Origin of the sequence: Allorhizobium sp. Av2 (assembly GCF_021462805.2) — a bacterium.
GTDB lineage: Bacteria > Pseudomonadota > Alphaproteobacteria > Rhizobiales > Rhizobiaceae > Allorhizobium > Allorhizobium vitis_G.
In genome coordinates this window covers 114,250-229,592 of sequence record NZ_CP192696.1, presented here as the reverse complement: position 1 = coordinate 229,592, position 115,343 = coordinate 114,250, and the positions used below count along the sequence as shown (strand labels likewise).

The window sequence follows — 115,343 nt, the reverse complement described above, 5'->3', positions numbered from 1 at the left end:
GTCTCACCATCCTGCCGCAGATAACACTCTTGGTCCTTCCGCCTGAAACATGGCCAGCGGTGTTTGCCGTCCTGCCAGTGCTTTTGCCCATGCAATGTCTGGCTGCTCTGCTGGCAGCGGCTGTGATCAGAAGTGAGACATTGCAACGCGCTCGATTGCAGGAAGCAAAACTTTACCGGACCGTTATCGAGAGCATGCCGGAAATCCTGACGGCCAAGGATCTAGAAGGCCGCTTCATCCTGACCAATCCCGCCACGGCCAAGGCCCTTGGCCTGGACGACCCCGCACAGATGATTGGCAAGACCGATGCGGATTTTTATTCCTCCGAGCTTGCCGCCCGCTACCGCGCTGACGAAGAGGCTGTCTTTGCCGAGGGCAAGCCTGTCCATATCGAGCAGAGCTATGAAACGCCTGCTGGTGCCAAGGGCTGGTATTCAACCCTGAAATATCCGATCTGCGACCAGAGGACCGGCGAGATCATCGCTCTCGCCACCCATAGCCGCGACATCAGCAAGCAGAAGGAACTGGAGCAGCAATTGGCCGAGAGCCGCCAGCAATTGGCCGATGCTCTGGCCAATATGGCCGATGGTCTCGTGATGTTCGACCGACAGGGAAAGTTGGTCTACTGCAATGAACGCTATCGCTCCATGTTTTCCAAAACCGCCGATATCAGGGTGCCTGGCGCTGATCTGCACGACATCATCGTCGCTTCGCGCGCCCGTGGCGAAGAGACGACACCTCGCGACAGCGACCCCATCCCGCCAGAACAAACGTTGGATAGTCTGCCTGCTTTGCCGCTGGTGCCGGGCAAGCGCGAAATCACCCTCTGGGACGGACGAAGCCTCGAAGCTCAAACAAGAAGCGTCGGCGGCGGCGGTTCACTGATCGTCTTCACGGATATTACCAGGGCAAAACAGGCAGAAGGCTTGCTGCGCCACACCAATCGCGCCCTTGAAAAAGCGGCCTTTACCGATGGGCTTACCGGGCTTTACAACCGTCGCGCCTTTGATGTGCAACTTCGGCAAGAATTTGCACGGTCCCAGCGCACCGGGTCTGGCGTCAGCCTTTTGATGATCGATATCGACCATTTTAAACTGTTTAACGACCGTTACGGACACCAGGCGGGGGACCAATGCCTGCGCCAGATCGCCACGACGTTGCGTTCTGTCGCGAAACGCAGCACCGATATCGCAGCCCGCTATGGCGGCGAGGAAATGGCGCTCATTCTCTCCGACACCGATCTTGGCGGAGGCTCCACTGTGGCAGAATACTATTGCCAGGCAGTCCGCGACCTGCATATTCCCCATGGCGATAGCGAAAAGGGTATCGTCACCATCAGCATCGGCGTGGCAGCGGTTCCATCCGACGATATCCACTCCAGCGACGAGCTGGTGGCAAGCGCCGACGCAGCGCTTTATCAGGCAAAACACAGTGGCCGCGACCAGTATTTCACCGCCAGCCATGCTCCCGCCCTGGACACGGTCCCGCAAAACCGCAAACCGGCTTTGGCAATCGGCAATGCCTTAAAATAATCGAAAATGCATCTCCGCACCCCGGTGAAAAGCCGAGGCGCCATTCTGCATAGTGTTTCGAATGAACGTCATGGCGGATGTCAGGATCAGTTTGAACCTGACTGGCTCTCAATGCCCACTGGCCAGATAGATTTGTGGCGCTACCGCCGTCATGTCCAGCTTGGGGCGGGCGATGGCGAGGAAGCGATCCAGCGGGCAGGCTCCGTCAACCTGTTCCTTTTCGCAGCCTGGCAGGGTGATGGTGGCCTGGAGTGGCGGGTTTTTGTCATCCAGAACCGATGCATTGCGGATCTGGTCCAGCGACGGCGCGATGAACTGCATGCGCACGAACACCTTTCCCGTGGCATCGTGCAGACGCTCGAACGCCATTGTGCCGGTGGGAGGGGTTTCATCATCGAGATAAGGCGGGATATGCCAATGCAGGCCAAGCATGGCGCCAATTTCCGCCTGCTGCGTGTCGGAACCGGTAAACAGCAGATATTTCGCATTTGGCGGGCCATCGCTGGGCGCACTATTGTTGGCCAGACCTGTTGCCGGATCGGCGGCCACCGCCAGCAACAGCTGATTGAGAAGATTGGAGCCATCGCGGGCGGCAAGATAAGGAACACGATTGCCGAGATCGTATTTGATCTGACGCAGCTGCGACAGGCGGATAATGTCCGCTTCAGTCGGCACCTTGCCAAATCCCACCTGATCGGCAGGAAAACCATTGGCATATTGCAGCAGGAAAACCTGCACGACGGTGCCTGCATCCTTCAACGGGCCGACCACTTCGACGCTGGCAGGCTTTTCCCCCTTGGCCTGCTTGACCTTGATCGACCAGGGGCGCTGCGACAACGTGCAGGCAGCGGACGCATCGGCCTTTTCGCAAAGGGAGGCAGCGCAGCAGTCGAGAATGCCGTCGAGTTCCTTCATCAGGCTGGCAGCGCGCGCCCGAGGCTTTTCAAGATCGCCACCCGCCGCCTCCAAAATAGCGGCCTTGGCCTTGTCGGGATCGACAGCGCCAAGCCTGGTATCGGAAGGGGCATAGAGCACATCGACGCCATCCGTGGCCTCGGTGTTGTTGAAACCAACCGTCAGGCCGCAGCCAGGAAACAGGGTGGACAGCATCACATTGCCGGTATCGATGGTGCGCTTCACCGAACCATTCGCCCAACCAAATACCGTGCCGGTCGCGGGACACCCACCCTGCGGCAGAAGCCCCCGGCCCCTCAGCATAGCGCTCTCCCACCGCGCCAATTGCGCCGTTGCTTCAGCACCATGCGGCGTCAATTGACCATCGGCGGTATCCCATTGCAGCCAGGGCTTGGACGACAGCGGGACGATTTCCTTGACACTGGTTTGCGGGCGCACGCCATGACGCATCAGCACCACATACTTATCCAGCACCATGCCGCTATCGGCAAAGGCTGGCGCGGAAAAGCCCACCGTAGCCAAGCTGAGCGCAGAAAAAACCAATGTACGAACCGATATGCCCATCGCCGTGCTCCCGCTACGCCCAACTTGAACCGAAAATGAAACAAGGACTGTAGCGGCTCACTTACCTTTGGCGGGTGACCGTTATATGACAGAACATAAAGCAGGCTAGGCCGTACTCCGTCAGGAACGCAGCGCCGCCACCGGCGATTGGCGATAGGCAAGCCAGGCTGGCAGTGCCGAAAGCAGCGCCGCAAAGACCAGCATGGCGCAGATCTGCCAACCATCCTGGCTCGTGAATTCCACCGGCAGGTTAAAGCCATTGCTGGTCTTGACGGTTTGCGAAATGACCTTTGCCGCCGCATATCCCATAGCCACACCAAACCCGATGCCGCCCAGGAACAGGCTGAAAAGCTCACACCAGACGATCAGGAAGACCGATGACCTGGGAGCGCCGAAGGCTCTGAGAGCGCCAATCTGCTTGCGGCGCTGGCCGATATGAACGACCGTCACCAGCAAGAGCGCGCCTGCCACCAGCGCCTGCGCGCCGATTGCCACAAAGGACAAAACCAGTTTCGCGTCGCCCAGCGTCGCGTAAAGCCTGGTCAGGACCTCGCCGGGGAAAACGCCGAGTGTCCGGTCGTTGCGATAGTCCTGCCGCAGCTTATAGGCGGCGGAAATGGTTTTCGGCTTGACCAGAATGGCCGGTACGCCGGGGTCTGCGGCTGAAAACTGCTCTGAGAGAGCAGCATTGGGGTCGATATGGCCGTGATGATCATGCTCGTCATGGTCCTCGCCGTGACCGGCTTCCCCCTTGTCCGCTGCTGCCTCCTCCGCATCATGATCCTCATGCTCTTCACCGAGACCGTGAATATGCCAGACGGCCTGAACCGGAACGAGGATTGCCCGATCCCAGGCCGTGCCGGTGGCTTTCAGCCTGCCAACGACATGATAGGCCAGTTCGCCATGGGTATGGCCGCCTTCGGCAGCCGTGCCATGCATCGGCTTGACCGTATCGCCGGTCTTCAGTTTCACATCGGCACCGACCACCGCCTCGCCTTCAAGCGCGAACATCTGTCCTTCGGCAAAGCCCGGCGTGGTCGCGGCAATCAGCCGTGTCGTCGTACCGACAATCGGATAACCGGAAAAACTATCGCCAAACGCCACAGGTGCTGCCCATTCCACGCGGGGATCGGCCTGCAATGTCGCCAGAACCGCACCCGGCACCAGCGGCAAGGGCGAAGGCTGCAAAAACACCGAGGACAGGACCAGCTGGGTTTCCGACCCGGCTGCGCCAATCACCAGATCGAATTTATCGGCAGCCCGGGCGCTGCCCAGCCGCAATGCCCGTTCCTGCAAGGTTACCGTCACGCCAAGCGCAGTCGACAGCGCCACCAGCAGGCAGACAACCAGCGCACCGGCCCAGAGGCGGCGCAGATCGGCAAGAATGAAACGGATCATGCGTCACCTCCCCGAGGTCCGACAATGCCTCCAGCAATGTCACCTGTGTCATGGACGATTTCGCCGTTTTTCAACTCGATCCTGCGTGGCAGGCGCTCCACCAGACGGGCATCGTGGGAAACGACGATCAAAGTGCTGCCCTCGCTTTTCGCCAGATCCAGCAGGAGATCGGCAACCGCAGCCCCTGCCTCGGCATCGAGGCTTGCGGTCGGTTCGTCGGCAATGATCACGCCGGGTTTTCGCAGCAGCGCGCGGGCCACCGCCACCCGCTGCATTTCGCCACGCGACATAGTTTCAATCGCTTGATCCGGTCGCCCAAGGCCGAAGCGCGGCATCAAGTCGTGGGCGCGCTCGACTAAGGCCGGTGTCGCCACTCGCGCCAGCCGGGCTGGCAGCAGGATATTGTCGATGGCCGACAGGCCGGAAAACAAATGAAATTCCTGCATGACAAGACCGATATGCGCCGCGCGGAACCGGTCACGCGCGCCTTCCGACAGGCCCGACAGATCAGTGCCGTTCCAGCGGGCGCGGCCTTGGCGCAGGCGCTCCAACCCGGTCATCACATTGACGAGCGTGCTTTTGCCCGAACCGGAACCGCCGATGATCGCCAGTTGAGCCCCGGCAGCAACCTCAAGCCGACCAATGCTTAAAACCGGCTTCGGCAGGCCCGCGTAGCGGACCGCCACATCCTCGAGAACAAGCGACATCATGGGCGATCACACCGTGCCATAAGTGGCATTTCTCAGCCGCAACAGACTGACGAAACCGGTTTCAGGGTCGGTCCACGACCCCATTTCCAGGGTTCCGACCACTTCGATGCGGGTTCCCGGCTGTACGAACGTCTGCTTTTGATCCAGGTAGACAACGACGATATTGTCCGGCCAGTCCGCGTCCGAGGAGCAGAACGGGCAGAGCGCCATCGGAATTTCCGTCAGCACGAAAAACGCCGCTTCCGCTTTCAGCGGCGGCGCCATGAAACCGCGCATCGCCACCGGTTTTCCGTCAGCCTGTTTGACCATGTCGGAAAATTCCAACCCGAGCACGCCAACCTTGCCATAGAGCTGGTCGAAATCGATAAGCTGCGGTGCAGCTTTTGCCGGTTTTGAGAACAGCCCAAGGGCGGCAAACCCGAAAAGGGCCAAACTGTCTCGCCGCCGAAAAGCAACCCGGTTGAGATCTGTCATCGTAACGCCTCGGCCCTGAACGCGGCATCGCACCACGCCATGCACCCTCAAAAATAGAGCATTTCCAGGAAATGCGTAAAAACCCCGGAAATACTTAAAACAAAGAGTGGAAGTCTCTATAGAATAGGCTCCGGATGCGGTATCCGCACCCGGAGCCGAGTATCATAGCAGGCTTAGTTGGCCTTTGGCGCACCAAGGGCAAAAGCGTCGGCCAATACCTTGTAGACGTCGCTTTCTTCCAAATAGCCCTTGAAGCCTTCCGAACCGGCACCCGTGGCCTGAAGCACGACATCGTCCACAGCGTGAACGGCGGTGTCGGCCGAACGAGGCAGATTGCCTTCGCGGAAAACCGCACCCGGCACCGACTTATAGGCCTCGTTGGCGACGTATTGCTTCTTCTCGTTCTGAATTGCCGGCTCGAACGGACCGTCCATCTTGGGGCGGAAGGTCTCGTAATAGTCCGGGAAGTTGGACGAGAACACAGCCAGGCGACGCGATACATCGACCTTGTCCGGGAAGCCGTCGCCGTCCTTGTCTTCATAGTTCGGGAAGCCGGCATCGGCATAGACGCCAACCTTTTCGCGCATCTCGGTGCCGGGCTTGTCGTCGTCAATGGTTCCGATGATGGAAACGCCATGGGTGTGGTCGCCGGTGACGACGATCAGCGTATCCGGATGGGTCTTCAGGAATTCGAGGCCAAGCCCAATCGCCTGATCGAATTCGATGGTTTCATACATCGCCCGATCCCAATCCATCGGATGGGACATTTTATCGATGGAGGCGCCTTCGACCATCAGGAAGAAACCATCATGGTTCTTGGAGAGTTGATTGAGGGCAACCTTGGTCATATCGACCAGGCCCGGCTGGTCGGGGAATTTATCGACGGTACCCTTCTTCAGGAACTTGCGATCCAGAAGCGTATCCATGTTGCCGGTATGAAACAGGCCGAGCAGCTTGCCGCTATTGGTGCCAGCGGCGGCGTCCAGTTCGGTCTTCGAGGTCGCCAGCGTATAACCGGCATTCTTGAACTCGGCGATATAGTCCTTGTCATCCTTGCGCTTCGAGCCAGGGATGGACTTGGACAGGAAATAGGCCGAACCGCCACCCAGGATAACATCCGGCTTGACGTTGAACATCATGCCGACGATCTCGGCCTTGTCGGCGCGGGCGCGGGTGTGGGAGACCACGGCGGCGGGCGTTGCATCTTCGATTTCAGCCGGAGAAACAATACCAATCGACTTTTTCGTGGTGCGGCGCAGCGCCTCGGCAATGGTTTCGACCTTCGGGTCATCCAGCGTGTTCGGGGTGCGGTCGGCATAAACGCCAAGCGCGTTCACGGCGGTCTTGTGGCCGGTCATATAGGCCGACATGGTGTTGGCGCTATCGGTGGCGATGGCATTGGTCGAGGATGTGCCGATAAAGGCCATCCGGTCGAGGCTGTCCATGTTGAGGTGGCCGTTGGCCTTGCCCTCAGTCATGCCCTTGGACATGATGCGGGCACCGGTGCGGTGGGCTACCGACAGACCGTCACCGAGGAAGAAAATGATATTCTTGGCAACAGGCTTTTGCTGGGTCGCATAGACATCCCAGGTGACGGATTTCTTTTCGTCTCCAGCCGAAACCTCGACCTTGTAGGAGCCTGCCGGAAGCTTGACATCGCGCAGGATCAGGGCCGAGCCAAGAACCTTGTCTTCCTTGCCTTTTTCTTCGGCGGTGAACTGTGCCTGGCTGCCGAACACAGCTTTGTAGTCCTGGCCGTTGACGGTGATTTTGACGTCTTCCGGCTTGACGACAGATTTCAGCTCGACCTTGAAATCAAAGGGAGAACCGGTGAGGATCGTGGCGCGGTCAAGCGGATAGACCGTAGCGGCTTGGGCTCCGCCTGCCAGAACCGTCGTGGTAAAAAGAGCTGCGAGAATGGTGCGCATAATGTTTCCCCCAATATGTGCCAGATGATTGCAGGGCGGTCTTAGGGCGGATAGATGACAGGCAGATGACAACGCCCGATTGCGTGTCGATTGTCTAAATGCCTCTTAATCCTTGCGGAAGACAATGCTGGCCGTCCACCCGGTGATCATAGCCACCAGCACGGCGAAGATGCCGTAGGACAACGGCTGGTTATGAGCGGCATCGGTAATCGCCTGTTCGACGCCAGTCTTCACCACCCGCAGGCGCAGATCCTTCTGGGCCAGAAAGACCCCGCTCTTGAACAGATAGGCATGCACGACATGCACGCCATCGGGAATACTGGCGGGCAGCCGCAGGCTGGCGCGAAACAGATTGGTGCTGACGAAACGAATACCGGTATCGCCCTCCTGATAAAGGCCGCTCGTCTGTTGCAGGCGGCGATAGGCAGCTCGGAATTCGCCCATATTGATATCGCCGATAAAATGGCCGGTCGGGGTCAGCGGCAGATAATCGACGCCGAGCCCCAGATCGTTCAGAACCTCGCGCGGGGCAATCGTCTGCACCGGCCTGGTGCTGGCAACCGAATAGGAGGTCGGCACCCGCTCGAAGGTCAGGGATTTCCGGTTGACCCAGATGCCCAGGAACCGCTCCTTGCGCCGCACGGTCGCCGCTTCCCGCGGGCCTTCCAGAGTCACCACGACATCATATTGGCCGATGGCCAACAGCAATTGATCGACATTGTTCAGCGCGCCAAACACAGTGAGATCGGCGCCGCGAAAATCCGAGGTAATGGCGATTTCATTGGTGGACGTGCCGATTTCCAGCGTTTCCTTGCCGGTACTGTCAGGGGTCAGGAAGGGGATCTGGGCGCTCGCAGCCCCCACAAACAGGATCGCCCCAGAGAGTGCGACCAGCGCCAGAAGGAGGAACCGGCCCAGGATCATCGGCCCGTACTCCCCACCACGATGGAATAGGCGTCATCAGGGGTCATCACCAGTTCGATGGCAAGGCGCAGGCCAACGGCCATGACCAGCAGGCCAAGCAGGGCGCGCAATTGTTCGCCGCGCAGTTTCTGGCCGACCCGTACCCCATATTGCGCGCCGATCACCCCGGCGATCATCAGCATGAAGGCTAAAACGATATCGACCGAATAATTGGCCTTGGCCTGGGCAATGGTGGTGAAGGCGCTGACGAAGATGATCTGGAACAGCGAGGTGCCAACCACGACATTGGTGGGGATGCGCAACAGATAGATCATCGCTGGCACCAGAATAAAGCCACCGCCAATCCCCATCGGTGTCAGGACACCGACGAGGAAGCCGAGCACCAGAATGGGGATGGCGCTGAGATAAATCTTCGATTTCTTGAAGCGCATCTTAAACGGCAGCCGATGCACCCAATTGTGATGGCCGGGGCGGCGCACCGGCGCTGGCTGCTTTCGGGCCGAACGGCGCAGGGCGCCGATGCTTTCCCACAACATCAGTGTGCCGATGGAACCCAGCAGCACGACATAGAGGATGGAAATAAACAGGTCGATCTGGCCGAGCTTGCGCAGAGCGACGAAGATCCACATGCCGAGCGACGCGCCGAACAACCCGCCGACCAACAGCACGCCGCCAAGTTTCAAATCCAGCGAGCCACGCCGAAAATGGCTCATGGCGCCGGAAACCGAAGAGGCCACCACCTGATTGGCACCGGTGGCAACAGCGACGACGGGCGGAATATTATAGAAGATCAGCAGGGGGGTGATCAGGAACCCGCCGCCGACACCAAACATGCCCGAGAGAAAGCCAACAGCCGCGCCCATGCCGAGGATGATGAAAATATTCACCGACAGTTCCGCAATCGGCAGGTAAAGTGTCACGGCTGTCCTCGAAATGCGCCCGAAATGCCAAATTCCGCCGTCATGGCCGGAATGCCCATGACGATGCCCGTCAATCCTTACGATATCATTCCTTAAATCCCGGTAGATTTTGGGGGCACTTGCCCAAAAAACCCCAAGCGTCACATATTCTAAAATCGTGACGCTCGCCCGGCACCCCGCAATAGTGATCGGTTCCGTAGGTGTGTTTAGGCGATTGTAAGAGGATTTCGTTCGCCTGCAAGGCAAAACGGCAGACGCAAAATCTTTCGGCGCGCCCTCACGGCTGAGTTTGCCTCAGCGAAAGTTGAGTTTGTCCGGGTCAATCTGAACTTCACAGATTCCAGTCGCATCGACACTGACGACCAAACTCTATCAGACCCGACCCTGCATCAACCGTTATGGGCCAGCAACGCCTTGACCAACTCGTTGGAAACCTTGCCGCTTGGCTCCTGGCCCACCGAGGTCTGGAAGGCCTTGATGGCGGCAACAGTCCGGGCGCCAAGCTTGCCATCCGGCTCACCGGCATTGAAACCGTTCTTGTTGAGAATGGCCTGGATGTTGCGGACCGCCTTTTCCATATCGACGCTGCCGGTCTTCAGGCTCTTGCCGACCCACTCGTCCGGCAGGTTGACCGTGTTGGCATCGGCATTCACAGGCATTGCCTGCCATTGCTGGACGCTCGCCTTGGCGCGGGCAAGTGCTGCGGGCTGCAAGGATCTGGCCACTTCCTCCTGCTTGGCGGCGGCGTCCTTGTCGCCCTGGCTGGCGGCCAGCGCGAACCATTTATAGGAGGCTTCCAGATCCTGCTTCACGCCGGTACCGCGCGCATAGAGCACAGCGAGATTGAATTGGCTGTCCGTCACGCCGAGGTCGCCGGCCCTGGCAAACCATTTGGCCGCAGCATCCATATCCGGCTTGCCATCGCCACCGGAGGCATAGAGCACGGCGAGGTTATGCATGGCGCTGGCATTGCCCGCGTCGGCGGCCTGGCTGTAAAGCCCTTTTGCCCGTGTCAGGTCAAGCTGAACGCCAGTGCCTTTTTCATAAAGCCCGGCCAAACGATATTGGGCAGGCGCCAGCCCCAGATCGGCAGCGCGCTGGAACCAGACCGCCGCCTGCGAGACATCGCCCGGCAGGCCGTGTGCTTCCATATAGCGCGAACCGATTTCAAACAGGGCGGCTGGCTCACCCGCCTTGGCAGCCGTCGCCAGGGAAGCGGGCGAGAGATCGGCGGGTACCTCGAACAGCGGCTTGGCTGCCTCAGTCTTCGGGGCGGCAAATCCGGCCTGGGCCGCATCTGGCATCGTCGGTTGAGCCGAGAGACCGGCGACCGTCTGGCTGCCATCCATTGGGGTGGAGGAAAGGCTGGCCTGGCCTGTCGGTGACGTCACCGGAATGACTGGTGCAGAAGATGGCTCCGTCTCGGTGCTTTCCACGGCCGGCTGGGATTGCGGTGCCTCGGCCTTGATCTCGACCGCCCGAACCGGTTGTTGGCCCGGTTGTTGGGGTGCCTGCTGGATTGAGGGTGCCTCAATGGCCGCAGAAGGTGCCAGTTTGGCAGGTGCCGATGTGGTTGGCGCTTGCTCAGCAGGCGCCTGAGCATTGCCGCCCCCAAGCGTCTTTACTGCCGATACAGCAAGGGCCGCCAGCAAAAGCGCGCCAACCGCCATCAGGATCGGGCGACGATATCTGGAAAAAGCTGAGCCGCCAGCGACTTCGTCGGCAAGGGCCGTCCGGCTAGGGCGGCTGGCCCGGTCGGTTTCCTGGGCTGCTGCCTGCGCGGCGCGGCGCGCTGCGGCAATGAAATCCATCCGGTCATCCGCTGATGCCGGTTTTACACTTGCCGCGCCAAGGGCAGGTTCAGCCGATGCGGTCCCGGCCTGCTGACGCGCCCGGACCTTTTCCAGGATCTTGCGCACATCCGGTTTGCCGGAACCGGGTTCCAGCAATTCATTGGCCTCTTCCGGCGGCAGAATATCGACAGGATCGATGGAAGGCGCATCCTCGATCATCTGACGCGGCTGCGGAGCGGCGGCCTTTGCCGGTGTCGCCGTCTCGGCCTGCGCTTTCTTGATCTTCGGCTTCAGGCGCCGGCTCAAACCAGCAATCAGGCTGGGTTTTGCTACCTTCCCATCATCGCTCTGCGGACGAGCCTCGGCATGAGCAGGCGCATCGATATTGTCTCCAACCGGAAGAAGGTCAACAACCGGTTCCACGTCGGTCTCAATGGACGCGGTCCGCTGCGCAGCCGCAACCGTCGGATCGGCGCGGTCTTCCTCACTGGTGGTCGTTGCCGTCCGGCGGTCCATCTGGTCCAGTTTTTCGGCAATCTGCACCAGGGTCTGGTGCAAAGCCTCGACGGTACGGTGGCTGCGCTCCTCCCCGCCCCGGCTGATCTCTTCCAGGTGGCGCAGGTGATCGGCCAGCACACCAAGCGTTTCGGCAATCTGGTCCTGTCCCGCCACCTGAACGGATGCCGGGCTCTGGCGAGCATAATTGTCCATCACCGCTTCGGCGGCCTGGCGGGCAGCCTCGACGATATATTCGTCGCTGGTCGCCAGATAATCCTCAAGGGCCGCCATCCGGCCTTCGATACGCTCACCCTGACCATTGTCCGTCAAGGGCGAGGCACTGATCAGCGCCGAGAGATGAGCGATCTGCTGTTCCAGCCCGGCAATGGCGGAGCCATCGCCGGAAGGCGAGGCGCTCGTCTCATCCAGGCGGGCAGCGATGGAGTACAGCCGGTCGTCCAGGCTGCGCAGCAGGCTTTCATCCACAGATGATGCCACTGGCTGAGCATCGATCTGATCGATTCGCTGGCCGATCACGGCGATCTGCTCGGCCAGCTTGTCGCTCAGGGAAGCATGATCCAGCGCATCGATCTTGCGGGAGATATCGGAGAGATAGCCGGTCAGTTCGGGTTGCAGGCTTTCGCGCTGCGACATTTCCAGCATGCGGGTCAGATCGTCCAGCCGCTCTTCCAGCCGCTGGGCGGCCTGCTGGTGGGCCAGATCCTCGATTTTCAACGACAGCGCTTCGAGACGACGGTCAAGATCGCCAGCCGGAAAGCCTGCGGTCTGCTCGGAAATCAGTTCCAGATGATGGGCAATGGTGGCGATCCGGTCTTCCAGACGTTCGATCAGGCGCGGGTCGGTGGCTTGCCCCGCATGACGGCCAGAAACGGAAATGGCGCGGGAAATCTCGTCCAGACGGTGATCGAGCTGGCCGAACTGCTCCAGCATCGCCTGGCTGTTGGGCTCCAGATGCTGGCCGATATGCTCAAGCGCCTTGGCAATGGCCACCAGCTTGTCTTCCAGCAGCCGCACGGAGCGCACATCGCCGATCGTTCCCAATTGTTGCTTGATCTCATCCAGCCGGTAGGCAAGCTGCAAAAGGTCCTGCTGAATGCGCTCAGGCGCGATGGTATCGAGCCGCGCTTCAAGCGCGCTCCATCGGGTTTCCATGGTCTGCGTGCCACTGTCGCGGGCAAGTCCGTCCATCAAAGAGCGCAATTCTTCGAAATCGGCCCGCAATGCTTCGGTTTCAGGCGCGGCGGGATGACCGATCCGCTCCAGACTGTCGGCCATGCGCATGAAATCCTCACGCAGGCCAGCGGCTTCACGGCTTTCTTCAGCCATCAGCCTGATGTCCTGGATATCGGAGCGCAAAGCACCGATTTCGCCAGCAAGGCTCTCGCTGATATCCTGGCGCAGGTCGGCGCGCAGGGTAGACAGGGCCTTATAGAAATCCGGCAAGGGCGCGGCACTACCACCCGCCATCAGTTGCGGCGCCAGTTCAAGCACCTGCGGCGGACGCACGGATACACTCTCCTCAGGCGCTCGGTATTTGGAATCGTTGTCGCGCAGCGACGCCCGTCCCGGAGCGAGGGGACGGGCCGCTTCCAACGCCCGTTGCCGGGCGCGGATTTCGGCCAGAGGGTCCAGCCGGTCAGCATCAAAAGAAGGCGCAACAGCAGGCGGCAGCTCTGCGGCAGCCGGCAATGGCTTATCGGAAAAAGCGCTGGCTGCGGGGCGAACGTCCCTGGCAACGCCGCCGGAGATGCCATTCATCAGACCTTCGATCCGCGCCTCCAACCCCTCGATCGTGCGGCTCAGGGCATCCAGCGACGAAGCGCCTGCGGGACGAGGGTCGGCCTGACGGGTCTCCGCCTGGTAAGGCGGCGTCTGGCCGGGAGCTCTATAGCTCTGCGATGGAGACCGCTGTCCGTTCATATTCCAAACTCGCTTCGCGTTTCGGGCCTGCCCCAAGACCTGCCCCCTCCCCCAAACCCGGGGTTGAAGGTTGCAATTCACATCTTGAGGCGGCGCAAATCATTCCGCAGCAGAATCGGGGAAACGTGGTAAACAACCCGTTAAGAATGGCTGAGATTTTTAACCTTTTCGGTTTGGGCCTCTTATTGTGTCGCCAAACGGGAACTGCAGCGTGATATATGCACGACGGTCATCGCCCCTTTGGTCTCTGCTGTACAAATTCCTTGTTACTCTGGCCTATCCGTTGGCAGGACGCATTCTTCAAATTCACATTTTTGCGTATTGACGTTTACGCGCACGTCAATATTTTGTAAGACAGAACATCGCCGGGGAGGACGCCGGCCGCAATCTGGAGGACATTGACCATGCCCGTCTATAAGGCACCTGTCGCGGACACGCTTTTCATCCTGAACACAGTGCTGGGCCTGGAGCGCTATAACAACCTGCCCGGTTTTGAAGACGCGACGCCCGACATGATCGAGGCAATTGTCGGCGAGGCCGCCAAGCTTGCCGAAGAGCAGCTGTTTCCGCTCAATCTGTCCGGCGACCAGGAAGGCTGTACCCGCAATGCGGATGGCTCCGTTGCCGTACCGAAGGGTTTCAAGGAAGCCTATGACGCCTATTGCGCCGGTGGCTGGAGCGGCCTTGCCGTTCCGCCAGAATATGGCGGCCAGGGCCTGCCTTACGTGCTGCATGCTGCCGTTGGTGAATATATGTCGTCTGCCAATATGGCGCTGATGATGTATCCGGGCCTGACGCAAGGGGCGATTGCCGCCATTCTGGTGCATGGCACCGACCAGCAAAAGCAAACCTATCTGCCGAAAATGGTCGAGGGCACCTGGTCCGGCACCATGAACCTGACTGAGCCCCATTGCGGCACCGACCTTGGCCTGCTGCGCACCAAGGCCGTTCCCAATGGCGATGGCACCTACAAGATTTCCGGCCAGAAGATCTTCATCTCGGCTGGCGAACACGGGATGACCGACAATATCATCCATCTGGTTCTCGCCCGTATCGAAGGTGCGCCTGAGGGCACCAAGGGCATTTCGCTGTTCATCGTGCCGAAAGTCATCGTCGGTGAAGACGGCACGCTGGGTGCCAGAAATGGCGTTTCCTGCGGCGCCATCGAACACAAGATGGGCATTCACGGCAATGCCACCTGCGTCATGAACTATGACGAGGCCACCGGTTATCTGATCGGCGCGGAGAACAAGGGCCTTTCGGCCATGTTCGTGATGATGAACGAAGCCCGTCTGGGTGTCGGCCTGCAAGGCCTGTCGATTGCCGAAGTCGCCTATCAGAACGCCGTGACCTATGCGCGGGAGCGTATTCAGGGCCGCTCGCTGTCTGGCGCCAAGGCGCCGGATAAAAAGGCCGACCCGATCATCGTCCATCCCGATATTCGCCGCGCGCTGATGACCATCAAGGCCTTCAACGAGGCAGGCCGCGCCTTCACGCTCTGGACGGCGTTGAAATCCGACATTGCCCACCGCGCCGGTGATGCGGCTGAAAAGCAGACCGCCGATGACATTCTCGGTCTGATGACGCCGATCCTCAAGGGTGTGTTGACCGACAAGGGCTTTGACCATGCTGTCATGGCCCAGCAGGTCTATGGCGGCCATGGCTATATCGAAGAATGGGGCATGAGCCAGTATGTGCGCGATGCCCGCATTGCGATGATTTATGAAGGGGCCAACGGCATTCAGGCGCTGGATCTGGTCGGCCGCAAGCTGGGCTTGAACGGTGGCCGGGCCGTGATGGCACTGTTCAACGAGATCGGTGCCTTCTGCGAGGAAAACCGCGAGAATGAAAAGCTCTCCTTCTTCACCAAGCAGTTGAAGAAGGGCCTGAACGACGCGCAGGCATCCACCATGTGGTTCATGCAAAATGCCATGGCCAAGCCCGACAATGCCGGTGCTGGCTCGACCGATTACATGCATCTCTTCGGTCTGGTTGTTCTTGGCTATATGTGGGCCAAAATGGCCAAGGCCGCCCATGAGGCGCTTGAAAGCGGGGCTAGCGACACCGATTATTACAACAACAAGCTGTTGACCGGTCGCTTCTTCATGGAAAAGATCATGCCGGAAACCGCCCTTCGCAAGTCCCGCATCGAAGCGGGTGCTGACAGCGTGATGGCGATGGCTGCCGAGGCATTTTGATTGAATCTGGCTTCTCCCCGGAGGGGATAAACCATTGAAAAAAATCAGGAGCGTCGCGCTCCGGGGAGAGAGACAATGACTGACGTATATGTTTACGACCACGTGCGCACGCCGCGCGGCCGCGGCAAGAAGGATGGCGCGCTGCATGAAGTGCCATCAGTGCGGCTTGCCGCCAAGGCGCTGGAAGCCATTCGCGACCGCAACGGCCTCGACACATCCACCGTCGATGACATCATCATGGGTTGCGTCGATCCTGTCATGGATGCGGGCGCGGTGATCCCGAAGGCTGCGGCCTTTGAGGCAGGTTATTCCACCAAGGCTCCGGGCATACAGATTTCGCGTTTCTGCGCGTCCGGTCTTGATGCCATCAATCTGGCCGCAGGCAAGATTGCCACGGGTGCGGATGACATTGTCATTGCCGGTGGCGTCGAAAGCATGTCGCGCGTTGGGCTTGGCATGTCGGGCGGGGCATGGTTCATGGACCCATCCGTCAACTTCCCGGCCTTCTTCATGCCGCAGGGCGTGTCCGCCGATCTGATCGCCACCAAATATGGCTTCTCACGCGATGACGTGGATGCCTATGCGGTGGAAAGCCAGAAACGCTCCGCCAATTCCTGGGAAAAGGGCTATTTCGACAAATCGGTCGTCGCCGTGAAGGACCAGAATGGCCTGACCATTCTGGATCGCGACGAACATATGCGCCCCGGCACCGACATGCAGTCGCTGGCAGGCCTTAACCCCTCCTTCCAGATGCCGGGTGAAATGGGCGGCTTTGAAGCCGTCGGCATTCAGGCCCATCCGGAAATCGAGAAGATCAATTACGTCCACCACGCGGGCAATTCGTCCGGCATCGTCGATGGCTCCGGTGTTGTGCTTCTTGGTTCCAAGGCGGGTGGCGAGAGCATGGGCTTGAAGCCCCGCGCCCGCATTCGCGCCTTCGCCAATATCGGCTCCGATCCGGCCTTGATGCTGACCGGCCCTGTCGATGTAACGGAAAAGCTGTTGAAGAAGACCGGCATGACGCTGGCCGACATCGATCTATTTGAGCTGAACGAAGCCTTTGCCGCCGTGGTTCTGCGCTTCATGCAGCATTTTGATGTGTCGCATGATGTCATGAACGTCAATGGCGGCGCGATTGCCATGGGCCACCCGCTGGGTGCTACCGGCGCGATGATCCTCGGCACCGTGCTGGATGAGCTGGAGCGGCGCGATCTGAACACCGCGCTGGTTACGCTCTGCATCGGGGCCGGCATGGGCACGGCAACCGTTATTGAACGAGTCTGATCGGGAGGGATGACAATGACCTATAAGAATTTTACCGTTGAGACCGATGCAGACGGCATTGCCCTTGTCACCTGGGACATGCCCGACAAGAGCATGAATGTCTTCACCATGGAGGTGATGGACGAAATCGAAGCGATTGTGGATGCCACTGTCGGGGATACCGCCATCAAGGGCGTGGTCTTCACATCAGGCAAATCCGCCTTTTCCGGCGGTGCCGATCTCAGCATGATCCGCGGCATGTTTTCCATGGTGGAGGAAGAACGCGCCAAGGACCCGGCCAATGCCGTGCAAAAACTGTTCGATTCCGCTGGCCGGATGAGCTGGCTGTGGCGCAAGATCGAGACCAATGGTAAACCCTGGGTCTCGGCCATCAACGGCACCTGCATGGGCGGCGCGTTTGAGCTGTCGCTCTCCTGCCATGGCCGCGTGGTCTCCAACGGCAAATCGGTGAAGCTGGCGCTGCCGGAAGTCAAGGTTGGCATTTTCCCCGGCGCTGGCGGCACGCAGCGTGTGCCGCGTCTGGCCAATGCCCAGGACGCCCTGCAAATGATGACCACCGGCCAGACCCTGACGCCGCAGCGCGCCAAGGCCATGAACCTCGTGCATCAGGTGGTGGAACCGGATCAGCTCATTACAACTGCCAAGCAGATGATCAAGGATGGCTTGAAGCCAGTTGCCCCCTGGGATGAAAAAGGCTTCAAAGCCCCAGGCGGTGGCATCTGGACACCGGCATCGGCCCAGCTTTGGCCAGCGGCACCGGCTGTGCTGCGCCGTGAAACCTCCGGCAATTACCCGGCCGCTCTGGCGATCCTGAAATGCGTTTACGAAGGCTTGCAGGTGCCGTTCGACACCGGCCTTCGCATTGAGCAACGCTATTTTACCGAAATCGTCCAGACCACCGAAGCCTTCTCGATGATCCGCTCGCTATTCATCTCGCTTCAGGAGCTTGGCAAAGGCGCGCGCCGCCCAGCAGGCCAGCCGAAAAGCACGATCAAAAAGGTTGGCGTGGTTGGCGCTGGTTTCATGGGCGCATCGATTGCCTATGTCACCGCCGCCGCCGGCCTGCCCGTGGTGCTGATCGACCGTGACATGGAGGCTGCCAACAAGGGCAGATCCGTGGCCGAAGGACTGGTGGCGGGTGCTGTTGGCAAGGGCAAAATGAGCAAGGAAGACGGCGAAAAGCTGCTGTCTCTGATCACACCAAGCGACGATTATTCCGCGCTGTCGGATGCTGATCTGGTGATCGAAGCGGTGTTTGAAGACCGCGACGTCAAGAAGGCCGTGATCGAAAAGGTCGAGGCCGTGCTGCCGGAAGGGGCAATTTTTGCCTCTAACACCTCGACCCTGCCAATCACCGGTCTTGCCAAGAACTCCAAACGTCCTGCTGATTTCATCGGCGTGCATTTCTTCTCGCCGGTCGAAAAGATGATGCTGACGGAAGTGATCCTTGGCAAGGAGACCGGTGACAAGGCGCTGGCGGTGGCCCTGGATTATGTGGCAGCGATCAAGAAGACGCCGATTGTCGTCAATGACACCCGTGGCTTCTTCGTCAATCGCTGCGTGCTGCGCTACATGGCGGAAAGCTACGACATGCTGCTGGAAGGCGTGCCGCCGGTGATGATCGAAAATGCCGCGAAATTCGCCGGCATGCCGGTTGGTCCGCTGTCCCTCAACGATGAAGTGGCAATCGATCTCTCCTACAAGATCCTCAAGGCCACCGTCGCCGATCTCGGCGAAAAGGCCGTGGACCCGCGCCATATGGAACTGGTGGCCCGCATGGTCGAGAAGGAAGAACGCTTTGGCCGCAAGAACGGCAAAGGTTTCTACGATTATCCCGCCAAGCCTGCCAAAAAGCATATCTGGCCGGGCCTGAAGGACTTTTATCCGCAGCAAAAGCCGGATGACGTCAACGTCAAGACCCTGCAAGAGCGGTTCCTGGCAACCATCGCCCTGGAAGCGGCCCGCACCATGGAAGAAGGCATCGTGGTTGACCCACGCGAAGCCGATGTCGGCTCCATCCTCGGCTTCGGCTTTGCCCCCTATACCGGCGGCGCACTGTCCTACATCGACGGCATGGGCGTGAAGACCTTCGTGGCTCTCTGCGAACGGCTGACCAAGGACTACGGCCCGCATTTTGCACCCACGCCACTGCTGAAGGAGATGGCGCAGAAGGGCGAGACCTTCTACGGGCGGTTTGATCCCTATGGGGCTGTGAAGACAGCGGCCTGATGACCAAGCAAAATAAAAGCGGGGAGGCAAATGCCTCCCCGCTTTTATGTGGTCATATGTTTTAAGCTTTGACCCAATCGCCCTGAATAGGCCTGGCGAAATAGGCCAGAACCGCAATCATGCAAATTTCAATCGAGACCGACCAATAGATATGGCCGAGGATCTCGCTCCAAAGCTCAAAGGCATTGAGGTTCCAAAGCCATCCTGTGGCGCCATTGGCGTAAACCGGATTTCTAAAGCCGAGCAGCGGGATGAGAAATCCATGCATCACCACGGTGATGATCAATCCATAAAACGCGCCGTACCAAAGCCTGATCTTCGGCCAATAGGCGGAAGCGAACACATAGACCAGAGCAAAGGCGAAACTGAACAGCCAGTGATACAGCGTGACAGCTCCGGGTACGGTGACGCCCTGATAGATGTAATCGAGCGAATGCGAATTGAAGCCAAATCCCCCAAGCCACGCATCGATATGAGCACCCGGAGGCGACACTTCGCCCGGCACACGTGGCGGCATATTGACCTCAGATCCCCATTTGACCAGTGAGCTGATGAAACCGCCTATGAGGGTGGTCCAGACAATAACCTGTCGATTGACCTTATTTTCCAACATTATAAATATCCTTCTGGCGGATACCCCTAAAGACCAGGGGCTTTTGCAAAAAATGCAACGGCACGAGCGTCGAATCGTGACTTATCCTCATGAATTACAATAGGAATATGCGTGTATCCATTATGACTGCCGTTGTCTGGATCATGGGAGAAAACACGTCTCCCGCCCTTGATCTTGATCAAGGCTGGCCTGGATTTCATTGATGCCGGAGGGTGCAGACTTCAATCTTTAGATGCAGTCGATTTTACCGATCCCACAAAAACGCTGTAGTCCCTTAAATTTCTTGCAAAATTCTCATCTGAAATTGGCTTGGATTTAAGGTTAACATTGTGAAGACAACGATTGCCGATCCGGCTCCGGTCAAGCCTTTGAAAAGCCGATCCCATCGGGATCGAAAACACTTTGTTGGTAGCAAAGTGCCCGATGACATCAATGTCAGCGTTCTGGTGGCAATCGCGCTAAAAACCACCTCATACGAAGGTTCATTGAAATGGAAGCTTGAGGCAACGGTTCACTTCAAGACGACATGAACGGGCAGCAATGCCAGCCTTTTTATGAATGATTTAATATCTCGACATTTCAGCAGCACCGCTAAAACTTTACAGATGCGCCTTAAAGAATGTCACCACTTGGCTGTTAAGGGCCTGATGAAAGGCGGTTCGATCAAACCCCGGCCTATCGTTGCAAAGCTCTGGGAGGCTTTTGGCCAATTCTGCGGGGCAGATGGTCAAAAATGCAAAATGTTCAGAGTTTGGCACGGTATGAAACTCAGGTTTGTCAGGCAAGTTACGAGCAACGGTCAAAAGGTTTTCCGGAGAAACGCCATCTCCACCATATTGAGAACCCCACATCTGAATGGGTGCGGTGACATTTTGCACACTGCTTGGCGCAGAAAAAACACTGCTGAGTGGATCGGCGATCACAAACGCTTTGATACGCTGGTCATGATGCAAAACGACGTTCGGAAAGGCGTTCCGGTTCACTCGATCACAGGCGGCTCCGGTCTGGTCTTGGCACAGTGAAGACAGGCTTCCAAAATCCGGGTTCGCCCCTGCCAGAACAAGCCCGGTATATCCACCTCGGGAAAATCCGAAAAAGCCGATAGACTGAGGATCAATCCTGGCTGCATCCGGGGAAAAGCCAAGCATGAAGTCAATGACCCGCTTCACGTCCATCGGGCGACTGATCAAAGCCTTGAGATTATGCTGTCTCTCTTTATTTGCAGCGGTATCGTCAGGATGATTGATCGCCACAACGACAAATCCCGCATCCGCCAATGCCTCTGCTGTGTCATGATGGCTGAGATTTGTGCCGCCGAAGCCATGGGAAATCACAATCAGTGGTCGATTTTCTCCCTCAATCGGGCAGTCTCGAACTCCCGGAAGAATAAAGGGGCCAGCCTTGATCTCTCCATCTGGCTTTGCACAGGGGGACCACTCAACAGCTTTCAGCATTGGGCCTTGCGCATCGGCCGAAATCTCAAAGGACTTCAAACCCGCACTGGTCGCCTGCCCTGCGGTCAAAATAAGCACCGCAGCAAGCACAAATCTCCCAATCCTCACGGCAACCCCTCCAACACGACCCACAACCCTAAACTGGTAGTCACGACATTTAGAGGATGAGGTCAAGTCGGAAGGCGGCATGCCGCATCGTGATTTTTATATCACCGCAAAGCAATATACCGATCCGACCGATGGTTGATCAGCACGAACACATTCAGCACCACAGCCCCGATAATCGAGCAACCGACCACCCATGGGCTGACCACAGTGAACGCCAGCGCCATGACCACGACGTCAAAGGCCAGTTGCACCAATCCCGCCTGGATGCCGAAACGGTCCTGGACGAAGACCGCGAGGATTCCAATGCCGCCAAGGCTGGCGCGGTGGCGGTAGAGGGCCAGCAGGCCGAAGCCGAGCAGGAGACCCGCGAGGATAGCGCCCCAGACCGGGTTGATGCTCTCGATGACGATGAAGCGGCTTTCGATTTCGACGAGAAACGAGGTCAGCGCCACAGCCACGAAGGTTTTGAGGGTAAAGTCCCAGCCGACCCGTTTGATGGAGAGAATGTAGAAAGGCATGTTGAGTAGGAAGAACACCAGGCCGAAGCTCCAGCCGGTCCAGTAATGGATGACGAAGGCAAGCCCCGCCATGCCACTGGTGACAAGGCCTATCTTAGCAATAAGATAGAGGCCGAGCGCCGAAATCATCGTGCCGCAGATAATGCCCTGTATATCCTCGGCCCGGTTGTGACGGGCGGGATTGTCGTTCCAGATGCCGAACAGATTGCTCATCAATGCCATCACCATTCTCCATCCGGACGGGCTGTTTCTTCCGCAGTTTCATCCATGAAGATGCCTGAAAATCGGCAGGTTTCAAGCGGGTTGCGTCAGCAAGACTGACCTATCGGCAAGATCGCAATATTCGGTCTTTCAGCCTGTCTTGGCCGCAATAAACAGAATGCCTTGGATGGGTTTTCCGCCATCCATGCGAATGACCTCCTGCTGGCTTTCGAGCAGGGTAAAGCCTTTGGCTTCCAGTTCGCAGACCACATAGGCCTCGCTATGCTGGTAGCGCAGCGACTGCGCCAGGCTGAAGCTCTCCTCCCCCAGCTGTTTTTCGACGGAAAAAGCGAAATAGCCGCCCCGTTCCAGAAGATCGGCCGCCAGCCCAAAGACGCCGGACAATGCGCCAAGATACATCAGCACATCAGCTGCCGTCACCAGATCAGCACGCCCCTCGCCCTTTGCAGGACCAAACAGACCGCAGGCCTCCGCATCAAGCGACAAATCCGCGATCGCCAGATCATCGTAGATCTGTTTTTCCCGTGCCTTGGCCAGCATGGCCGACGACAGATCGTAACCCTCAAGATGATCGACCCATGGCCGCAGTTCCATGCCCAGCAGGCCAGTGCCGCAACCGAAATCCACAGTGCGGCGATAGCGCCGGTCCGCACCACCAATCCGTGAAATCATCGCCGCCAGCTTTTTCGGCACCCGGTAGTCCAGCTTGTCCACAAGGGCTGTGTCGAAGCGGTCGGCATAATCATCAAACAGCGCCGCCACATAGCGGCTCGGCGGCTTTTCCGGCATGGCTTGCGCGCCGATCAGCACCAGTTTCAGCCCGGCGGCAAAAACATCCTCGGGGTCGAGTGTCAGCACCTGCCGATAGGCATCCGCTGCCGTCTCGATCAAGCCCGCCTTGGCCCGGTATTCCCCCAGCAGAAACCACCCCGCCACCCACGTCGGCGCGAGTTCCAGCGCCTGTTCCATCAGCTCTGCGGCAGCGGCGTGATCGCCGCTTTCCGAGAGCATCCGGGCATAATCAGCGCGGCGATCAGCGGTGATATCACCGGAGGATCGTTGTCCAGAAGGGATATGGCCAAAGGCGGGCTGGATGCCATGCATGGATGTCGAACGATCCTCAAAATATGATTTCGGAGCAATGGAGCAAGCCTTGAAAAACGCAAGCGGAATCTTGTCACTGCCAACAACAGCCCTCATCGCGCTTGCACCGCCATAATCCAATGCTTATGTGGGCCTATGCTCAACGGAGCGGGAAACAGGAGACTAGGCCATGACCGATGGCGTGAACAGATTTCTGGGCGATTCGATTGGCCGAACGATCATCAAACTGCTCGTCGTTTCGGTGATCGTCGGCTTCGTCATGCGGATATTCGGCATTTACCCCTATGACATCATCGAGGGTATCCGGCATTTCGTCCTGGATATCTGGCACAAGGGTTTTGCGGCGCTCGGCCAGTTCGGGGACTATTTGTTGCTGGGTGCCAGTATCGTCATTCCGGTTTTCATCCTGATCCGGCTTCTCAATCTGCGGAAATAACATGCGATCCAAATCCCTCTTGATGCCCCAGGCCGTCTCAACGCCAAAGGCTGTCTCAACGCCAAAGGCTGGCCGCCGCGAGCTTTTGGCGCTGGGCGGCCTTGGGCTTGCTGCCCTGCTGAGCGGCTGCGCCACGCCTTCGCTCAAGCCTTCCGCCCCCTCAGATGTTGAGGACGAGACCGCCGCTTTCCTGCCGATGGTCAACGCATTGCGCCAGAAGAACGGCAAGTCGACGCTGGTCAATGACCCACAAGCAGCCAAGGCCGCGATGTTCCAGGCCAATCGCATGGCCCAGGCGGAAAAAATGGCGCATCTGATCAGTATGGGCGACAGTTTTGGCGCGCGGATGCGCTCAGGTAATGTCCAGCTTCCAGCCGCTGAAAATGTCGCCATGTTGCAGCAGACGGCGGATGCCGCCATGCAGGCCTGGATCAACTCGTCCCATCATCTGGAAAACATGCTCGGCCCCTATCACGGGCTGGGCGTCGCCGTGGCGCGCATACCGTCGCGCGGTAACAAGCCGTATTGGGCCATGGTTCTGTCCGGCACGCCACGTCCAGAGAGCGAAATGGGACCGCCGCCAACTGGCATTCGCTTAAGAATCGGGTGATAAAGGGCTTCGGCGGGCCGTTCCTCGCCTGCTGGAGCCTTTCATGACCATCGCCAATCCCCCCGACCGCGCTTTTCGTGTGACCCATCGCGGCGTGCTGGCCATCGCCCTTCCGATGACCATTGGCTACATCACCACACCGCTTCTGGGCATTACCGATACCGCCGTCATTGGCCGCACCGGCGAAGCGGCAGCGCTTGCGGGCCTGGCAATTGGCGCCGTGCTGTTTGATCTGGTGTTTGCCAGCCTCAATTTCCTGCGTGCTTCCACCACCGCGCTGGTGGCCCAAGCGCATGGCCGTCAGGATGCGCGCGATCAGGTCGCGGTGTTCTGCCGCTCCATGATATTGTCGCTGGGCATTGGGCTGCTGTTGTTGCTGCTATCTCCTTTGCTGCTCAAGGCCGGGCTGGCGCTGATGGGGCCACAGGGACGGGTGGCTGAAGTGACGTCGATCTATTTTTCCACCCGCATCTTGGCCGGGCCGCTGACGCTCGCCAACTTCACCATCATGGGCTTTATCCTGGGGCGCGGCAAAGGCGCGCTGGCGCTTGGCCTGCAAATTGCGCTGAACGGCGTCAATATTCTGCTTTCAATCTATCTTGGTCTTCATCTTGGCTGGGGCGTATCCGGCGTCGCCTGGGGGGCCGTGGCCGGGGAAGCCACCGCCACGCTTGCGGGGTTGGCGATCATTCTGGCCCGCACCGACAAGGCACTGTTTCCGTCCCTGGCCGAATTGCTGGATCGCAACAAGCTCGCACAACTGTTCGCGCTTAACCGTGATATCCTGATCCGCAGCTTCGTGCTGCTGGCGGCCTTCACGGTATTGACCCGGATCGGCACCGGCTTTGGCGCCGTTACCCTTGCCGCCAATGCGTTGTTGATGAATTTCTTTATGATCGCCTCCTTTTATCTGGATGGCATTGCCAATGCTGCCGAACAGATCGTTGGCCGCGCCGTCGGTGCCCGCTACCGCCCGGCCTTCGACCAGGCCGTGAAGCTCACCAGCATCTGGTCCTTCGGACTGGCGTTCACCAGCCTGCTGTTTTTCCTGGGCGCAGGTGGGGCGATCATCGATATGATGACGACCGCTGAAGACGTGCGCCGCGTGGCGCGCGAGTTTTTGCCCTGGGCAGCAATCACGGCGCTAACGGGAGCGCTGGCCTTCCAGATGGATGGGGTCTTCATCGGGGCCGCCTGGTCCAGCGACATGCGCAACATGATGCTAGCGGCATTTGTCGGTTATCTTATTGCGCTGGCGTTGTTCGTGCCGCTGCTTGGCAATCATGGACTATGGCTGGCGCTCAACCTGTTTCTGGCATTTCGCGGCCTTTTCCTGGCGCTGCGGCTTAAAAGCCGCCGCGATCAGACCTTCAGCGCCCGCCAGTAATCGACCTTGCTGTCACGCAGCTGCGCAATCGAGGCAATGCCATCGCGGTCCAGCGCCTGTGACAGGCCCTTGACGATGGAAACGGGCAAGCCCGGCCCTTCATAAACCATGCAGGAATAGAGCTGCACCAGATCGGCACCGGCCTTGATTTTCTCCAGCGCCGTCTGCGCCGAGGAAACACCGCCGACGCCAATGATCGGCAGGGCCGGTCCAACCCGGTGGCGCATACGCGCCAACACCGCCGTTGATTTCTCGAACAAAGGCTTGCCCGACAATCCGCCCGCTTCGCCCGCCTGCCTTGTATCCGTCAGGCCATCGCGCGACAGCGTGGTGTTAGAGACGATCAACCCATCCAGATCGCGGGCCAGAACCACTTCAGCAATGTCATCCATGCCTTCCTCGGTCAGATCAGGGGCGATCTTCAGGAAGACCGGCACCCGACGGCCCGCCTTGGCCGCTTCATCGGCGCGGGCGGCCAGCACCGCATCCAGCAAATGACCGAGACTATCCTTTGCCTGTAAATCGCGCAGGCCCGGCGTGTTGGGCGAGGAAATATTAGCGGTGAAATAGCTGGCCAGCGGATAAAAGCGCCGAATGCCCGTGACATAATCGGCAATCCGGTCCTCGGCATCCTTGTTGGCGCCGATATTGATGCCGACCACGCCCGGCCTGCCTGATCGCGCCTTCAGCCTGGCAAAGGCAGCCTCATGACCTTGATTGTTGAACCCGAGCCGATTGATGACGGCCTCATCGCGGACCAACCGGAAAATCCGGGGTTTGGAATTACCGTCCTGTGGCTTCGGCGTCAGCGTTCCCACTTCAGCAAAGCCGAAGCCGAGACCCAGCAATTCGTCCGGCACTTCAGCATTCTTGTCATAGCCTGCCGCCATGCCGAGCGGGTTGGGAAAATGCAGGCCCGCAACCGTCTGCGCCAGGCGGGGATCGTCTTTCAGGCGGCATTTCGGCATCAGGCTGGTTTTCAACCCGGCAATCGACAGGCCATGGGCGGTTTCGGCATCGAACAGAAACAGGCCCGGGCGGGCAAAGCGCTTGAACGGATCGATCATGCCATCTCCTCCGGAAACTGGTGCAGGCCGTCTTCTCCAAGCGGCAGCGGCTTTTCCCATAAAACAGCGGAGAGCGGCAAGGGTGCATACAGATGCGGAAACAGCGCGCCGCCGCGGGAAGGTTCAAAGATCAGGGCCGCCCCCAACGCCTCTCCATCGACCGCGACCAGCAACAGGTCCTGCTGTCCGGCAAAATGCAACCTTGCGGTTTCTTTCGCCTGAGCCGCGGTGGAAAAATGGATGAAACCGTCCTGGAGATCAATCGGCGCACCGGCAAACACACCATCGGCACGGGCCTTTTGCCAGAGGGCGTCGGCCACGATCTTGTAAATTGCATTTGCCATGATGTCATCCTTATCGCGATCTTGGGACACGAGCGCTCAGCCGGTTTGCCCCAACATCAGCGACTTGTCCACGCCAGACAGCATCGGGCGGTGGAAATGAACCGAATTCATCACAGGGGCATGGCGCTGGCCTTAAACAACACTCCTGGAGCGACTGATATCGATATATCAGAGCACGCTCAGTCCATCGTTATGTTTCGCCATCGCCATTTTCGGCTTGATTTATTATTCGCCTAAAGCAATCTATGGTGTTATGCCAGATCCGACCTATCCTTATGGCTACAATACTATCCTGCATCCTTTAGCTGGGTATTGAAGCAGAGGATTGGGTGATCGGAAGGTACCACGGCGTTCTCGCTTGCACAAAGAGCGAAACAAACGTTAAAATGACATGCCCCGGCGACAGACGCGGGCGGTGCTGCACAACGAAAGCTCTTGGGAGGGGGCAGACGATGGCTGAGCAAACAATCATTATCGCGGACGATCATCCCTTGTTTCGCGGCGCGCTTCGGCAAGCCGTGAGCGGCATGGACGGCAGGCAAGACATTGTCGAAGCTGGCGATTTCGAGGCGGCCCGACTGGCGGCGGATCAGCATCCGGATGCCGATGTCCTGCTGCTCGATCTGGCCATGCCAGGCGTCAGCGGCTTTTCCGGCCTGATGGCCTTGCGTGCGGAGTTTTCCAGCCTGCCGATCATCATCTGTTCGGCCACCGACGATTGCGCCACGATCCGCCGCTCGCTGGAGCTTGGCGCTTCCGGTTTCATTTCCAAATCCTCCGGCATCGACGACATTCGCTCCGCGATCCAGACCGTGCTGAATGGCGATATCTTCACTCCTTCATCCTATGTCGAGGATCAGGAACAGGACCCTGAACTGGCCGATATCATGGCACGGCTGCGGACACTGACGCCTCAGCAGAACCGGGTGCTCGGCATGTTGTGCGAAGGCTTGCTGAACAAGCAGATCGCCTATGAACTCAGCGTTTCGGAAGCCACGATCAAGGCGCATGTCTCCGCCATTCTGCTCAAGCTCAAGGTCGATAGCCGAACCCAGGCGGTGATCCAATTGGGACGGCTTAATATGGCCATGGTCGCTTGAGGGCAGGACTGGCGTTAATCCTCCACGCCGGAGCCGATCTGCCCACTGTCCTCCGTCCGCATCGCCATAGCATGGGGAGAGTTGGGGCTCGGGCGAGGAAACGGCAATAATCGAGGATTTTATTCCTCCAAGATCTTTACTCTCGACCGCATTTGGCCGATATATGGCGAGGTGGGTCGAAGCCGTTTGTCGACGGCTGATAAATGCCGGGGTTTGGCGGGATATGCTTTCACACGAGACAATCTGGAATGCGATTGACCGGCTTGCCGAGCAGTATCATTTGACGCCGTCCGGGCTGGCGCGAAAAGCGGGTCTGGACCCAACCTCGTTCAACAAGTCCAAGCGGGTCGGGCCGGATGGACGTATGCGCTGGCCATCGACCGAATCCATCGCCAAGGTGCTGGAAGCAACAGGTGCGCGGATCGATCAATTCGTCACGCTGATCGGCAATGACAACCATCAGGGCAATTCCGTTCACGACATATTGCCGGATGGCAATTTTCCGCCGCAGATCGGCACTATTCCACTGCTTGGCTTGGCCCAGGCGGGCTCGGGCGGGTTTTTCGACGATGGCGGTTTTCCAGCCGGACAAGGCTGGGATCTGGTGGATTTACCGACCTCCGCCAAGCCAGGCGTCTATGCCCTGGAAATTCAGGGCGACAGCATGAAGCCACTTTATCGCGATGGCGACATTCTGATCGTCGAGCCAGGTGCGCCTGTGCGCCGGGGCGACCGGGTCGTCGTCAAAACCTGCGATGGCGAGGTCATGGCGAAGGTACTGGGCCGCCAGACGGCACGGGCCGTCGACCTCATTTCAATCAATCCCGACCATCCGAACCGGGTATTGGATATGCAGGACGTCGAATGGATCGCCCGAATCATTTGGGTTAGCCAGTAGGAATTATTTGCCATTCCTCAATTTTTTGCAGGGGCCTGCTCAGGCAGAATGCCAGCCTCTTGAAACGGCTGATGGCAATCGCCATTCTTCAAGACGAACCAGTCTTCGGCCATATCCAGATGACCCATAAGATAAGCCCGATACGATAAAGCAAATGACAGGAACAGAATTTCCATGATCCCCCAGGTGACCCTTCAGGATGCCCTGATTTTCGCAATGGTGATGACCTCGGCCGTCGACAATGCCATGGATGACCGGGAACTTGAGCGGATCGGCAATCTGGTCTCCAGCACGCCGGTCTTTGAAGGCTTCGATAAAAGTGCCGTCCTGGATGTGGCCCGGCGCTGCGCGACCATGCTGGCCGGGCCGGAAGGACTGGACATCACCCTGGAAACCATCCGCGACGCGCTGCCGGAACGGCTTTACGATACGGCCTATGCACTGGCCGTCGAAGTCGCCGCCGTCGATCATACCGTCCTGCCGGAGGAAATCCGCCTGCTGCAATTGCTGCGTGATCGACTTGGCCTCGACAAGCTGACCTGCGCGGCCATCGAGCGCAGCGCCATTGCGCGCTATCGCAAGCCATAAAACACCTGCTTGAGATATTTCAGTAAAATCCCTCGGCAAAATACCGGCGGGACAACTCGTCCAGCCTGCCCTTGCGCGACAGGGAGACCAGCGCATAGTCAAAGGCGGCGGCCAGAAAGCCGTCTTCCTTGCGCACCATGATGGTCATGCCTTCGCCGAGAAACTGCTGCGACAGAAAAGGGCCTCCCAGGAAAACGCAGCATTGAGCGGATGAGGTGCTGGCCAGCCAGAAGGAGAGCTGCAATCCATCGGCGAAGGCCGCCTGGATTTTTTTCTGCTTCAGCGCCTCCATCAAGGCGGCCTGATCGGCAAAACCCACCGGCACGATCGCCGGGAAAAATGCCTTCAGCATGGCCTCCTGTGCCGTGCCGGTGACGATGCCGACCGGCTTTCCGGCCAATGCCGCAGGCGTATCGGCCTTGCCAAGAGTGTCACGCGGCACGATGAAACGGGCGGGCAACATCAGATAGGGTCTGGAAAAGGCAAAATCCCGCCGCAATCCTGCCGTCACCGCCATGCCCGCCACCGCAGCATCGCCATGCTTGCTGAGCAGCGCAATCTCCATATCGGAAAATGGCACGGCCTGAACCTCGCATTTCGCCTCGACATCCAGTTCGCGGCAGATCTCCCGTACCAGATCAATATTGTAGCCGGTCAAATGGCCGGTCTGATCGAGAAAACTGAAAGGTGGAAAATCCACCGTGGTGAGAAACCGCAACCGCAGCAGCACCGATAGATCCGGCTTCGGCAACCGCGCCCGCGCATCGAACAGGACCGGCACCGATTGCTGGGACGGAAGCGCCTGTGCCTGAACGGACAAGGGTGCGAGACCAAGGGATAGAAAAGGCATCACACCACAGGTCAAAGCAGCCAATACAGTGATTGCCTTCATGCGCCCCTTGGTTTTCAGGGATGTAACTTTCAACCGGCTCATTATCATCGCTTTCGGGCAGGCAAATGGGGTGTGAGGTACGGTTATTGTTTAGCAAAGGAATCGCGGCGAGGAAACGCGCCGCGCCATTTTCACATATATCCTCTTTTTCATTTTCCCTTTCCGCGCCTGAACCGCCATTGCTGCGATCCTCCGTCGATCTGGTCGAACGGTTTGGTGAGGAAGTGCTGGTGCTGAAGCAGCTAGGCCTTCCAAAGCCGCTCCTGTCGCGTCTCATTCATCAGGCGCTTGCCCATGGCACATCGATAGAGCAGGAATTGCTGGCCACTGGCGACATGGAGGCGCAGGACTATTACGCGGCCCTCGCCCGGCATCTCGACCTGCCCTTTCTGCCAGTGCTTCCGGTAGAGCAGGTCCTCTATTCCGACCACATGGACAGCCAATTGCGCAAACCGGGCCTGTTACGGCTGCATGACAAAGTCCGTGCGCCGATCACCGTCATCGTTCCCGAGGCACGGCAATTCCATGTCTTGAAGGAACGGCTCGCGCATGCTCCAGATTTGCGCGGATCGCTTGCCATTACCACGCCGAGAGCCCTTACCGGTGCGATCTGGCAGGCTGGCGCCCGGCACCGCGTGGAAAAAGCCACGGCGCATCTGTTCGATACGGCACCACTGTCCTCGGCGCGCATGGTCTTGACCGGCAAACAAGGCTTCTGGCTGGGATCTCTGCTGACGGCAACACTCGCCGCCTGTTCCACCTTCGGTTATGACGCGCTGGCGGTGATGCATATTCTGACATCGCTGCTTTATCTTTGCATGCTCGCTTTTCGAGCCGCGACGCTCGCCTATCGAATCGGAGCGGCCGACCCTCCGCCCGTCTTGCCCGCCTCGGTGGAGCTTCCGGTCTATACTGTTCTTGTGGCGCTTTACCGGGAAAGCAGCATGATCCCGCAGCTGATAGACGGGCTGCGGCGGCTAGACTGGCCGGTTTCCAGGCTGGATATCAAGCTTGTCTGCGAAGCCGACGACCTGGACACACTGGGGGCGCTGGCAGAAGCCGACATACCAGCCCATATCGAGATCGTCCCGACCCCACCGATTGGGCCGCGCACCAAGCCGAAGGCGCTCAGCTATGCGCTGTCAGGCGCACGTGGCGATTTCCTAGTGCTCTACGATGCCGAAGATCGTCCGCATCCCGCCCAACTCAAGGAGGCCTATGCGCATTTCCTGTGCCGTCCCCCCGAAGTGGCTTGCCTGCAAGCGCCGCTGATTATCGCCAATGGCGATGAAAGCTGGATCAGCGCCTTGTTTGCGCTCGAATATGCGGCTTTGTTTCGCGGCACTCTGCCAATGCTGGCCTATCATGGCATGCCCTTGCCGCTCGGCGGCACCTCAAACCACTTCCGTATCGAGGCGCTGAAGGATGTCGGCGCCTGGGATCCCTATAATGTTACAGAGGATGCAGACCTCGGCCTGCGGCTGTTCCGGGCTGGCTATCGCTGTGAAACGATCACCCGGCAAACCCTTGAGGATGCACCGGTCAGCAGCCGAATCTGGATGGGCCAGCGCAGCCGATGGTTCAAGGGCTGGCTACAGACATGGCTGATCGTCATGCGCGAACCGCGTATCGCCTGCAAGGAAATGGGGGGATCGGCCTTTGCCGTCTTTCATCTGATGATTGGCGGAATGCTGCTATCATCGCTGAGCCATCCCGCCCTTCTGCTGTTCCTGACCATGACCGTCTACAGCATGGCCAACCCGCCTGCCACGGGCATTCCCCTGCGCGACCTGACGGTCTTCTGGATCGACCTGGTGAATATCCTCGGCAGCTACCTTATTTTCCTAGCCCTCGGCAGGGCCGCCATGACCGAATTCGAACGCCGCCGCATCGGCAAACGCTACCTGTTCATTCCGCTCTATTGGCTGATGACATCCATTGCCGCCTGGCGGGCGATGATCGAGCTGAAAACCAAACCGTTCTTCTGGAACAAGACACCACATGCACCGAGAGGCGGCGAGCGAAAACGCGCAACAAGGGTTGCGAATGAAAGTGGTCAACCCAAACAGAACTGAACATCCGTTGCAAATCACGACCAACAGGCGAGTAGCTCAGCCATAGGCCCGATACCGCCACATGCAATCGGCAACTTGGGTTGATCAAAGCGGGCGCAAAAGAGAGTTCGGTCGGCCTGCATACACTCGATCCTGGCTTTGGTACCGTTCTTAAAACCCCGCATCACATGGGGCCGCATTGCATGGACATCATTATCCAGCCTGCGACCTTCGACAAAGGCATGCACATCTGCCGCAGCTTTTGCAGCTCCAGTTCCTCAGCAAAAAATTTCTTTGCCGCGTCTGGCGAACACTCTCAACCGCAGAAACTCCGGATACATTTGGATTCTCTCACAGATTCCGACAGCCTCTATGTCTCACCGTTCCGGTACTGTCCTGATGCATCATAGATTCGCATTGACTCATGTTCACAAACAGAACAAATAAAGAACATCGATATCCGAAATCGCATTGGAAATGCCAAGGAGATCTCTTTTCTGACATGAATACCCCCGTCGTCAGCCCCGTTGTCACTCAACTGCGCGCCCGGATCGATCAACTGGAGGGCGGCCCTGTCCGGCGACGCGACGTCCTGCCGTTCGGCGTTGCCGAGATCGACAATGTCCTGCCTGGCGGTGGGCTGGCGATGGGCGCCCTGCACGAGGTGGCTGGAGCTGGCAATGGCACGGTCGACGGCGCGGCAGCCGCTCTATTTACAGCGGGACTGGCGGCGCGCGCCAAGGGCAAGATCCTGTGGTGCATCACGCGGCAGGACCTGTTTGCACCATCGCTGGCACAGGCTGGACTGGCACCGGGACGCGTCATCTATGTCGAGGCTGGCAACGAAGCCGATGTGCTGGCCTGCGCCGAAGAGGGCCTGCGCCATGGTGGGTTTGGCGCCATCGTATGCGAGGTGGCCAAACTGTCCATGATCGCGTCCCGCCGCCTGCAACTCGCCGCTGAAAGTACGGGCACCCTGGCACTCGTCATTCGTCGCTGGCGACGCCAGGCGGAGGCGTCGAACTTCGGGCAGCCGACGGCGGCCGTTACCCGATGGCGCATCTCCGCCCTGCCCTCCTCACCGCTGCCGGTGCCCGGCGTCGGCCGCGCCCGCTGGCGCGTGGAACTCATTCGCTGTCGGACCGGCAGCGCCGATATCGAAGTGGAGGCTTGTGATGCCAAGGGTTGTCTCGCTATTCCTGCCGACCTGGCCGACCGATCGGCTGCGGCGGACATCCGACGCCACAACCGTGCCTCTTGAGGCACCGCTTGTCCTGATCGGCAGGCAAGGCCAGCGGCGCGTCGTCACCGCGGCAGACAGCGTCGCCCTGGCCGCCGGCCTGCGCGTCGGCATGCCGGCGGCGAAAGCGCAGGCGCTGGTACCGGGCCTGATCGTCCGCGACGCCGATCCGCTCGCCGATGTCCGCGCCCTGAACCGTCTGGCGCTCTGGGCTTTGCGCTACACGCCTGCCGTCGCTGCCGATCCCCCCGATGGTCTGGTCATCGACACCACAGGCGCCGACCATTTGCACGGCGGCGAAGCCGCGATGCTGACCGATATGATCGCGCGCATCGAGGCTTCCGGCACGCGGGTCCGTGCGGCGATCGCCGATACATGGGGCGCTGCTCACGCCCTCGCACGGTATCAGAGCCGACCGGCTTTAATCACTCCCCCCGGCGAAAGCCGTCTCGCAATGCTCGACTTGCCGATCCGTGCCTTGCGGGTGGCGCGTGAAACCGTAGAAGGCTTGCGCGTGATGGGTTTTACACGCATTGGCGAAGTGGCCGCGCAACCGCGTGCGCCACTGACCCTGCGGTTCGGGCCAGAACTGGGGCGGCGAATCGACCAGGCCTTCGGCATACTCAACGAGCCAATCCTGCGTGTACAGTCGCCCGACCTCACGGAGGTGCAGCGCATTTTCGCCGAACCGATTGCCGCCGCCGAAACCATTGCGCGTTACATTGGCAAGCTTGTCGTTCATCTATGCGACGCACTTGAGATACGGGGGCTAGGCGTCCGGCATCTCGACCTTTTGTGCTACCGTGTCGACAATCAGATAGCCCTCGTGCGCGTCGCCACGGCGCAGCCCGTCCGCCATGTGCGGCGTTTGACCCGCCTGTTATGCGACAAGATCGACACCATTGATCCGGGTTTCGGGATCGAGCGCATGGTGCTCGTCGCAACCTCAGCGGAACCTCTGGTCGCCCGCCAGATTGCCACATCGCTTGCCGAACCGAGCGACCCGGATGTGTCCGATCTGATCGACATCCTGGCCAACCGCATCGGCGCGAGCCGTATCTATCGCTTCGGCTCCGTGCCAAGCGACGTACCTGAGCGCGCCGTTAGCCGGCTGCCGCCCCTTTCGCCTGATACCGGCGAAGGTTGGACGAACCGCTGGCCACGGCCGTCACGCTTGTTCACCCATCCTGAGCCGATCGAGACGGTCGCTCTTCTGCCCGACCAGCCGCCGGTCGTTTTCACCTGGCGCGGGGTGCGACGGCGCGTCCGGCGCGCCGACGGCCCCGAGCGGGTGTTCGGCGAATGGTGGCGGCGCGACGCTGAGATGGCGGCGGTGCGCGACTATTTCCAGGTCGAAGTCGAGAATGGCGAACGCTACTGGATTTACCGGGCTGGCAATGGTGTCGATCCGGCAACCGGTTCGCATCTCTGGTTCCTGCACGGAGTGTTCGGATGAGCAAACCCCGTTATGCCGAGTTGCAGGTAACGTCGCACTTCTCATTCTTGCGGGGAGCGTCTTCGTGCGAGGCGCTGTTCTTCCAGGCGGCCGCCCTTGGCATCGAAGCCTTGGCCATCGTCGACCGCAATTCACTGGCGGGGATTGTTCGGGCGCATCAGGCCGCCAAGGACAGCGGAGTAAGACTGATTGTCGGCTGCCGCCTGGATCTGACCGATGGCACCACGCTCCTCGTCTATCCGATGGATCGCGCCGCCTATGCCCGGCTGTGCCGGCTGCTGTCGCTTGGCAAGGCACGCGGCGGCAAGGCCAAATGTATACTGGGTTGGGACGATGTCCTGGCCTATGGCGATGGCCTGCTCGCAATCCTCGTACCGGATGAGGCCGACGACGCCTGCGCAAACACCCTGCGTCGCCTCAAGGCCGGCTTCGGCGACCGTGGCTATCTGGCGCTTACCTTGCGGCGACGCCCAAACGATGCCCTGCGGCTGCATGAATTGTCGAACATGGCCGCCCAAGCTGGCATTGAGACCGTCGTGACCAATGATGTCCTGTTCCATCATCCCGACCAACGCATCCTGCAGGACGTGGTCACGTGCATCCGTCACAAGGTAACGATCGACAGCGCGGGCTTCCATCGTGAGCGGCATGCCGACCGCCATCTCAAGCCACCCCAGGAAATGGCGCGCCTGTTCAATCGCTATCCGGACGCGATCGCTCGCACTCTCAAGATCCTGGCACGCTGCCGCTTCAGTCTCGACGAACTGTCCTACCAATATCCGCAGGAGCGCGAGATGCCGGGCCTGACGGCCCAACAGGCGCTGGAAACCTTGACCTGGGAAAGTGCCGCCAAACGCTATGCCAAAGGTGTGCCGAATAGCGTGGCGGCAACGCTACGCCATGAACTCAAGTTGATCGAAAAGCTCGACTACGCCCCCTATTTTTTAACAGTGAACGCCATTGTACGCTTTGCCCGCAGCCAGGATATTCTCTGTCAGGGCCGCGGCTCAGCTGCCAACTCAGCCGTATGCTACGTGCTGGGGGTGACATCCATAGACCCCGAACGTAACAATCTTTTGTTTGAGCGCTTCGTCAGCGAGGAGCGCCGCGAACCGCCCGATATCGATGTGGATTTCGAACACAATCGGCGCGAGATTGTCATGCAGTGGGTCTTTAAGACCTACGGTCGCAATCATTCCGCCCTGTGCTCGACCGTGATCCGCTACCGGACCAAGGCCGCTATCCGCGACGTGGGGAAGGCGCTCGGCCTACCCGAAGACATCATCAAAAGCTTGTCGTCAGGCCAGACCTTCCGCTCGACAGATAGTCTGCAAACCAACATCCCCGGCCTCAACGCCGCGGATCGCCGGCTGCAACTGACACTGGCGCTGGCTGAGCAACTGAAGGGCGCACCGCGCCATCTGAGCCAGCACCCTGGCGGCTTTGTGCTGACGCACGACCGGCTTGATGAACTGGTGCCGATCGAACCGGCCCGCATGGCCGACCGGCAGGTGATCGAATGGGATAAGGACGATGTCGATATCCTGAAATTCATGAAGGTCGATGTTCTGGCCCTGGGGATGCTGTCGTGCATGAAGGGATGTTACGACCTTCTCGCCGCATATAAGGGTATCACTCTTGATCTGGCCACGACGCCAACGGAAGATACGGCCACCTACGACATGATCTGCCAGGCCGATACCTTGGGGGTGTTTCAGATTGAAAGCCGGGCGCAAATGTCGATGCTGCCGCGTCTAAGGCCTCGGACCTTTTACGATCTGGTCGTGCAGATCGCTATCGTGCGGCCAGGGCCGATCCAGGGTGACATGGTCCACCCCTACCTGCGTCGGCGCCAAGGCAAGGAGTCCGTCGAATATCCGAAACCCGAACTCGAACGCGTGCTTGGCAAGACACTGGGCGTTCCACTATTTCAGGAACAGGCGATGCGGGTCGCCATCGAATGTGCCGGCTTTACACCCGGTGAGGCTGACCAGTTACGGCGTGCCATGGCGACGTTCAAGCACACCGGTGGCGTCAGCCCGTTCCGCGACAAACTCATCAACGGCATGGTCACGCGCGGTTACGAGGCGGACTTCGCCGAACGCACCTTCAAGCAGCTTGAGGGTTTCGGCTCCTACGGTTTTCCGGAATCCCACTCCGCCTCTTTCGCCTTGATTGCCTATGCCTCCTCCTGGATGAAATGCCATCATCCCGATGTCTTCTGTTGCGCTTTGTTAAACGCCCAGCCCATGGGGTTTTATGCACCACAGCAGATCGTCACCGATGCGCGTCGGCACGGTGTCGAGGTGCGGCCGGTCTGCATCAACGCCTCACGCTGGGACTGCACCCTGGAGCCCGTCGACGATGGAACGCGGTTTGCCGTGCGTCTCGGTCTGTGTCTGGTCAAAGGTTTGAACAATCGTGAGGCCGCCACGCTGGTTGGCGCCCGGGCAGACACACCCTATACTTCTATCGATGATATATGGCGCCGTGCCGGTGTGCCGGCGTCGGCACTGGTGACACTGGCCGAGGCTGACGCCTTCCAGCCCGGCTTGCGCCTGTCCCGCCGCGACGCGCTATGGGCGCTGAAGGGATTGCATAACGATCCCCTGCCGTTGTTCGCTGCGGTTTCAGCACGCGAGGGGGCCAGCGTGGCGGAAGTCAACGAACCGGTGATGACGCTAAATGAGATGACGGAAGGCAGCCAGGTCGTCGAGGATTACAGCCATGTCGGCCTGACTTTGCGGGCGCACCCGCTTTCCTTCCTGCGCAACGATCTGCGCCACCGACGAATCATAACATGTCAGGAAGCGATGCGCGCCCGAGACGGCCGATGGATCGAGGCGGCTGGCCTGGTGCTGGTGCGCCAACGCCCCGGCAGTGCATCGGGTGTTATCTTCATCACGCTTGAGGACGAAAGCGGCATCAGCAATATCGTCGTATGGCCGAAAGTCTTCGAACAGTATCGGCGCATCGTGCTGGGGGCCAGCATGGTGGGCGTCTATGGCCGCGTCCAACGTGAAGGTGATGTCGTGCATCTGATTGCCCATAGGCTGACCGATCTTTCGACCGAATTGGCCAGCGTCGGACAACGTGATATGATTTCCCCGCTGTCTCACGAACGCTGTGATGAGTTCCATGACAGCAAGCCTGGCCTTGAGCCATCCACAGCCCCCAAACAGCTCCGCATTCCCGATGCCCTGCCGGATGACCGGCCCGTTGAGAGCATCCGGGTAAAGAGCCGGAATTTCCATTAGAGTTTGTCAGGGAAAAGTGATCACCGGTTTTCCCGAAAAGACAAACTCAGACAAAGAAAAGCAAGAGTCTGTCTGATTCAATCTGAACTTGACAGACTCTAGGCTGTAGTAACAAATTAACGACTGGGATTCCCTTTCCGTCGCAAATCAGATTCAACGCTAACTTTTGGAGGTTTAGCGATGGATGGTGAGGTTCTCCGAGATGACCAGTGGGAGCGTTTGAAACCGTTTATTCCCGGCCGGTCGTAAAGGTAAACGCGGCCCACGCAGCGACGGTCGGCGGTTCTTTGATGCGATTTTATGGCTTGCCCGGTCTGGAGCCCGCTGGCGAGATCTGCCGGAAGACCGCTTCGGCTCTTATCAGGCAGTCAAACGGCGTTACTATCGTTGGATCGAGCAGGGCATTTTCGACGAGATTTTCGAGGCCGTCGCTGCGGACCCGGATTTGGAGTGGCTGTCCATCGACGCCACTGTGATCCGGGCTCAGGCGCAAGCCGCTGGCGGACGCCGAAAAAGGGGGGACCGCAAGCCCAGGCTCTCGGTCGCTCCAGAGGTGGATTTGGCTGCAAAATCCATGCGGTCGTTGATGCGCTAGGGTTGCCGGTTCGTTTTCAACTCGGGCCCGGACAGCAAAATGACATGGCTCCAGCCTGCGACCTCGTTCGGGGACTGCCAGCTCAAAAGGTGCTTGCAGACCGTGCCTATGATGCCGATCATCTGCACGATGTCATTCTCGAACAAGGCGGTGAACCGGTCATTCCGCCGCGACGGCATCGCAAGTACCAGCATGCCTATGATCGCATCGCTTACAGGCAGAGATGGGGTATTGAGAGCTTCTTTGCCAAGCTCAAGCAGTGGCGGCGTATCGCCACGCGATATGACAAACTCGCCGCCAACTTTCTCGGGTTCATTAAGCTCGCCAGCATAATGCTATGGATCAAATGATTAAATTGTCACTACAGCCTAAAGCGTTTAAGCTTTTCTCGGCGTTGAATTTGGCAGAACTGGAGCGGGTGAAGGGAATCGAACCCTCGTATTCAGCTTGGGAAGCTGCTGCTCTACCATTGAGCTACACCCGCCTGATGCTCGAGAGTTCCTACACTTGGGCGTTGATGTCAAGCATGAAAGCGCAGGTCAGGCTGCGCGAAAATGCTTGGAGAGCTTCAGTCCCTGGGCCTGGTAATTGGAGCCGAGGCCTGTGCCGTAGAGGCCTTGGGGATGCTCGAGCATATGTTCATAGACCAGGCGGCCGATGATCTGGCCGTGCTCAAGAATATAGGGTACTTCGTGGCTGCGCACTTCCAACACCGCGCGGCTGCCGGTGCCGCCGGCCCCGGCATGGCCGAAGCCGGGATCGAAAAAGCCGGCATAATGAACGCGGAATTCCCCAACCAGCGGGTCATATGGGGTCATTTCCGCCGCATAGAGCGGCGGGACATGGACGGCCTCGCGTGAGACGAGAATGTAGAATTCGTCGGGATCGAGGATCAATTCGTCACGGCCACGGCTGTAGAGCGGTTCCCAGAAGTCCAGCACATCATGGGCAGCCTTACGGTCAACGTCGATCACTGCCGTATGGTGCTTGCCGCGATAGCCGACCAGTCCGTCCGGCCCCGTCCCCTTCAGATCGATGGACAGCGCGATGCCGCCGCCCGAGACATTGGGAGTCTCGCTGGCCACCAGCGTCTCGGCCTTGTGCAGATCCAGAAGTGCGCTATCGCTCAGAAGCGCATGGCCGATCCGGAAGCGGATCTGCGACAGGCGAGAACCGCGCCGCACGATGATCGGAAACGTCCGCGGGCTGATTTCCAGATAAAGCTGGCCCTTATAGCCTGCCGGGATCTTGTCAAATTCCTGCGCATAATCGACCATCACCCGGGTAAAGATGTCGAGGCGACCGGTCGAGCTTTTCGGATTGGTGGAAGCCGATAGATCCGCCGGGAGATCCAGGCTCTCCATCAGCGGCACGATATAGACACAGCCGGTTTCCAGCACAGCGCCGTGCTCCAGATCGATCTCGTGCAGGGTCAACCGTTGCAGCTTATCCGCCACGGTGCTGTTGGGGCCAGGCATGAAACTGGCGCGCACCCTGAGCGCTTTGGAGCCCAACCTCAGATCAAGACTCGCCGGCTGGATCTGGTCGTGATCAAGCATGGTTTCGCTCAAAAGCGAGCCCGAGCCAAACAAGTCGCCGATGGCGCGATCCGCCAATATGCCCGCATTCCGCTTCATTCTGTCTTCCTTGCAGCGCCGACGCCGAACAATGCGCGCGCAACATGCCGCAGCCTGTAAAACCTCGGCATATAGTATATGACAAAACCAAACTCCGGGAATTGACGCAAGCAAAAGAACGGCGTAAGCAAATCTTATCCCGTGGTGATTTGGCCGGTCGGCTTGCAGCCACGTTAAACAATTGGCTAAAAAGATCGGACACGTGCAAACCGGTCCGTATTTCGCGACCGGTTTTTTTGTGTTCGAAAGGCTCATACAGCATGGCAAACAATTGGCGCCCAGCAACCAAACTCGTTCATGGCGGCACGCTGCGTTCACCTTATGGCGAAACATCCGAAGCCATCTATCTTACCCAGGGCTTCGTCTACGACAGCTCGGAAGCGGCAGAAGCCCGCTTCAAGGGCGAGACCGAAGGCTATATCTACGCCCGCTATGGCAGCCCGACCAATGACATGTTCGAAAAGCGCATGTGCCTGCTGGAAGGTGCCGAAGATGCCCGCGCCATGGCCTCCGGCATGGCTGCCGTCGCGGCCTCCATTCTCTGCCAGGTTCAGGCTGGCGATCATATTGTCGCCGCCCGCGCCCTGTTCGGCTCCTGCCGCTGGGTGATCGAAACCCTGGCACCCAAATATGGCGTGGATTTCACCCTGGTCGATGGCCGCGACCTGAAGAATTGGGAGGACGCCATCCGCCCGAATACCAAGGTGTTTTTCCTGGAAAGCCCCACCAATCCTACCCTGGAAGTGGTGGACATTGCCGGCGTCGCCAAGCTTGCCAACCAGGTCGGCGCGACCGTGGTGGTCGACAATGTTTTCGCCACCCCGCTCTTTCAAAACCCGCTGGAACTTGGTGCCCATGTCGTTGTCTATTCGGCAACCAAACATATCGACGGCCAGGGCCGATGCCTGGGCGGTATCGTGCTATCGTCCAAGCAATGGATCGAGGAAAAACTCCAGGATTACTTCCGCCATACCGGTCCGGCCATGTCCCCCTTCAATGCCTGGACCCTGTTGAAAGGCGTCGAGACCCTGCCGTTGCGCGTCAAGCAGCAGACGGAAAATGCCGGTCGTATCGCCGATTTTCTGGCTGACAACAGCAAGATTGCCCGCGTCATCTATCCAGGCCGCGCCGACCATCCGCAGGCCGACATCGTCGCCAAGCAGATGAAGGGCGGCTCCACGCTGGTTGCTTTCGAAATGAAGGGCGGCAAGGCGGCGGCTTTTGCCCTGCAGAATGCTCTGCAAGTGGTGAAGATCTCCAACAATCTCGGTGACGCCAAGAGCCTGATCACTCACCCGGCCACCACCACCCACAAGAACCTGACGGACGAAGCCCGTGCAACGCTCGGCATGTCCGGCGGCACATTGCGCCTGTCCTGCGGCATTGAAGACGCCGAAGACCTGGTAGAGGACTTCGCTCAGGCGCTGGAAGCCGTTTCCGCGTGATGGCCGCACATGCCAAGGACGGAAAGGCTTGAGGCGTTCTCAAGCCGTAAAATTTCAGGTGGCGTGACGCGCCCCCTGAACCGCATGAAGATGCAGCAGATATAAAGTGCAACAGCGTCCTTTGTAGATTTTATAAAACGGGCCGCGCTGTAGCCCCATCTGAAACACCCATATCCTTCATGGAGAAACCTGATATAGTGGCGCCAGCCTTTCCTGAAGTTTGTCGCTACAGGTTTTTAAAACTCTAAAAAATTTTTCAATACCCTTATTTTTTACTGGAAATTAAGTCTGTTAATGGTCTTTATTAACGCAGGATTATTTCACTGCGACGACACTGCCACAAACCATAACCTTATCGGCTTTTGCAAATGTATGCTTACCAAAGCGTCAAGAAGTCTCCTTTCATGTATCGCGCGCTGACACGGGATATAGAGGTCACAGTCGAGCCATTTTATCTGGCGGAACAGTCCGACCCGGAAGACAGTCGCTATGTCTGGGGCTACAAGGTCGTCATTGTTAATCGGTCGAATGCGGCCGTCCGGCTGATCAATCGTTACTGGCATATTACCGACCAGAATGGCCAGGTGGACGAGGTGAGCGGACCGGGCGTGATCGGCGAACAGCCGCGCCTGGCGCCGGGGGAAAGTTTTGAATATTCTTCAGGCTGCCCCCTGGATACGCCCTCCGGCATTATGTTCGGTCGCTACGAAATGGAAACCGATGACGCCGAAACCTTCGACGTTGCCATTCCCGCCTTTTCGCTGGACACCCCGGATCTGCGCCGCGTCCTGAACTGATCAGCCACCTTCTCCCAGTCACAGGCCCCCGGGCATAGGTCTTCTCGTCGCGGGCATGGCTTTTCGCGCATTTTTTTGATTTCCTTGAAAACCGGGATGGTTTATGGGGAGATTCATGACGACAAAGCCGATTATCATTTTGCCTGACCCGCTGCTGCGCGAGGTCTCCCAACCCATTGAGCGGATCGATGCCGACCTTGAGCGGCTGATCGATGACATGCTCGAGACCATGTATGATGCGCCCGGCATCGGCCTTGCCGCCGTTCAGGTGGCCGTACCTCGCCGTCTTCTGGTCATCGATGTTTCAAAGGAAGGCGAAGACAAGCAGCCGCTGGTCTTCATCAATCCGGAAATCATTGGCAGTTCGCAGGCCCGCTCCACCTATGAGGAAGGCTGCCTTTCCATTCCCGATTACTATGCTGAGGTAGAGCGCCCGGCAGCCGTCACGGTGAAATCGCTGGATCGCCACGGCAAGGAACAACTGATCGAGGCCGATGGCCTGCTTGCCACCTGTCTGCAACATGAGATCGACCATCTGAACGGCACCCTGTTCATCGACCATATTTCGCGGCTGAAACGTGAAATGGTGATCAAGAAATTCTCCAAGGCGGCGAAATCAAAAGTAACGGTCTAGAACCTGCCGGGCTTGTGCTGAACCCGGCAGATTGCAGGCCCTATCGTCCTGGAGTGTGTTTTTGGGAAAATCCAGTTTCCACCTCCTCCCCGATAACCTCTAGAAGATCGGTCTTGATCCATGGCTCTTCGCATGATTTTCATGGGCACTCCCGATTTTTCGGTGCCGATCCTGAACGCGCTCCACGATGCGGGCCATCAGATCGTTGCGGTCTATAGCCAGCCGCCGCGCCCCGCCGGGCGCCGAGGGCTAGATCTGACCAAGTCTCCCGTCCATCAGCGAGCCGAAAAGCTCGGACTGCCGGTGCTGACGCCGGTCAATTTCAAGGCGCAGGACGACCGTGATGCCTTCGCCGCCCATCAGGCCGATGTCGCCGTGGTCGTGGCCTATGGCCTGTTGCTGCCAGAAGCCATTCTGAGCGGCACGCGGCTGGGCTGTTATAACGGCCACGCCTCGCTGCTGCCCCGCTGGCGGGGTGCGGCACCGATCCAGCGCGCCATCATGGCTGGAGATACGCAAACGGGCATGATGGTGATGAAGATGGACAAGGGGCTGGACACCGGCCCAGTAGCCCTGACGCGTCGCCTGACGATTACCCCCGACATGACCGCCGGTGAGCTGCACGACGCCCTGAGCCGGACCGGCGCCGAGGCGATGGTTGAGGCCATGGCCAAACTGGAGGCGGGCGACCTGCCGCTGACAGCCCAGCCAGAAGACGGTGTCGTCTACGCCACCAAGATCGACAAGGCCGAAACCCGCATCGACTTTTCAAAGCCCGCCACGCAGGTTCACAACGATATTCGCGGCCTGTCGCCTTTTCCAGGCGCCTGGTTCGAGGCGGACATCAACGGCAAGCCGGAACGTATCAAGGTTCTGGCCAGCAAGCTGGCAGAAGGCACCGAAACCGCGGAGGTGCCTGGCACCGTGCTGGACGACGCCCTGACCATCGCCTGTGGCACGGGTGCGGTCCGCCTTGTCCGGCTGCAAAAGGCCGGTGGCAAACCGCTGGATGCAATTGAATTCTTACGTGGCACGCCCATAGGTGCAGGCACGGTGTTTGCCTCGGCAAAGGCCGGAACCTGATGCCACGCTACAAGCTGACCGTGGAATATGACGGCACACCCTATGTCGGCTGGCAGCGGCAGGACAATGGTCCCTCCGTACAGGGCGCGTTGGAAGCGGCTGTGCTTGGCCTGACGGGGGAAACGGTTGCGATCCGGGGTGCGGGCCGCACCGATTCCGGCGTTCATGCCAGCGGCCAGGTGGCGCATGTCGATCTTTCGCGCCAATGGGTACCCTACAAGCTGCGCAATGCGCTGAACGCGCATCTGGCGCAGGCTGGGCAAGCAATCTCTATTCTGGCTGCCGAAGCCGTTCCCGACGCCTTCGATGCGCGGTTTTCAGCGCTGAAACGGCATTATCTCTATCGGATCATCTCACGCCCGTCCCGGCTGGCGCTGGAGGCCAATCGCGCCTGGTGGGTATCGAAACCGCTGGACCACGAGGCCATGCATGCCGCGGCGCAAATGCTGGTCGGCAATCACGACTTCACCACCTTCCGCTCGGTTCATTGTCAGGCAATCAGCCCGGTGCGCACGCTGGACCGACTGGATGTCAGCCGCAACGGCGACCTCATCGAGATCCGCGCCTCCGCCCAGAGTTTTCTGCACAACCAGATCAGATCTTTTGCCGGCACCTTGAAAATGGCAGGCGAAGGCAAGATGACGCCTCAGGATGTGCGCGATGCACTGGAGGCCCGCGACCGCAAGGCTTGCGGCCCGGTGGCGCCGCCACAGGGCCTGTATTTTTTGCAGGTCGACTACCCGACCGATGGCAATTGGCGGCCTTATTCAAAAACCTGACTTATGCTTTTGTTCGGGAAACCGATATTAATAGCTGGTTGCCCTTAGCGCCGACCATGGACGCTCTCGGACCAGTTGGACCATGACATTCACATAATCCGCCGGCTTGGCAATGATACGGTCAGCGGGGATGCCACAGGCAACGATTTCCTGAAGCGGTGACCCCGACACGACCCTGTAAGGAATGCCGGAGCGGCAGAGTCTTTCCACCACTGGCGTTATCTTTCCGTCCAACACTTGGAAATCCAGTATGGCGGCGGTGATACGGTTGGCTTCGAGGCAGATAAGCGCATCGCTGACCGTTTCCGTGGTCACCACATTGGCCCCCGTATGGGCAACGCAATCGGCCGCATCCATCGAAATGAATGCATCGTCTTCCACAATCAGGATCGTTTCAGGCTCTGGCTTCATGACATTGTCTCCTTGTCTGAGCCGCTAACGCGCCAAAGCGGTCTTTGTTCAACTTTGGGCCAAAAAGAGTAAGTCATGCTTAACAAATAATTAAAATACGCAAAACTTAACGCCAGTTAAAACAATTGCATCATTAAACTCCCCTTTTACTTATTTCGATTAAAATAAACCGGTTGCATTCTATCGGATCAAACTTTGCGCCCTATCGATCCAGACGGGTGTACCACTGATATGGCGGGCGGCATCGGACGCCAGAAAACCAATCAGATCGGCAACGTCCTGGGCTGTGCCCGGCATACCCCGCGTCAGCGGGATAGCCTGATGCGACGGCGGCTGCGGGATGTCGAGCCGTTCGGTAGAGCGTTTGTTTGTATTGTCATCGATCTCAGTCTCAATGGCACCTGGGCAAACCGCATTGATGCGAATGCGATCGGCACCCAATTCCACCGCCAATTGCTGCACCATCGCCAATTGTCCAGCCTTGGTGGCGCTATAAGCTGTGGCGCCAGGAGAGGTGAAGGTGCGCGTGCCATTGATGGAGGAGACAACGACAATGCTGCCACCGCCATTGCGGCGCAGATGCGGCACTGTCAGATGCATAGTCAGGTAGGTGCCACGCAGATTGATGGCCATCGTCTGGTCCCATTCCTGCGGCTGCAACTCATCGATTGGCGCCCAGACGCCATTGACCCCGGCATTCGCCACCACGATATCGAGCCGCCCACCCCATGCGATCAATGTTTCGACCCCTGCCCGCATAGAATCGCTATCAGCGACATCTGCGACCAGCACCATGGCCTCGCCATTCGCGTGTTGAATGTCTTCGGCAACCCGTTCCAACTCATGCTTGGTGCGACCCAGCAACCCGACAGCGCAGCCATCCCGGGCAAGCCTCATAGCGGCTGCCCGCCCAATGCCGGACCCCGCGCCGGTGACCAGCGCCACACGTTTACTGTTGTCCATTTTATTCTGATGCATGCAACCCTCTGTGTCATTGCGCGGCACTTGGCAGCCCATTCACTGACCGCACCGGCAAGCCGACGTGCGTCGCCGAAATGGCCAATGGAAATGACGAACAGATAAAGCCGGTAATTGTTCCTGACGCCTTACCGAACACGCCATGGGAACAAAGCCATGGCGAGGGAATTACTGTTGCACCGCAGCGACAAGCCCTGAGAGCGACCATGGATATCAAAACAAGTAACTTCAAAATTCTTCCCGGCGAGTGGCAACGGCTGGGCGCCCGCTACACTGGTGAAGGGGTTAATTTCGCCCTGTTTTCCGCCCATGCCGATCGCGTCGAACTGTGTCTCTATGATCCCAGTGGCTCTATTGAGATCGCCCGGATGGATCTGCCTGACTACACCAATGAGATCTGGCATGGTTTCGTACCGAGGCTGAAGCCCGGCGCGCTCTACGGTTTTCGTGTCCATGGGCCTTTCGAGCCGGAGAACGGCCATCGCTTCAATCACAACAAGCTGTTGCTCGACCCTTATGCCCGCGAACTGGTGGGTGATATCCGTTGGTCGCCCGAAGTGTTCGGCTATCATTTCGACGATCCCGACAAGGACCTGTCCTTCAACGATCTCGACAGCGCAGCTTTCATGCCAAAATGCCGGGTCGTTGACCCCAATCAGGTTGATTGGGGCAATGATCGCCGTCCACAGGTCTCCTGGGCCGATACGATTGTCTATGAAACCCATGTCAAGGGCTTCACACAGCTCAATCCCGCCATTCCGCAGGAGCTACGCGGCACGTTCGAAGGCCTCGGTCACAAGGCGGCAGTCGACTATATCAAGAGCCTTGGAATTACCTCTGTCGAGCTGCTGCCCATCCACGCCTTCCCGGATGACGGTCCGCTGCTCGACAAGGGCCTGAAAAATTACTGGGGCTATAACACCATCGGCTTTTTTGCCCCTGCGCACCGTTATTACGGCGCAAACGGCATTCAGGGCTTCCGCGACATGGTTCGCGCCTTCCATGATGGTGGTATCGAGGTCATTCTCGACGTGGTCTACAATCACACGGCGGAAGGCAATGAGCTTGGCTCGACGCTGTCCTTCAAGGGTATCGACAACTTTTCCTACTATCGCACCCTGACGGACAATCACCGCTATTACATCAATGATACCGGCACCGGCAACACGGTGAACACCTCCCATCCGCGGGTTCTGCAGATGGTGATGGACTCGCTGCGTTACTGGGCCGATGACATGCATGTCGACGGTTTCCGCTTCGATCTCGGCACCATTCTGGGCCGCGAGCCCGAGGGCTTCGATGAGCGCGGCGGATTTTTCGACGCGGTTACCCAGGACCCGACCCTTGCCGGCGTCAAGCTGATCGGTGAGCCCTGGGACATCGGTCCAGGTGGTTATCAGGTTGGCGGCTTTCCGCCCGGCTGGGCAGAATGGAATGACAAATACCGTGACAGTTGCCGCGAGTATTGGCTGAACGGTGACAATTGCGCTCCGGATTTCGCGGCGCGTCTGCTGGGCTCCGGCGATCTCTACGACCAGCGCGGCCGCCGCCCCTGGGCCAGCGTCAATTTCATCACCGCCCATGATGGCTTCACGCTAAACGACCTCGTCTCCTATGATGGCAAGCATAACGAAGACAATGGCGAGGATAATAACGACGGTCACAACGACAATCGCAGCCATAATTATGGCCACGAAGGCCCGACCGATGACGAAGGCACCAATGCGGTGCGCGAGCGCCAGAAGCGCAATTTCCTGGCCACCCTGCTGTTTTCCCATGGCACGCCGATGCTGCTGGCCGGTGACGAATTCGGTCGTTCGCAGATGGGCAATAACAACGGCTATTGCCAGGATAGTGAAATCAGCTGGCTGCATTGGGAAAATCTGCCCGACAGCGCCGATGCCCTGCGTGATTTCACACGGCGGGTGATCGCACTTCGCAAGGAGCAGCCATTGCTGCGGCGGGAGAACTGGCGCGATGGCATGATGATCGATTGGTACAGCGTCAGCGGCGGTCGTCAAACCTCGGAAAACTGGGAAAACAGCAATGCGCTGATCACGCGTCTTCATCGTGAAGACCTCCAGGTCGAAGAAGGCATCTGGTCGGATATCATGATGCTGTTCAATCCGCTCGATGAAGATACCATCTTCACCATTCCCAAGGAGAGCGGCGGAGAACGGGTGCTCGAACTGATCACCGGCGATCCGGAGCGTCAGGGTGAGAAGGTCAAGCAAGGCGAAAAATTCAAACTGCTGCCGCGCAGCATGGCGCTTTTGCGGACGATTCAAACCTGATCTGCGATGGCAACTGAAGTGATAAAGGCCCGGGTTTTTCCCGGACCTTTATTGTTTATGGAGTGGTGCCATACGCCCACGGGCCGCGTATGGAGGCCCGCGTCAATGGATCGTGCGTTCAACAATTTCCAGATCGACGGAAACCTTGAAAACACCAGGAACCGAAAGAGCGACTTCAACGGCTCGGTCGACTTCGACCTCGGAATAGACAAGGCCTCGCAAGCAAATTTCATTGCCGATCGCTATCACCTCGATATCAGAGGCATCGATACCGTCGGAACCGGCAAGCTGAGAGGCCACCGCCGTTTCCAGCTCCGCCAGAGGCGGATTTTCCTCAACGATCTCAGGGGCCTCCCCGAAAGTTTTAGCCGGTTTGAAGACCATGACACTTTCCTCCTTGTTTGCGTGAAGTTTCATAAGAGCTAACGCATCACCGGCAGGTTGGTTCAATGCGAAACTGGTCGCCATGCGGGTGTCGTCGAAGCTACCGGTGCGTGAACATCTTCGATGCCGTGGAACAAAATGATTCCGAATTATTTTCGTTGGGGATTAATTGACGTTTACGTCAAAGTTACTATAACGTTGGACTTGCATTCCTGGAGCTCAACGCTCCATATTTGGAGTGCGTGGTCGGGCGCACTGTCATCACCTTGAGGAGGGAGGGGCAGGAAGTCGAAAAAGGGAGTGAGGAATGAATACTCTGTCCAGGCCTGAAAGCAATTTTGCATCTCGCCGAATCTGGCTTGCATCCTATCCTGCCTCGGTGCCTGCGGAACTGCCGCCCCTTGATCACGAATCGCTGCCTGAACTGTTCGATGAAAACTGCGTGACCTATGCCTCCCGCAAGGCCTTCACCAGCATGGGCCGCTCCATGACCTTCCAGGAGCTTGGCGAGCAGGCGACAAAAATTGCCGCCTGGCTGCAAGCGGAAGGGTTCAGCAAAGGCGACCGGATCGCCGTGATGATGCCCAATGTCTTGCAAAACCCGGTTATTGTGTTTGGCATCCTCAAGGCTGGAATGATCGTCGTCAATGTCAATCCGCTCTATACTCCGCGCGAACTGGCGCATCAGCTGAAGGATTCCGGCGCGGTTGCCATTTTCGTGCTGGAGAATTTTGCCCACACAGTCCAGGCGGTGATGGACAAGGTGTCGCTACGCCGCGTGGTCGTGACCAGCATGGGCGACATGCTTGGCCTGAAGGGCCATCTGGTGAACTTCATCGTTCGCAAGGTGAAGAAGCTCGTGCCGGCCTGGTCGATTGCCAATTCCCGAAGTTTTGCATCGGTGCTGTCAGCAGGTGGGAAAGCCCGATTGCGGCCTGAAACCCTTTCCCGCAACGATATCGCCTTTCTGCAATATACAGGCGGTACGACAGGCGTGTCCAAGGGGGCGGTGCTGACCCACGGCAACCTGATCGCCAATACCATGCAGATGTCGCTGTGGTTGGGGTCTGCTTTCGACACCCGCCCAAGACCGGAAACGCTGACCTTCATCTGCGCTTTGCCGCTCTATCATATCTTTGCGCTGACCGTGAACGCCCTGATGGGCATTGCCTGCGGCGGCCACAACATTCTGATCGCCAATCCACGTGACATTCCAGGCTTTGCCAAGGAATTGTCCCGGTATGATTTCAATGTCATCATCGGCTTGAATACACTGTTCAATGCTCTGATGAACAATGAGGCCTTCCGCAAGCTGGACTTTTCCCATCTGCAACTGACCTTTGCCGGTGGCATGTCGGTGCAGCGGCCGATTGCCGAACGGTGGCACCAGATTACCGGTTGCCCGATCACCGAGGGTTACGGCCTGTCTGAAACATCGCCGGTGGCAACCGCCAATCGCATGAACGACAAGGACTTCAGCGGCTGCATCGGCATGCCGATTTCCTCCACCGATGTCGACATCCGTGATGAACAGGGCGAAAGCCTGGCTTTAGGAGAGGTCGGGGAAATCTGCATTCGCGGACCGCAGGTGATGGCCGGCTACTGGCAACGACCGGAAGAAACGGCGCGGGCGATGAGTGAGGACGGGTTTTTCCGCACCGGCGACATGGGCTTCATGGACGCGCGCGGCTATACCAAGATTGTCGACCGCAAGAAGGATATGATCCTGGTCTCCGGCTTCAATGTCTACCCCAACGAGATCGAGGAAGTCGCGGTCATGCATCCGGGCGTGCTGGAGGCCGCGGCTATCGGTGTGCCGGACCCGCATTCCGGTGAAGCCGTCAAACTGTTTGTGGTGCGCAAAGACCCAAGCTTGACGGAGCAGCAGGTTAAGGACCATTGCGCCACAAACCTGACCAATTACAAGCGTCCCCGCCATGTGGCCTTTCTTGAAGAGTTGCCGAAATCCAACGTCGGCAAGATTCTGCGCAAGGATCTGAGACCTTAAAGACACCGGGCAGACAGGGACGAGATGGGGCATTCTGCCCCGCTCGTCAGTCTTCTCTGCCTTGCGAGAAAGAGAGCGTAATCCCCCCTCAGTTCTATTGGATTATTTTTCTCCTTAAAACATTCCGGTTTTGGGAATTATGCAGTAGGTTCCCGTCCGTGATTGGATTGGAGTATGCGAATGCACGCTATCGTCGAACAGCTGAAGTCCACCGTCGCGGCCACCGCCGCCACTGATATTCGCGGCGCTTTTGCAAGCGATCCCAACCGTTTCGAGCGGTTTTCCAGTCGCTTTGACGACCTGCTGATGGATTATTCCAAATGCGCCGTCAATGACGAGATCATGGCCCTGCTGGAAAAGCTCTGCACGCAAGGTGGCGTGGCTGAAAAGCGCGAAGCGATGTTTAACGGTGAGGCCATCAACTTTACCGAAGGCCGCGCCGTCTTGCATACGGCACTGCGCAACCGCGCCAACACGCCTGTCGTGGTCGATGGCAAGAATGTCATGCCCGATGTCAATGCCGTGTTGCACGCCATGTCGGCTTTCGCGGAAGGCCTGCGGCAGGGTACGATCACCGGCTCGACCGGCCTCCAGATCACCGATGTGGTCAATATCGGCATTGGTGGTTCGGATCTCGGCCCCGCCATGGCAACGCTGGCGCTGGCACCATTTCACGACGGCCCGCGCCTGCATTTCGTCTCCAATGTCGATGGTGCCCATATCGCCGATACGCTGAAACTGCTGGAGCCGGAAACCACGCTGTTCATCGTCGCCTCCAAGACCTTCACCACCATCGAGACCATGACCAATGCCGCAACGGCGCGGGCCTTCATTGCCTCAGCGCTGGGTGAAGATGCCGTCGGTGATCACTTTGCTGCCGTCTCGACCGCGCTTGAAAAAGTGGCGGCCTTTGGCATCGGTTCAGATCGGGTGTTCGGCTTCTGGGATTGGGTCGGTGGACGTTATTCCATCTGGTCGGCCATCGGCCTGCCGCTGATGATTGCTGTCGGCGCCGATAATTTTGTGGAATTCCTGGCCGGCGCCCATGCCATGGACATGCATTTCCGCACCGCGCCCTTCCGGGAAAACCTGCCGATGCTGCTGGGCGCTATCGGCTATCACCATCGCAACGTCCTGGATTACCCAACCCGCGCCATCCTGCCCTACGATCAGCGCCTGTCGCGCTTCCCGGCCTATCTGCAACAGCTCGACATGGAATCGAACGGCAAGGGCGTGACCATCGATGGCAGCCCGGTCAAGGGCAATTCCGGGCCGGTAGTCTGGGGTGAACCCGGCACCAATGGCCAGCATGCCTTCTACCAACTGATCCACCAGGGCACGAGCGTGATCCCAGCCGAGTTTATGATCGCTGCCAAGGGCTTCGAGCCGGAATTGCGCCATCAGCACGACTTGCTGATCGCCAATTGCCTGGCCCAATCGGCAGCCCTGATGAAGGGCCGCACGCTGGATGAGGCCAAGGCCCAGCTGCTGAAGTCCGGCATGAATCAGGCCAAGGCCGATCATATCGCCCCGCACCGGGTCTTTACCGGCAACCGCCCGTCGATCACCTTTGTCTATGAACAGTTGACCCCTTTCGCGCTCGGTCGCCTGATCGCGCTTTACGAACACCGGGTGTTTGTCGAAGGCGTGCTGTTCGGCATCAATTCCTTCGATCAATGGGGCGTGGAGCTGGGCAAGGAACTGGCAACCGGCCTGCTGCCGGTGGTGCAGGGCAAGGCCGGGACCGATGGGCAGGATGCGTCCACGGCAGGTCTGGTCGCTGCCTTGAACCATCTGACGTCCTGAGGCGGCCATGTGCGGGCGCAGGCTGGCGATCGTCACCGGAGCCGCGCGTGGCATTGGCGCTGCGGTTGCCAGACGGCTAGCCTGCGACGGCAGCATTGTCATCATCAGTGATGTCGATGGCACTGGCGCTCAAACCCTGGCTGAGGAGATTTGTGCTTCGGGCGGCAAGGCTCTGGCGCTTGCCGCCGACATTGCCGATCCCGAGACCTTTCCGCGCCTGTTCGACAAAGCCGAGGCGGTGGCTGGCCGCGCCGATATTCTGGTGAACAATGCCGGTATCATGGTGCGTCTGCCGATGGTCGATATCGACGACGCGATGTTCGAGCGTCAGATCGCCGTCAATCTGAAGGGAACCCTTCTTTGGCATGCGCGAAGCGGCGCGGCGAATGCACGAGGGCGGCCGGATCGTCAATATTTCCAGCAGCGTTGCGGCGATGCGAGCGGAAAACTACAGCATCTATGCCGCCACCAAAGCAGCCATCGAAACAATGACCAGCATCCTCGCCAAGGAATTGCGCGGACGCAGCATTACCGTCAATGCCATCGCCCCTGGTGCGACGGCCACGGACCTGTTCCTGGACGGAAAGAGCCCAGCAGCCATTGAGGCCTTTGCCCGCTTGGCACCGCTTGAACGGATCGGAACGCCAGAGGAGATCGCCGCCGCCGTCGCCTTTCTTGTCGGCCCCGAGGGAGGCTGGGTCAATGGCCAGACGATCCACGCCAATGGCGGCGTGATTTAGCGTTTATCAGGCAAAAGCGCGATCCAGTTTCCCTGGCAGACTCTAAAGCCCGATTTCATGCGCAAACGGCGGATTGGCGCCTGCCCGCGAGACCGTCACCGCTGCGGCCTTGGAGCCGAGCGCCAAGGCCTTGGCGATCTGCTCTTCTGTCAGTTTTGTCACTTGTTGCTTGGTCAGCAGGTTCTGCATTTTCAGCGAGGCGAGAACACCTGCATCGAATGTGTCGCCTGCACCGACCGTATCGACCACCGTTACTTTTTCGCTCGGCACTTCGACCTTATGATCAGCTGTATAGCCAACCGCGCCATCGGCGCCGCGCGTGACGACAACCAGTTTGGCACCGTGATGCAGCCAGTGGCGGGCAAGCGTGTCTTCGTCGCCTTCCAGGCCGAACCAGGCGAGATCCTCATCGGAAAACTTGACGATGTCGGAAAGTGCTGCCATGCGGCGGATGCGGGCCATATGGGCAGCCTTGTCCTTGATGAAGCCGGGGCGGATATTGGGATCAAGCGAGATAACCCGGGTCTTGTGTTCGCGGTTGAGCAGCGCTTCATAGGTCGAGCCGCAGGGCTCGGGGATCAGGCTGATTGCGCCGAAATGCAGCGCTTCACAGTCTTCGCCCAGGGCTGGCAGGTCCGCCTCGGTTATCATCCGTCCAGCGGTGTTCTCATCGTAGAAAGCGTAGGTAGCATGGCCATCGACCAGCTTGACGAAGGCAATGGTCGTCGGTCGCGACAAGGTGGCGCAATAGCTGAAATCCACATGGCTGGCACGCAGCGTGTCACGCAGGATATCGCCCATCATGTCATCGGAAAGGCCGGTGAAGAAGCCGGAGGCAACGCCCAGGCGTCCAAGCGCAATGCCGGTGTTGAAGACCGCGCCGCCCGCATAGGGCGAAAAGCCTTTTTCACCCAACGTCGTTTCGCGTGGCAACATGTCAATCAGGGCTTCACCGCAACACAGGATCATTCTGGCCTCCCAAACCGGGCTTTCGGATAAACTTCAATCGATTTAAAGCAGAAAGCGAAGAAATGCCAGTCACTCTGGCGGATCTTCGCAAGGCAGCCTCAACCCAGCGTGCTGACCCCGCCATTGCGACCGGACCATTGCAGCGGGGCATCCAGGAAGGATTCCACTTCCGACAAGGTTTTGTCATCAAACAGTTTCTGGTCGCGGGCCACGGCCAGAACATTGCGCCAGGTGGCGATATAATGAAGTTTGACGTTGCCGTTTTCGAAACGCTGATGGGCTTGCGGGAAGATCCCGTAGAAGAACAAAGCGATACCGTGATCCACCACACCGCCAGCGGCCCGCACGGCATCGATAAAGGTAAACATGCTGCCGCCTGCCGTCGTCAGGTCTTCGATAACAAGCACCCGGGCACCGTCAGGCATATGACCCTCGATCTGGGCGTTGCGGCCATGGCCCTTGGGCTGCTTGCGCACATAGATCATTGGCAGCGCCAGCCGATCGGCCAACAGAGCGGCAAAGGGAATGCCCGCCGTCTCGCCACCGGCAATACAGTCGAATTGCTCGAAACCGGCATTGCGCAGCAGCGTGGCAACCGCAAAATCCATCACGGCAGAACGGACACGCGGATAGGACAGAAGCTTGCGGCAATCGATATAGACGGGGCTGCGCATGCCGGAAGCCAGCTTGTAAGGCTCAGCGGCATTGAAATGCACCGCCTTGATTTCCCAGAGCATTTTCGCCAGCAATTCCGCCATGACGGCCGGATCGGAAAAGGAAGTCTGGGTCATCGGTGCTCCTGTCTTCTGCGCAAATGGCTCAGCCGGGCTGACCGCAGTCGCTCCGGCAATCACATGGCGAGGCTGCGGCGGAGTAGACATGTCCTTGCCTTTACCCGCGCGGCTTTAACGCATCCATGCCCATAGCAGGAAGCTGGAAGGCAGGCCAGAGGATATATCCGGGGATAAGCGCGCGCCATTTACAATCGAACCGCCCTTTGTTTTCGGCAGTCTTTTGTCGTTTCGGGAAACCGGTTCTGCTTTTCCTGGACATCCTTTAGGCGCTGTCGGCTTCCACTGACAGGCCACTCTCCCAGTTTGCCACTGCCGTTTCTACCCGGTTGCGACCGAGCCGTTTGGCATTGTAAAGCGCATTGTCCGCCAGGTTGAGGATCTCATCGAAGGTCAGGCCGGATGCTGTGCCATAGGCAATGCCGACACTGGTCGTTGCGACGAAACTGTCCCCCTCCACCACGACTTCGCGATCCTGAAGCTGGCGCCGGATTCGCTCGCCGATCCACTCGGCCCGTCCTGGCGCAGCATTTTCCAGCACAGCCGCAAACTCTTCGCCTCCGAGGCGGGTAACGCTGGAAAGACCAATGGCTGCTTTCAGCTCCGCAGCAATATTACGGATCACCTCGTCGCCCACAGCATGCCCATAGCGGTCATTGATCGTTTTGAAACGATCGATGTCGAAGACCAGCATCGCCATATCCTCGCGGAAGGTTTTGGTGCCATGTGCATTGAACAGCGCCCGACGATTGCAAAGACCTGTCAATGCATCGGTCATTGCCTCCAGCCGGTGCCGGGCTGTGATCCGGGCCTGATGCAAAGTGAGAGACAAAGCGCCGATGCCGCTCATGCCAGCAATGCAAACCGCTATATTGATGTCTTCCGTCCAGCCGGTCGGCGCTACCGCCAGTTGCCACTCGCCACGCTGAATCAAAGCCAGTGCGCAGGCGAGAAAAGAGAGGCTGGTGGCGCCATAAAGCATGGCCATGCCAGAAAGCACGCCGGGCGATTCTGCCCGTCCAAGCCAATATTGATGGGCAATTGCCAACATCACAATGGCCGTGCCGGTATTGAACAGTATAAAGCCGATGCCGCCATATCCCGATAGGAAGGCCGCACTCAGCATGATGACGGCAATGCAAGAGACACCGATCAGCGTCTTGAAGGGTATATTCCCTGCGCGAAACTGCCTGGCGGCAGCATAGAGGATGAAGAAACCGGTGATGATCGAGGACATGGCGAGCGCGCCCAGACCTCGTGAAGGGGTCAAGGTGAAAAGGCCGTAGGTCAGAATTCCCAACATGGTGAGGGCAAGTCCGATAACCCAGCTGAGCAGGAAAGAGTTTTCCCGCCGGGCCATCCATGTTCCCAGAAAGGTGAAAAGAAGACACAGTGTGGAAACGCCCAGGGCGAGAAGTAAAGAACTGAAATCCACCATCATGTCTGCCCTGAAACGCGTGAGTATGAGGGGATAAGGTGGAACCCGGCGCCCCTATAGAATGTCGCGTGATGAGAGATCACCTCACATGCTACAAGACTTTGCTTTTACATGCTTTTTTTCCGAAACCGCTGCGCAATTTCGGGAGACATGTTGCAGGAGACCAATCAAATACCCAGATCGCGCTTCTGCCCGGACCCAGTCCAGGAATAGGTTTTTATGCCAATATTCGCCTTAAAAGCTTCGCGGAGGATAAATTTCAGTTTTCCTTACTCCATCATGACCGTCAGCTTGATGGATGATCCGCATCGGGTCAAGCCTGTATTGCGGCCTCAACGTCCCAATGGATTGGAAACATCGGGTCGAAAACCGTGACGGGTCCAGCACCCGTTTCGATCTTTGCCGGAAAGGCGACCGGTGCGTCACGTCTGACCAGGGTTATTGTCTCGTCGTTTGGTTGAAGCCCATACCAGGCCGGACCGTTGAGCGAGGCAAAGGCTTCCAACCGGTCGAGGGCCTCATCCTCCTCAAACACATGAGCAAGGCAGCTCATTGTGTTGATGGACGTATAAATGCCCGCGCAGCCGCAGCCGCATTCCTTCAAAGGATCGACATGCGGGGCTGAATCCGTGCCAAGGAAAAACCGGCTGTCACCTGAGGTCGCAGCGCGGCGCAAGGCAAGGCGATGGCTTTCGCGCTTGGCAACCGGCAGGCAATAATAATGCGGCCTGATGCCACCAACCAGAATGGCATTGCGGTTGATGATCAGATGATGGGTGGTAATCGAGCCAGCCAGATTGCTGCCAGCGCTGAGGATATAATCGATCCCATCGGATGTGGTGACATGCTCCATCGTCACCTTCAGCTCTGGCAGACGGCGGCGCAGCGGATCGAGCACTGTGTCGATGAACACCGCCTCACGATCGAAAATATCCACCTCCGGCGTCGTCACCTCACCATGGACACAGAGCGGCAATCCGATTTTCGCCATCCGCTCCAGAACGGGCATCGCCTTGTCGAGATCGCGCACCCCGCCATGGGAATTGGTGGTGGCACCGGCTGGATAGAGCTTCACCGCGGTGATCAGTCCGGTTGTCTTGCCCTCCTCAACATCATCAGGGCTGGTCTGCTCCGTCAGGTAAAGGGTCATCAGTGGCTCGAAGTGATCGCCCTTCGGCACGGCAGCCAGAATGCGCTGCCGATAAGCCTCTGCATCCGCTGTCGTCACCACCGGCGGCACCAGGTTCGGCATGATGATGGCGCGGGCGAAGTGCCGGCTGGTATCGCCGATCACACCTTCCAGCATGGCGCCGTCGCGGAGATGCAGGTGCCAGTCATCGGGGCGGCGAATGGTAAGCGAGCGCATGGCGGATCTCCGGCGAGTATCAGGCTGAGCGGCGCTGCATACTGCTCGCGCCCTCTATCCATGCTGGAAATACCATGTTCAGCGTTGGAGGCAAGCGCGGCAATGCCGTCAGGCGATTTTGTCCAACGGCAGGGCAGCGGCCTTTCTGGCTGCTTCCTCGGCCTGTTCACGCCGGTCGGCCTCAATAATCTCATGGATTGCCGGTAGCGCCCGTTCAAATGCGGCAACGCAGGCCGGGTCGAACTGACTTCCAGCCCGCGCCAACACATGCTCCACAGTCCGTTCATAGGACCAGGCAGGCTTATAGGGGCGCTCAGTGGTCAGGGCGTCGAAATTGTCGGCAATACAAACGATCCGGCCGGACAGGGGAATGGCATCGCCTGCCAGGCGGTTGGGATAGCCTTGCCCATCCCAGCGCTCATGGTGGCTGGCGGCGATTTCAGCGGCAAGCTGAAGCAGCGAGGAATGAGACTGGGCGAGAATGTCACTGCCGATTTGGGCGTGGGATTGCATCTGGCGATATTCGGATTCGGTCAGCCGGCCCTGCTTGAGCAAGACCGTGTCGGGCATGGCGACCTTGCCGATGTCATGCATCGGCGCTGCCAGCTTCAGATCGGTGCAGAACTGCTCCGGCAATCCCATTTCACGGGCGATGGCCTGCGCATAGGCGGCAACCCGCAGCGTGTGACGGGATGTATCGGGGTCCTTGTAGCCCGCTGCCAGCGTCAAGCGCTCAATGATTTCCTGTTCGCGCTGCCGCAGCTCGCCCACCGCCCTATCCACTTCGCACCGCAGCCATTCGGCCTGATCGGCCAGTTGGCGGCGGGCGATCGACAGGCTGACGATGTTATGGATCCGGGCCTGGAATTCGATCGGGTTGACCGGCTTGGTCAGAAAGTCGATAGCCCCAGCATTCAAGGCCTCCATGCGCGTTGTCATATCCTTGTCGGCGGTGATGAACACGACCGGCACCTGGGCATATTTCTCGAACCGTACGATCTCTGTGTAAAGCTCGACGCCATTATACACCGGCATCTGGTAATCGATGATGGCAATATCGAAATCCAGCTCCGGCAGCGCGGAAAGCACCTCTTCCGGGGTTGAAAAGGCCACGGGCTCGCAATGGTCGATTTTCTTGACCAGGCGGGTCAGCAGTTTCAAATTGGTATTGTTATCATCAACCAGCAATATACGCATTATAGCCTCCGCGACCGTCAGGCCACTTGTTTCAATTATCTGCGGGGTTCAATGCGCCCCGTACGTTTCCCCAAGCGCTCCCTCAGGGGTTGGAATGGTCCCGCCGTTTCAGGCTCCTACCAGTTTGAGCTTCATCAAATCCACCTCTTGCGTCAACCTGTGAACGGCATCCGGCGTTGGCTGCTGCACTCTTAACGCATGGGCAAAGCCTGCAATATCGTTCAAACCGACATTGACGGCAGCTCCCTTGATCGTGTGGAGTACGCGATCGATTTCGCGGGGATTGCGCTGGGCCATGGCCTTGTGCAATTCGCCGAGCAGCTGGGCGGCATCATCAAAGAACGATTCAATCAATTCCTGGTAGATCTCTTCCCCGAGAGCTTCGACCAGTTCGTCGTGGCGCGCTTCATCAAGCCCGTTCATCTCGTCAAGATGCTGTTGCAGCGTCAGTGGGCTATGGTCAAACACACTGTCTTGCTGAGGCTTGGTCTCAACCGGCCCGTCAGCCGAGGCCTGTTCGCGTTCCACCGGTGCAAAGCTGAGAATGAGGTCGCGCAGGCGGTTCATGGTCACGGGTTTGGATTCAAATCCCACCATGCCGGCAGCGCGGCACCGACGGCGATCGTCGTCAGAAGCATTTGCGGTCATGGCAACAACAGGGGTCAAGGCGGAAGCCCCGCCGCGTTCAATGATATGGCGGGTCGCCTCGATACCGTCCATGACCGGCATTTGCATATCCATCAGGATCAGGTCGAAGACTTCCCGCTCGGTGCGAGCCACCGCCTGGGCGCCATCGCCAGCCACAACCACATCCTGGCCGAGTTTTGAGAGGAAACGGCTGGCAACCTGCTGGTTGACCCGGTTATCCTCCACCAGAAGGATCTTCAGGCGGGGCAGATCCGCGCTGCTGTGGCGGGCATTCTGGCGGACATCGTCCTTTCCAGCTGCCATGACCGGCAGTTCGAACCAGAATATGCTGCCAACCCCCACCGTGCTGCTCATGCCCAGTTCGCCACCCAGTTTCTCGACGATCTGCTTGCAAATCGTCAGCCCAAGCCCGGTGCCGCCATATTTGCGGCTGATGCTGGCATCGACCTGCGAAAATGGCTTGAACAATTTGGCAAGCCCTGTCTCATCAATGCCGATGCCGGTATCTTCCACCTCGAACCGCAACATCAACGCGCTGCCGCGATAGAATTCGCGCAGCCGCAGCGTCACCACGCCGTTCTGGGTGAATTTGATGGCATTGCTGAGCAGATTGAGCAGAACCTGGCGCAGGCGGGTGGGGTCGGTGCGCACGTAAAGTGCATCGAGAGACACCGGAATATCCAGCACCAGCTGGTTGTCCTGATCGTCGGAGCGACCCTGCATGATGCTGATGGTGTTTTCCGCCAGACTGGAAATATCGACGGCCCGCTCTTCCAGCTCCAGCTTGCCATGCTCGATCTTCGAGTAATCCAGGATCTCGTTGATCACTTCCAACAGCGCTTCGCCAGACGAGCGGATGGTCTTGACGCTTTGCATGGCATCGGATGGCAGCTGCGAATATTCCAGCAATTCGGCCATGCCCAGGATGGCGTTAAGCGGTGTGCGGATTTCATGGCCCATGGTGGCCATGAACTGAGACTTGGCCCGATTGCCGGAATCGGCAGCCTCATAGGCATCCGATAACTCCCTGGTCATGGTTTCCAGGCGGCGGCTGGTCTCGCGAACCGACTTGAGCTGGCGGTGCAATGTGACAACGAGAAAGATCACAGATGCCATCAACAGGCCGAGCATAATGGCCGACGTCTTTTCCATCTCGAACATGGCGCTGCGCATGGTGGAGCGTTGGTTGCCAACGTAGGAATTGGTGTAGATCAACAGGTCGTTGGTTTGCGCGCACAGGGCATCCAGGTCCTGCTTAACCTCATTAATCTGTTGAGTGTCCAGTACGACGCCGGTTTGAAGTCTGTCCAAAACCGGTTGTATTTTCCGGATGATGTCGCCGATGCTTTGCAAATGGCCTGATATCGTCGCGTCACTGTTAAAATAGCTACCGAATTTGGAATCATTGACCAGGTTGATCCGGGACAGGAGAATATCGTAGCGCATAGACACTTGCGCGATTGTCTTCTCGTCGCTGGCCCTCTCGTTGCTGGCTTCCGCCAGGACATAATCGAGGGCGCGCGCTTCCCGGTCCAATTGGTAGATCGACCAGACCGCGTTTTCCCTGATATCATCAAACAACAGGCGGTAGCGATCCGATACGTCCTTGAACAGCAGAAGAAATGTCAGCAGCAGGACACCCGACAGGATCAACAGGATCAAGGTCGTCTTTGGCTGCGTTTGACGTTTTTGCGCCGTGGCGGGAGCGAGCAGCATCACCGAACCTCGAGCGATTTGATCTGCCAAACGGAGCGCGCGAAATAGGTTTCCGTATAGAGATTGCTGTCCTCGTCGAACGGATAGATGACCATCATCGGGCCCTTGTCGCGCACCGGCATGGTTTCACCGTCCATGCGTGTGGCGAGGATAATGTTGAGCCCGGATACATCCTCCGGGGGAATAACCGCCGAATAGTCATTGAGCGCCCGTATGGTCACGGCTCCCTGTCCAGCGCCAGCGGCATCCAGAATGGCACGGAGCAAGGGGCCGGAATAGGTGGCCGCTTTTTTCGTCCAGGGCGTATCGAGCGTCACGGTCCGTCCTGGCAAGGCGTCCAGCATGGCGAGATCGAAAAGCGCCTTGTCGCCGCTATTGGAGTGAGAAAGCTTGCCTTCGACGGTCAGGATGACTGCGCCCTTGGGCGTGTCGAGCGCGTCTGCGCGCGGTGCCAAGGCAAAAAGCAGGGCGATGACGAGGATATATCCTTTCATCGGACCACAGCGCCCCGCGCTTCACCCGCCACGCTGCCGCCGCGATAATTGGCGATCAACTGGCGGAAGGCCAGGGCTTCAACCGGCTTGGTCAAAAAGTCGGTAATGCCGACCTGCCGGGCGGCCTGGCGCAGTCCCGGTTCATTGTCGGCGGTGACCATAATGATCGGCACCTGATCATAACGGCCGAGCTGGCGGAGCGTGGTGACAAATTGCAAACCGCTCATACCCGGCAGGATCTGATCGACAATCAACAGATCGAACAGCGTTTGATGACACAGAACCAGCGCCTCATTGGCATCGGCCTGCACGATGATTTCATCATCGGCGACCTTGCGTGCAAGATGTTTCAGGATCATCGCGTTGGTGGCATTATCTTCAACGATCAGAATGCTCATGGTTTCCTCCGTTGAGGGTTGTCGCTGGGCCGCATCACTCGGTTACAGCATCATACGCTTTGTCAAACGTGCGAAAAAAAACCCGTAACCCACTCAATTTGCTAGGTAATATCTTAAAGCCGGGAGGCATGAGATATCCGCAAGCGCTCAGTCAGACCTGATGACAATGCTTCCGCAACGGTCGGGCGGACTGTCGCATTCGGGCAGCATCATGTCAGGATTGCATTTTCCATGCTGGACCTTGCAGGGAGCAGTCTGCATCATGCAGAACCAAGTCAGCGCTCCAAGTCTCAGCGATTGCCCTTGCTTGTATCAGGAGCACACTGAAATTGACTAAAGCAATAAGCTAAAATTTTAGTTTTTCTTGTTTTAGGGCAACTGACGAGATCCATGAAGGACCGTCGCCTTGAGTTTCAACCTAAACCATTGGGAAGAATAATAATTCACGAAAAATCGAATTGCGACAGGCGCCGCAATAGCGCATGGGGTTGACGGATGACAATCGCAGTGCGGGTGCGTTGGATCACGCCATCCTGCACCAGACGCGACATCTCGCGTGAGACGGTTTCGCGGCGTGCGCCAACATGTTCGGCTAAAGCCGCATGAATGATCACCGGAGAGATCATGCGCTGCTGAGGCTTGTCCTCAGAGGGTTTCGACAATCGGAGCAAGGTTGTGTAAAGGCGATGCCGGACATCGAGATAGGAAAACTCGCATATTCTGGCATGCAGGACGTGCATGCGCTGGACCAAGACGGACAGCAGGCTCAAACAAACCGTGTGTTTTTGAGCGATAATGTCATTGAAGACGTCCACTGGCATTCGAACCAGCGTCGCATCAGTGGTGGCCATCAGACAGAGATTATAGCCTTCAGCGCGTATCGCATCCATTTCTGCCATAGTGCCGCCGGGGCCGATCATATCCAGAAATAACTCCTTTCCGGCTGAAACACGCAGCGTCGCACGCAGAGCGCCGGACAGGACGACGAGCACAATTTCGGGCCTGATGCCATAATCGAGGACAATCGTGCCACCCGAAACGCTCTCAACGGTGCAGAGTTGCGACCATGCCCTGTCTTCTTCCGGTGTCAGGCTGGTGAAAATATCCGCCTTGGCCAGAAACATGCCCGTATCTGTCATGTCCGTATCTGCCATGCCAGTATCAGCAGTATCTTCCGATGTCATTGCGTCCCCTTGCCGAAAGCACCATGCGCTTTGCCAATCGTCCGAAATTCGCTTTGCCACGGTGTGGCATCGTGTCCAAAACCGGTTGCTGCTGCTCTGCCGAAAACCCTAGATTTAAAAAGCTTGCCTTAGGAAAATTGCAACCCGGCTTTCCTGAAAAGACAAACGAAAACAAAAGAAATGGCACGATAGCCAGTTCCGTATGAAACTGACACACTGTAGTACGGTGTAATCAACACAATTGACAACCTTAAGAATAGATGGGTTTGTGACGATCCCTCACGTTTTAAGATTACCGATGTCGGGAGGCCCCCAGCTGGGCGCCATCACAGCTCTTAAATCTTGATGGTTTCGGCCGCAGCACCCCAGACATCCGTCAACACAAACCCACCCCCCAGTGGATCGAAGGCATCCAGGGCAACCTGGTGGATGCCATAGGTAAAGCCGCGCCCGGTAATGGTGGGAATGACGGCGGGGCGCCCGGCAACAGTTGTCAGGCCTTGCAGACCGACCGTGAACTGCGAACCGATGATCGAGCGCGACAGAAAGCTGTCACCCGGCTTGACCCGGCCACGCGCATGCAATGTGGCGAGATTGGCCGAATTTCCTGTGCCACAAGGCGAACGGTCCACTCGGCCCGGCCACATGGTGGTGCAGGTGCGCACAGCGCCGTCTGGGTCCTCATCGCGAAACATCACATAGGCGACGCCGGAAATGGCCGGAATATCCGGATGGACGACCTGTATGCGCTGATTAATTTCGCCCTTCAACAGCATGCCAGCCTCCACCAGGCGGCGGGCATTGCCCGGTTCGATGGTCAGTCCGAGTTGGCGGACATCCACAAGCGCATAAAACACGCCGCCATAGGCGAGATCGAAGCGAATCTCGCCCCAACTTTCCGTGGCAATCTGCGCGTCCAGTTCGTGAACGAAGGATGGCACCATGGTCAAGGTGACACTGTCGCAATGCCCTTCCCTGCATTGCGCCACGGCTTTGACCAGTCCGGCGGCGGTTTCCAGCATCACCACCGTTTCCGGTTCCTGCATCTCGATCATGCCGCTTTCAAGCAGGGCCGTGGTGACGCAGATCGAGTTGGAGCCGGAGCTGGCATGGGCCTGATCCGGCTGAAGGATGATGAAGGCGGCATCCGCTCGGCTGTCCTTGGCCGGTAGCAGCAGATTGACCGAGCCAATTGGTGCTCCGCGTGGCTCCAACACCAGAAAATGCCGCAGTTCCCGGCCTTTCGGGTCCGTATTCAGCCAATGCAACTGATCCGCCACCGTATCGCCGGGAATTTTAGGCACCCCACCAATCGCCACTTTGCCGATTTCGCCTTCGCAATGCACATCGAGCAATTGCATCATCCGCTTCCATCTCATCGCGGCATCCTCCGGTTCGTGGCTGATCAGTTCCTCAAGCAAAAGGCGATCTACTGCATAATTCCTGAAACCGAAATCGATTCAAGGTGGTAATTATAGAGCAGAGATCACCGTGGCACCGTGTCGCCGACGGAGTTAACCGTCGAGCCAGCGCTTTCGCCCAGCTTTTTCAGCTGGTCACCATAGTTTCGGCGGGTCCGGGGGTCGAAGATCATGATCGGCGCGCTGATTGCCGTGCTGGCCGCCTGGCCGATCGTATTGGTGGCGCCGATGGTGACGGCACCGATGGCTTCTCCGACACCGACCTGCGAATCCGTCACGGTCTGTCCGGCGATCAGCCGTCCGCCGATCAACCGCACGACATCAGGGCTTTCGGCAAACTTGCCGTGGTTCAGCCTGTCACCAGTTTTCAGCTTGGTCAGGTCAAGAACGGTGATGCCAGCCTTTTCGAGCACGCTTCGATACGGTTCATTGGCCGGATTGATCTGCCCCAACCGGTCGACATTGCCGGAAATACGCCGGGAAATACTCAGCGCCCGGTCATCCTGAGAAACGAACAGTGTGAAATGCGGTGGCTTTGGCCCTAATGCCTGAAACTGCTTGCCGAACACATCGACATCCAGATCCGGAGAGGCAAGAATGACATTGGTAATCTTGGCATTGACGCCGCCATGGCGGATGGCCATTTGCCGCAGCGCTTCGACGGCAAGCCACGACCCCATCGAATGCGCCATGACCGTCACATCCGAAACCTGCGGGTCGCTGGTCATGCGGGTCAGCATCTCTTCCAGGGCATCGCGGGAATAATTGGTGCTTTCCTTGTCGTAATTATAGTCGAAAATACTGGCGCGAGACGGCCAGGTAAACACCATCGGCACCACATCCGTGCCTGAATCGTGGACGATCTGGGCGAAGCGATAGACGGAATCCTCGTAGGTATTATTGAATCCGTGCACAAACAGCAGCACGCGATGCTTGCCCTTTGCATGGGTGTTCAGCCAGGCCCGGCGCTGCTGGTCGGTCTGAATGGGCTGGACGGCAACGGTCGTGAAGTCCTTGCGCGGATCCGGCGGCAGTTTCTTTGGCCATTGAACCTCGCCGATCTTGCGGTTTGCGGCGGGAGGAATCGAAATGGTGACGGCATCGATCAACAGACCCGTTCCGCGCTCGCCGCTGAACAGGATCGATTTATCCTCAGAGGGCGCGCGGGTCGTCGCAGCCAGGAGATTGACCTCGCTGGCATTGGCGGCCTTAACCGCCGCGCCGACCGGCTTCATCACGCCCACCGCCCGCGACGCGCAGCCCACCAACAGTACGCCGAGCATGATAATAGCGAGCGGCCGAGCCGCCGAGCGCATGGAAATAGAGAGGCCACGCCGCCTTGAGCGGCGGGGAAGAGCTGTGATGTTTTGCTTTTCAGGAAGAGATGGGGCGGATAGGTCGGCATGCGGCTTGATCATTGTCGGGTCCGGTATATATCCGTCCCGGGTCAGCATCATGCAGCCCGGCTCTGGTGTCGAAACCGGTTTATCGTCATTAGACGCTTGACACCAGTCAAATCTTATCGGCGCATGGTTCCTGTCTCACGCATCGATTGATGCCAGGAAAACGCCTCTTCGAGAATGTGAGGCGTATGACCGCCACGCACGAGCGCCCTCTGATAGTAGTCAGCAAGCTGGTCGCGGTAATCAGGATGCACGCAGTTGTCGAGCACCAGCCGCGCCCTTTCGCGCGGTGCCAGGCCCCGCAGATCGGCAAGCCCCTGTTCAGTGATGAGAATATCAACGTCGTGCTCGGTGTGATCGACATGACTGACCATCGGAACGACAGAGGAAATCGCCCCATTCTTGGCAATAGACTTGGTAACGAAAATCGACAGATAGGCATTGCGGGCAAAATCACCGGATCCGCCGATGCCGTTCATCATCTGCGTGCCGCCGACATGGGTGGAATTGACATTGCCGTAGAGGTCGAATTCAAGCGCCGTATTGATGCAGATCAGCCCCAGCCGCCGGATGACTTCCGGATGATTGCTGATTTCCTGCGGACGCAGCACGAGGTGATGCTTGTATTCAGCCAGTTTTGGCAGGACTTTCTGATACATCTCCGCCGACAGGGTAATGGACGAGGCTGAAGCGAAACTCATCTTACCGGCATCAATCAATTCGAAGGTCGAATCCTGCAAGACCTCCGAATACATCTTCAAGTCATGAAACGGTGTATCGATAAAGCCATGCAACACAGCATTGGCAATGGTGCCGATCCCGGCCTGCAACGGCTGGAGATCGTAACCCATCCGGCCTTGGCGCACTTCGTTGAGCAAAAGCTCAATCAGATGGCTGGCAATGGCCTTGGTATCCTCGTCCGGCGGCTGAATGGGGGCCGAGCTGTCCTGTTTCTCCGAGACGACAATGGCGGCAATTTTTTCCGGAGGAATAGAAATATAGGGCAGCCCGACACGGCTTTCCGGCGTCACAACGGGGATCGGCATACGGGCCGGACGCCGCGACGGGATATAGATGTCATGCAGGCCTTCCAGCGTGGTCGGCTGCGACAGGTTCAGCTCGATGATCACTTTCTTGGCGAGAATGGCAAAGCTGGCGGAATTGCCAACCGATGTGGTCGGTACAATGCCACCATGCTCGGTAATGGCCACCGCCTCAATGATGGCAATGTCGACCGGCGCGATCTGACCGGTGCGCAACTGTTCGACCGTTTCTGAAAGATGCTGGTCGATGAACATCACCTCCCCGGCATTGATCGCCTTGCGCAGCGCCGGGTCCGCCTGAAACGGCATGCGCCGCGACACGACATGGGCTTCGACAAGCGTCTTGTCGAGATCATTGCCCAGCGAAGCACCGGTCATCAGGGTGATTTTCAAAGGATGTTTGCGGGCCCGCTCCGCCAGCGCCATCGGCACCGCCTTGGCTTCCCCTGCGCGGGTAAAACCACTCATGCCGATGGTCATGCCGTCTTCTATCATGGCGGCGGCTTCGTCGGCTGTGACCAGCTTGTCCATCAGAGGCCTGTAGCGAATACGATCACGCAGCATCGGAATCCATCTCCTCTATCGTCAGGCCTGCCCGGAAGGGATACTTGGCCCGCACCAACGCTTTTTCGCCCGGTCAGGCATAATCACGCCAATTGTAACATCTTATGTTGTTTTCATAATTTACCCCCATGGCACCAAACTCGCCGGTGAATACTGGGGTAACGTCGGCGCGATAAAACGCGATTGCCGGATGGTCGGCATTGACATATCTCAAGTCGGGAAATTGTGCGAGGCGCGGTGCTTGCGCTATCAAGCGCTGCCATCCATGCAAGATGGAGAGCGTCCAAACGGACGCTTACAGCGCCGTGCGCCATATATGGCGCACAAAGGTTCGCTGTAGCTCTTTATAGCTACTGCATAATTTTCTCTTTAAACCGATTCCGGTTTAAAGAGAAAATTATGCAGTAGCGTACAGGTTTAAGACCTGAAAACACTCTTAAGGGCACACTTTAACGTTAGGGCGCACGGGCCTTAAGTCGGACCTGTGGGATCAGGCGGTAATCGACGGTGCCGAGGTCGAGACAGTCGATGATGCGGAGGATGTGCCGGTCGCAATGGGCGAGACGATTGCATTGCTTCCACTGGCGGCGAAGCCGCTGTCAGTCTTGGCGGTTTTGGCTCCCTGTTGATTTTTCGAGCTGTCGCCAACATCAGGCGCCTCGACCTCCGTCGTATCAGCCATGCGATCATACGCATCCTGCGCCTGAGGCAGCGGCACATCCGGGAAGACCCGGCCCGCATCCAGGAGGGCAAACAACACGAGAGCGGGAGGCTGTACGACGTTCAGAATGACCTTATCCAGAACGTTGTCGCCATTTCGCGCATCAATCGCCAGATTATAGGTCTCCCGCTCGGCAAGACTTAGGGTCTCCGGCAACACGGCTCCCTCTTGAAACGGGCTGGCCGTATCTTCTTTTGCCGCCCCCGCAGAAGGAACCGAGGTATTAAGTTGAACAATCATACTTGATCCTCACACTCTATCCGGGAGGAATTTATCATAGCCAGGTATGCATTCAGCTAAATCAATGATTCGATTTTTATCGACCGGCCTATTTGAAACGGAGAGCTTCTGGATCTTTTATTGCCATTTGTCCTTTCAGGAAAACAGCCTCTCCTTTTCCCTGACAATGGCTCCTCGTCTCAATGGGCTGCCGAGGGCACTGAACGACCGGTTTTCTCCAGGGTAATCGCCAGGATCGAGGCCAGCAGGCAGAATGCGCCGGCGATGAAGAAAGCGGGTAAATAGCTCTGCAACTGCGTGCGTGACAGACCGGCGCCATAGGCTGCGGTCGCAGCGCCCAATTGATGACCGGTAAAGACCCAGCCGAAAACGATACCTGCTTTTTCACGACCGAAGCGGTCGGCGGCGATCTTCACGGTTGGGGGCACGGTGGCAATCCAGTCCAGGCCGTAGAAGACCGCAAAGATCGACAGCCCGTAGAAGCTGAAATCGCTGAACGGCAGGAAGAGCAGCGACAGGCCGCGCAGGCCATAATACCAGAAGAGCAGCCAGCGATTGTCGAAGCGATCTGAGAGCCAGCCGGAGCCGATCGTTCCAAAGAAGTCGAAAATGCCCATCACCGCAAGCACACTGGCGGCGGCCACCGGCAGAATGCCGAAATCGCCGCAGAGCGTGACGAAATGCGTCTGGATCAGGCCATTGGTGCTGAGACCGCAGATGAAGAATGTCGCAAAAAGAATCCAGAAGGTGGACGTCTTTGACACCTCCCTGAGCACGGAAACGGGTGTTGCCAGCATTGTCAGCAGGCCGCCGGTCTGTGGCGGTGGTGGTATCACCCGCTCCTCGCCAAAAGAGGGCAGGTTGAGATCGGAGGGACGGTCGCGCATAACCGCCAGCACGACGAGTGCAGCCAGCAAGATCATGCCGCAAACGAAAAGGACTGTCATTCGCCAGCCATAGCTTTCCGTCAATTGCGCCATCAGCGGCAGGAAAACCAGTTGACCGGTAGCAGAGCTTGCCGAGAGCATGCCGACGACGAGACCCCGATGCCTGGTGAACCAGCGGGCCGAAACGGTGGCGGCGAGCACCATGGCCGTCAGTCCCGTGCCAAGGCCGACAACCACACCCCAAAGCACCAGAAGCTGCCAGATCTTCGTCATGAACAATGACCCAATGAAGCCGCTGGAAATCAGGATCATTGCGAAAACGATGACTTTCCGGACGCCGAAATAATTCATGAACGCCGCCGAGAACGGCCCCATCAGGCCAAACAGCACCAGCCGCACGGCAAGTGCCGAAGAAATCTGCGAGGTTTCCCAGCCAAACTCATCCTGAAGTGGCTTGATGAGCACGCCAGGGGCGCCCATGGCACCTGCCGTGACCAGCATGGTGAGAAAGGTTGCTGCGACAACGATCCAGCCATAGTGGATGTTGCGCCGTGCCAGCATGGAGGCAAGTGCATTGGAGATCATTTGGTTGTTCCAAGGTGACGCTGGTTCAAGGCATTATGCGGTAGAGAGAGAATGCTGGAATTCTGCACGCAGGAACGTCGCCAATTGCCTGACCGGCAGGCGCGGTTGCTGGGGTAGAACCATTGCCAGCCGCAAGATCGGCAGTTCCGGCAGACCATCATCACCCCCCAGCTTGCGCCAGTTCGCAGGCACCGCCGTCTCCGGCAGGACCGTCAACAGGTCTCCCGAATGAACCGCCAGCTGAATTCCAGCAATGTCCGATGACGAATAGACAATCCGCCAACGGCGATCTGCACGATCCAGCGCTGCCAGAACCTGTGGCCGGGACCGGCAGCCGTCCGGAAAAAGCGCCAGTTGAACCGTACTGCTCTGTTCCGGGTAACGGTTTGGGGCCGCGCACCAAACCTGCCGTTCCAGGCGGATCAACTCCCCCTTAGGCTCGGCCGGACTTTGCGTTATGATGGCAATGTCCAGCTCCCGGCTTTCAACCATGCCTTCCAGATGGTGAGAGAAATCATATTGCAGGTCCAGATTGACCTTGGGATGCTGTGGCGCAAAACGCTGCATCAGCGCCGTGCCGAACAGTGTCAGGTAGTCATCGGGCATGCCGAGCCGAACGCGGCTTTCATTGCGGCCTTCAAGCAGCGTGGCCAGGGCTTCATCCTCGATTGCCCGTATGCGCCGCGCGTAGCCAAGCAATCTTTCCCCGATCGGCGTCAATGTCACCCGGCGATGCCCGCGATCAAACAATCGCAGATCAAGACGCTCTTCCCATTTGCCGATCGCCATGCTGACCGCGGCCTGCGTGCGTCCCAGCCGTTCTGCCGCCGCCGTGAAACTGCCCGTCTCGGCAACAGCTACAAAGCTTGCCAGTGCGTCGCTATCGAGATTGCGCATTCTGCTCCGCCATTGACCAATCGACCGTCGAAACGCTTCCTATCTCTCAAGGCGCAACCGCTCCAGAAAACGGCTGCTATCAGCGGCGCTTATGCATCAATAATAAAATTGTCATTTTCAGCCGCGCAATGACAATTATTCTCATGCTGCGTCAACACAAGAAGAACGTAAAGGGGAATTCATGTTCACTCTCAACAAAAGCAGCCGGCTGCCCGCCATCATGCTCGGCACCGTACTTGGTCTTTCCAGCCTTTGGTCCAGCACCGCCAATGCTGAAACAACATTGCGGCTGGCGCATGCTTCGGCGCCTGAAAGCCTGATCAATGAAGCAGTTCAAAAATTCGCAACGGAAGTTGGTGAGAATACCAAGGGATCGGTCAAGGTTCAGATCTTCCCGAATGCCCAGCTGGGCGACGAAGGCCCAATCGCCGACGGCGTCGGTGCGGGTTCGATCGATATCGGTCTTGGCGGTGCGGTCGATGCCATCGATCCACGCCTCAACGTGCTGTCGCTGCCGTTCCTGTTCAAGGACGCATCAAACGTTCACGCATTTCTCGATGGCGAACAAGGCCAGAAGATCCAACGCCTCGGCGAGGAGCGTGGCTATGTGATGCTCGGCGTGCTCGACTCCGGCTTTCGTCAGTTCGCCACCAGCAAGCCCATTGAAAAGCCTGCGGATCTGGCCGGCGTAAAAATTCGCACGCCTCCCAATCCGGTCATTCTGGCCACTATGAAACAGCTTGGCGCCTTGGCGGAATCCATTCCTTTCGGCCAGGTCTATACCGCGCTGCAATCGCATGTCGTTGCTGCCGTCGAGCCTGAAATGCGCGATTACTGGGACTCCAAATGGTATGAAGTCGCCAAGGACCTGTCGATCTCCAATTATATCTGGACCGCCAACTGGTGGTACATGAACAAGGACAAGCTGGAATCGCTGACGCCTGACGAACAGGCCGCCGTGAAGAAGGCCGCGACAGACACCGTCGTCTGGTATCGCAGCGCGCTGGACAAGGCCTATGCCGACACCCAGAAGAAGCTCGAGGGCAAGGGCGTCAAGGTTACGAAAGTGGATACCGCACCGTTTGTCGCGCTGGTCTCGCCGGTCTACGACCAATTCTCGAAAGAATGGGGCAGCGATCTGGTTTCGGCGGTTAAACAAGCCGCAAGCGCGAACTGAGGCCCATCCATGGATCAGTTCTCAGAAAACCCCTCACCCGGCGGGTGGGGGTGGTTGAAGCGCATCTTCGAGTTTGCGGGTGTGCTGGCCTTCATCGTCATGTTCGGATCAACCCTGCTTGGCGTGATTGCCCGCTATTTCGGTTTGGGCGGTTTCGAATGGTCCTTTGAAGTCGCAGGGATCGCGTTCATCTGGATCATCTTCATCGGGTTGATCAATGCCGAAGTGCGCGGTGAAAACGTCGCTTTCGAAGCCTTCAAGCACAGCGCCCCGCCCCGCCTGCGGGCCGCCTTCGATGCCATCGCCAATCTGGCGCTTCTGACCATGGGGCTGGCTTTCGTCATCAGTGGCTGGGCAGTCTGGCAGCGCTCGTGGAAGGTGCCAACATCCGTCTTGCGCATGCCGACCGGTGTGATCACCGCGACCATCCTCATTCTCGGCGTCGCAGCCGTCTGCATTGCGCTCTACCGCCTTTCCCACAGGGTTCGTCCATTGCCGGAAAAGCCACAGGAAGGATCACTGCGATGACCGTTGCCGTCCTTATCCTCAGTTTTTCCTTTCTGCTGCTGATCGGCGTTCCCATTGCATGGTGCATGGGCGTGGCTAGCCTGCTGACAATCTATGTCGGCCATCTCGGCCTGCCCTTCGCCTGGTTTGCACAGCAGACGATCCGCGGTGCCGATGCGATCACGCTCGCGGCCATTCCTCTGTTTCTCTTCGCCGGAGAGTTGATGAACCGCGGTGGGTTGACCACCCGGATCATGCGGGTCGCGGAACATGTCTTCGGTCGCATTACCGGCGGCCTTGGCCTCGTCAATGTTGCAACGGCCCTGGTCTATGGTGGCATCAGCGGTTCGGCAACCGCCGATACCGGCGCGGTCGGATCGATCATGATCCCCGCCATGGCCGAGCGTGGCTATCCGAAAGCCTTTGCCGCCGCCGTCACCGCCGCCTCGGGAACCCTTGGCATTATCGGTCCGCAGAGCGTCATTCTGATCCTCTATGGCGTGCTGACGAACACCTCCATCGGCGGCCTGCTGGTGGCAGCCCTGCTGCCAGGCCTGTTCATCGCGGTGACATTCATGGTCACATCCTACATTGTCGCCAAGCGCCATAATTTTCCGCGCAATGAAACACCTGCGCAATGGGGTGAGATTGGCAGGGATGCGCTTGGTGCCCTGCCCGCCCTGCTGATGCCGGTGCTGGTGCTGGGCTCGATCATCGGCGGCATCGCCACGGCCACAGAAGCCTCGGCGCTCGCCGTCGTCTATTCCTTCCTGGTCGGAATCTTCGTCTACCGTGAGCTTCCGCTGCGGTCACTCTATTCGGCGGCGTCGGCTGCCGTGGCAACGACAGGCGTGATCATGATGATCATGGCGCTCGCCACACCGTTTGGCTGGATTCTGACGGTCGAACAGGTGCCGGCCAATGCCGCCGCCTGGATAACCGGCCTGCATACGACACCGCTCGTCACCATCATCCTGGTGCTGGTATTGCTGAAAGTCGTCGGCTTCTGGCTCGATCTTGGGCCAGCGCTGATCATTCTGGCGCCGATACTGGTGCCGATCGCCCTAGCGGCGGGTCTGACGCCCTATCAGACCGGCATCGTCTTCACCATGACGCTCGGCATCGGCCTGTTTACCCCGCCGATTGGCACGAACATCTTTGTCGTCTGCAATGTCGCGAAAATCGACATGTGGTCGGTCTCGAAATGGCTGGTTCCCTATTGGATTGCCAGCGTGGTTTGTGTTGCGGCCCTCGTCGCTTTCCCCATCCTGACCGAATGGCTTCCAAGCCTGTTTGGAGTTTAATGATGCAACATCTGGTTTGCGGTATATCCAGCGGCGGACGTGAAGTTCCCGATCTGGACGGGAAGAGATTTCTCGTCGCCAATGCACAGGGGCCGTATGTCTGGGACGAAGACGGTCGGCGATATGTCGATACGGCCCTTGGTTTTGGCGCGACGTTCCTCGGACATACCGATCCCGTCGTCACCGAAGCCATCCGCGAAGCCTTGAGCAAAGGCTCGATGCCAGCCTATGCTCACGCCCTTGAAGAGGAAGCGGCAGCAGCCCTTGCTGCCCATAGCGGGGATCTGACCAAGGTCATCTTTCTCAATTCGGGCAGCGAGGCCGTGCATCTGGCGTGCCGGACGGCACGTGCGCTGACCGGCCGGCAAAAAATCGTCAAGATGGCTGCCGGTTATGACGGCTGGTTCGATGACGTGGCTTTCGGCAATGCCGGAGCGCCGGAAGCGAACATGGCGACAAATGACCGGCCATCGAGCGGCGATACATTACTCCTGCGCTTCAACGATCGGCAGGATGTCGAACTGCTGTTTGAAGAATGCGATGATATCGCCGCCATCGTCCTGGAGCCGATGATGGCCAATGCGGGATGTATTCTCGCCAATCCCGGATATCTGCAACACGTCGCCTCAATTGCCCACCGGCATGGTGCGCTGGTGATCATGGATGAAGTGCTGATGGGCTTTCGGCTCCATGGTGGCCTGGCAAGCCATCTGATGGGTATCAGTCCGGATCTTGCCACGGTGGGCAAGGCAATTGGCAACGGCGTTGCCGTTGCAGCTTTGCTCGGCACGCCGGAGGTCATGGCAGCCTTTGAGGACCGCCGCGTCAACCGCGCTGGCACCTATAACGGCAACCCGGTCGCCTGCGCTGCCGTGAAGGCGGCGATGAGCGTCATCGATACCGTCGATTACGGCGCACTCGAAAAAGCGGGAACCGACCTTCAGGCACATGCGATCCACGCCTTCAGCAACGCAGGCATCGACATCTGTGCGAGCGGCTATGGCACCGTCTTTACACTCTGGCGCGGCAAGACGCCGCCCTCTAACTACCAGGAAGCGGCACAGCGGTCCGAAAAGGATTTTACCGCCAGACTTCATACCGAACTGCGGCGCAACGGCGTGATGTCGATGTATAGCCAGTTCGGTCGGTATTATCTTTCCGCCCGGCATGAGGAGGAAGCGCTTGGTCTCTGGGCCGAGGCTTTTGAAAAGGCTGCAAGATCGATTGCAGCCTGACAGGCTCTGTTGCACAACTCCTGAGTTCAGACTCGACTCAAGGATAAATTAGACAACAACTATAAATGGTTAAAGCGCCGTTCGCTTCCTGAAATGCACGGCGCTGTGACGGTCAATGATGGGAATGCTGCTCATTATGTTTACGGGTCGCTGCGGCCTTCTTTGCGGAGGCAGATCGTTCTTCCCTGGTTCTTGCAGCAGAAGCCTTACCGCCCTTGCGTCCGCCCTTTTCCGACGAGGCGTGGTTCTCCGGGTGGCCGCGACCTGAACCTGACTTGTTGCCGCCACCGCTTTCTTTGTTAACCGTCGCCCAAGCGCGGCTTTGCGCTTCCTTTTCGGGTACGCCACGATTTTCGTAACTCTCTTCGATATGTTCCGCCTTGCGTTTTTGCTTGTCGGTATAAGCGGATTTGTCACCACGAGGCATGAAACATCTCTTTTGCTGATTTAAAAAAATAACCGCGCTGGAGGTCGTAAAGTTCCGAAATGATGTCGACATGAGCGCAAATGGCCAAAATCCCGTCGGAGCGATTGGAGCGGGCTGGTCGCGGACTCAGGCGGGCCGAGTGGCAACAGACGAAGGATGGCTATGTCTTTCAAACACACTGCCGATTTAAAGCACACGACAAATCCGGCAATGCAAAAGCCATTTGCCTCAATGCGGCGGAGCCTGCTCTCTCAAGAGGGCGCGAACCTTCTCAATATCGCCGGAAAGTGGCCGGTCGTCTGAATAGGGCGGGAGGTGTGCGCGAGCCATGCTGTAAAGGGCATTCGTTCCCGCTGCTAGCTGCCCGGCACCTGCGAGGACATCATGGGCCTGCGCGCCCGCCATCCATTCAATCGCCAGAATATACTCGGCATTGTCGAGGACCGCGAGCAGCTTGTTGGCGGCAGCGGTAGGATGAGCCAGGAAATCCTCCTGCAGGCCGGAGGTCAAACCGCCATCGGTAGAAGCCGGGGCCGCAAGGCGGCGGTTATCGCCAACAAGAGCCGCCGCCGTATATTGAGCGATCATCAGGCCGGAATGGCTTCCGGCATCGGTGGCGAGGAAAGGCGGCAAGCCACTCACCAGCGGATTGACGAGCCGGTCGATCCGGCGCTCACTCATGGCTGCGATCTGCGCAATGGCAATCGCCAGACTATCGGCTGCCTGACCCAGCGCCGGGGCGACAGCATGGGCCTGTGATGAAACGATGGGCTTTTCTGGCGTCCCCAGGATAGCGGGATTATCCGTGGCCGAGGCAAGTTCACGATCGACGATCACCGCGCAAGCATCGAAGACGTCACGTGCGGCACCGTGGGCATGTGGCACGGCCCGCAAGCTTAGGGCATCCTGGGTCCGCCTGCCGCGCGCGGCGGCAATCAGTCCACTGCCCTGGAGCCTGGCCCGAAGCGCTGCCCCGACAGCCGCGATACCCTTTGAAGGGCGCAGGGCGAGAACGGCTTCATCGAAGGCATCCATCTGGCACCCAGCCGCTTCAAGCGTCAGAGCCGCGATAGCATCCGCCCAGTCTTGCAGGCGCGCGGCGCGGGCCAGTGCCACACTCGACAGACCGGTTGCACATGCCGTGCCGTTGACGAGGCTCAGCCCTTCCTTGGCGCCCAGCACCAACGGTTGAAGACCGATCTGAGCCAAAGCATCCCGCCCGCTGAGAGGACGGCCACCGACGCGCGCTTGCCCCTCACCGATCAGCACAAGCCCGGTATGGGCGTTGTGGGTCAGATAACCGGCAGACCCCCGCGACGGAACATCGGGAATGCAATCCCGCTCTAAAAACGCCAACAGATGCGAGACGATATCGCGCCGGACACCGGAATGGCCGTGGGCGAAATTGGCGATCTGCGCCGCCATGATAGCCCGCACCTCACGCACATCCAGCAACGGACCGATGCCACAGGCATGACTGAGGACAATCCCGCGTGACAGCCGGCCCTGCGTTGCGCGATCGACAACCGTATCCGAGAGGGCGCCGATGCCCGTAGTGATGCCATAGGCGCGGACACCGCTTTCCACGATACGATCCAGGATCTGGCTTCCCCGATCGATGCGCCGATAGGCCTTGTCTGAGAGAGAAAGTGCCTCACCCTCGCCGACACGCGCAACAGCGCGCCAATCCAGCCCGTCATCAAGAACAACGCTCATGAAATTCTCCTGAACGGTATGGGCCGTGATGCAACGATGGACAAAGGCGTTTCTCCATTCTTGGAACCAGTCGGTCTTGAAACCACGGCGCCTTGAAATCAGTCAGAGCGCAGCATTTGGGCAGGACCTCACGTGCTGCTGTAAAGACGATAACGACTGCCGGGATAGAGCAGGCGGACAGAAGAAACGATCCCCTCAACCGACCATGTACGGCGGCGTACAAGCAGACATGGTTCGGACTTCTGGATCGCCAAAAGCTTGCACTCCCAGGCCTGCGCATTGATCGATTCTATATGCTGCTCCGCCTTGACGATTGGCGCGACGTCCGTCAGGTAGCCATTTGGCGTGACTACATTGAAATCCTGATGCAGATAATCAGGCACGCAGCTGGGATTGACGAAGCGATCCTCGATCTGCATCGGAAGTCCATCTTCGGCATGCATGATGATCGAATGCGCCACCGGGTCCGCAGGTGATACGCCCAGGGCTTCGGCAAGTTCCTCGCCACAGGCTTCCATCTGAAGCAGAATCACCCTTGCGCTATGAATACCGCCGTTGCGACTGATTTCATCAGCAATGTTGGGCACGCTCTGAAACTGCGAGGTTCGTTTCCGGGTCGCGACAAAGGAGCCTTTGCCGCGCAGGCGCACCACAAGCCCTTCATCCGCCAGTTCGCGCAGGGCGCGATTGGCCGTCATCCGGCTCACCCCGAGAATGTCGACCAATTCGTTTTCCGAGGGAACGCGCTGGCCGATCTTCCACTCACCGGTTTCGACACGGCTGCGAACATAGTCTTTCAATTTGACATAAAGCGGCGTGGCGGAGAGCAACGTGGCAGGAGATTGGTCCTCCTGCCCGATCTCCGCATCTTTCTGGACCAGAGGCATCACGTTCCCGGAAAAATTCTGTGTCATGATCCATAACCATGAAGTCGTCGATAGGCATACGTATCTGGATATCAGGCGCCCGGTCGCTGCCAGGCCCCGGGCGTTGGCAGGCGAACAGCGGATGCAGCTCGCCCGCCAATCCCAAATCAGTTCAGCTTGTGTTGCGCAAGCCAGTCGCCGGCGACCACATCGAAACTGTCATGATTGCCCAGACGACCGTTCATAACAACGAGGTCCTTTGTGGTCAGGGCGGCTGATACTGCATCGAGCGTCTTTGTCACGGTCTCACTGACTTTCGCAGTGGCGATCACAGGAACCACATTCTGGGCAGGAAAGAGGTTCTTGACATCTTCCAGCATGACCAGATCGTTCGTCGCGATGGCAGGATCGGTCGAAAACAGGTTAGCGGCCTGTATCTGGCCATTGACGAGTGCCGACAACGTCAGCGGGCCACCGACATCAAGCGCCTTCAGCGACTTGAACTCCAGCCCGTAAACATCCTTCAGGCCGATAATGCCTTCCTTGCGCGTCTTCCATTCCGGTGGACCGCCAAGCACGAATTCGGAAGCAACCGGGGCGAGATCGGCAATCGTCTTCAGTTTGTATTTCTCGGCCGTCGCGCGTGTCACCGCAACGCCGTCCGAATCCTGCGCCGCTGACGGTGTCAGCATCGACACGCCCTTCGGCAGGGCAGCCTTGAGGGCCGCCGCCACATCGTCTGGCGTATGGGCTGTGGCTTTCTTGTCGAGATAGCTCAATGCCGCACCCGCATATTCCGGCAGGAGATCGATTGATCCGTCGAGCAGGGCCGGCATATAGACCTCGCGACTTCCAATGTTCAATTTTGTCTCAACCTTAATCCCCTTGGCGGTCAGGGCCTTGGCATAGATTGTCGCCAGAAGCTGGCTCTCGGGGAAATCGGCAGAACCAACGATAATCGTCTTGGTATCGGTTCTCTCAGTAGGCGGAGCCGCCAGCGGATCGCCTGCGGCAAGCACTGATGCGGCTGAAAGGGTCATGAGCGCCAAAGCGCTGACAGCGGTGATGATCCTGAATGCCATGCGAGCTTCTCCTGTGTTGCTTATCGAGACATAGGGTGAAAAGTCGTTACTGCATCATCGGCGCTACCGTTTCAGGCGGCGCGTCAGTCCGGGCGAGACGGTGAATCTTGATATGACGCCGATCAAAAGATCGACCGTCAGCGCAAGCGCACCGACAAGAACGGCGCCTGCCGCCATCTGGTAATAATCGTTCTGGGCCCGGCCATCGATAATAAGTCGTCCCAAGCCGCCAAGGGAGACATAAGCGGCAATCGTTGCGGTTGAGATGATCTGAAGCGTTGCACTGCGCAGGCCGGAAAAAATCAGCGGCAGCGCGCAAGGCAGCTCGACATCAAACAGGATATCAAGCGGGCGCTTACCCATGCCGCGCGCCGCATCGACCGCCGCCGGGTCCACCGCCGCGATACCGGCATAGCTGCCGGTCATGATCGGCGGTACAGCCAGAAGCACCAGCACGATGAGGCTCGGCACGATAAACGCCATATCGGACGAGAAGACGGGGCCGAACAGGATCACCAGGAGCACAATAAGGCCAAGGCTCGGAAGGGATCGCAACGCATTGGCGAGACCGGCGATGAACACCACGCCGCGCCCGGTATGTCCCACATAAAGCCCGACGGGCAAGCCAATCAGGCAGGCCAGTAGAAGTGCGGCGCCACTATAGGCCAGATGCTGGATAACCAGCGCGATGACGCCACCGTCTCCGGTCCAATGGGCCGGATCTGAAAACCAATCGATCATCGCAGCCCCCTCCCCGGCTGCCATGGTGTCAAGCGATGCGCGATGAACAGCACAAGCCCATCCAGAAGCGCCGCCAGAACCACGCAGAGCACGATGCCCGCAATGATCGGGGTCAAGAATTGCAGCTGGAGGCCTTGCGTAAAGAGAAGGCCCAGCTGTGGCGTGCCGACCAGAGCGGCGACGGAAACGATGCTGACATTCGACACCACGGCAACCCGCAATCCGGCCGCGATGACCGGAACGGCGATCGGCAATTCCACCGTCAGAAGGCGTGCTGCGCGGCGGTAGCCCATGGCATTGGCTGCCTGAAGGACATCAGGAGAAATCGAATCCAGGCCGTCGCTGACCGTGCGCACCAGAAGCGCCAAGGCATACACCGTCAACGCAACGACGACATTCAGAGGATCGAGGATCCGCGTGCCAAGCACGAGCGGCAGCAGAACGAACAGCGCCAGCGACGGAATTGTATAGAGAAGCCCGGCGGCACCCAGCAGAGTGGATCGAAACACACCGGCACGCTGTGCGATCCAGCCGAGCGGCAATGCGAGAACAAGACCGATCAAAACCGGGATGACCGACAGGGAGAGATGCCAGATGAAAAGCGCGGCGATCCGCCCGGATTCATGATAGAGCCAATCGAACCTCATGGCTGCATTCCAAACTGGCCGGCACGCGCCCCCTCAATGGCCGCAACCACATTCGACAGCGTGACCGTACCGACGAGTTCGCCCGATGCACCCACGACAACGCCGCGGCCCGAAGGCGAACTGAGCGCGGCATCGAGCAAATGGCGAAGACTGCTGCCTTCGGGTGCCAGCGTCCCGCTGAGATTGAGATCACCCTCGCGCAACGGTTGTTTAAGCCCCTGCGCATCGGCCCAGCCGATGGGTCGGTTCGCGGCATCGGTCACAAGAACCCAACGGTCCGTGGCAGCATGGCGAAGAGCTTCCGGCGTCGCACCAAGTGTGGCCGTCGGTTCCACCCCAAGCGGGACCGTGCTGTCGAATTCGGCGAAACTCAGGAAGCGGTAGCCCCGGTCCCGACCAATGAAGTCTGCCACGAAGGCATCCGCCGGTCGCGCCAGTAGTTCCTGTGGTGTGGCGATCTGCGCCAGCGTCCCCCCAGAGCGCAGCACCGCCACTTGATCCCCGAGCTTCAGGGCCTCGTCGATGTCATGGGTGACCATGATGATCGTTTTGCCGATGTCACGCTGAAGGCGGAGAAACTCATCCTGCAACTGGCCGCGCACGACCGGATCGACGGCGCTGAACGGTTCGTCCATCAGCATGAACTTGGGATCGGAAGCCAGCGCCCGAGCCACGCCGACACGCTGTTGCTGTCCGCCCGAAAGCTGCCATGGATAGCGATCGGCAAAAGCGCTGGTCAAGCCAACGCGCTCCAACAGCTCATGGGCAGTCCGGAGCGCCTGCTGTTTCGGCGCACCGTTCAGACGCGCCGTGGTCGCGATGTTCTGTACAACGGTGCGATGGGGGAAGAGGCCGGCATGCTGGATGACATAACCAATTCGGCGCCGCAACAAAGGAACATCCATCCGACCGGTTTGTTCGCCATCCAGCAGAATAGATCCGGACGACGGCGTAATCAGCCTGTTGATCATCCGCAAAGACGTTGTCTTGCCGCAGCCGGAAGGACCGACCAAAATGGTCAGCTTACCGCTGGGTGCCACCAGCGAAAGACTGTTAACGGCAGGTGTTGTGTCGCCGTAATGCTTGCTGACTTGGTCGAATGTTATCATGCAATCCCCTGCGGTCAGTGGCTGCGCATTCACATCTGACGTAAGCGGTCAGTGACGAAGTTGTCTATACAATCATGGGGAAATCAGTTTCGCAAGATGGCCAAAATATATTATTAGGACACGGTGAAAAGGTGGCGGTTATTGACGTAAATCGATGACCTGGGTTCGCATAGCATACACCCGGCAACTATTCTCCTAGCTTAGTGTCCAACTGTAGAGTTGCTTGCGCTTTAACGCATTCAGTCTGCAAAATAATTCCTTAAACTGATGATCGATTGACTCCGCGCTTTCCCGGCATGTGTTCGGACCGAATTTAAAGACTATTCTGCTCTCGAGAATAGATCATCAGCGACGAGATCCTTGCTTCTCGCCCATCCGTCGAGAACCATGTTCATGGCAAACCAAGGGAGGCGTGCATGTCGCGAACAGAACGGGCAGACCAGCATGCTTGGAGCTATGACGCGGATGCCCAAGGTTAGCGCGGACATCCAAGGGAACGCTGCCTCTTGAAATTTCCTCAATCAATTGAAATCGAGTGACATTTACGCAGACATACATTCTGGTAGACCTTGGCGATCTATCGTTTCAGACTGCAAATTCAAGGAAGTTTAAATGGTGCCGCTTGCAGGACTCGAACCTGCGACCCCATCATTACGAATGATGTGCTCTACCACCTGAGCTAAAGCGGCACGCGAGGCCGAAGACCGGCCTGCGATGTGTGCGGGTGGATACAGGCAAACATCGCAGATTTCAAGATGCCTTTTGGTATCCGTTACACTTTTCCGCAGATCCTGTCCCGGGCGGCGCGATATTCCGTGTCCAGTCGTTCAACCAGCGCGGCAACGGGCTCCACGGACTTGATGGCACCGATGCCTTGGCCGCAGCCCCAGATGTCCTTCCACGCTTTGGCGCCAGTGACGGCGCTGCCGAAATCCATCTTGCTGGGATCGGCTTCCGGCAATTTGTCCGGGTCCAGACCTGCGGCAACGATGGAGGAGCGCAGGTAATTGCCGTGAATGCCGGTAAAATAGTTAGAGTAGACGATATCGGTGGCACTGGCCTCAACGAGAGCCTGCTTGTAGGCATCCGGCGCCCGCGCCTCTTGCGTGGCAATGAAGGGCGAACCGATATAGGCCATGTCGGCACCTGCCGCTTGAGCAGCAAGAATGGCGCCGCCGGTCGAGATCGAGCCAGCAAGCAGCAGCGGCCCATCGAACCATTCGCGGATTTCCTGAAGGAGTGCGAAGGGCGACAGCGTTCCCGCATGGCCGCCGGCACCGGCGGCAACCGCGATCAGGCCGTCGGCGCCCTTGCGGATCGCCGAATGGGCATGGCGATTGTTGATCACGTCATGCAGCACGATACCGCCATAGGAGTGGATAGCGGCATTCACCTCCGGCACGGCGCCCAGCGAAGAGATGACGATCGGCACCTTGTATTTGACGCACATGCCCAGGTCGTGCTCCAGCCGTTTGTTGGAGCCATGGACGATCTGGTTGACGGCAAACGGCGCAGCGGGACGCTCGGGATTTGCGCGGTCATGGGCGGCAAGCTCCTGCGTAATCTCATCCAGCCATTCGTCCAGTTGCGCTTCAGGCCGGGCGTTCAACGCAGGGAAGGCGCCAACCACACCCGCCTTGCACTGCGCCAGCGTCAGGCGCGGATGCGAAATGATGAACAAAGGCGATGCAATCACCGGAAGTCTGAGGTGACGAGACAGGATATCTGGAAGAGCCATTTGGGCCTCGAATAATTGACGTTCGCGTAAACGTCAAAAGGTTAGCAGACCTGTCGCCGGTTGAAAAGAGCAGGCAACGCTGCCCGCTGCGCTGAGAAGACGGCGATGTGTATCCGGCTGAAAGGGTGGACCGAACTGGAACCAGAACCGTCGCGAGCGGCTCGCTGGGCTTTATAATGATGTTTTTCCACTATCGATCTGTCGGGGGATGGGCTGCGGGCTTGCGGTTTGCCTAGTCTCCGATTACCGATTCAAGGGAAGAAGAATGCCCGATACATTTCGTCGCGGGCCATGAATGTGGAAAGGTCTCGCGTGAGCGGATTGGAAACGGCCATCAGAAGCGCCCTCGACCGGTCGGAGCGATCGCGGGCTGAAGTTCGGGCCAGAATTTACCAGTCTGCGCGCCAGGCTCTGGAAGCGGGTCTCAAGAAGCAGAATGTCAACGATCCGGAGACCGTGGCCGAGCAGCGGCACCGTCTGGAAGCAACCATTCATGCGATCGAGCAGCAGGAGCGGGCACGGCTGAAAGCCGAAGCCGCAGTTGAGCCTGTGTCACGCGCTCCGGCTTCGCCACCTCTCTCGACATCAACTCCGCCAAGAGGTCCCGCGCCATCGGTCTCAGCCGATGCGAACGCTCCGGGCGATGATTCAGCCTCGCTGTCCTTCGGCGTCGACCGGGATCACGGGCGGCCTGCCGAACCAAGCCTTGATCTCGATGATGTACGAGCCGAACGGCATGACCGGGCGGATCCGGCGGGCATGTCGAGTTTTGCTTCGTTTTCGGCACGGCCAGAGGTCGCAGAGCAAGGCAACGCGGAAGACGAGTATGACGAAGAGCCTGTCCGTGGCATGCGGGCGGAGCCCGTTGCAAAGCCACGCCGCCGCCGGGGCGTGCTGTCGCGCCTGCTGATTTCCGTCACCCTCCTGTCTTCCATCGGCATTGCGGCCTGGTGGGTCTATTCCACCGGCCTGTTGCTGTCTCCTGACCAGCGGCAAACGGGCGCGCCATCCCCGACGCCGACTGTGTCGTCGGAAGACTTCAACGGCGACCAGCCCACCGATCAATCCGGCGGCGAAGCGGCAAACGAGCCAAAGACCATCGATCCGCAACGTGGATTTTCCAATGATTGGATAGAGGCCTTCCAGCCCGGCGATGCCTCGAAAATCAAGGCGCGGCCAAACGCCACGGTGGATTTGATTGGCGCCAGTGATGGCCAGGCTGTCCATATCGTTTCACGCAGCACCGACATGGATGGGACGGCCGCAATCGAGATTTCACCGGATCTGTTGCGGCAAATGGCTGGAGGAACTTCGACCATCGCCCTGACGGTGCAGTCCTTTGGTGAAAAGCCGGTTCAGTTTTCGCTGAGCTGTGCATTCGATCGTCTGGGCGACTGCGCCCGTCACCGCTTCACAGCCAATCCCGAAAAAGCCGACCTGCTGTTTCGGGTGAACCTGCCAAATGGCATCGCTCCCAATGCGCCTGGGCAGCTTCTGATCAATGCCGATATCAGCGGCCAGGGCAACGGCATCAATCTTTATGCTGTGCGTGTTCTTCCCGGCAAGTGATCGCTGCGACAGTATCGTTTCCTCAACTGGAACCTGAAAAGATACTGTCGCAGGTCAAATCTGCTGAGTGTCTGCTTTAAAACACCCTTCGGACACCGTCCGTCGTCAGAGCATATCCGGCGCCTCTGCGACGATCTTTTTGTCGATCTCGCCGATCGCCTTTATGTCGCGGCCCTCATAGTCAAGGGAAAGCAGCATATGCCTTATGACGTTGAGATGAGCGCGACGCTTGTCATTGGCCTTGGCCACAACCCAGGGGGCATGCTTGGTATGGGTTTCCTTCAGCATCCGGTCGCGTTTTTCGGTATAGTCGCCCCATTTATCCAAGGCGGCAATGTCCATGGGCGATAGTTTCCAGACCTTCAACGGATCGTGACGGCGGTCGTGAAAGCGTTTGATCTGCATTTCCTGGCCGATATCGAGCCAGAATTTGAAGAAATAAATCCCCTCCTGCCGGATCAGCTTTTCAAACCGTGGCGCCTGCTCCAGAAAATGCTCGTATTGGTCGGGCGTGCAAAAGCCCATGACCGGCTCGACCACAGCACGATTATACCAGGATCTATCGAACAGCGACATGTCGCCACCACCAGGGAAATGGGTGATATAGCGTTGAAAATACCATTGACCGAGTTCGGTTTCTGACGGCTTGGTCAAAGCGACGTTATGGACAGAGCGGGGATTCATATATTCAAGAATGGAGTGGATGGTGCCGCCCTTGCCAGCCGCATCCCGCCCCTCGAACAGGGCCATCACGCGTTTACGGGTCGATTGCAGCCAGAATTGCACCTTGACCAGTTCGATCTGGAGTTTCTTCAACTCCTCCTCATAGACCTCTCGTTTCAACTTCTTGTCATAGGGATGACCGCCAGAGCTCAGCGCCTCCTTTTCAACCCAATCCGGTAGAACCGGATCGTCGATATCAAAGGCGCGCAATTCACCCCTGATCCGCAAAGTTACGCCGCGACTGCCTGCCTGCTGCTCGTCATCCATTCCATTCTCCCTGTCGCCGCACTGTCTGATTTGAGTATATTGACCATGAAACTGTCAAATTCTTCAACAACCTGTTCGAAACGTGGGAGTGCGACGCTTCGTTCCCGCCCGTGCGTTGACATTCGTTCGTGCGTAGGCGGTAAAATCCTGTCATGCAACAGGAATAGGCTATCTCTCCAGCCCACCCAAACCGCCGCCGGAGGTTTTCATTGAAGCAGTTATTTCCATCCTGGCGGCGCTTTGGCGAGCGATTGCGCGACCGTTGGGATTTTATCCTAATGACAATCCTCGTCTCCGGCTCAGCCGTGCTGGCCGGTGCCGATAGCGAGTTCGGCGTCGTCTTGCTGCTGTTTTCGCTGATCGTCATCCTGCTCTATAAAGGCACCGAGGACAAAGATCCGCCAGTGCATTTGCCCGTGGCGCCCTCGCCCGTCTTGCCGCATGGCGAGGAAGTCGAGGGACTTGTGCAGGCGACAATCGCGGCCATCGACCTGCCCTGCGTGGTTTTCGGCTCGGATGGAGGCGTCGTCTTCCAGAACGGCGCCGCCGAAAAGGCCTTTGGCAAACTGGAAACCGGCATGCATATTTCCGCCCGCTGGCGGTCGCCCGGCATTCTCGACATGGTGCGCGAGACCGTTGGCAATGGCTTGCCCAACCAGATCGAACATTCCGAGGTACTGCCCTCCGAGCGGGTCTTCGCGGTGCGGGTCGCGCCCCTGTCCCTGCCGCAGCTGAAGAGGGATTCAGCTCTTTTCGTCATGACGTTTCGCGATATTTCGGAACTGCGCCGCATCGACAGAATGCGTTCGGATTTCGTCGCCAATGCCAGCCACGAACTGCGCACGCCGCTTGCCTCCTTGCGCGGTTTCATCGAGACCCTGCTGGGCCCAGCCCGCAACGACCTGAAGGCGCAGGAGCGTTTTCTGGGCATCATGCTGGATCAGGCCAACCGGATGAGCCGATTGGTGGACGATCTTCTGTCCCTCTCCCGGCTGGAGTTGAAAGCCCATCTGGCACCCGACCAGAAAGTGGCGCTCCAGCCTGTTCTGGCCCATGTGCGTGACAGCTTGACCCCACTCGCCGCCGAGTTGGATGTGGACCTGCGCCTGCATATGCCGCAAGAGAGCGTCGAGGTCACCGGCGACCGCGACGAACTGATCCAGGTGTTCGAAAACCTGATCGAAAATGCCTGCAAATATGGCCAGGAAGGCAAGCAGGTGGATGTCTTTCTCCGCCAGAAGGCGAGCGGCGTGGAAGTCAGCGTGGTGGACAAGGGGCCAGGCGTGCCCGCCGAAGATGTACCGCGCCTGACGGAACGCTTTTACCGTGTCAGTGTTGCCGATAGCCGCTCAAAAAAAGGGACCGGATTGGGGCTTGCCATCGTCAAGCATATCCTGACCCGCCACCGGGCACGGCTGATCATCCGATCGGAACTGGGCCAGGGGACCGATTTTACCGTCCGATTTTGACAGATATAATGCCTCTTCCCGGCCACCATAATATTTATCTATATATATCAATCGGTTGAACTGTCACAAATGTTTCACCTAACTGACATAAAAGCAAAGCCTGACGGGGCTTAAGAACAAGCCGCCGGAGCACGGCGATTGTAAGCGACAGACGCTTGCATCCCACACGAAAGCTCATTCTCGGGAGAGATAAATGAATATGCTGAAACTGTCCGTAGCGGCTCTGGTCGCCTCAGTCGCCTTTGCTGGCGCCGCCGCTGCGCGTGATCAGGTCCAGATCGCTGGTTCCTCCACCGTTCTTCCTTATGCCAAGATCGTTGCTGAAACCTTTGGTGAGACCTTTACCAAGTTCAAGACCCCGGTCGTTGAATCCGGCGGCACTGGCGCTGGGCTGAAGGAATTCTGCAAGGGCGTTGGTCCAGAAACCATCGATATCGCCAATGCATCGCGTCCGATCAACAAGTCTGAAGCCGAAGCCTGCAAGGCAGCTGGCGTGACCGACATCCAGGAAGTCAAGTTCGGCTATGACGGCATCGTTTTCGCCGTCGATAGCTCCAACAAGGACCTCGCCCTGGTGCCGACCGACCTTTACAAGGGTCTGGCTGCTGAAGTCGTGGTTGATGGCAAGCTTGTTCCCAACCCCTACAAGAAGTGGTCGGAAGTCAACAAGAGCCTGCCCGACACCGACATCATGGCGTTCATTCCGGGCGAAAAGCACGGCACGCGCGAAGTGTTCGAAGTCAACGTCCTCCAGCAGGGCTGCAAGGACGCCGGCGCTCTTGATGTGATCAAGGCTGCCATCGGCGAAAAGGATGCCCCTAAGAAGTGCATCGCCGTGCGTAAGGATGGCAAGGCTGTCGATATCGATGGCGATTACAGCGAAACGCTGGCCCGCATCGCCGCCAACAAGACCGCCATTGGCGTGTTTGGCCTGTCCTTCTACGAAAACAATGCCGACAAGCTGAAGGTCGCCACCGTTTCCGGCGTCAAGCCTTCGGTTGAAACCGTTGCCACCGGCAAATACCCGGTTTCGCGTCCGCTGTTCTTCTACGTCAAGAAGGCGCATCTCGGCGTTATCCCTGGCATGAAGGAATATGTCGACTTCTTCCTGTCCGAGCAGATGATCGGCCCTGACGGCCCGCTGGCCAATTACGGCCTGGTTCCGGCTCCCGACAAGGAGCGCGAAGAGTTCCGCGCCAAGTTCACCGCTGGCAAATAAAACATTGAAACTGGCGCGGACAGTGTCCGCGCCAGTCTCATCATGATGTTGCGGTTGATATTTATTGATGACGTAACATGCGGCCCAGCCCTTGGCGGCAGGGCGTGGAGAGGCCGGGGATGGTAGAATGAGTACGTCAATCCTAATTTTTATCGTCATTGCTATCGGGATCATCGGCTACCTGCTGGGCTCGTCACGGGCGCAGTCGCTTGCGCAAGGCCGTGCGTCTGCCCTGCATTCCCGCTATGGCTATCATGGCAGTTTCGTTTCTATTCTGGCAGTTGTACCCGCCTTACTGGTGCTGGGTCTCTGGATGGCGATTGCGCCATCGCTGATCGAAACGCGTGTACGCGATGCGATGCCCGATGCGGTCAAAGCACAGGCCGGAGCTACCCAGAACCTCAATTACGGCACCATCGGTGCGATCGCTCGCGGCCTGAAGAGCCTTGACGACGACCAATTGGCCAAGTTGAAAAGCGCAGATGCCACGACTGCCCGCACAATGCTGGCCGAACAAGGCGTACCGCTGGCCGGCGAGCCTGAGCCCTACATGATCGTGGCGGCGGAGGCCTTGAACGGCATGCGCGCCATCAACGATCTGGCGCTGACCATCGTGGTAATCGCCACCTCGCTCGCAGGCGCCCTGTTCGGGCTTCGGTTGATCGCGCCACGCTTTCGCGCCCGCAACCGGGTGGAGCAAGCCATTCAGGCGGCCTTGGTCATCTGCTCTTCCATCGCCATCTTGACGACAGTCGGCATCATCATGTCGATGCTGACGGAAGCCACCCACTTCTTCCGGGAGGTTCCGGCCTGGCGGTTCTTCTTCGGGACGGTCTGGGATCCCCGGTTTGCTGCCGCTGGCGCCACAGATACCGGCGGCCAGTTCGGATTGATACCGCTTCTGCTCGGCACGCTCTATATCGGCATTGTCGCCATGCTGTTTGCCGTACCCGTCGGTCTGTTTGCTGCCATCTACATGGCCGAATATGCCTCGCCACGGTTGCGCGCCATCACCAAGCCGCTGCTGGAAGTGCTGGCGGGCATTCCGACCATCGTCTACGGCTTCTTCGCGCTGACCTCGGTCGGTCCGTTCCTGCGTGATATCTCCGCCAAGATCAATGGCATCGCCACCGGCGATTTCGCCAGCTTCATTCAGGCACAAAGCGTTCTGACGGCAGGCTTCGTCATGGGGATCATGTTGATCCCTTACGTCTCCTCCCTGTCAGACGACATCATCACCGCCGTGCCGCGCTCGCTTCGCGACGGTTCACTCGGTCTGGGTGCCACACGGTCGGAAACAGTCAAGCGGGTGATCCTGCCAGCCGCTCTTCCCGGCATTGTCGGCGCCTTGCTGATGACGGCCTCGCGCGCCATCGGCGAAACCATGATCGTGGTGCTGGCCGCAGGCGTTGCAGCACGTATCCAGCTTAATCCTTTCGAGCCGATGACAACGGTCACCGTCAAGATCGTCAACCAGTTGACCGGCGACCTTGAATTCACCTCGCCGCAAACGCTGGTGGCCTTCGCCCTGGGTATCACCCTGTTTGCCATCACGCTTTGCCTTAATATCTATGCGCTTTACATCGTGCGCAAATACCGGGAGCAGTACGAATGAGCGAGACCCTCTCCCCCGCTGCGGCAGGCCACGGCGCTGGCGCCCTTGCCCCTGTATCACGCCCTCGTCGGGACATCGGCATCAAGCGCCGCTATGCCGCCGAGCGCCGTTTCCGGGCCTATGGCATTGTCGCCATCAGCTTCGGTTTGCTGTTCTTGCTGCTGCTGCTCACTTCCGTGGTTTCCAAAGGCTACACGGCCTTCTTGCAGACAACGATCACCGTGCCGGTTGAGTTCAGCGAAAAGCTGATCGATCCGAGCAACCAGCGCGCTACCAACCCCGATGTTTTGGTTGCGGCCAATTATCCGGTTCTGGTGCGCAATGCGTTGGCAGCAAAACTTAAGATCGATACATCCAATCGTCCGGCAATGAAGCAATTGACCGAGATGGTCTCCGACAATGTCCGCGTCCAATTGCGCAACATGGTTGTTGCCGATCCATCGATCATCGGCAAGACGGTTCCGGTCTCGGTCCTGGCCAGTGCCACGGTCGACACGGCCTTCAAAGGACAATTCGACCTGACGGTCGATGAAAGCAGCCGAAAGATTTCCGACCAGCAGATCGGCTGGATGAATGCGCTGGCTGAAAGCGGCGCGTTGGCCAAGTCCTTCAATACCGGTATTTTCGTCAACGGCGCATCCAGCCGCCCGGAAGCCGCAGGCGTTGGCGTGGCCTTGATCGGTACTGCCTATATGATGCTGACCGTGTTGATCCTGGCTCTGCCGATCGGCGTGGCAACCTCGATCTATCTTGAGGAATTTGCCCCGAAGAACCGTTGGACCGACCTGATCGAGGTCAATATCAACAATCTCGCAGCCGTTCCCTCTATCGTCTTCGGCCTACTGGGCCTGGCGGTGTTCATCAACTTTGCCGGTCTGCCGCGCTCGGCCTCGCTGGTCGGCGGACTGGTGCTCACCCTGATGACCCTGCCGACGATCATCATCGCCACCCGCGCAGCATTGAAAGCCGTGCCTCCGTCGATCCGCGCTGCGGCACTGGGTCTGGGTGCGTCCAAGATGCAGACGGTCTTCCACCATGTGTTGCCGCTGGCCATGCCTGGCGTGTTGACCGGCACGATTATCGGCCTTGCCCATGCGCTGGGCGAGACCGCGCCACTGCTTCTGATCGGCATGGTGGCTTTCGTGGCGGATTATCCGGGCACGCCGCTCGATCCGTCGACGGCACTGCCGGTACAGATCTATATGTGGGCCAATGAAGCTGAACGCGCTTTCGTAGAGCGGACGTCCGGTGCCATTATCATTCTGCTGATCTTCCTGCTGATCATGAATGTCGGTGCCATCCTGCTGCGCAGGCGGTTTGAGCGGCGGTGGTAGAAACCAGCCGGAGCATGGTCCTGGGCGATGACGTCCAGGAAAGTTCATCGGGCCTACGTCAAGCGATTGCGAAAAGACAGGCCGGAGGGTTAAGAACATGAACATGATGTCTGAAGCAGCAGTTGAAAAGGCCTTGGATCAGAAGATGACCGAAGTGAACACCAAGATGGTCGGCAAGGATGTGTCCGTTTACTACGGCGAAAAACGCGCCCTGTTCGACGTGAACCTGAATGTCCGCGAAAATACCGTCACGGCGCTGATCGGTCCTTCGGGTTGCGGCAAGTCTACTTTCTTGCGGACATTGAACCGCATGAACGACACCATCGATCATTGCCGGGTCACCGGCCTCATCACTCTCGATAATATGGATATCTACGATCCGTCCATCGACGTGGTGGAACTTCGCGCCCGCGTCGGCATGGTGTTCCAGAAGCCGAACCCTTTCCCCAAGTCGATCTACGAAAACATTGCCTACGGCCCGCGCATCCATGGTCTGGCCCGCAACAAGGCGGACATGGACCAGATCGTTGAAAAGAGCCTTCAGCGCGCCGGTCTTTGGAACGAAGCAAAGGATCGCCTTCAGGAGCCGGGAACGGGCCTGTCCGGCGGTCAGCAGCAACGTCTGTGCATTGCCCGCGCCATTGCCGTCAGCCCCGAAGTCATCCTGATGGACGAGCCCTGCTCGGCCCTGGACCCGATTGCAACGGCCAAGGTGGAAGAGCTGATCCACGAATTGCGGGCCAATTTCACCATCGTCATCGTCACGCATTCGATGCAGCAGGCCGCCCGCGTGTCCCAACGCACGGCGATGTTCCATCTCGGCCAGCTGGTCGAGGAAAACGATACCGACAAGATGTTCACCAACCCGGACGACCAGCGGACCCAGGACTATATCATGGGCCGGTTCGGCTGATCCGACGGTTGATTGAAAATGCATCTTTTTAAAGGATCAGAACATGACAGCGCATATCTACACCGCCTTTGACGAGGAACTGAAATATCTGATGCGCCGCATTTCGGAAATGGGTGGTCTGGCCGAGCAAATGGTGGGTGAATCCGTTCGCGCCCTGGTCAATTCCGATGCCGCCCTCGCCCAGAAGGTGATCTCCGACGACGTGATCATGGACAATGCCGAGCGTGAAGTGGGTGACAAGGCAATTGTCACCATTGCAAAACGTCAGCCCATGGCCGCCGATCTGCGCGAAATCATCGGTGCGCTCAGGATCGCTTCGGATCTGGAGCGTGTCGGCGATCTCGGCAAAAACAATGCCAAGCGGGTGATGGCGGTGCAGGGCACTGGCGTGCCGCGCAAGCTGGCCCGTGGCATTGAGCATCTTTCGGAACTGGCGATGACCCAGCTCAAGGAAGTCTTGGATGTCTATACCACCCGCTCGGCGGAAAAGGCCAAGTCGATCCGCGACCGCGATGAGGAGATCGATGCGATCTACACCTCGCTGTTTCGCGAATTGCTGACCTATATGATGGAAGATCCGCGCAACATCACCACCTGCACGCACCTGCTGTTCTGCGCCAAGAATATCGAGCGTATCGGCGACCATGCCACCAATATCGCCGAGACCATCTATTACATGGCCACTGGCGCACAGCCCGAAGGCGAGCGCCCGAAGGACGATACGACGACCGCTTTCGGGGTCGCCGATTGAGATGACAGTGCGAGGATAGTGACTCATCCTCGCGTTGACTGACATGCTGATATCTCAAGGTGTCAAGATCTTGAGATATCAGAGAAAAGCATACCAGGAGCCATGGTCTATGGCTGCCGGTATGAAACCATGACGGAGATTGGCATCGGACAGCTCAGCGTCTGACGCCAAATGGGGTGGGGGCTTCACCCGAAGGTTCGACCTGTGGCGACAGGCCAGCCTTCCAGTCACAGTAGAGCGCCATCATAAAGCGCAAACATGCTGTAAACATCGAAATTCTCGTATTGCCATGTTCTTTTTCGCCAGAGCGGACAAGGAAGGGCTTGCGGGAAGACTCTCTCATTGAAGGTATGGGATCGAATGCTGCCGAAAATTGCCGTCGTTGAAGACGAAGAAGCCCTGAGCGTCCTTTTGCGTTATAATCTGGAATCTGAAGGCTATGAGGTCGAAACCATTCTGCGGGGAGACGAAGCCGAGCTTCGCCTGCAGGAACGGGTACCGGATCTGCTGATCCTCGATTGGATGTTGCCGGGTGTTTCCGGCATTGAGCTATGTCGCCGCCTGCGGATGCGGCCCGATACCGAGCGCCTGCCGATCATCATGCTGACGGCGCGCGGCGAAGAGAGCGAGCGGGTGCGTGGACTTGCCACCGGTGCCGACGACTATGTCGTCAAGCCTTTCTCGACGCCGGAACTGATGGCCCGTGTCAAGGCTATGCTGCGCCGCGCCAAGCCGGAAGTTCTGTCCAGCCTGCTGCGCTGCGGCGATATCGAGCTTGATCGCGAAACCCACCGTGTCCATCGCAAGAGCCGCGAAGTGCGCCTCGGCCCGACCGAATTCCGGCTGCTGGAATTCCTGATGACCTCACCCGGCCGGGTGTTTTCCCGCTCTCAACTGCTGGATGGCGTCTGGGGCCATGACATTTACGTGGACGAGCGCACGGTCGATGTCCATGTCGGACGGCTGCGCAAGGCGCTCAACTTTTCCAATATGCAGGACGTGATCCGCACGGTGCGCGGCGCCGGCTATTCGATGGAAGCATAAGATCGCTGCACGGTTTTTATGGACCGAAAACCCAGTGGAACGAAAAAAGCGAGCCGGGCGGCTCGCTTTTTTTATGACATGCGATCGGAGATCACGGGCAGAGATCAGCGGGCGTTAGCGGCAGCCCGGCGCCGCTCGTTTACCGGCTGGTAGGCGAGCTTCGCGTGATATTTGCAATAGGGCGAATTATCCTGGCTATCGCAGCCGCAGAAGTGAAACTCATCGGTCATCGGGTCGCCAACCGGCCATTTGCAGGTCCGCTCGGTGAGGTCTGTCAGCGACAGACGGCGCGAGGCTGGCAGGATGGTGGTGTTGAGAACCGGCAGGACAGCCATGTTCTCGGTGACATCCATGTCGAGATCGTCGTTCAGCGCGGTCGCCGCAGCAGTGCGCGCGGCTGGACGCGGCGCGCTCGAAGGCGTGCGTGCGGCAAAGTTCGGTGCGCGGGGCGTGGACGGTGCTGGCCGCTTGGGTGTGCGCGCTGGCGTGGCAGTAGGACCGCCTGCCTTGGCGCGGCCCGGAAGGCACAACCGATGCACCTTGCCAATCACGGCATTCCGGCTGACGCCGCCAAGCTGTGTCGCAATCTGACTTGCGCTCAGGCCTTCGGCCCATAATTTCGTGAGTCTTTCAACTCGCTCGTCCGTCCAGTTCATGCCGCAATCTCCGCCTGGTGCACGCGCTTGACGCGGAATCCATCATCCATGTCCCAGAAGGTTCCGGAACCCAACTTTCCTCGTGTTGTCGGTGACTGTTTCCGCCGCATGCAGTGTAGTAATTCGTCATTAACCTAGTGTGAGCCTGACTCCGTGACAAGAGTCGCCGAATCATCGTGAATCGAATTTCAGGCTTTTCCCCAACTTGCTATCCACCGATTTTTTATCGATGCGATCTCATCAAGAGGGTTTCCAAGAACATCTCGGTACGATCCGGTTGCAATACCTTTGCCCCTATGTTTTGTTGACAACGCTGGCGGAAGCCGGAATAGTGCAAATGCCGCCGAAAGGCGGCATTTTTGATTTTTCCACCGGTTTTTCGGTGGTTGGCATGCAACATCGTTCAGACTTCAAAAAGCCGCTCGAAAGGATTTTCCGTCATGGCTCAGACATCAACGCCGCTGTTCAACACGTTTTCACGTGCGCCGCTGCGTTTCGAGCGAGGCGAGGGCCCGTGGCTTTATACTGAAACAGGCGAGCAATATCTCGACTTTGCCGGCGGCGTCGCCGTGACGTCCTGCGGCCATTCGCATCCGCATCTCGTCGAGGCGTTGAAAAGCCAGGCGGAGAAAGTCTGGCATCTTTCGAACCTTTACGAAGTTCCCGGCCAGGAACGCCTGGCCGCAAGGCTGGTCGAGGCGACATTTGCCGACAAGGTATTCTTCACCAATTCCGGTGCTGAAGCGCTGGAATGCGCCATCAAGACGGCTCGCCGCTATCACTATAGCAAGGGCCATCCGGAAAAATTCCATATCATCACGTTCGAGGGTGCCTTTCATGGCCGCACCATCGCCACCATCGCGGCGGGCGGCCAGGAAAAATATCTTGAAGGCTTCGGCCCCAAGGCGCCCGGCTTTGACCAGGTGCCGTTCGGCGACCTCGACGCCTTGAAGGCGGCGATTACCGACAGCACGGCTGCATTGCTGATCGAACCGATCCAGGGCGAAGGCGGTATCCGCGTCGTCGGGACCGAGTTCCTGCGTGAATTGCGGGCAATCTGCGACGAAAAGGGCCTGCTGCTCATTCTCGACGAAGTGCAGTCGGGCGTTGGCCGGACGGGCAAGTTCTTTGCCCATGAATGGGCTGGCCTCACCCCCGATATCATGGCGGTGGCCAAGGGTATCGGCGGCGGCTTTCCGTTCGGTGCCTGCCTTGCCACAGACGAGGCTGCGTCCGGCATGACGGCTGGCGTGCACGGCACGACCTATGGCGGCAACCCGCTGGCCATGGCGGTCGGCAATGCCGTTCTCGATCTGGTTCTGGCCGATGACTTCCTGCAAAATGTCCGCGATGTAGCTCTGGTCTTCCGCCAGGGTCTGGCCGGTCTGAAAGACCGTTTTCCAGGCGTGATCGAAGACGTGCGCGGCGAAGGCCTGATGCTCGGCATCAAGGCTGCGGTGCCATCCTCCGAACTGCTGCATGCAATGCGCCACGAGCATATCCTGGGCGTTCCGGCTGGTGATAACGTCATCCGCCTGCTTCCGCCTCTGACGCTGACTGCCGAACAGGCCCGAGAAGGCCTCAAGCGCATCGAACAGGCCGCAGAGGCCTTGTCCGTGCAGGCCGCCCTCAAAATCGCTCAGGCATGAACGACAGGTAACACCATGGCATCCCCGAAACACTTCCTCGATCTCTCGGCCATGACGTCCGAGGACCTTCACTCTATTCTGTCCGACGCCCATCAGCGCAAGACCAGGACCCGGGCCGGAACAGCGGATAAGCCGCTGGCCGGCAAGATGCTGGCGATGATCTTCGAAAAGCCATCGACCCGCACCCGCGTCTCCTTCGATGTCGGCATGCGACAACTGGGCGGCGAGACGCTGTTTTTGTCCGGCACGGAAATGCAGCTTGGCCGCGCCGAGACGATTGGCGATACCGCCAAGGTTCTGTCGCGCTATGTCGACGCGATCATGATCCGCACCACCGATCACAACCGCCTGCTGGAACTGGCCGAGCACGCCACTGTTCCGGTGATCAATGCGTTGACCGACCTGACCCATCCCTGCCAGATCATGGCTGACATCATGACCATCGAGGAACATCGCGGCCCGATCCGGGGCAAGACGCTGGCCTGGACGGGTGATGGCAACAATGTCCTGCATTCGCTGGTGGAAGGGGCGGCCCGCTTCGGCTACCGGATGAACATGGCAGTGCCAATGGGCTCTGAGCCGGAAGACCAGATCCTCAACTGGGCGCGCAACAATGGCGGCGAGATTATGCTGTGCCATGATGCCGACCGGGCCGTGACCGGTGCCGATGCCGTGATCACCGATACCTGGGTATCGATGAACCTGGAGCACAAGGCACGCGGCCATAACGTATTCCAGCCCTTCCAGGTCAATCCCGCCCTGATGAAGCAGGCAAAGCCCGATGCATTGTTCATGCACTGCTTACCCGCTCATCGCGGGGAAGAAGTGACCGATGAAGTGATCGACGGGCCACAATCGGTCGTGTTCGACGAGGCGGAAAACCGGCTGCATGCCCAGAAGTCCATTCTCGCCTGGTGCTTTGGCGCGGTTTGACGGTTTCAGGCTGTTGAAAGCCTTAAATAGCGGGGTTGCAGGATGCGCTGCCCCGCGAGATTGCGAGAGCATGGCTGATGCGCAATTTTACCGCTTGATCTTGAAGCGGTAAGATACCATTTGTCCGTCTTGTTTCGAGGCATGGGCTTTTCCTCGGTTCGGACAGGTCGCTGTGAACCTACCTTGACCAAATAATCGTCATGCAGTCATTTTAGATTGCAGCGCCGTGCGGTAGATGCATGGCGTTGCCCTGCATTCATCCAGGGATGCATTCGTGCCAGGAGTTGTGCCATGACAGACAAATTGAGCGCGTTGGGCGAGTTCGGCTTTGCCGGCGATGACCGGGTCGTGCCCTTCCAGGTCGATGGTCTGGATGTGCGGGGCCGCGCGGTCCAGCTTGGGCCTTTGCTCAACACCATCCTGGATCGGCATGACTATCCACCGGCTGTTGCCCGCCTGCTGGCCGAGGCGATTGCGCTGACGGTGCTGATCGGTACCTCGCTGAAATTCGAAGGCAAGTTCATCGTGCAGACCAAGAGCGATGGCCCGGTCGATTTGCTGGTCTGTGATTTTGCCACGCCGGAAAATGTCCGTGCCTATGCCCGCTTTGACGAAGAGCGATTGGCGCAGGCACTGGCGGACGGCAAATCGACACCGACCGACCTGCTTGGCGCGGGCATCCTGGCCTTTACCATCGATCAGGGCAATTACATGCAGCCCTATCAGGGCATCGTGCCGCTGGATGGCTCCTCGCTGGAAGACATTGCCGGTTTCTATTTTCGCCAGTCGGAGCAGATCCCGACGCGGGTGCGTCTGGCCGTGGCCGAGCTGTTTGATCGAGATAGTTCCGGCAAGCCGCGCCATAGCTGGCGCGCTGGCGGGTTGATCGCGCAATTCCTGCCGGAGGCGCCGGAGCGTATGCATCAGGGCGACCTGCCGGGCGGTGATGGCGACGATAACAACTATGACGGTCCGGATGATGACAATTGGGCGGAAGCCCGGATGCTGGTGGAAACCATCGATGGCGACGAATTGACCGATCCGCAGATCGGCACCGAACGGCTACTGTTCCGGCTTTTCCATGAGCGTGGCGTCCGGGTTTATGAACCGCAAGCCGTTCATGATCGGTGCAGTTGTTCCCGCGACAAGATCAAGGGCGTGCTCAAGGGCTTTACCGCGGAAGAAATCGCCGCCAGCGAAGAAGAAGGCGAGATTTCCGTGACCTGCGAGTTCTGCTCGACCACCTATAAATACGAGGCCGATGAAGTGACGCCCGCATAATCTGCGGGTGCTCAACGGATCAGGATTGCCCTGAAATCATTGACATTGGTGCCAGTCGGGCCGGTCTCGAACAGGTCGCCCAGCGCTTCAAAGGCGCTGTAGCTGTCATGGGCATCGAGCAGGTGTGCGCCATCCAGCCCCAGTTGTTTCAACCTGATAATGCTGGTGCCATCGACAAAGGCACCAGCATTGTTTTCTGTGCCATCAATACCATCGGTGTCGGCGGCCAGTACCTCGATACCGTGACCAGCCTCGATATCGTGACCAGCAATGCCCAACGCCATGGCGAGCGCGAAAGCGCCGTTGCGCCCACCGCGCCCTGTGGGTTGCACCCCTTGGTTTTTCATGGTGACCGTAGTTTCGCCACCGGACAGCAATACCACGGGCTTGGGAAATGGCCGGTCCTTGGCCGCGATTTCACGGGCTAGCGCGGCATGAACGCCAGCCACATCGCGCGCTTCCCCCTCGATACTGTCGGACAGGATCGCAGCGCGCACGCCAGCCGCTTCTGCGGCAAGCACTGCTGCCTCCAGCGAGACGCTGGCTGACGCGATGACATGATGCCGGTTGCGGGCAAAAGCGGGATTGTCCGGCCGGGGCGCATCGGCGGCTTGAGAATTCAGGTGATCCAATGCCGTCTGCGGCAGGCGCAAACCATAGGCGCGAACAATCTCCAGCGCCTGATGACGGGTCGAGGCATCCGGCACGGTCGGGCCAGAGGCAACATGCGCCGCATTGTCGCCGGGAATATCGGAAACGATCAGACTGACGACGGGTGCTCTGGTCAAGGCCGCCAGTCTTCCACCCTTGATCGTTGACAGATGTTTGCGCACCACGTTCATCGCGCTGATCGGCGCACCGCAGGCCAGCAATTGCCTGTTAAGGTCGATCTCGTCTTCCAACGTCATACCTGTCGGAGGAGCGGGCAGCAGTGCCGAGCCGCCGCCGCAGATCAGGGCAATCACCAGATCATCAGGACCAAGCGGGGCAATGGCTTGTTTCAGCCGCTCAGCTGCGACGAGACCATTGGCATCAGGCACCGGATGGGCCGCTTCGAGCAGTTCAAGTTTGGCGAGCGGGCAGCCATAGCCGTATCGGGTAACGACGACGCCTTCCAGCGGGCCGTCCCATAGCGTTTCAAGGGCTGCGGCCATCTGGGCGGCACCTTTGCCCGCGCCGACTACTACGGTGCGGCCTTTCGGCCTTGCGGGCAAATGGGTTCGGATACCATTGAGCGGATCGGCCGCGGCAACGGCGGCAGCAAACAGTGAGGCCAGAAAGGAACGGGGGGCAAGCGTCAGCGGAGCCATCACCAAACTTATGCAGCCCTCGCCTTGGCAATCGCCTCCTTCAGGGCTTTTTCATCCAGCGCGCCGGGATAGAGCGTCGTGCCGATGACGAAGGATGGCGTACCGCGAAAATTCAGCGCTTGCGCCTGGAGCCAGTTGCGATCGAGCAAGCGCGAAATCTTATTGCTGTTCTTGTTTGCCGCAGCCTTGACCTCTGCCATATCGACACCAACGCTTTCAAGCGCCTGGAAAACGGAATCCTGCGTCAATCCACCCTTGAGATTGAGCAGGGCATCCTGCGCCGCCTGGTACTGGGCAGGGTTTGCAATGGCCAGCACGGCCTGAGCCGCAAAAACCGATGGCGGCCCGAAAACCGGCCAATCCTTCATCACCAGCCGCACATGACCGTCTTCCTTTACCACTTTGCTGACGACAGGATGATAGGTTTTGCAGTAGCCACATTGATAATCGAAGAATTCGGCAATGGTGACATCGCCTTTTGGATTGCCCAGCACGGGAATATCCTTGTCGAAGAAAATCTCCTGCGAGCCGGGCTGCTTGGCCCTCAGCAAACCGGGCGCGGCAAGGCAAGCGGCGGCTGCAACCAGTGTCCGGCGTTTGATCATCAGAGAATCCTCATTGTGAGCTTAGGCTATCATGGGTCTTGTCGGCCGATGTAAAAAAATCCTGTCCGGTACAGAGCGATCGGTCAAGCGCTGAAAAATGCCAGCAAATGCCGTGGCGATCAAAAACTGGCTTTTATAGCGGTGCGACCTCCAGATAGTGCTCCAGGAATTCCGACAGCAGGGTTGTCGGTACCAGCATGACCACGGTGATGGTCGAGACCAGCAGGGTCTGGCCATCCAATACTGCCGATGTCAGCCGGAACACGCCACCAACCAGGCCAAGCAGAAGCAACAGCCAGAGCAAGATCACCACCTGCCCGAGCCCCGGCATCAGGACGGATATGGCGATCAGCAGCGCATTGGCATAGGCAATCGGCAGTGCAAACCAGTTGGACGTCACCACTAAGGCGTTGAAGCGGTTGTCAATCGAGAAGAAGCGGCAGACGAAACCAACCAAAATCAGCGGCAACATCCAGCTGGCAAGATCGATCATCGTCATGCGCAGGAAAAACAGGGTCCGCGTCTGCGCATAGACCGGAATATCTTCCAGCAACGCCTGATACCAGAACACCCAGGAAAACATCATAGCCGGCAAGGACCAGGCGATGGACCAGAAGGAGCGGCTGACGCCCCGGTCGGACAGGTCGAGATAACTGAACCCCTGGCGGTCGCCCTTCAGCAACAGCCAGATCCCGGTCAGGTAGATTTCAACCTCCTTAAGCCCCGGCATGGGCAAACCAACTGCTGATGAAGGCGCCATATATGCCGGTCAACGCCTCCAGGTCCGGGACGGCGACCCGCTCATCGACCATATGCATGGTCTGGCCGACAAGGCCGAATTCCACCACCGGGCAGTAATCCTTGATGAAGCGGGCGTCAGACGTGCCACCTGTTGTCGACAGGGCTGGCGTTCTGCCGGTCATTTTTTCAATGGCCGCACTCAAGGACGAGATCAGCGCATTGTTGCGGGTCAGGAACACCTGGCTTGGCCGGTCGGCCCAGGCAAGCTCATAGGCAATTGGCGGGCGGCCCGGTCGCAGCAGCGGGTCGGCGCTGGCCGCATCAAGCCGGGCAATGATGTCTGCCCTGAGCGTCTCGGCGGTCCAGGTATCGTTGAAGCGAATGTTGAATTTGGCGCTGGCACGGGCCGCAATGACATTGGTAGCAGCATTGCCGACATCAATCGTCGTCACCTCGAGATTGGAAGGCTGAAAATTTTCCGTTCCCGCATCGAAGGCCGGATGCATCAGCGCTTCCGCAAGCTTGATCACGCCCCGCACCGGATTGTCGGCCAGATGCGGATAGGCGGCATGGCCCTGGACGCCCTTGACGACGATCTCGCCTGACAGCGAACCGCGTCGGCCAATCTTGATCATGTCGCCAAGCTGGTCTGGATTGGTCGGCTCGCCCACCAGGCAGGCATCCCAGCGCTCGCCTTTGGCGGCGGCCCATTCCAGCAATTTGGTGGTGCCGTTGATCGACGGGCCTTCCTCATCACCGGTTATCAGGAAGGAAATCGACCCCTTCGGCGCGCCATGGCTTTCGATGTGGCGGGCAATGGCTGCGACAAAGCAGGCGATGCCACCCTTCATGTCGACCGCACCACGCCCATAAAGCTCGCCTCCGGCGATCTCGGCGGAAAACGGCGGATAGGTCCAGTCCGCCTCATTGCCGACAGGCACGACATCGGTATGCCCAGCAAACATCAGATGCGGCCCCTCCGTGCCCAGCCGGGCATAGAGGTTCTCGACGTCAGGCGTGCCGTCTTCGCGCGCCACCATCCGCTCCACAGTAAAGCCCAACGGCTCCAGCATGGCGGCCAGCGCCGACAGCGCCCCGCCCTCGGCAGGCGTCACGGAGGGGCAGCGGATCAGGGTCTGGAGATTTTCAACAGGATCGGTGGCGGATGAATTGGCTGGATGCTTTGACATATCGATCTTGAGAACGAGGCAAGGGGAAAGGGCGGACGCAATCGCGACTGAAAGGGGCAGGAACGGCCAAGGATCGCCGTGTTCCTGCCCGGAAAGTCAGACGCAGATCAGTCCCGCAGCAACTCGTTGATACCGGTCTTGGAGCGGGTCTGGGCATCGACGCGTTTGACGATCACGGCGCAATAGAGGCTAGGCGCTGGCAAGCCGTTCGGCATGGTATTGGGCGATGGCATCGCGCCTGCGACGACCACGGAATAAGGCGGCACTTCACCATACATCACCTCGCCGGTGGCGCGGTCGATGATCCTGGTGGATTTGCCGATATAGACGCCCATGCCGAGCACCGCACCTTCACGAATGATGCAGCCTTCCACGACTTCGGAGCGCGCACCGATGAAGCAATTGTCCTCGATAATGGTCGGCCCGGCTTGCATCGGTTCCAGCACGCCACCAATGCCGACGCCGCCCGACAGATGCACATGACGGCCGATCTGGGCGCAGGACCCTACCGTCGCCCAGGTATCGACCATGGTGCCCTCGCCGACATAAGCGCCGAGATTGACAAAGGACGGCATCAGGATGGCATTGGGGGCAATGAAGGCCGAGTGACGCACGACCGCATTGGGCACGGCACGGAAACCGGCGGCCCGGAACTGGTTTTCACCCCAGCCTTCGAATTTGGACGGCACCTTGTCCCACCAGGTCGAAGCCCCCGGCCCGCCCTTGACGACTTCCATGTCATTGAGGCGGAAGGAAAGCAGCACAGCCTTTTTCAGCCATTGGTGCACGGTCCATTGGCCATCCTCTCCACGGGTGGCAACCCGCACCTTGCCCTGGTCGAGCAGGGCAAGCGATTGCTCGACAGCATCGCGCACTTCGCCCTTGGTTGAGAGGGTAATGGTGTCGCGATTGTCAAAGGCAGTCTCGATGACAGTCTGTAAAGAGGAGAGGTCCATGGCGCTCATGAGGATTCCTTAAACTTCATTGGCTAACGTCAAGTCCCGATGCCATCGGTCCTGCGTTGATAAACTGGTAATTTTCTCTACAGCGCCGTGCGCCATTTATGGCGCACAAAGGTTCGCTGTAGCACTTTACATCTGCTGCATAATTTTCTCCTGAAATCGATTCCGATTTAAGGAATTATGCAGTAGCGCATTGGCTTGCCCTTGGGAACCGTTCAGCGTCCTCTCAGACGCATGTTTTCCAAGGCAATGCCGCAGGTTTGATCACGGCATGGATGCGAGAAGTCAGTCGGCAGAAAGTGCCACCGCCGTCATAAATCCCACTCGATTGACGGGATCATGCAGCGGTGCGGCAAGAGATGAAAGGTTCGAAGATGGCGAAGATGCGCAATGGAAAACGGCGAAAGACGGATGGCAGCTGGGCGCCGCTGAAGGACAATCAGACGGACCGCCAGAATGCCCGGATCGTGCCGCAAACGCCGCAGACCTTGTCGCCATCCTATCGTCTGGCCTATGCCGATGAAGATTTCCTGTGCCGGGAAGAATTGCGCCCCGTGCGTTTGCAGCTGGAATTGCTGAAAACCGAAATGGTGCTTTCCGAACGGGGCATCAAATCCACCGTGGTGATGTTCGGCGGTGCGCGCATTCCGGCACCCGGCCAATCCGCCTGGGCGGCGCGCAACGACATACAGCGGCGCAATCTCGAAGCCGCATCGGTGTTTTATGATGAAGCCCGCGCCTTTGCCCGGCAATGCAGCCAATACGCGGCACGGTTCAACTATCAGGAATATGTGATCGTTACCGGCGGCGGGCCAGGCGTGATGGAAGCGGGAAATCGCGGTGCCGCCGACGTCGGTGCGCCATCGATCGGCTTGAACATCGTGCTGCCGCATGAACAGGCGCCCAATGCGTTCGTGACGCCGGACCTGTCCTTCAACTTCCACTATTTTGCCATCCGCAAGATGCATTTCCTGATGCGGGCCAAGGCAATCGTCGTCTTTCCCGGCGGTTTCGGCACGCTGGACGAAATGTTCGAGGCGGTGACGCTGATCCAGACCAAGCGTATGGCGCCAATCCCGCTCATCCTGTTCGGTCGGGAATTCTGGCACAGGATCATTGATTTCGACAGCCTGGCGGAGTTCGGAACCATTGCACCCGACGATGTCAAGCTGTTGAGCTTTGTCGAAACCGCTGACGAGGCCTGGGATATCATCGCCCGGCGGTATGAAATCGAAACGGCTGAAACCGCGTGATCGTATGGGACGACCTATACGGAAAAAAGGAAAAACCTGCCGTGCGGGCACACGGCAGGTTTTCCGGGAATCGCCATCGGAATGAGCGACGGCGATCAAGCGTGGCGCGCTGGTAAAGGAATGGGCCTTTCCTTTGCTCCTCTGACAGCGCCGTGCGGCATATATGGCACGCGACGCTGTAACGCCTTATATCTGCTGCATAATCTTTCCATGCGTTCAGAGAGATGACAGCCGATAGATCTGCGATCCGTTACCGGACCATGTTGATGACGGTGTCGAGCATGTCGGCTGCCGTCTGGAACACCTTGGAGTTAGCGCTATAGGCGCGCTGAGCGGCGATCATGTCCGACAGTTCAGACGCAAGGTCGACGTTTGAACTTTCCAGCGTGCTGGATTCGATGGTGCCGAAGCTGCCTGTGCCAGCAAAGCCGACGACGACGGTACCGGAATCTGCATCCACCTGATAGGCAGTGCCATCGACTTCCTCAAGGTTGTCAGGGCTGGCGACGGTAGCCAGAGCAATCTTGTAGGTATCTGTCGTGGTTCCGTCGGAAGAGACGGTGCTGATAACGCCATCGCTGCCGATCGTGTAGTCGGACGAGCTGCTGGCAGCACTGCCGTTTGCGCTACCCTCTATGCTGGTGGAGGTGGCCGTCTGGGTGATATCCGAAAAATCCAGATCAATCGTAAGGCCTGTCTCGGAATCGGTGAAGGACAGGGTGCTCGTGCTGCCGTCTTCCAACTCCCCTGTGCTATCGAAGGTCAATGTTGTCGAGCCTAGCTCACCATTATCATAGGGGAAGCTGGTTCCGTCATCATCGTCATTAGCCTCGTCATTGCGGTAGATCGAAACCTCCCACTCATCGTCATCGGTCTTGGTGAAATAGATGTCGTATTGGGTGGAGGCACCCTGCTCGTCATAAGTGACGATCGAAGACTTCGCCGTGTAGGTGGCATCCGCCGAGTTCGAAGACGGCGTATCCCCAGAAACGACTTCTTCATCGCTTTCCAGATTGCCGCTGACTTCGCCGGAGGTCGTGGCCGCTGCCGTGACCTCGCTCGTGTCAATTTTCACCGGTTCAAGACCGTCGAAACCATTGATGACAGAAGCCGGTTCGCCATTGTCATAGGAATAGCCCAGCAACGTGTAACCGGATGAGTTCACAAGGTAACCATCCTCGTCGATTTCGAAGTCGCCTTGACGGGTCAGGAAAACATCACCCTCATCGTTCTGGACAACGAAATATCCGTCACCGTCGATCGCCAGATCCGTCTCCGACGATGTCGATTCCAGATCGCCCGATTGGGATACTGTTTGGGTGGTCGTCGAAGTCGTTCCGCCATTCACCAAACTGGAAAAAGCAGTCTCCGTGCCTTTGTAGCCGGTCGTGCTCGTATTGGAAATATTATCCCCGATGGAGGTGAGTTTATTGGACTGCGCCGTCAGCCCCGATACCGATGAGTTCATTGCAGATGCAAGAGACATATAACGGTCTTTCTGTATAATTGTTGTCGTAGAGAATTGATGTCCATAAAAACTTGTGCGAGGCTTACGGCTTTTCTATTCGTTTGATTTTATTTCCTTAATTTAAATTCAGCCGCGAATTCACGTGGGTTGAAACGACCTTGGAGAATGATTGGACATGCAGCTGCGCGCTCGGCGAATCGAGGGCATGAAATGGAGACGGCAAGATGGGCGATGGCGGCCGCCCTGCCCTCTCTTGGAGCATGTGGAACAGCCGAAACCATTGGCGTTAATGGGCGGGGGAAGGCTTGCTCATTCTCGTCAATGAAGGCCTGACACCTCCAGTCATTTCGATTTTCGAAATATTTGATAGAATTCCTACCGATGCCCTTTCCAAAAAACTGGCCGGCATCACAGATTTTGTTCATGATTTGATCTAGTCTTCGACGACAAACCTGCTAGATTGCGCCCATGAACCAATTGCTTTCCGCCCTCAGCAGGCCCGCACTCGCCTATGGTGAAAACCAGTTCAGTTTCGGTGCCCTGGCGCTGATCCTGGCCGTGGTTATGCTCGCTGCTCTCTGGCTGCGTCTGCGTTTAAAACTTCGGCAAAAGGAGGATTTCGACCTCGAAGCCGCGGTTGCCGCCGAGCGGCAGGCGAGCGAGGATCGCCGTCTGGAGGCGCTGATGCAGGCGCAAGCCGAAATGCAGGGCCGGCTTGCCACCATGACGGATCTGTTCGGCGCCCGGCAATCGGAGTTCAACCGCAGTATCAACGAGCGGCTGGACGGCATGACCCACCGGCTGGGAAGCACGATTACCGAACAGACGAAATCCACCCATGACAATCTGCGCATCCTGCAGGAGCGGCTGGCGGTGATCGATGCCGCGCAGAACAACATCCAGTCCCTGGCAAAGGATGTGGTCGGGTTGCAGGCCATTCTGTCCAACAAGCAGACGCGCGGCGCCTTCGGTCAGGCCCGAATGGAAACCATTATTGCCGATGGCCTGCCGATGGGTGCCTATGCTTTCCAGGAAACGCTTTCCAACGGAACAAGGCCCGATTGCACCATACGGATGCCGAACGGTCAGCCGCCGTTGGTGATCGATGCCAAATTTCCGCTCGAAGCCTGGAACGCCATCCGCGATGGGGCGACGCCAGAACAGAAAAAGCTTGCGGGCCAGCAATTTCGACGCGACATGGAGGTGCATCTCAAGGATATTTCCGAGAAATACCTGATGCATGGTGAGACACAGGATACGGCCTTCCTGTTCGTGCCATCCGAATCGATCTTTGCGGAAATCCACGAGAATTTCGAGGGGATCGTCCAGCGCGCCCATAAGCTGCGGGTGGTGATCGTTTCGCCCTCCCTCCTGATGCTGTCGATCCAGGTCATCCAGGCCGTGCTGAAGGATCAGCGGATGCGCGAACAGGCTCACCTGATCCAGGGCGAGGTCATCCATCTGATGGAGGATCTCGGGCGGCTCGACGAACGGACCCGCAAGCTGCAAAGCCATTTCCTGGCCGCCCAGAAAGATGTCGAGATGATCCTGACCTCGACCGACAAGCTCAATCGGCGCAGTGCCAGAATAGAGGCGATGGATTTTGCCAGCGCGCCGGATCCGACGGCAAAGCCAGCACCACAAACAGATGCTAGCGTCGAGAGCCGGACCGGTCTTCTCAAGCTGCGCCTTGTTGACGAAGACTGATCCCTGCCGCAAAACAGAGCCCGAATCAGTCGGACCGGTTTCTTTCAGGCCCGCATCGTTCAAGCAGCATCGTCAGGAGTGCGCCCATGATTACCGTTTTCGGCTCCATCAACATGGATCTCATCGCGACCACCAGCCGTCTGCCCAAGCCAGGTGAGACAGTGGCCGGCAACGGCTTTGCCACGGCAGCCGGCGGCAAGGGCGCCAATCAGGCGCTTGCTGCACGCCGCGCAGGCGCCCAGGTGCGGATGGCTGGCGCGGTCGGCAAGGATGGGTTCGCCACCCCTGCACTGGCGCTTCTGGAGGAAAGCGGAGCGGATCTCGACAGCGTCAAGACCGTAGCGGAAGCAACGGGAACCGCACTCATTCTCGTCGGCGGTGACGGCGAAAACATGATCGCTGTCGTTCCAGGTGCCAATGGCAGCCTGACCAGCGCCGATGCAAGCGCCGCTATCAAGACCATGACCCGCAACGACAGTCTGGTGCTCCAGCTCGAAATTCCAGCCGCTGCCGTGGAAACCGCCCTGCATGAGGCCAAGGCCGCCGGTATCCGTACCATCCTCAATATTGCGCCGCTGACGGATGAGGCCGCGCGCCTCGGACGAATGGCCGATATCGTCATCGCCAATGAAACCGAGTTCGAGCGGCTGGCTGGCGAGACCAACATGGGGGCTGCGGAACGCGAGGCCGCCCTTGTCCGTATACACGGCGAAACCGGACAGATCCTGATCGTAACGCTTGGGGCCGAAGGCGTCATTGCCATCCGCGACGGCAAGATTGAGCGAGCATCCGGTCTGACCATCGAGCCGGTCGATACAGTCGGTGCCGGGGATACGTTCTGCGGTTATCTCGCCGCTGGTTTGGATGCCGGTCTTGGATTTGAACAGGCGCTGCACCGCGCTGCCGTCGCCGGATCACTCGCCTGTCTGAAGGCTGGCGCGCAGCCCGCCATTCCGCTAGCAGCAGCCGTCACGGAAAGGATCTGAGCCGGATCGGCGCCGTGCTTGACCTGCGCGGCGCCGAAGACCTGACTGCATAGTTTCAGGGCACGATCAGCGTACCCGCGCCATGTTCCGTGAAGATTTCCAACAGCACGGAATGCGCCGTCTTGCCGTTCAGGATGACAACGCCATGCACCCCTGCATTGATTGCGTCGATGCAGGTTTCGACCTTGGGGATCATGCCGCCGGAAATCGTGCCATCCTTGATCAGTGCGCGAGCCTGGGCCACCGACAATTCCTTGAACAGTTCGCCATTTTTGTCCAGCACGCCAGGGACATCGGTTAGAAACAGCAGCCGGTCAGCCCTGAGCGCACCGGCAATGGCGCCGGCAAAGGTATCGGCATTGATATTATAGGTATGGCCATCCCGACCGGGGGCGACGGGGGCGATGACCGGGATCATTTCCGACTTCGCCAGAAGATCGAGCAGCGTGCGATCAACCTCGACCACTTCACCGACAAAGCCAAGGTCCAGAACGCGTTCGATATGGGAATCCGGATCGATAACGGTTTTCTTGGCCTTTTCAGCAAACACCATGTTGCCGTCCTTGCCGCAGAGCCCGATTGCCCATTCGCCGGTCTGGTTGATCAGCGCGACGATTTCCTTGTTGATCGATCCGGCCAGCACCATTTCGACGATTTCGACGGTTTTCTGATCGGTGACGCGCAGGCCGCCCTCGAATTTCGATTCGATCCCCATCTTAGTCAGCATCGCGCCGATCTGCGGGCCACCGCCATGCACGACAATCGGGTTGACACCGGACTGTTTCAGCAGCGCGATATCGGCGGCAAAGGCCCGGCCCAATTCGGCATCGCCCATGGCGTGGCCACCATATTTCACGACAATCGTCTTGTTTTCATAGCGCTGCATGAAGGGCAACGCCTGCGCAAGAAGGCGGGCCTGGGTCTGGCTTTCGGAGGCGCTCATTGAGGATCCCTTCGGTTGGTTCGGCGCCTTTTACCTCAAGAATACGGCAGATGGAATAATCCAGACGGCACTGTTGATCGAAATGATATGGGGAAACTGCAATGAGCGCAGCTATTCCTGGACCATTACGCGAAGTGGATGCATGGATGAGCGATGAGATCGGGATATTGCTGGGGAAAATAGCGCTAAAGGACCGGATGGCCCTGTCAGAGCTTTATCGGCGCACCAGCCCGAAACTTTTTGGCATCTGCCTCCGTCTGCTGAAAGACAGAGGCGAGGCGGAAGACGCGATGCAGGAAATCTTCGTAAAAATCTGGCAGAGGGCTCAAAGCTTTGCCGCAACCGGCCATAACGCCATGGGCTGGCTTGGAACGATTGCCCGTTACCATTGCATCGACCGCCTGCGCACGAGGACACCAGTTGCCGCCGAACTCGACGAGGCATGGCATGTTGCCGACAGCGCACCAGACCCGGAACAGACCGCCAGCATACGCAGTGAAGGAAAGCGCATTGACAGCTGCATGGAAGCGTTGGAAGCTGATCGTGCCGCCGCCGTGCGGCAGGCCTATGTGGAGGGGCTTAGCTATCAGGAGTTGGCGGAGCAGTTCAATGTACCGTTGAACACGATGAGGACATGGCTGCGACGCAGCCTTTTGGCATTGAGAGAGTGCTTGGAAAGATGACGACACCGGATCAGAGCAAGGGAGACCGCTCCAGGGACGAGGTTCTGGCGGGGGAATATGTGCTCGGCGTGCTTTCGGCCAAAGGCCGTGTTGAGGTGGAGGCCCGGCTAAAGCGGGATAGGCCCTTCGCCGCTATCGTCCAGCGCTGGGAGGAGAACCTTTCACAGTTCAATGACGATTATGGCGTGGAATTGCCTCGACCGGAAAGTTTCCAGAAGCTGGAAGCCCGGCTGTTTACCGAGAAGAGCACCGGCCCCGCTGGTCCCTGGGTAAGACTTTGGCATTCCGTCCCCTTCTGGCGCGGCCTGTCGTTGACCAGTCTGATCGCGGTCGCCAGTCTGATCGGCGTCGAGCTCGGCGTCTGGGAGAGCCGTTACGGCGCGCGCCCGCTGGTGGCGGATCTGGAAACTCAAAATGCAGATTTGTCGCTGGTTGCCAGCTATGACCGGCAAAGCGGACGGCTGCGCGTCACGCCAGTCGCGTCGCGTGCCGAGGGCCAGAAATCGCTGGAATTATGGATGGTCGAGGCGAATAAGCCACCGCGCTCGCTTGGCGTGCTCCCGCAATCTGGCGAGGGTGAATTCCTGGTTCCCGACAGCATGCGCCCACGTCTGAAGGATGGCGTCACGCTCGCCGTCAGCATTGAGCCTTTCGGTGGTTCGCCGACGGGGACGGCGACAGGGCCGGTGATCGCTTCAGGCAAAACTCATATCCCTTAAGAGAAATAGTGCTTTAAAATCAAAATATTAAAAGTCATTTTCATTTTTCTGCACCGAACCTGAAACTCTTTTTCCCAAACCTCCGTCTTTACCATTGTCCCCGCCATTGCGCGGGGACGTTACAAAAGCCTGCGTCTGACGGCGCCATCCAAGGCTGCTGTAACGGTTTTCAATCTGCTGCATGGTTTCTGGCCGATCGCGCCTGCGGCCATGCGAGCCAAAGACATAATCAACCGGGAAGAGGACCTAGACCCATGACCAAGACCACCCTTCGCCTGCTGGCCGCCGTTTCCATCATTGCGGCCGGAAGCGCCGTGGCCTTTGCCAAGAACCCGATGGTCGGTGGCGCCGCCATGTATGAAAACAAAAATATCGTTGAAAACGCCGTGAATTCCAAGGATCACACGACCCTTGTCGCCGCAGTCAAGGCGGCTGGCCTGGTCGAAACACTGGAGGGCAAAGGCCCGTTCACGGTCTTTGCGCCCACCAACGAAGCCTTTGACAAATTGCCGAAAGGTACGGTGGAAACCCTGCTGAAGCCGGAAAACAAGGAAAAGCTGACGAAGGTGCTGACCTGCCATGTGGTTGCCGCCGATGCCATGTCCACGGCCATCGAAAAGATGATCAAGGACGATGGTGGCGAGCATGACGTCAAGACGGTTGGCGGCTGCGTGCTGAAGGCCAAGGAATCCAAGGGCAAGATCACCCTGACGGATGAGACCGGCGGCGTTGCCCATGTGACCATCGCCGATGTGAAACAGTCGAATGGCGTTATCCATGTCATCGACAAGGTCTTGCTGCCGAAGATGTAACCCCCTCACAGTCCGACCTGGAAGAGCGGCTGGCGGGCCGCTAATCCGGTAAAGACTGGCAGTTTCGGCAGTGCCCGGCGGTAGAGTGCCACCTACCGCCGGGCTTTTTTTGCCATTTCGCCAGCCAAATACCAGAAGACAAAGCCTCCACCCGCAAGCCCAACGGTTACCGCAAGGCCGGGAGGTGCATTACATCAGCCGAAATGCCCGACGGTTTCGCAAATCGCCGCACGCAATTCTTTCAATCCGTTGTCTTTTTCCGAGGACGTCGAAAGGACGAAGGGATAGGCTGCCGGACGCTTGCGGATTTTCTCGAGCGTTTCCTCGATCAGACGCGGCACGCCCGCCTCCTTGATCTTATCCGTCTTGGTCAGCACGATCTGGTAGGACATCGCCGCCTTGTCGAGCAATGTCAGTACATCCTCGTCATTCTTCTTGATGCCGTGGCGGCTGTCGATCAGCAGATACACCCGCTTCAACGTCGCCCGTCCGCGCAGATAGTCGAAGACCAGCTTGGTCCACGCATCCACATGGTCTTTGGGTGCCTTGGCATAGCCATAGCCCGGCATGTCGACCAGCGCCATCGGCGGCAGGTCATCGCCCTCTCCGCTATAGCCCTCGGGAACGAAATAGTTCAGCTCCTGAGTCCGGCCAGGCGTGTTGGACGTGCGCGCCAGGCCCTTCTGGCCGACGAGCGCATTGATCAGCGATGATTTCCCCACGTTGGAGCGCCCCGCGAAGGCGATCTCCAGCGGGCCTTCCGGCGGCAGAAATTTCATCGATGGCACGCCGCGGATAAAAATCCATGGCCGGCCAAACAGCGGCTGGTCGCTCGTTGCCTTTGTTGCAGTCATCGTCTTCTCTCCTGCGGCAGATCCTGATCCACAGATCAAACAAAAACCCCGGCGCGAGGCCGGGGCTTTGCTGTCATCTGGCCTGATTACTTCGTCTTAGCGGATTTTCGCCGCAAAAGCCCCTTGAGATTATCGAATAGTTCGATCTTCACCCCATGGCGCTTCATGATGATCGACTGCTGCAACACCGACAGCGTATTGTTCCAGGCCCAGTAAATCACCAGACCGGCCGGGAAAGACCCGAGCATGAAGGTGAAGACCAGCGGCATCCAATTGAACAACATGGCCTGGGTCGGGTCCGGCGGCGTCGGGTTCATGCGCATCTGCACGAACATGGTAATGCCCATGATGATCGGCCAGATGCCGAGATGCAGCATGGCGGGCGACTCGAACGGCAGCAGGCCGAACAGGTTGACAAAGCTGGTTGGATCTGGAGCCGACAAGTCATGAATCCAGCCAAAGAACGGCGCGTGGCGCATTTCAATAGTGATATAAATCACTTTGTAGAGCGCGAAAAACACCGGGATCTGCAACAGCAGCGGCCAGCAACCGGCGACCGGATTGATCTTCTCGGTCTTGTAGAGCTCCATCATCGCCTGTTGCAGGGCCATACGGTCATCGCCGTGCTTGGCCTTCAACTCTTCCATCTTCGGCTGCATGCGCTTCATATTGGCCATGGACGCATATTGCTTGCTGGCCAGCGGGAAGAACAACAGCTTGACGGCGATGGTCGTCAGCAAGATAGCCACACCGAAATTGCCAACCTGACGGAAGAAGAAGTCCATCAGTTTGAACATCGGCTTGGTGAGGAAATAGAACCAGCCCCAATCGATCAGAAGATCGAAACGTGGAATGTCATATTGCTGCACCGTGTCTTTGGCACCGGCAAACAGATTGGTAAACGCCTGTCCGAACCAGGACTTGTCGAG

At 58.5% G+C, this 115,343-nt stretch carries 100 protein-coding genes, 2 tRNA genes, 2 pseudogenes and 1 riboswitch (2 of these 105 only partly in view); of the genes and pseudogenes, 46 read left to right on the top strand and 58 right to left on the bottom strand.

What is annotated here, in order from left to right; translation table 11 throughout:
* Positions 1 to 1,532: the 3' portion of a diguanylate cyclase gene (locus tag FS819_RS01075; RefSeq protein WP_156548744.1), read on the top strand. Its footprint begins 460 nt before the window's first position; 1,532 of the gene's 1,992 nt are visible here — the last part of the coding sequence; its start codon lies beyond the left edge, outside the window; its stop codon occupies positions 1,530 to 1,532.
* A gap of 108 nt (positions 1,533 to 1,640) precedes the next feature.
* Here FS819_RS01075 and FS819_RS01070 read toward each other — a convergent pair whose 3' ends face one another.
* The 8 genes from FS819_RS01070 to FS819_RS01035 form a co-directional block, all read right to left on the bottom strand.
* Positions 1,641 to 3,011, bottom strand: a complete 1,371-nt coding sequence (locus FS819_RS01070; RefSeq protein WP_156548746.1) for a histidine-type phosphatase — start codon at positions 3,009 to 3,011, stop codon at positions 1,641 to 1,643.
* A gap of 120 nt (positions 3,012 to 3,131) precedes the next feature.
* A complete protein-coding gene (locus tag FS819_RS01065; protein WP_156548748.1) occupies positions 3,132 to 4,409 on the bottom strand; it encodes an ABC transporter permease in 1,278 nt (425 codons plus the stop codon).
* Positions 4,406 to 5,119, bottom strand: a complete 714-nt coding sequence (locus FS819_RS01060) for an ABC transporter ATP-binding protein (RefSeq protein WP_156548750.1) — start codon at positions 5,117 to 5,119, stop codon at positions 4,406 to 4,408. The genes FS819_RS01065 and FS819_RS01060 overlap by 4 nt, the downstream gene beginning before the upstream one ends.
* A gap of 6 nt (positions 5,120 to 5,125) precedes the next feature.
* Positions 5,126 to 5,593 carry a hypothetical protein gene (locus tag FS819_RS01055; protein ID WP_156548752.1) on the bottom strand — a complete coding sequence of 156 codons (468 nt, stop codon included), beginning with the start codon at positions 5,591 to 5,593 and terminating at the stop codon, positions 5,126 to 5,128.
* Between the two features lie 173 nt (positions 5,594 to 5,766).
* On the bottom strand, positions 5,767 to 7,521 hold the full coding sequence (locus tag FS819_RS01050; protein ID WP_156548753.1) for an alkaline phosphatase: 1,755 nt from the start codon (positions 7,519 to 7,521) through the stop codon (positions 5,767 to 5,769).
* Between the two features lie 105 nt (positions 7,522 to 7,626).
* Positions 7,627 to 8,421: a TIGR02186 family protein gene (locus FS819_RS01045; RefSeq protein WP_409050059.1), complete on the bottom strand. Its 795-nt coding sequence runs from the start codon at positions 8,419 to 8,421 to the stop codon at positions 7,627 to 7,629.
* 20 nt (positions 8,422 to 8,441) lie between these two features.
* On the bottom strand, positions 8,442 to 9,365 hold the full coding sequence (locus FS819_RS01040; RefSeq protein ID WP_234624945.1) for a TSUP family transporter: 924 nt from the start codon (positions 9,363 to 9,365) through the stop codon (positions 8,442 to 8,444).
* 389 nt (positions 9,366 to 9,754) lie between these two features.
* Entirely contained in the window at positions 9,755 to 13,597 is a 3,843-nt protein-coding gene (locus FS819_RS01035; RefSeq protein ID WP_156548755.1) for a peptidoglycan-binding protein, read from the bottom strand.
* 404 nt (positions 13,598 to 14,001) lie between these two features.
* Here FS819_RS01035 and FS819_RS01030 point away from each other — a divergent pair, with 404 nt between their 5' ends.
* From FS819_RS01030 to FS819_RS01020, 3 genes are all read left to right on the top strand, one after another.
* On the top strand, positions 14,002 to 15,795 hold the full coding sequence (locus FS819_RS01030; protein ID WP_156548757.1) for an acyl-CoA dehydrogenase C-terminal domain-containing protein: 1,794 nt from the start codon (positions 14,002 to 14,004) through the stop codon (positions 15,793 to 15,795).
* A 75-nt stretch (positions 15,796 to 15,870) separates the two neighbouring features.
* The gene (locus FS819_RS01025; RefSeq protein WP_156548759.1) at positions 15,871 to 17,079 is read left to right on the top strand and encodes an acetyl-CoA C-acetyltransferase; all 1,209 of its coding nucleotides are present in this window, start codon (positions 15,871 to 15,873) and stop codon (positions 17,077 to 17,079) included.
* Between the two features lie 15 nt (positions 17,080 to 17,094).
* Positions 17,095 to 19,308, top strand: coding sequence for an FAD-dependent oxidoreductase (locus tag FS819_RS01020; RefSeq protein WP_156548762.1), 2,214 nt, complete (start codon positions 17,095 to 17,097; stop codon positions 19,306 to 19,308).
* Positions 19,309 to 19,369: 61 nt separating this feature from the next.
* Here the strand turns inward: FS819_RS01020 and FS819_RS01015 are convergent, their stop codons facing one another.
* Entirely contained in the window at positions 19,370 to 19,921 is a 552-nt protein-coding gene (locus FS819_RS01015; protein ID WP_156548764.1) for a YagU family protein, read from the bottom strand.
* A gap of 329 nt (positions 19,922 to 20,250) precedes the next feature.
* Here FS819_RS01015 and FS819_RS01010 point away from each other — a divergent pair, with 329 nt between their 5' ends.
* Positions 20,251 to 20,451 (top strand): hypothetical protein, encoded by a 201-nt coding sequence (locus FS819_RS01010; protein ID WP_156548766.1) that lies wholly within the window; start codon positions 20,251 to 20,253, stop codon positions 20,449 to 20,451.
* Between the two features lie 69 nt (positions 20,452 to 20,520).
* Here the strand turns inward: FS819_RS01010 and FS819_RS01005 are convergent, their stop codons facing one another.
* From FS819_RS01005 to FS819_RS00995, 3 genes are all read right to left on the bottom strand, one after another.
* Positions 20,521 to 21,465 (bottom strand): alpha/beta hydrolase family protein, encoded by a 945-nt coding sequence (locus FS819_RS01005; RefSeq protein WP_234624944.1) that lies wholly within the window; start codon positions 21,463 to 21,465, stop codon positions 20,521 to 20,523.
* A gap of 119 nt (positions 21,466 to 21,584) precedes the next feature.
* A complete protein-coding gene (locus FS819_RS01000) occupies positions 21,585 to 22,223 on the bottom strand; it encodes a DUF6198 family protein (RefSeq protein ID WP_174109925.1) in 639 nt (212 codons plus the stop codon).
* Positions 22,224 to 22,352: 129 nt separating this feature from the next.
* Positions 22,353 to 23,327 (bottom strand): class I SAM-dependent methyltransferase, encoded by a 975-nt coding sequence (locus FS819_RS00995; protein WP_156548769.1) that lies wholly within the window; start codon positions 23,325 to 23,327, stop codon positions 22,353 to 22,355.
* Positions 23,328 to 23,496: 169 nt separating this feature from the next.
* Between FS819_RS00995 and FS819_RS00990 the strand changes: the two genes are divergently transcribed.
* Genes FS819_RS00990 through FS819_RS00980 form a run of 3 tightly spaced genes read left to right on the top strand, consistent with a single transcriptional unit; the run spans position 23,497 to position 25,760 of the window.
* Entirely contained in the window at positions 23,497 to 23,763 is a 267-nt protein-coding gene (locus FS819_RS00990) for a DUF6460 domain-containing protein (protein ID WP_060716349.1), read from the top strand.
* Between the two features lie 22 nt (positions 23,764 to 23,785).
* Positions 23,786 to 24,373, top strand: coding sequence for a CAP domain-containing protein (locus FS819_RS00985; RefSeq protein ID WP_156548863.1), 588 nt, complete (start codon positions 23,786 to 23,788; stop codon positions 24,371 to 24,373).
* A 43-nt stretch (positions 24,374 to 24,416) separates the two neighbouring features.
* Positions 24,417 to 25,760, top strand: a complete 1,344-nt coding sequence (locus tag FS819_RS00980; protein WP_156548771.1) for an MATE family efflux transporter — start codon at positions 24,417 to 24,419, stop codon at positions 25,758 to 25,760.
* Here FS819_RS00980 and FS819_RS00975 read toward each other — a convergent pair.
* Positions 25,736 to 26,827 carry a quinone-dependent dihydroorotate dehydrogenase gene (locus FS819_RS00975; RefSeq protein ID WP_156548773.1) on the bottom strand — a complete coding sequence of 364 codons (1,092 nt, stop codon included), beginning with the start codon at positions 26,825 to 26,827 and terminating at the stop codon, positions 25,736 to 25,738. The genes FS819_RS00980 and FS819_RS00975 overlap by 25 nt on opposite strands.
* The gene (locus FS819_RS00970) at positions 26,824 to 27,171 is read right to left on the bottom strand and encodes a DUF952 domain-containing protein (protein ID WP_156548775.1); all 348 of its coding nucleotides are present in this window, start codon (positions 27,169 to 27,171) and stop codon (positions 26,824 to 26,826) included. The genes FS819_RS00975 and FS819_RS00970 overlap by 4 nt, the downstream gene beginning before the upstream one ends.
* Positions 27,172 to 27,623: 452 nt before the next feature.
* On the opposite strand from FS819_RS00970, the gene FS819_RS00965 reads away from it, so the two are divergent.
* Both FS819_RS00965 and FS819_RS00960 read left to right on the top strand, forming a co-directional pair.
* The gene (locus FS819_RS00965) at positions 27,624 to 28,271 is read left to right on the top strand and encodes a response regulator transcription factor (protein ID WP_015914842.1); all 648 of its coding nucleotides are present in this window, start codon (positions 27,624 to 27,626) and stop codon (positions 28,269 to 28,271) included.
* A 223-nt stretch (positions 28,272 to 28,494) separates the two neighbouring features.
* A complete protein-coding gene (locus tag FS819_RS00960) occupies positions 28,495 to 29,169 on the top strand; it encodes a S24 family peptidase (protein WP_070163627.1) in 675 nt (224 codons plus the stop codon).
* Between the two features lie 17 nt (positions 29,170 to 29,186).
* Here FS819_RS00960 and FS819_RS00955 read toward each other — a convergent pair whose 3' ends face one another.
* Positions 29,187 to 29,345, bottom strand: a complete 159-nt coding sequence (locus FS819_RS00955; protein ID WP_156548777.1) for a hypothetical protein — start codon at positions 29,343 to 29,345, stop codon at positions 29,187 to 29,189.
* Between FS819_RS00955 and FS819_RS00950 the strand changes: the two genes are divergently transcribed.
* Positions 29,344 to 29,757, top strand: a complete 414-nt coding sequence (locus FS819_RS00950; protein WP_070163628.1) for a tellurite resistance TerB family protein — start codon at positions 29,344 to 29,346, stop codon at positions 29,755 to 29,757. The two genes, FS819_RS00955 and FS819_RS00950, sit on opposite strands and share 2 nt — an antisense overlap.
* A gap of 19 nt (positions 29,758 to 29,776) precedes the next feature.
* On the opposite strand, the gene FS819_RS00945 is transcribed toward FS819_RS00950, so the two are convergent.
* Positions 29,777 to 30,691 (bottom strand): transporter substrate-binding domain-containing protein, encoded by a 915-nt coding sequence (locus tag FS819_RS00945; RefSeq protein WP_156548779.1) that lies wholly within the window; start codon positions 30,689 to 30,691, stop codon positions 29,777 to 29,779.
* A gap of 137 nt (positions 30,692 to 30,828) precedes the next feature.
* On the opposite strand from FS819_RS00945, the gene FS819_RS00940 reads away from it, so the two are divergent.
* The 5 genes and pseudogenes from FS819_RS00940 (at position 30,829) to FS819_RS00920 (ending at position 39,601) form a co-directional block, all read left to right on the top strand.
* Entirely contained in the window at positions 30,829 to 32,724 is a 1,896-nt protein-coding gene (locus FS819_RS00940) for a glycosyltransferase family 2 protein (protein ID WP_234624943.1), read from the top strand.
* Positions 32,725 to 33,205: 481 nt separating this feature from the next.
* The gene (locus tag FS819_RS00935; protein ID WP_156548782.1) at positions 33,206 to 33,964 is read left to right on the top strand and encodes an ImuA family protein; all 759 of its coding nucleotides are present in this window, start codon (positions 33,206 to 33,208) and stop codon (positions 33,962 to 33,964) included.
* Entirely contained in the window at positions 33,879 to 35,399 is a 1,521-nt protein-coding gene (locus FS819_RS00930; protein ID WP_156548784.1) for a Y-family DNA polymerase, read from the top strand. The genes FS819_RS00935 and FS819_RS00930 overlap by 86 nt, the downstream gene beginning before the upstream one ends.
* Complete coding sequence (locus FS819_RS00925; RefSeq protein WP_156548786.1) at positions 35,396 to 38,656, top strand: error-prone DNA polymerase; 3,261 nt, start codon at positions 35,396 to 35,398, stop codon at positions 38,654 to 38,656. The genes FS819_RS00930 and FS819_RS00925 overlap by 4 nt, the downstream gene beginning before the upstream one ends.
* A 180-nt stretch (positions 38,657 to 38,836) precedes the next feature.
* Positions 38,837 to 39,601, top strand: a pseudogene (locus FS819_RS00920) (IS5 family transposase).
* Between the two features lie 60 nt (positions 39,602 to 39,661).
* Here the strand turns inward: FS819_RS00920 and FS819_RS00915 are convergent.
* Together FS819_RS00915 and FS819_RS00910 are read right to left on the bottom strand one after the other, a co-directional pair.
* A tRNA-Gly gene (locus FS819_RS00915) sits at positions 39,662 to 39,735 on the bottom strand.
* 55 nt (positions 39,736 to 39,790) lie between these two features.
* Positions 39,791 to 40,888, bottom strand: coding sequence for a 2'-deoxycytidine 5'-triphosphate deaminase (locus FS819_RS00910; RefSeq protein ID WP_156549383.1), 1,098 nt, complete (start codon positions 40,886 to 40,888; stop codon positions 39,791 to 39,793).
* A 131-nt stretch (positions 40,889 to 41,019) separates the two neighbouring features.
* Positions 41,020 to 41,098: riboswitch (SAM riboswitch) on the top strand.
* A gap of 50 nt (positions 41,099 to 41,148) precedes the next feature.
* Here FS819_RS00910 and FS819_RS00905 point away from each other — a divergent pair.
* The 5 genes from FS819_RS00905 (at position 41,149) to truA (ending at position 45,626) form a co-directional block, all read left to right on the top strand.
* The gene (locus tag FS819_RS00905; protein WP_060719569.1) at positions 41,149 to 42,333 is read left to right on the top strand and encodes an O-succinylhomoserine sulfhydrylase; all 1,185 of its coding nucleotides are present in this window, start codon (positions 41,149 to 41,151) and stop codon (positions 42,331 to 42,333) included.
* A 404-nt stretch (positions 42,334 to 42,737) separates the two neighbouring features.
* Positions 42,738 to 43,130 (top strand): Co2+/Mg2+ efflux facilitator ApaG/CorD, encoded by a 393-nt coding sequence (apaG, locus tag FS819_RS00900; protein WP_156549441.1) that lies wholly within the window; start codon positions 42,738 to 42,740, stop codon positions 43,128 to 43,130.
* 115 nt (positions 43,131 to 43,245) lie between these two features.
* On the top strand, positions 43,246 to 43,764 hold the full coding sequence (def, locus tag FS819_RS00895) for a peptide deformylase (RefSeq protein WP_070163646.1): 519 nt from the start codon (positions 43,246 to 43,248) through the stop codon (positions 43,762 to 43,764).
* A 120-nt stretch (positions 43,765 to 43,884) separates the two neighbouring features.
* On the top strand, positions 43,885 to 44,847 hold the full coding sequence (gene fmt / locus FS819_RS00890; RefSeq protein WP_156549381.1) for a methionyl-tRNA formyltransferase: 963 nt from the start codon (positions 43,885 to 43,887) through the stop codon (positions 44,845 to 44,847).
* Positions 44,847 to 45,626 (top strand): tRNA pseudouridine(38-40) synthase TruA, encoded by a 780-nt coding sequence (gene truA / locus FS819_RS00885; protein ID WP_156549379.1) that lies wholly within the window; start codon positions 44,847 to 44,849, stop codon positions 45,624 to 45,626. Before fmt ends, truA begins: the two co-directional genes overlap by 1 nt.
* A gap of 27 nt (positions 45,627 to 45,653) precedes the next feature.
* Here the strand turns inward: truA and FS819_RS00880 are convergent, their stop codons facing one another.
* The gene (locus FS819_RS00880; RefSeq protein ID WP_070163649.1) at positions 45,654 to 46,037 is read right to left on the bottom strand and encodes a response regulator; all 384 of its coding nucleotides are present in this window, start codon (positions 46,035 to 46,037) and stop codon (positions 45,654 to 45,656) included.
* Positions 46,038 to 46,217: 180 nt separating this feature from the next.
* Positions 46,218 to 47,000: an SDR family oxidoreductase gene (locus FS819_RS00875; protein WP_197434084.1), complete on the bottom strand. Its 783-nt coding sequence runs from the start codon at positions 46,998 to 47,000 to the stop codon at positions 46,218 to 46,220.
* A 221-nt stretch (positions 47,001 to 47,221) separates the two neighbouring features.
* On the opposite strand from FS819_RS00875, the gene glgX reads away from it, so the two are divergent.
* A complete protein-coding gene (gene glgX / locus FS819_RS00870) occupies positions 47,222 to 49,309 on the top strand; it encodes a glycogen debranching protein GlgX (protein ID WP_156549375.1) in 2,088 nt (695 codons plus the stop codon).
* 102 nt (positions 49,310 to 49,411) lie between these two features.
* Here glgX and FS819_RS00865 read toward each other — a convergent pair whose 3' ends face one another.
* On the bottom strand, positions 49,412 to 49,693 hold the full coding sequence (locus FS819_RS00865) for a BON domain-containing protein (protein ID WP_156549373.1): 282 nt from the start codon (positions 49,691 to 49,693) through the stop codon (positions 49,412 to 49,414).
* 307 nt (positions 49,694 to 50,000) lie between these two features.
* Between FS819_RS00865 and FS819_RS00860 the strand changes: the two genes are divergently transcribed.
* The 3 genes and pseudogenes from FS819_RS00860 (at position 50,001) to FS819_RS00850 (ending at position 54,247) form a co-directional block, all read left to right on the top strand.
* Positions 50,001 to 51,701, top strand: a complete 1,701-nt coding sequence (locus FS819_RS00860) for a long-chain fatty acid--CoA ligase (protein WP_156549371.1) — start codon at positions 50,001 to 50,003, stop codon at positions 51,699 to 51,701.
* Positions 51,702 to 51,881: 180 nt separating this feature from the next.
* Positions 51,882 to 53,507: a glucose-6-phosphate isomerase gene (gene pgi / locus FS819_RS00855; RefSeq protein WP_156549369.1), complete on the top strand. Its 1,626-nt coding sequence runs from the start codon at positions 51,882 to 51,884 to the stop codon at positions 53,505 to 53,507.
* 7 nt (positions 53,508 to 53,514) lie between these two features.
* A pseudogene (locus FS819_RS00850) lies at positions 53,515 to 54,247 on the top strand (SDR family oxidoreductase).
* 42 nt (positions 54,248 to 54,289) lie between these two features.
* Here the strand turns inward: FS819_RS00850 and FS819_RS00845 are convergent.
* The 15 genes from FS819_RS00845 to FS819_RS00775 all read right to left on the bottom strand — a co-directional run bounded on the left by FS819_RS00845 (position 54,290) and on the right by FS819_RS00775 (position 72,209).
* Positions 54,290 to 55,216, bottom strand: coding sequence for a carbohydrate kinase family protein (locus FS819_RS00845; protein WP_156549367.1), 927 nt, complete (start codon positions 55,214 to 55,216; stop codon positions 54,290 to 54,292).
* Between the two features lie 98 nt (positions 55,217 to 55,314).
* Positions 55,315 to 56,007: an orotate phosphoribosyltransferase gene (locus tag FS819_RS00840; protein WP_156549365.1), complete on the bottom strand. Its 693-nt coding sequence runs from the start codon at positions 56,005 to 56,007 to the stop codon at positions 55,315 to 55,317.
* Between the two features lie 265 nt (positions 56,008 to 56,272).
* The gene (locus tag FS819_RS00835) at positions 56,273 to 57,367 is read right to left on the bottom strand and encodes a GGDEF domain-containing protein (protein WP_197435833.1); all 1,095 of its coding nucleotides are present in this window, start codon (positions 57,365 to 57,367) and stop codon (positions 56,273 to 56,275) included.
* Positions 57,368 to 57,758: 391 nt separating this feature from the next.
* Positions 57,759 to 58,811: a dihydroorotase gene (gene pyrC / locus FS819_RS00830; protein ID WP_156549362.1), complete on the bottom strand. Its 1,053-nt coding sequence runs from the start codon at positions 58,809 to 58,811 to the stop codon at positions 57,759 to 57,761.
* A 108-nt stretch (positions 58,812 to 58,919) separates the two neighbouring features.
* Positions 58,920 to 60,008, bottom strand: coding sequence for an HD domain-containing phosphohydrolase (locus tag FS819_RS00825; protein ID WP_156549359.1), 1,089 nt, complete (start codon positions 60,006 to 60,008; stop codon positions 58,920 to 58,922).
* 108 nt (positions 60,009 to 60,116) lie between these two features.
* Entirely contained in the window at positions 60,117 to 62,372 is a 2,256-nt protein-coding gene (locus FS819_RS00820) for an ATP-binding protein (RefSeq protein ID WP_156549357.1), read from the bottom strand.
* Positions 62,372 to 62,866, bottom strand: a complete 495-nt coding sequence (locus FS819_RS00815) for a putative pterin-binding protein (protein ID WP_156549355.1) — start codon at positions 62,864 to 62,866, stop codon at positions 62,372 to 62,374. The genes FS819_RS00820 and FS819_RS00815 overlap by 1 nt, the downstream gene beginning before the upstream one ends.
* On the bottom strand, positions 62,863 to 63,264 hold the full coding sequence (locus tag FS819_RS00810) for a response regulator (RefSeq protein ID WP_015914796.1): 402 nt from the start codon (positions 63,262 to 63,264) through the stop codon (positions 62,863 to 62,865). Before FS819_RS00810 ends, FS819_RS00815 begins: the two co-directional genes overlap by 4 nt.
* 443 nt (positions 63,265 to 63,707) lie before the next feature.
* Positions 63,708 to 64,448, bottom strand: a complete 741-nt coding sequence (locus tag FS819_RS00805; protein ID WP_156629733.1) for a Crp/Fnr family transcriptional regulator — start codon at positions 64,446 to 64,448, stop codon at positions 63,708 to 63,710.
* A gap of 335 nt (positions 64,449 to 64,783) precedes the next feature.
* Complete coding sequence (locus FS819_RS00800; protein WP_156549350.1) at positions 64,784 to 65,827, bottom strand: proline racemase family protein; 1,044 nt, start codon at positions 65,825 to 65,827, stop codon at positions 64,784 to 64,786.
* 107 nt (positions 65,828 to 65,934) lie between these two features.
* Positions 65,935 to 67,185: an alpha/beta hydrolase gene (locus tag FS819_RS00795; RefSeq protein WP_197434085.1), complete on the bottom strand. Its 1,251-nt coding sequence runs from the start codon at positions 67,183 to 67,185 to the stop codon at positions 65,935 to 65,937.
* Positions 67,186 to 67,388: 203 nt separating this feature from the next.
* On the bottom strand, positions 67,389 to 68,879 hold the full coding sequence (gene scpC / locus FS819_RS00790; protein WP_156549346.1) for a succinyl-CoA:acetate CoA-transferase ScpC: 1,491 nt from the start codon (positions 68,877 to 68,879) through the stop codon (positions 67,389 to 67,391).
* A gap of 490 nt (positions 68,880 to 69,369) precedes the next feature.
* Positions 69,370 to 69,840, bottom strand: coding sequence for a hypothetical protein (locus FS819_RS00785; RefSeq protein WP_156549344.1), 471 nt, complete (start codon positions 69,838 to 69,840; stop codon positions 69,370 to 69,372).
* A 179-nt stretch (positions 69,841 to 70,019) separates the two neighbouring features.
* Entirely contained in the window at positions 70,020 to 71,312 is a 1,293-nt protein-coding gene (locus tag FS819_RS00780) for an MFS transporter (RefSeq protein ID WP_156549342.1), read from the bottom strand.
* A gap of 33 nt (positions 71,313 to 71,345) precedes the next feature.
* A complete protein-coding gene (locus tag FS819_RS00775) occupies positions 71,346 to 72,209 on the bottom strand; it encodes a LysR family transcriptional regulator (RefSeq protein ID WP_156549340.1) in 864 nt (287 codons plus the stop codon).
* Positions 72,210 to 72,390: 181 nt separating this feature from the next.
* Between FS819_RS00775 and FS819_RS00770 the strand changes: the two genes are divergently transcribed.
* From FS819_RS00770 to FS819_RS00755, 4 genes are read left to right on the top strand one after another with little or no spacing between them, the layout of a single operon-like run.
* Positions 72,391 to 73,386 carry a TRAP transporter substrate-binding protein gene (locus FS819_RS00770; protein WP_156549339.1) on the top strand — a complete coding sequence of 332 codons (996 nt, stop codon included), beginning with the start codon at positions 72,391 to 72,393 and terminating at the stop codon, positions 73,384 to 73,386.
* A 9-nt stretch (positions 73,387 to 73,395) separates the two neighbouring features.
* The gene (locus tag FS819_RS00765; RefSeq protein ID WP_156549337.1) at positions 73,396 to 73,914 is read left to right on the top strand and encodes a TRAP transporter small permease; all 519 of its coding nucleotides are present in this window, start codon (positions 73,396 to 73,398) and stop codon (positions 73,912 to 73,914) included.
* A complete protein-coding gene (locus tag FS819_RS00760; protein ID WP_156549335.1) occupies positions 73,911 to 75,197 on the top strand; it encodes a TRAP transporter large permease in 1,287 nt (428 codons plus the stop codon). Before FS819_RS00765 ends, FS819_RS00760 begins: the two co-directional genes overlap by 4 nt.
* 2 nt (positions 75,198 to 75,199) lie before the next feature.
* Positions 75,200 to 76,432 carry an aspartate aminotransferase family protein gene (locus tag FS819_RS00755; protein WP_156549333.1) on the top strand — a complete coding sequence of 411 codons (1,233 nt, stop codon included), beginning with the start codon at positions 75,200 to 75,202 and terminating at the stop codon, positions 76,430 to 76,432.
* Positions 76,433 to 76,544: 112 nt separating this feature from the next.
* On the opposite strand, the gene FS819_RS00750 is transcribed toward FS819_RS00755, so the two are convergent.
* The 9 genes from FS819_RS00750 to FS819_RS00710 form a co-directional block, all read right to left on the bottom strand.
* Positions 76,545 to 76,859 carry a plasmid stabilization protein gene (locus FS819_RS00750; protein ID WP_156549331.1) on the bottom strand — a complete coding sequence of 105 codons (315 nt, stop codon included), beginning with the start codon at positions 76,857 to 76,859 and terminating at the stop codon, positions 76,545 to 76,547.
* Between the two features lie 228 nt (positions 76,860 to 77,087).
* Positions 77,088 to 78,575 carry an HAL/PAL/TAL family ammonia-lyase gene (locus tag FS819_RS00745; RefSeq protein ID WP_156549329.1) on the bottom strand — a complete coding sequence of 496 codons (1,488 nt, stop codon included), beginning with the start codon at positions 78,573 to 78,575 and terminating at the stop codon, positions 77,088 to 77,090.
* A 128-nt stretch (positions 78,576 to 78,703) separates the two neighbouring features.
* Positions 78,704 to 79,489, bottom strand: a complete 786-nt coding sequence (gene hutC / locus FS819_RS00740; protein WP_234889337.1) for a histidine utilization transcriptional repressor HutC — start codon at positions 79,487 to 79,489, stop codon at positions 78,704 to 78,706.
* A gap of 119 nt (positions 79,490 to 79,608) precedes the next feature.
* Positions 79,609 to 80,523, bottom strand: a complete 915-nt coding sequence (locus FS819_RS00735; RefSeq protein ID WP_156549327.1) for an ABC transporter substrate-binding protein — start codon at positions 80,521 to 80,523, stop codon at positions 79,609 to 79,611.
* A 63-nt stretch (positions 80,524 to 80,586) separates the two neighbouring features.
* Entirely contained in the window at positions 80,587 to 81,264 is a 678-nt protein-coding gene (locus FS819_RS00730; protein ID WP_156549325.1) for an ABC transporter permease, read from the bottom strand.
* Complete coding sequence (locus FS819_RS00725) at positions 81,261 to 81,911, bottom strand: ABC transporter permease (RefSeq protein WP_156549323.1); 651 nt, start codon at positions 81,909 to 81,911, stop codon at positions 81,261 to 81,263. The genes FS819_RS00730 and FS819_RS00725 overlap by 4 nt, the downstream gene beginning before the upstream one ends.
* On the bottom strand, positions 81,908 to 83,020 hold the full coding sequence (locus tag FS819_RS00720) for an ABC transporter ATP-binding protein (protein WP_156549321.1): 1,113 nt from the start codon (positions 83,018 to 83,020) through the stop codon (positions 81,908 to 81,910). Before FS819_RS00720 ends, FS819_RS00725 begins: the two co-directional genes overlap by 4 nt.
* Positions 83,021 to 83,633: 613 nt before the next feature.
* A tRNA-Thr gene (locus tag FS819_RS00715) sits at positions 83,634 to 83,709 on the bottom strand.
* Between the two features lie 83 nt (positions 83,710 to 83,792).
* Complete coding sequence (locus FS819_RS00710; RefSeq protein ID WP_156549319.1) at positions 83,793 to 84,758, bottom strand: NAD(P)H-dependent flavin oxidoreductase; 966 nt, start codon at positions 84,756 to 84,758, stop codon at positions 83,793 to 83,795.
* Between the two features lie 312 nt (positions 84,759 to 85,070).
* On the opposite strand from FS819_RS00710, the gene FS819_RS00705 reads away from it, so the two are divergent.
* Entirely contained in the window at positions 85,071 to 86,327 is a 1,257-nt protein-coding gene (locus FS819_RS00705; RefSeq protein WP_234624978.1) for a hypothetical protein, read from the top strand.
* 105 nt (positions 86,328 to 86,432) lie between these two features.
* Here FS819_RS00705 and ppk2 read toward each other — a convergent pair whose 3' ends face one another.
* Positions 86,433 to 87,317: a polyphosphate kinase 2 gene (ppk2, locus tag FS819_RS00700; protein ID WP_156549315.1), complete on the bottom strand. Its 885-nt coding sequence runs from the start codon at positions 87,315 to 87,317 to the stop codon at positions 86,433 to 86,435.
* A 278-nt stretch (positions 87,318 to 87,595) separates the two neighbouring features.
* On the opposite strand from ppk2, the gene phoR reads away from it, so the two are divergent.
* From phoR to phoB, 7 genes are all read left to right on the top strand, one after another.
* Entirely contained in the window at positions 87,596 to 88,786 is a 1,191-nt protein-coding gene (gene phoR, locus FS819_RS00695; RefSeq protein ID WP_156549437.1) for a phosphate regulon sensor histidine kinase PhoR, read from the top strand.
* Positions 88,787 to 88,979: 193 nt separating this feature from the next.
* Positions 88,980 to 90,005 carry a substrate-binding domain-containing protein gene (locus FS819_RS00690; protein WP_156549313.1) on the top strand — a complete coding sequence of 342 codons (1,026 nt, stop codon included), beginning with the start codon at positions 88,980 to 88,982 and terminating at the stop codon, positions 90,003 to 90,005.
* Positions 90,006 to 90,132: 127 nt separating this feature from the next.
* The gene (gene pstC / locus FS819_RS00685) at positions 90,133 to 91,620 is read left to right on the top strand and encodes a phosphate ABC transporter permease subunit PstC (protein ID WP_156549311.1); all 1,488 of its coding nucleotides are present in this window, start codon (positions 90,133 to 90,135) and stop codon (positions 91,618 to 91,620) included.
* Complete coding sequence (pstA, locus tag FS819_RS00680; RefSeq protein WP_156549308.1) at positions 91,617 to 92,954, top strand: phosphate ABC transporter permease PstA; 1,338 nt, start codon at positions 91,617 to 91,619, stop codon at positions 92,952 to 92,954. Before pstC ends, pstA begins: the two co-directional genes overlap by 4 nt.
* Before the next feature lie 97 nt (positions 92,955 to 93,051).
* Complete coding sequence (gene pstB / locus FS819_RS00675; RefSeq protein ID WP_060719604.1) at positions 93,052 to 93,867, top strand: phosphate ABC transporter ATP-binding protein PstB; 816 nt, start codon at positions 93,052 to 93,054, stop codon at positions 93,865 to 93,867.
* A 43-nt stretch (positions 93,868 to 93,910) separates the two neighbouring features.
* Positions 93,911 to 94,618 (top strand): phosphate signaling complex protein PhoU, encoded by a 708-nt coding sequence (gene phoU / locus FS819_RS00670; protein WP_015914769.1) that lies wholly within the window; start codon positions 93,911 to 93,913, stop codon positions 94,616 to 94,618.
* A gap of 360 nt (positions 94,619 to 94,978) precedes the next feature.
* Positions 94,979 to 95,662, top strand: coding sequence for a phosphate regulon transcriptional regulator PhoB (gene phoB, locus FS819_RS00665; RefSeq protein ID WP_015914768.1), 684 nt, complete (start codon positions 94,979 to 94,981; stop codon positions 95,660 to 95,662).
* Positions 95,663 to 95,766: 104 nt separating this feature from the next.
* Here phoB and FS819_RS00660 read toward each other — a convergent pair whose 3' ends face one another.
* Positions 95,767 to 96,318 (bottom strand): GcrA family cell cycle regulator, encoded by a 552-nt coding sequence (locus FS819_RS00660; protein ID WP_070163678.1) that lies wholly within the window; start codon positions 96,316 to 96,318, stop codon positions 95,767 to 95,769.
* A 440-nt stretch (positions 96,319 to 96,758) separates the two neighbouring features.
* Here FS819_RS00660 and FS819_RS00655 point away from each other — a divergent pair, with 440 nt between their 5' ends.
* The 3 genes from FS819_RS00655 to FS819_RS00645 all read left to right on the top strand — a co-directional run bounded on the left by FS819_RS00655 (position 96,759) and on the right by FS819_RS00645 (position 100,181).
* On the top strand, positions 96,759 to 97,967 hold the full coding sequence (locus tag FS819_RS00655) for an aspartate aminotransferase family protein (RefSeq protein ID WP_156549306.1): 1,209 nt from the start codon (positions 96,759 to 96,761) through the stop codon (positions 97,965 to 97,967).
* Between the two features lie 15 nt (positions 97,968 to 97,982).
* A complete protein-coding gene (gene argF / locus FS819_RS00650; protein WP_070163680.1) occupies positions 97,983 to 98,900 on the top strand; it encodes an ornithine carbamoyltransferase in 918 nt (305 codons plus the stop codon).
* Between the two features lie 291 nt (positions 98,901 to 99,191).
* A complete protein-coding gene (locus FS819_RS00645) occupies positions 99,192 to 100,181 on the top strand; it encodes an Hsp33 family molecular chaperone (protein ID WP_070163681.1) in 990 nt (329 codons plus the stop codon).
* 11 nt (positions 100,182 to 100,192) lie between these two features.
* On the opposite strand, the gene FS819_RS00640 is transcribed toward FS819_RS00645, so the two are convergent.
* The 5 genes from FS819_RS00640 to dapD form a co-directional block, all read right to left on the bottom strand.
* Entirely contained in the window at positions 100,193 to 101,491 is a 1,299-nt protein-coding gene (locus tag FS819_RS00640) for a glycerate kinase type-2 family protein (RefSeq protein ID WP_409050033.1), read from the bottom strand.
* 8 nt (positions 101,492 to 101,499) lie between these two features.
* Entirely contained in the window at positions 101,500 to 102,096 is a 597-nt protein-coding gene (locus FS819_RS00635) for a DsbA family protein (RefSeq protein WP_156549304.1), read from the bottom strand.
* A gap of 133 nt (positions 102,097 to 102,229) precedes the next feature.
* The gene (locus FS819_RS00630; protein ID WP_156549302.1) at positions 102,230 to 102,826 is read right to left on the bottom strand and encodes a hypothetical protein; all 597 of its coding nucleotides are present in this window, start codon (positions 102,824 to 102,826) and stop codon (positions 102,230 to 102,232) included.
* Positions 102,813 to 104,027, bottom strand: a complete 1,215-nt coding sequence (dapE, locus tag FS819_RS00625; protein WP_156549299.1) for a succinyl-diaminopimelate desuccinylase — start codon at positions 104,025 to 104,027, stop codon at positions 102,813 to 102,815. The genes FS819_RS00630 and dapE overlap by 14 nt, the downstream gene beginning before the upstream one ends.
* 107 nt (positions 104,028 to 104,134) lie before the next feature.
* On the bottom strand, positions 104,135 to 104,992 hold the full coding sequence (gene dapD, locus FS819_RS00620) for a 2,3,4,5-tetrahydropyridine-2,6-dicarboxylate N-succinyltransferase (RefSeq protein WP_156549297.1): 858 nt from the start codon (positions 104,990 to 104,992) through the stop codon (positions 104,135 to 104,137).
* 371 nt (positions 104,993 to 105,363) lie between these two features.
* On the opposite strand from dapD, the gene FS819_RS00615 reads away from it, so the two are divergent.
* Positions 105,364 to 106,242 (top strand): LOG family protein, encoded by an 879-nt coding sequence (locus tag FS819_RS00615; protein ID WP_070164030.1) that lies wholly within the window; start codon positions 105,364 to 105,366, stop codon positions 106,240 to 106,242.
* Between the two features lie 250 nt (positions 106,243 to 106,492).
* Here FS819_RS00615 and FS819_RS00610 read toward each other — a convergent pair whose 3' ends face one another.
* Both FS819_RS00610 and FS819_RS00605 read right to left on the bottom strand, forming a co-directional pair.
* Positions 106,493 to 107,728, bottom strand: coding sequence for a flagellar hook protein FlgE (locus FS819_RS00610; protein ID WP_156549295.1), 1,236 nt, complete (start codon positions 107,726 to 107,728; stop codon positions 106,493 to 106,495).
* Positions 107,729 to 107,817: 89 nt separating this feature from the next.
* Positions 107,818 to 108,135: a hypothetical protein gene (locus FS819_RS00605; RefSeq protein ID WP_156549293.1), complete on the bottom strand. Its 318-nt coding sequence runs from the start codon at positions 108,133 to 108,135 to the stop codon at positions 107,818 to 107,820.
* Positions 108,136 to 108,178: 43 nt separating this feature from the next.
* Between FS819_RS00605 and FS819_RS00600 the strand changes: the two genes are divergently transcribed.
* Complete coding sequence (locus FS819_RS00600) at positions 108,179 to 109,417, top strand: DNA recombination protein RmuC (RefSeq protein ID WP_197434069.1); 1,239 nt, start codon at positions 108,179 to 108,181, stop codon at positions 109,415 to 109,417.
* Between the two features lie 86 nt (positions 109,418 to 109,503).
* Entirely contained in the window at positions 109,504 to 110,403 is a 900-nt protein-coding gene (locus FS819_RS00595; RefSeq protein WP_156549291.1) for a ribokinase, read from the top strand.
* Positions 110,404 to 110,458: 55 nt separating this feature from the next.
* Here FS819_RS00595 and argB read toward each other — a convergent pair whose 3' ends face one another.
* Positions 110,459 to 111,346, bottom strand: a complete 888-nt coding sequence (gene argB / locus FS819_RS00590) for an acetylglutamate kinase (RefSeq protein WP_015914753.1) — start codon at positions 111,344 to 111,346, stop codon at positions 110,459 to 110,461.
* A gap of 101 nt (positions 111,347 to 111,447) precedes the next feature.
* Here argB and FS819_RS00585 point away from each other — a divergent pair, with 101 nt between their 5' ends.
* Both FS819_RS00585 and FS819_RS00580 read left to right on the top strand, forming a co-directional pair.
* Positions 111,448 to 112,029 carry a sigma-70 family RNA polymerase sigma factor gene (locus tag FS819_RS00585; protein WP_156549288.1) on the top strand — a complete coding sequence of 194 codons (582 nt, stop codon included), beginning with the start codon at positions 111,448 to 111,450 and terminating at the stop codon, positions 112,027 to 112,029.
* Positions 112,026 to 112,748 (top strand): anti-sigma factor, encoded by a 723-nt coding sequence (locus FS819_RS00580; protein WP_070163691.1) that lies wholly within the window; start codon positions 112,026 to 112,028, stop codon positions 112,746 to 112,748. The genes FS819_RS00585 and FS819_RS00580 overlap by 4 nt, the downstream gene beginning before the upstream one ends.
* A 27-nt stretch (positions 112,749 to 112,775) precedes the next feature.
* Here FS819_RS00580 and FS819_RS00575 read toward each other — a convergent pair whose 3' ends face one another.
* On the bottom strand, positions 112,776 to 112,931 hold the full coding sequence (locus tag FS819_RS00575) for a hypothetical protein (RefSeq protein ID WP_156549286.1): 156 nt from the start codon (positions 112,929 to 112,931) through the stop codon (positions 112,776 to 112,778).
* Positions 112,932 to 113,002: 71 nt separating this feature from the next.
* Between FS819_RS00575 and FS819_RS00570 the strand changes: the two genes are divergently transcribed.
* Positions 113,003 to 113,560 (top strand): fasciclin domain-containing protein, encoded by a 558-nt coding sequence (locus FS819_RS00570; RefSeq protein WP_015914750.1) that lies wholly within the window; start codon positions 113,003 to 113,005, stop codon positions 113,558 to 113,560.
* A 194-nt stretch (positions 113,561 to 113,754) separates the two neighbouring features.
* Here FS819_RS00570 and yihA read toward each other — a convergent pair whose 3' ends face one another.
* Complete coding sequence (yihA, locus tag FS819_RS00565) at positions 113,755 to 114,414, bottom strand: ribosome biogenesis GTP-binding protein YihA/YsxC (RefSeq protein ID WP_070163693.1); 660 nt, start codon at positions 114,412 to 114,414, stop codon at positions 113,755 to 113,757.
* Between the two features lie 86 nt (positions 114,415 to 114,500).
* A protein-coding gene (yidC, locus tag FS819_RS00560) for a membrane protein insertase YidC (RefSeq protein ID WP_156549284.1) crosses the window boundary here: on the bottom strand, positions 114,501 to 115,343 show its 3' end. Its footprint extends 1,017 nt past the window's final position; only the last 843 of its 1,860 coding nucleotides appear in the window; its start codon lies beyond the right edge, outside the window; it ends in the stop codon at positions 114,501 to 114,503.

Coding starts and splice junctions, on each gene's coding strand:
- FS819_RS00755 (WP_156549333.1), top strand. CDS start 75,200: ATGCAACATCTGGTTTGCGGTATATCCAGCGGCGGACGTGAAGTTCCC.
- FS819_RS00635 (WP_156549304.1), bottom strand. CDS start 102,096: ATGATCAAACGCCGGACACTGGTTGCAGCCGCCGCTTGCCTTGCCGCG.
- FS819_RS01050 (WP_156548753.1), bottom strand. CDS start 7,521: ATGCGCACCATTCTCGCAGCTCTTTTTACCACGACGGTTCTGGCAGGC.
- FS819_RS00865 (WP_156549373.1), bottom strand. CDS start 49,693: ATGGTCTTCAAACCGGCTAAAACTTTCGGGGAGGCCCCTGAGATCGTT.
- FS819_RS01020 (WP_156548762.1), top strand. CDS start 17,095: ATGACCTATAAGAATTTTACCGTTGAGACCGATGCAGACGGCATTGCC.
- FS819_RS00645 (WP_070163681.1), top strand. CDS start 99,192: ATGACAGACAAATTGAGCGCGTTGGGCGAGTTCGGCTTTGCCGGCGAT.
- FS819_RS00965 (WP_015914842.1), top strand. CDS start 27,624: ATGGCTGAGCAAACAATCATTATCGCGGACGATCATCCCTTGTTTCGC.
- FS819_RS00610 (WP_156549295.1), bottom strand. CDS start 107,728: ATGTCTCTTGCATCTGCAATGAACTCATCGGTATCGGGGCTGACGGCG.
- FS819_RS00810 (WP_015914796.1), bottom strand. CDS start 63,264: ATGAGCATTCTGATCGTTGAAGATAATGCCACCAACGCGATGATCCTG.
- FS819_RS00845 (WP_156549367.1), bottom strand. CDS start 55,216: ATGATCCTGTGTTGCGGTGAAGCCCTGATTGACATGTTGCCACGCGAA.
- FS819_RS00960 (WP_070163627.1), top strand. CDS start 28,495: ATGCTTTCACACGAGACAATCTGGAATGCGATTGACCGGCTTGCCGAG.
- dapE (WP_156549299.1), bottom strand. CDS start 104,027: ATGTCAAAGCATCCAGCCAATTCATCCGCCACCGATCCTGTTGAAAAT.
- FS819_RS00980 (WP_156548771.1), top strand. CDS start 24,417: ATGACCATCGCCAATCCCCCCGACCGCGCTTTTCGTGTGACCCATCGC.
- FS819_RS00875 (WP_197434084.1), bottom strand. CDS start 47,000: ATGGACAACAGTAAACGTGTGGCGCTGGTCACCGGCGCGGGGTCCGGC.
- FS819_RS00935 (WP_156548782.1), top strand. CDS start 33,206: ATGAATACCCCCGTCGTCAGCCCCGTTGTCACTCAACTGCGCGCCCGG.
- FS819_RS00955 (WP_156548777.1), bottom strand. CDS start 29,345: ATGGAAATTCTGTTCCTGTCATTTGCTTTATCGTATCGGGCTTATCTT.
- pyrC (WP_156549362.1), bottom strand. CDS start 58,811: ATGCGCTCGCTTACCATTCGCCGCCCCGATGACTGGCACCTGCATCTC.
- FS819_RS00950 (WP_070163628.1), top strand. CDS start 29,344: ATGATCCCCCAGGTGACCCTTCAGGATGCCCTGATTTTCGCAATGGTG.
- phoB (WP_015914768.1), top strand. CDS start 94,979: ATGCTGCCGAAAATTGCCGTCGTTGAAGACGAAGAAGCCCTGAGCGTC.
- FS819_RS01025 (WP_156548759.1), top strand. CDS start 15,871: ATGACTGACGTATATGTTTACGACCACGTGCGCACGCCGCGCGGCCGC.
- FS819_RS00690 (WP_156549313.1), top strand. CDS start 88,980: ATGAATATGCTGAAACTGTCCGTAGCGGCTCTGGTCGCCTCAGTCGCC.
- FS819_RS00720 (WP_156549321.1), bottom strand. CDS start 83,020: ATGATAACATTCGACCAAGTCAGCAAGCATTACGGCGACACAACACCT.
- FS819_RS00605 (WP_156549293.1), bottom strand. CDS start 108,135: ATGAACAAAATCTGTGATGCCGGCCAGTTTTTTGGAAAGGGCATCGGT.
- FS819_RS00835 (WP_197435833.1), bottom strand. CDS start 57,367: ATGGCCCGGCGGGAAAACTCTTTCCTGCTCAGCTGGGTTATCGGACTT.
- glgX (WP_156549375.1), top strand. CDS start 47,222: ATGGATATCAAAACAAGTAACTTCAAAATTCTTCCCGGCGAGTGGCAA.
- FS819_RS01065 (WP_156548748.1), bottom strand. CDS start 4,409: ATGATCCGTTTCATTCTTGCCGATCTGCGCCGCCTCTGGGCCGGTGCG.
- FS819_RS00825 (WP_156549359.1), bottom strand. CDS start 60,008: ATGCGTATATTGCTGGTTGATGATAACAATACCAATTTGAAACTGCTG.
- ppk2 (WP_156549315.1), bottom strand. CDS start 87,317: ATGGATGACGAGCAGCAGGCAGGCAGTCGCGGCGTAACTTTGCGGATC.
- FS819_RS00745 (WP_156549329.1), bottom strand. CDS start 78,575: ATGAGCGTTGTTCTTGATGACGGGCTGGATTGGCGCGCTGTTGCGCGT.
- FS819_RS00765 (WP_156549337.1), top strand. CDS start 73,396: ATGGATCAGTTCTCAGAAAACCCCTCACCCGGCGGGTGGGGGTGGTTG.
- FS819_RS00585 (WP_156549288.1), top strand. CDS start 111,448: ATGAGCGCAGCTATTCCTGGACCATTACGCGAAGTGGATGCATGGATG.
- FS819_RS00575 (WP_156549286.1), bottom strand. CDS start 112,931: ATGCAGCAGATTGAAAACCGTTACAGCAGCCTTGGATGGCGCCGTCAG.
- FS819_RS00930 (WP_156548784.1), top strand. CDS start 33,879: ATGCCAAGGGTTGTCTCGCTATTCCTGCCGACCTGGCCGACCGATCGG.
- FS819_RS00815 (WP_156549355.1), bottom strand. CDS start 62,866: ATGAAAGGATATATCCTCGTCATCGCCCTGCTTTTTGCCTTGGCACCG.
- pstA (WP_156549308.1), top strand. CDS start 91,617: ATGAGCGAGACCCTCTCCCCCGCTGCGGCAGGCCACGGCGCTGGCGCC.
- FS819_RS00775 (WP_156549340.1), bottom strand. CDS start 72,209: ATGCGCAATCTCGATAGCGACGCACTGGCAAGCTTTGTAGCTGTTGCC.
- FS819_RS00600 (WP_197434069.1), top strand. CDS start 108,179: ATGAACCAATTGCTTTCCGCCCTCAGCAGGCCCGCACTCGCCTATGGT.
- hutC (WP_234889337.1), bottom strand. CDS start 79,489: ATGACACAGAATTTTTCCGGGAACGTGATGCCTCTGGTCCAGAAAGAT.
- FS819_RS00905 (WP_060719569.1), top strand. CDS start 41,149: ATGGCAAACAATTGGCGCCCAGCAACCAAACTCGTTCATGGCGGCACG.
- argF (WP_070163680.1), top strand. CDS start 97,983: ATGGCATCCCCGAAACACTTCCTCGATCTCTCGGCCATGACGTCCGAG.
- fmt (WP_156549381.1), top strand. CDS start 43,885: ATGGCTCTTCGCATGATTTTCATGGGCACTCCCGATTTTTCGGTGCCG.
- FS819_RS00910 (WP_156549383.1), bottom strand. CDS start 40,888: ATGAAGCGGAATGCGGGCATATTGGCGGATCGCGCCATCGGCGACTTG.
- phoR (WP_156549437.1), top strand. CDS start 87,596: ATGACAATCCTCGTCTCCGGCTCAGCCGTGCTGGCCGGTGCCGATAGC.
- FS819_RS00820 (WP_156549357.1), bottom strand. CDS start 62,372: ATGCTGCTCGCTCCCGCCACGGCGCAAAAACGTCAAACGCAGCCAAAG.
- FS819_RS00805 (WP_156629733.1), bottom strand. CDS start 64,448: ATGACATCGGAAGATACTGCTGATACTGGCATGGCAGATACGGACATG.
- dapD (WP_156549297.1), bottom strand. CDS start 104,992: ATGAGCGCCATGGACCTCTCCTCTTTACAGACTGTCATCGAGACTGCC.
- FS819_RS00795 (WP_197434085.1), bottom strand. CDS start 67,185: ATGCGCTCGGCGGCTCGGCCGCTCGCTATTATCATGCTCGGCGTACTG.
- pstC (WP_156549311.1), top strand. CDS start 90,133: ATGAGTACGTCAATCCTAATTTTTATCGTCATTGCTATCGGGATCATC.
- FS819_RS01030 (WP_156548757.1), top strand. CDS start 14,002: ATGCCCGTCTATAAGGCACCTGTCGCGGACACGCTTTTCATCCTGAAC.
- def (WP_070163646.1), top strand. CDS start 43,246: ATGACGACAAAGCCGATTATCATTTTGCCTGACCCGCTGCTGCGCGAG.
- FS819_RS00780 (WP_156549342.1), bottom strand. CDS start 71,312: ATGATCTCCAATGCACTTGCCTCCATGCTGGCACGGCGCAACATCCAC.
- FS819_RS01070 (WP_156548746.1), bottom strand. CDS start 3,011: ATGGGCATATCGGTTCGTACATTGGTTTTTTCTGCGCTCAGCTTGGCT.
- apaG (WP_156549441.1), top strand. CDS start 42,738: ATGTATCGCGCGCTGACACGGGATATAGAGGTCACAGTCGAGCCATTT.
- FS819_RS00640 (WP_409050033.1), bottom strand. CDS start 101,491: ATGGCTCCGCTGACGCTTGCCCCCCGTTCCTTTCTGGCCTCACTGTTT.
- truA (WP_156549379.1), top strand. CDS start 44,847: ATGCCACGCTACAAGCTGACCGTGGAATATGACGGCACACCCTATGTC.
- FS819_RS00970 (WP_156548775.1), bottom strand. CDS start 27,171: ATGGCAAATGCAATTTACAAGATCGTGGCCGACGCCCTCTGGCAAAAG.
- FS819_RS00570 (WP_015914750.1), top strand. CDS start 113,003: ATGACCAAGACCACCCTTCGCCTGCTGGCCGCCGTTTCCATCATTGCG.
- FS819_RS00975 (WP_156548773.1), bottom strand. CDS start 26,827: ATGATCGATCCGTTCAAGCGCTTTGCCCGCCCGGGCCTGTTTCTGTTC.
- FS819_RS00785 (WP_156549344.1), bottom strand. CDS start 69,840: ATGATTGTTCAACTTAATACCTCGGTTCCTTCTGCGGGGGCGGCAAAA.
- FS819_RS00750 (WP_156549331.1), bottom strand. CDS start 76,859: ATGCCTCGTGGTGACAAATCCGCTTATACCGACAAGCAAAAACGCAAG.
- FS819_RS00710 (WP_156549319.1), bottom strand. CDS start 84,758: ATGGCTCTTCCAGATATCCTGTCTCGTCACCTCAGACTTCCGGTGATT.
- FS819_RS00580 (WP_070163691.1), top strand. CDS start 112,026: ATGACGACACCGGATCAGAGCAAGGGAGACCGCTCCAGGGACGAGGTT.
- FS819_RS00655 (WP_156549306.1), top strand. CDS start 96,759: ATGGCTCAGACATCAACGCCGCTGTTCAACACGTTTTCACGTGCGCCG.
- FS819_RS00860 (WP_156549371.1), top strand. CDS start 50,001: ATGAATACTCTGTCCAGGCCTGAAAGCAATTTTGCATCTCGCCGAATC.
- FS819_RS00615 (WP_070164030.1), top strand. CDS start 105,364: ATGGCGAAGATGCGCAATGGAAAACGGCGAAAGACGGATGGCAGCTGG.
- FS819_RS00945 (WP_156548779.1), bottom strand. CDS start 30,691: ATGAGCCGGTTGAAAGTTACATCCCTGAAAACCAAGGGGCGCATGAAG.
- FS819_RS00630 (WP_156549302.1), bottom strand. CDS start 102,826: ATGCCGGGGCTTAAGGAGGTTGAAATCTACCTGACCGGGATCTGGCTG.
- FS819_RS01015 (WP_156548764.1), bottom strand. CDS start 19,921: ATGTTGGAAAATAAGGTCAATCGACAGGTTATTGTCTGGACCACCCTC.
- FS819_RS00990 (WP_060716349.1), top strand. CDS start 23,497: ATGACCGATGGCGTGAACAGATTTCTGGGCGATTCGATTGGCCGAACG.
- FS819_RS00800 (WP_156549350.1), bottom strand. CDS start 65,827: ATGAGATGGAAGCGGATGATGCAATTGCTCGATGTGCATTGCGAAGGC.
- pstB (WP_060719604.1), top strand. CDS start 93,052: ATGAACATGATGTCTGAAGCAGCAGTTGAAAAGGCCTTGGATCAGAAG.
- FS819_RS00770 (WP_156549339.1), top strand. CDS start 72,391: ATGTTCACTCTCAACAAAAGCAGCCGGCTGCCCGCCATCATGCTCGGC.
- FS819_RS00595 (WP_156549291.1), top strand. CDS start 109,504: ATGATTACCGTTTTCGGCTCCATCAACATGGATCTCATCGCGACCACC.
- FS819_RS01055 (WP_156548752.1), bottom strand. CDS start 5,593: ATGACAGATCTCAACCGGGTTGCTTTTCGGCGGCGAGACAGTTTGGCC.
- FS819_RS01000 (WP_174109925.1), bottom strand. CDS start 22,223: ATGGCATTGATGAGCAATCTGTTCGGCATCTGGAACGACAATCCCGCC.
- FS819_RS00880 (WP_070163649.1), bottom strand. CDS start 46,037: ATGAAGCCAGAGCCTGAAACGATCCTGATTGTGGAAGACGATGCATTC.
- FS819_RS01035 (WP_156548755.1), bottom strand. CDS start 13,597: ATGAACGGACAGCGGTCTCCATCGCAGAGCTATAGAGCTCCCGGCCAG.
- FS819_RS00995 (WP_156548769.1), bottom strand. CDS start 23,327: ATGCATGGCATCCAGCCCGCCTTTGGCCATATCCCTTCTGGACAACGA.
- scpC (WP_156549346.1), bottom strand. CDS start 68,879: ATGCTGCGTGATCGTATTCGCTACAGGCCTCTGATGGACAAGCTGGTC.
- FS819_RS00985 (WP_156548863.1), top strand. CDS start 23,786: ATGCCCCAGGCCGTCTCAACGCCAAAGGCTGTCTCAACGCCAAAGGCT.
- FS819_RS00840 (WP_156549365.1), bottom strand. CDS start 56,007: ATGACCCAGACTTCCTTTTCCGATCCGGCCGTCATGGCGGAATTGCTG.
- FS819_RS00730 (WP_156549325.1), bottom strand. CDS start 81,264: ATGATCGATTGGTTTTCAGATCCGGCCCATTGGACCGGAGACGGTGGC.
- argB (WP_015914753.1), bottom strand. CDS start 111,346: ATGAGCGCCTCCGAAAGCCAGACCCAGGCCCGCCTTCTTGCGCAGGCG.
- FS819_RS00660 (WP_070163678.1), bottom strand. CDS start 96,318: ATGAACTGGACGGACGAGCGAGTTGAAAGACTCACGAAATTATGGGCC.
- FS819_RS00925 (WP_156548786.1), top strand. CDS start 35,396: ATGAGCAAACCCCGTTATGCCGAGTTGCAGGTAACGTCGCACTTCTCA.
- yihA (WP_070163693.1), bottom strand. CDS start 114,414: ATGACTGCAACAAAGGCAACGAGCGACCAGCCGCTGTTTGGCCGGCCA.
- FS819_RS01060 (WP_156548750.1), bottom strand. CDS start 5,119: ATGATGTCGCTTGTTCTCGAGGATGTGGCGGTCCGCTACGCGGGCCTG.
- pgi (WP_156549369.1), top strand. CDS start 51,882: ATGCACGCTATCGTCGAACAGCTGAAGTCCACCGTCGCGGCCACCGCC.
- FS819_RS00735 (WP_156549327.1), bottom strand. CDS start 80,523: ATGGCATTCAGGATCATCACCGCTGTCAGCGCTTTGGCGCTCATGACC.
- FS819_RS00760 (WP_156549335.1), top strand. CDS start 73,911: ATGACCGTTGCCGTCCTTATCCTCAGTTTTTCCTTTCTGCTGCTGATC.
- FS819_RS00725 (WP_156549323.1), bottom strand. CDS start 81,911: ATGAGGTTCGATTGGCTCTATCATGAATCCGGGCGGATCGCCGCGCTT.
- phoU (WP_015914769.1), top strand. CDS start 93,911: ATGACAGCGCATATCTACACCGCCTTTGACGAGGAACTGAAATATCTG.